The sequence below is a fragment of the Croceibacterium mercuriale genome (assembly GCF_000802385.1).
In the GTDB taxonomy this organism is placed as follows: Bacteria; Pseudomonadota; Alphaproteobacteria; order Sphingomonadales; family Sphingomonadaceae; genus Croceibacterium; species Croceibacterium mercuriale.
Window position 1 is genome coordinate 167,666 of record NZ_JTDN01000002.1, and the last position, 110,136, is coordinate 277,801.

The following is a 110,136-nucleotide window of genomic DNA, read 5'->3' on the forward strand; positions in this document are numbered from 1 at the left end:
CCCGCCGCTGCGCAGCAGCTTCTTCGCCAGCGCCAGCGTGGGCGCGAACACGATGACCTTGCCGCCGAATGCCTTGATCGCCTCCACGCTGCCCTTGGGCGGAATGCCGCCGGCCAGCACCACATGCGTCACGTCGTGGCGCGCGCATACCGCAATCAGGTCGGTCAGCTGCGGGTGCATGGTGATCAGGTTCACGCCGAAGGGGCGGTCGGTCAGCGCCTTGGTGGCGGCGATTTCCTTGTCGAGCAGTTCGGGGTTCATCGCCCCGCAGGCGATCACGCCGAAGCCGCCGGCATTGCTGATGGCGGACACCAGGTTACGCTCCGACACCCAGCTCATCGCCCCGCACAGGATCGCATGTTCGCTGCCGAGGAAGTCGGCACCGCGGCGCATCAGCGCATGGGACTTGGAGTAGGCTGCCATTATGCACCTCGACACGGGGAAGGCGCGGGCTCTAGGCAAGGGCGGATGGCAGGGCAAGCATGGAGCCGCGCATGAGCGAGTACCGGACAATCAAGGTTGCCACCGACGGAGGCGTCACGATCGTGACCCTGAACCGGCCGGAAGCGCTGAACGCGCTGTCCTCCGCCGTGCTGGAGGAGCTGATCGCCGCCTTTGCCGCCTTTCAGGCCGACGACGGCCAGCGCTGCGCGGTGGTGACCGGAGAGGGCAAGGCCTTCGCTGCCGGCGCCGACATCAAGGAACTGGCCGCGACCTCCGCGGCCCAGTTCTACGCTGCGGACGGGTTGTCCCGCTGGCAGAGCCATCTGGTGCGGGCCGTCCGCAAGCCGTGGATCGCCGCGGTCAACGGCTTTGCCCTTGGCGGCGGGTGCGAGCTGGCGATGATGGCCGACCTGATCATCGCCGCCGACACCGCCAGGTTCGGCCAGCCGGAGATCAAGCTCGGCACCATCCCCGGCATGGGCGGGACCCAGCGCCTTGCCCGTGCGGTAGGACAGGCCAGGGCCATGGAGCTGATCCTGACCGGCCGGATGATGGATGCGGCCGAGGCGCAAGGCGCCGGCGTGGTAGCGCGCGTGGTGCCGGCAGATGGCCTGATGGACGCCGCGCTGGAGACCGCGCGCACCATCGCCGCCATGCCGCCGCTTGCGGTGCTGGCCGCCAAGGAGGCGGTCCACGCCGCGGCCAACCTGCCGCTGGAGGACGGGCTGGTGCTGGAACGTCGCCTGTTCCACCTGCTCGCCGGGACCGAGGACAAGGCCGAAGGCATGGCCGCCTTCATCGAGAAGCGCACCGCGGAGTGGAAGGGACGCTAGACCAGCGGCTGGGTGATCAGGCAGCTGCCATCGGCAGCGAAGGTCACGGCATCGATCGAGAGCGCCAGCGCGCAGCTGCCTGGTTCGACCGCTTCGCCATCGACCTGTGCCGTGCCTTCACGCGGAATCACCAGGACCGGGCCGGAATAGCGTGCCGCGGTCGCGGGATCGGGGGCGCCATCCACCCGGTCCAGCCGGAAGTAAGGGCCGTCGACTAGGGCCACGTCGCCGCTTTCGGGCAAGTGCCGGCGATTGGCCGGGTCGTGCACCCCCGCCTGCGACACGGCCACACCATCATCCAGGTGCAGTTCGCGCGGACGGCCATAATCGAACAGGCGATAGGTGATGTCGCTGTTCTGCTGGATCTCGATGATCGACACCCCGCCCCCGATCGCATGAACGGTATTGGCGGGGATGTAGAAGAAGTCGCCCGGCTGCACCCGGTGCCATACCATCAGGTCCTCGATCGACCCGTCTTCCGATGCGGCGCGCAGTTCGTCGGCCGTCAGCTGGTGGTCGAAACCGATGCCGAGCGTGGCGTCCTCCTCCGCGTCGATCACCAGCCAGCATTCTTCCTTGCCCTGCTTGCCCAGGCCTTTCGCCTCGGTCTGCGTGTCGGACGGATGGACCTGGATCGACAGCTTCTCGCTGGCGAAGATGTACTTCACCAGCAGCTGAGGCAGCTGCGCCGGCGGCTCGAACCAGATCTCCCCGATCCGCTTGCCGTCCGGCGCGGAGAACGGGGCAGGCAGCGTGTCCATGCCCCATGGCTTCTCGACAGTCTTTGTAGGCAGCAGCATCCCGGACCCTCTGTATCAGCGCATCAGGCGCAGCAACTCATCGATCTCGACCGTGGCAAAGCCCACCGCACTGTCCGATATGCCATACGGCACCAGCAGCCGCTCGCCTACCTTCAGCACGCCGCAGGTATAGACCACATTCGGGACATAGCCCGACCGGTCGGCATCGACCGCGCTCAGCACCGGTTCGCGGGTGCGGCCGATCACCTTGGACGGATCGTCCAGATCCAGCAGCGCGGCGCCCAGGCAATATTTGCGCATGGCACCCACGCCATGGGTGAACAGCAGCCAGCCCTCGTCCGTCCTGATCGGACTGCCGCAATTGCCGATCTGCACGAACTCCCACGGGAATTGCGGCTCCATCAGCAGGGTGCCCTCGTCATCCCAGCGATCCAGCCGGTCCGACGTCAGCAGGAACAGGTTCTTGCCGTCCTGCCGGCTGACCATGGCGTACCGCCCGCCGATCTTCTCCGGGAACAGCGCCATGCCCTTGTTGCGGCCCGCACGGCCGCTGATCGGTTCCAGCAGGAAGCGGCGGAAGTCGCAGGTGCGCAGCAGTTCGGACCGGATCGTGCTGCCGGAATAGGCGGTGTAGGTGCCGATCCACTCGAACTCGCCATCGCCATGGTCGAAGCGCACCATGCGCAGATCTTCCAGACCGTTGCGCTGCTGTTCGGTGATGGGGAAGATCACCGTATTGCTGAGGCTGCTGTCAAAATGCCGATGCACAGTGACGCCGGCATCGCTGTCGGTCAGCGTCGCATCGTCCAGCTCCACACTGGTCGCAAAGGTGCTTTGCGGCCACAGCGTGAAATTCCCGTCGGCCTCCGCGATGCCTTCGCGGAAGGCGATCGAACTGATGTGCCCTTCGCCCACTGCGCGCAGGGTCATCACGAACCGGCAGGCACCATTGGCCATGCCGCTCTGGTCTGGATGCGGCACGATCGACGGGTTCATCAGCGCCGCGGCGGCGTAGGAATATTCGTGGCAGAAAAACGCGCCGACCAGCCTGCGCCGCGTCAGCGAGAAGTCGCAGCACTGGGCAGGCAAGGTCTCCTGCACATCGGCGAAGCGTTCCTCGAACATCTTCTCCGTCTGCCAGTGCCGTGCCACGAAGTCGCGCCGGACACGGGCATATTCCGCCTCGACCTCGGCGTCTGACAGGGCGCTGATGTCTTCCACCAGCTTCAGCGCCCGGCCACCGGGCGCATTCCACGCCGACCAGCCCAGATGGAAGGGGCGCAGGACTACGCGTGACGGATCGGCATGCAGCCTTTCATCCAGGATTTGCAAAGGACTGTTCGGCCAGACGCCCTCGAAACCCACTCTCATCTCCAATCGAATCGCGCTGCTGCGCTTCGGCGAGCGCTAGAACGGAATAATGCGCCAATTGGAAGGCGAGGATGGACTCCGCCCCGCAATTCGCATTGGCGCCGCGGGGATTGATCCCGTCACGGCAACGGCCGGTCGCCAGATCCGCCAGCACCACCCCGCGATCATTGGCACCGAAGAACCAGTTGCGGGCGCAATGGGCATGGTCGATCCAGCGCGCGTCGCCGGTCGCATCATACGCGGCCCGCGCCGCCTCGATCGCGGCCTGCGCCTCCAGCGGCTGCTGATCGAACGGCAGATGGCCATGCTCGGTCCCGAAGCTGTCGGACCCGATCGGGCGAAAGTGGCCGCTGGCTGCAACCTGCTGCCCGGCAATCCAGAGCAGCGTTTCCACCCCGGCCTCGACCCACTCGCTGTGGTCCAGCAGCATACCGGCCTCGATCAGGGCCTGCGACAGCCGCGGATTGTCATATCCCAGCACGGCCTCGAACCAGGCCCAATCCGGCCGGCGCGCACCGCCGAGCAGCCGATGCAGGAAATCGGCCCCTTCCGCCAGGGTCGCGCGCGATTCCTTGTGATCGGGACGGGCGCGCAACGAGCACGCGGCGCCGAGCATGGTGAACGCGACGGAGCGCGGGCTGGGCAGCTTGCGGGCGTGTGGCAGCGCGGTGTCGAACATCCACAGCGCCCATTCGCGCATGTCTGCAGTCGGCGCATGCTCAAGCGTATGACCCAGCGCCCATAGCGCGCGGCCGTTTGAATCCTCGGAGCCGGCATCTTCGCACCAGCTACGATCGAAGCGCATGAAGTTGCGGAAGACGCCCAGATCCGGGTTCCAAGCGTGATGTACGAAGCTGGCATAGGTCATCGACCATTTCTGCTGCTCCGCCGGGTCGAGGCCCTCGGCCAGGTTCATCAGCATCAGCGCCCGGGCATTGTCGTCCAGGCAATAGCCGTGCCGGCGGTCGGGCACGATGCCGATCGCATGCTGGAACATGCCGGTGCCGTCGCTCATCGACAGTACGCCGGACAGGCCGGGCGTGGCCGTGGCCGGTGGAATGCGGCCCATCGGCGCGACCGAGGCTTCGACCAGGGCGGCAGCGCCATCGGCGAAGCGGGGCCAGATCGTCTCCCGTCCTCGGGCATAGGCCCGTCGCTGCAGCGCCAGCAGCTCTTCCGGATCGTCCAGCAGGTGATTGACCGCCTGCGCAATGGCGGGTGCGCTGCCCGGCTCGATCAGGATGCCGGCATCGTCGCTCAGCAGTTCGCGAGCGTGGAGATATGGCGTGGACACCACCGCCTTGCCCAGCGCCACGGCATAGCTCAGCGTGCCGGAGGTGGACTGCTGCAATCCAGGATAGGGCGTGACGTAGATATCGCACGCTTCCAGCTGGTCCAGCAGCTCGTCCGTTTCCAGGAAGCGGTTGTCCCACAGCAGGTGGTCGGCGACGCCCAGTTCGTCGGCCCGCGCCATCAGGCGCTCGCGATAGGCCTCGCCTTCCCGCGCCACCAGATTGGGGTGGGTGGCGCCGACGATGCGGTACACCACCTCGGGATGACGCTCCACGATCGCGGGCAGTGCCTCGATCACCTTCTCCAGCCCCTTGCCCGGGCCGAGCAGGCCGAAGGTCATCATGACCTTGCGTCCTTCCAGACCCAGCTGCTCCTTGAACGTGCGGTTGCGGCCGAACGGGCGGTCGGGCGCGCCATGGGGCACGACCTGCAGGATGTCATGCGGTGCGCCATAGACGCTGGCCAGCAGGTCACGCGAATGGCCACTCATCACCATGATACGGCTCGCGCGGGTGACCAGGTGTTTCAGGATGGCATGCTGACGGGTGGACGGTTCCGCCAGCACCGTGTGCGGCGTGAGGATCAGCGGCGCAGCGATGCGGTCCACGAAACCGCTGACCATGTCGCCGTCCTGGCCACCGAAAATACCGAACTCGTGCTGCAGCCAGACTGCATCCACACCGCTCTCGTTGATGCGCCGGGCAGCCTGTGCGTAGCTGTCGGGATCGTTCCAGGCGATGGTGCCGGCGATGTTCTGGTAGGCGAGCGGACTGGCCGGATCGTCCAGCGCATAGACATCGACCTGGATGCGCGGATGGAACTCGCGCAACTTGTCGAACACGTCGCCGGTGAAGGTGGCGATGCCGCACTTGCGCGGCACGAAATTCCCGATCAGCGCAATACGACGCAGCGAGCGATGCGCGTGGTGCGCCATGTCCGGTCCCTCCTTGCGTCCGGCGCCCCGCAATGCCGAAAAGATAGACTGGACCTGCCCGGCAATCAGGCGCTCACCATCACCCATAGCTACAATCCCCGGAGCGTGCCTGCGCCTCCCACCAGAATGCCGACCAACCGGCCCATGCTGCATTGCATCATGGATTTCGCCTGGGATCAAGGACGGCTGGTGCGGAAGCACAAGGAACTGTCAAACCAATATGCTTTGCTGATCCGATGTGCCTTTGCCTGGTTCGCAACCGCACAATCGTTTCTTCAAGGTCTCAACTTACCGCAACGCCTTTCGGTTCCTACCGCCTTGCGGCGCCTGCCGGCTGGCCTACGAGCAGCAGCTCCTGTTCCGGACCTGCCGATCGGACCCCCGGCCTGCAACTTGCTTGCACCGCCGGGCCGCGCTCGCCTAGGAGCGGGCCGCATGTCCCTGTTCAACCCCTTGCTCGCCGGCGCGCATACAGGAGAGCGCCTGCTCGCCTGTATCGGTGCCGCGATCGGCATCGGCCTGACCATGGTGGTGTGCGCCGGCCTGCCGATCGGCGCAGCCGCCAACATCCCGATCATTGTCGCCCCGCTGGGTGCATCGGCCGTGCTGGTGTTCGCCGTGCCCAGCAGCCCGCTGGCGCAGCCATGGCCGGTGGTGGGCGGGAACATCATCTCCACGCTGATCGGCGTTACCGCCTTCCATCTGGTGCCGCAGGCGGCACTGGCCGCGGGCCTGGCCGTGGGGGCTGCGATCCTGGTGATGTCGCTGCTGCGCTGCCTGCACCCGCCGGGTGGCGCGGCGGCGCTGACTGCGGTGATCGGCGGATCGGGGGTGCATGACGCCGGCTATGCCTTCGCCTTCGCACCCGTGGGCATCAATTCGATCGCGCTGGTCGCGCTGGCGCTTATGATCCACCGGGCGACGGCCCGATCCTACCCCCATGTCCCGCCGCCATCTGCCCCCACCGGCCCCGTACCAGGGCTGCAAGCGACGGACATCGACGCCGCGCTGGACGAGATGCACGAAAGCTTCGACATAAGCCGGGCCGATCTGGATGCCCTGCTGACGCGCGCGCAGGCCCATGCGGCGCACCGCGGCACGCCCGGGCCTAGTGCGCCCATTCCTCCTGCAGGACTTCGGCGCGGCGACCGTCCCACTTGATCTCCACCTTGCGACCCTCCGGGTTGCCGCCTTCCTCGCCGAACAGTTCAAAGATCACGATTCCGTCCGCCTGGGTGCTCTCGATCACCCGGCCGGGCGTGAACCCGGCGGAGTGGGCGGTGCGCACCGGTTCCGGAACGGCGGCGAAGGCGATGTCACGCTGCGTTTCCACGACCCGCCAGGTTCCGCCATCGTCCATGATGTCGAACTCGATCTCGGTGCCGTCGGGAAGCGTGCCGCCGATGTCGAAGTAACGGCGCCCGTCACGCGTCTCCGCCTCGGCCTCGGTGATCGTGACACCTTCGCGCGCGGCACGGGCAGCGGCGAGCACCGGCGCCGGCACTCCGGCCACCGGAACATCCGTCTTCCCGCTGGTGGCGACGCTGCCGACGGCGGCCGGGCGCGCGGCGGCAGCGCCGTCCTCCCGTTCGGCCGTATCGGTCGGGGAGCAGGCGCCTGCGGCCAGGACGACGGCGATCGGAAGAAGCCTGTTCATGTGCGTCACTCCGGATCCAGCGCCGCGATCAGGTGCGCCATGTTGGCGATATAGGCCGAGGTCGAGATGCCGGTCACCGGCTGATCGGTGGTGTAGGGCGAAGTGTCGGACACGTCACCCACATGGGTGGTGCGGTAATCGCCCGCCACCGGGTCGGCCGGGCCGCTGCCGCTGTATGGGTTGCTGGTCGCGGTCAGCTGCGTCGGCCACCAGCCTTCCCGGTTCAGCGAGCGGATGAGCTGTTCGATGCTGGCGTCCCGCTCGCCGGCATTGAGGTCCGATCCGGTATGGCCGCCGCTGACGAAATAGCGCGGCAGCGGCGCCGGGCTGGACCCAGCGAGCGGCGAGCTCGCCACCAGCTCGGCCGCCGGTGTGGCGCGTAGCGTCTCGAACTCCTGCCGCAGCGCGGCAAGGTCGAAGTTCTGCGAGCCCGAATAATGGCCCAGCGTCGCCTCCGGGCTGTAGTCCCAGTAATACTCGCCATTGACCACGTTCGAACCGCGGCGATGGACGAAGATCGGCCGGTTGGTCCCGAATTCGATGAAGGTCGGGTAATTGCGCCCCCGTACAGGTTCGGCCAGCCGCAGGGTCTCCAGCCAGTCCAGCGTTTCCGGGATGCGGGCCAGGAACTTGGTCTCGCCCGTCAGACGATAGAAATCCATCAGCTTGCGGACATTGCTCACCGTGGTGCCGGTATGCAGCGCATTGGGCTCGTAGGTGCGCGCACCCGCCGGGCGCAGGTCAGGCGTGTACTGCAGCGCCCAGCCCGGCTGCGGTGCCCCCTGATGCGTCACCAGATACAGGTTCATGCCGCGCACGATCGGGTCGAGCACCCGCGCATCGCCGAGCACCTGGTAGATCATCAGGAGGAAGTTGACGTTCTCTGCCGCGACGTCGTCGTTGAAGGTGATGAAACGCTGATAATCGGGGTATGAGGGATCGTAGGGCCAGCGCTGCGGCCAGCCGCCGATCGGATACTGGCTGTCGAGAACGAAGCTGATCGCCTTGTCGAGCGCCGGGCGATACCTGGCATCGCGTTTCTCGGCGAACAGCCGCAGCAGGAACTGCGACGCTTCCGCCGTGCCCATGTCATCAAAGGTGGCATTGTCGGAATAGTGCTGGAATTCCTCCATCCGCCAGGCATTTTTGCCCACCGTCTCGTACCAGTGCTTGGTGGCGGCCGGGCTGTCGAAATTGATGAAGTAGTTCCACCCGCCCGACCGGTGCTGCCCGGCCATCAGCGCGCCCGCGACCTGCTCGGCCGCGGTGTAGTAATATTCGTCGCCGGTCGCGTGATAGGCATCCAGGTAGAGGTGGCCCATGGTCGCGGTGCCAGGCGGCTGGACCCAGATCATGGTGGGCGAAGCCTCGATCTCGCCCCAGCGCCGGGACCGGTCCGGCAGGTAGGACCAGACGTAGCCGCCATTGGTCGCCAGATCCTCGACCATGAAGCGGGTGGCACGGCGCATGGTCTGCAGGATCTGCTCGCGTCCAGGCGTGGCCGCGAGCACGGGGCTGAACTGCACGGCCAGCGACATTGCCGCAGCGCTCCCCAGCAGATGGCGGCGACTGATCATTCACGTCTCTCCCAAGTACGGTTTGCGCCGATCCTGAACGGATCGGACCAGATGGCAAGGGAAAGATCGGGCGCCAGTTGCCGCCCATCCGCCGCGCCAAAAGGCTTTGTCCGGTCAGCGCAGGGGCGGTGCTCCATAGCGATCAGGGGCGCCATCCAGCCGCACTTCCAGCCGGTCTAGCAGGAATCCCGGGTCCAGCGCGTGCACCCGGATACTGTGCAGGCCGGGCGCCAGGTGCGGCAGCGCAATCGTGCGGCGCGCACTGTTGCTCAGCACGTTGCGCTTCCACTCGTCACTGCGGCCATGGGTCTCGAAGTCCAGCACCACCAGCGGCTGGTCATCCACCTGCACCGCCAGCCGCAAGCCGTTGGCCGATGTCAGCGGATGGACCGGCAGGCCAACGACATGCAGCACCGCATCCCCCGCTGCGCCGGTCTCGAACCGGTAGCCCAGCGCCGCCGTGCCGGCCGGACCTTCGCGCGATGCCAGTGCCAGCCTTGAGCGCAGCGCCCTGCCGGAAGAGCCCAGCCCGTCGATCCATTCCCAGTCAGGTGACGGCTCGCCGCCCTCCGGCCGGACGAGCGTGATGGTCCGCTCGATCTCGACCGGCGCATCCGGGCCTGTCGCGGTGACAATGCGGCCGCTTATGGCGAGGTCCTTGCCGCCGCATGTCACCTTGCCGAACACCGGCGCGGCGGCTTGCCCGTCATAGCTGACGCTCACCCGCTGCTGGTAACCGTTGCCCGCCGCCAGCCGCCCGCTGGCGAGGCCGGGCACGATGCCGGTCTGGCCGGCAAGCGTCCAGGCGGCATCCTCGCCCCAGCCGTAGATGGTCAGGGCATGCACCGCCGGGCGCCCCTGCACGAAGGTCAGCTCCGACGCATCGACCGCGCAGCCGGCACGCTCGGCAAAGCGGGCCTGCGGGTAGGACGGCTCGGCGAAGACGGGCAGGCGACGGGGCGCCAGGTCCATCATGCCCGCCCACTTGCCGTCGCCCAGCGCATTGTATTGCGCCGTGTCGCTGACGATGCGCACATGGGCCGCCTGCGCCTCGACCGACAGCTGGTTCGCCACCGGCCGGCCCTGCCGGGTGTACAGCGCGGCCAGGTCTAGCTTCAGGTTGCGCTCGTTGATGCTGGCGGCGCCCCGGACGGGGTACAGGACCAGCTGGAAGAACGCGTCCTGCCGCTCGGCGGGCACCCGCGCAGCCAGCGCCTCGGCCTGCGCGCGTAGCCCTGCGTAAACGTCGATGCGCTGCTGCGCCTCCGCCCCGCCAGACCGGATGTAGTCGCCGATCAGCACCGGGCGGGTCGGCTCTACCTGATTGAAGCCCATGAATTCAGGGCGCCGTTCGAAGGCGAGATCGTAATACCGGGTCAGAATAGCGGCGGCTTCCGGCCCCAGCTCCGCCCCGAACTGCTCGCCCATCCAGCGCTCCAGATGCGCACGCGGCGCCAGCTTCAGCTGGTCGTCGTCGAAGGCGAGGTCGAGGAAATACTGCGTCAGGTACTCGCCGGGCTTGATGTCGCCGACATTGACCACCCAGATCCTGCGCGCCTGCATCTGCCACGCGCGATCCAGCTGCTCGCGGATCAACGCTGGGTGCGTGGTCGCCAGCCACAGGTAATCGTGCGGCCGCCCCCAGTAGGAGATGTGGTAATACACGCCGGAGCCGCCGCTGCGCGCCTGCTCGGCCGGGGTGGGCAGCTGGTTGATGTAGCCGTAATTGTTCTCCGGCCAGACCAGCGTGACATCCTCGGGTACCTTCAGCCCCATGCCGTAGAGGTCGAGCACCTCCTTGTAGAGGGTCAGCGCCTGCGGGATCTGCGTGGCCGGCGTGCCCTGCGCCTCCGCCAGCAGGTCACGCTGCAGGCCGATCACCTCCGCCATCGTGTCGCGCGCGATTTCAGGCGTGGCGGCGCCTTCCATCGCGGAATCGTGCTTGCCGCGCAGGCCTACGGAATAGATGTTCTCGAACCCGCGCACCTCTTCGGCCCGGTCGCGCCAATAATCGAGCATCGCTGCCCGGTTGGTGAAGAAGTTGAACTCGCCGCGCGCATCATCCCATTCGCGCACATTGTTGCGCATCATCGGTTCGGCATGGGACGTGCCCACCACAATCGCATGATCGCGGGCGGCATCCGCATTGCCGGCGATCTGGTAGAACGGCGTGGTGCTGTCATGCATCGCAGGCCAGATCAGGTTCGCCTTCAGCCGCCACATCAGCTGGAAGATCCGGCCGTACGTCTTCGGACCGATGTCGCCGACCTCCGCCTCGAAGGTCCGGGCGGCCCAGGGTTGCAGGCCCCAATCCTCGTCATTCAGGAAGATGCCGCGATATTGCACCGATGGTGCCTTCGACAGCCGGCTACCGCCGTCCACCACCAGCCGATCGACCCTGGTCGGCGCGACGTCGGCCCACCATTCCCATGCCGAGACACCCATCTCGCGCGTCAGGTCCACCGTGCCCCAGATCGCGCCCCGTGTGTCGGAGCCGGCGATCACCAGATAGGTGCGGCCGGCAACGGTGCGCGACGGCAGCGCCACGCGGACATATTGCTCCCATTGATCCCCCAGCTGCGCCGCATCCAGCCCGGTATCCTGCGCTACCGCCGCCAGCAGCGGGGAATCCTTCGCGGCGATGACCACGCAGGTCATGCCGCAATCCTCAATGCTGGTGAAGGTGCCTGCCGCCTGGTTGGTGACCGATTGCAGGTCACCGGCGAGCATGGTCGCCGCCAGTGCCAGCGGACGCGCGGGATCGTGGACCACGCTGGCGACGCTTTCGCCATCAAACAGCACGACCTGCTGCCTGTCCTGCGCGATCGTGGTTCCGCTGCAGAGGAATGCCACAGGGGCTATGCCGAGCAGCATCGCGCTCCGCGATCGGGTGAGAGCTGCCATCATCGTTCCTCCGCTGTCGCCCGGACCCGGGCTACGGCGAGGAATGGCCCGGTATCGTCCGACTGTGCGCACGGACCTACAGCAAGCGCGGATCAGGTCAACCAAGCGGGCATATTGGCCTTACCAGCATCATGGCAGGATGTGCCCCGCATGATGCTGGTGAAGCAGGCAACCCGATCAGCCCTCCGGATCCTGTGCGCCGCCTCGGGGCGGCGTGCGATCACACGTCCAGATTGGCGACGTTCAACGCATTCTGCTGGATGAACTCACGCCGGGGCTCGACCACATCGCCCATCAGCCGGGTGAAGATCTCGTCCGTCACATCGGCATCCTCCACCTTCACCTGCAGCAATGCGCGGTTCTCGGGGTCGAGCGTGGTCTCCCACAGCTGATCGGCATTCATCTCGCCCAGCCCCTTGTAACGCTGGACCGACAGGCCCTTGCGCCCCGTCTCCAGCACCGCTGCCAGCAACTGGCTGGGGCGGGTGATCGCGCCGTCGACCGGCCGCGTCGGCACCGCCTCGACAGCACCCGGCTCGTCCGTGTCGGGCTCGACAGCTTCGGGCTCCGGCGCGGCCGCACCGGCATTGCTCTTGGTCAGGCGCGAGGGCGAGTCATAGGCGTCCGCATGTTCGCCCGCCAGCCGGTGCAGCTTGCGCGCTTCGGCGCTGCCGATGAAGCCGGCTTCGATCAGGTGCGCGTCGGTGACCCCGCGCCACACGCGGTCGAAGCGGATCGTGCCGTCCTCGCGCTCGCTGGCGGACCAGGCCGCCTCCACGTCGCTCAGCTGCATCTGTGCGGCTGCCCGCTGCAATGCCGCAGCCCGGGTGGCGCCATCCGCCTCCGGATCCAGCGCGCCGGCCAGCGCCATCGCCTCCACCACCGACGGATCGTAGCGACGCGGCACGAAGGCCATCAGGTTCTTCATGCGCAGCGCATGTTCCACCAGTGCGGTCAGGTCCTGTCCGCTGCGCGCACCGCCGGCGCTTTCCAGCACCCGGCCCTGCAGCCCGCCTTCGATCAGGTAGCGGTCCAGCGCGGCCTGGTCCTTCAGATAGACCTCCGACCGGTTCTTCGCGACCTTGTACAAGGGCGGCTGGGCGATGAACAGGTGCCCGGCCTTGACGATCTCCGGCATCTGCCGGTGGAAGAAGGTCAGCAGCAGCGTGCGGATATGCGCGCCGTCCACGTCGGCGTCCGTCATGATGACGATCTTGTGGTAGCGCAGCTTCTCCAGGTTGAATTCATCGCGCACGCCGGTCCCCATCGCCTGGATGAGTGTGCCGACTTCCTTTGACGAGATGATCCGGTCGAACCGCGCCCGCTCCACGTTGAGGATCTTGCCCTTGAGCGGCAGGATCGCCTGCACGTGCCGGTCACGTCCCTGCTTGGCGGAGCCGCCAGCGGAGTCACCCTCCACCAGGAACAGTTCGCACTTGCTGGGATCGCGTTCCTGGCAATCGGCCAGCTTGCCGGGCAGGCTGGCGATGTCCATCACCCCCTTGCGCCGCGTCAGCTCGCGCGCGCGCTTCGCCGCCTCGCGCGCGGCGGCGGCGTCGATCACCTTGCCGATGATTTCCCTGGCATGGGCAGGATGTTCCTGCAGCCATTCCGCCATCTTGTCGCCCATCAGCGATTCCAGCGGCTGGCGCACTTCGGAACTGACCAGCTTGTCCTTGGTCTGGCTGGAGAACTTGGGATCCGGCAGCTTCACGCTGACGATCGCGGTCAGCCCTTCGCGCATGTCCTCGCCCGACAGCGTCACCTTTTCCTTCTTCATCAGGCCGGACGACGCGGCATAGCCGTTCAGCGTGCGCGTCAGCGCCGCGCGGAAGGCGGCCAGATGCGTGCCGCCATCGCGCTGCGGGATGTTGTTTGTGAAGGCGAGCACGTTCTCGTAGTAGGAATCATTCCATTCCAGCGAGACGTCGATGCCGATGCCGTCCTTTTCCGCCGAGATGGCGATCGGCTCGGGCATCAGGGGCTGCTTGTTGCGGTCCAGGTACTTCACGAAGGCCGCGATACCGCCTTCATAATACAGATCATGCTCCAGCGGCACCTCGTGCCGCTTGTCGCGCAGGTTGATGCGTACGCCGGAATTGAGGAAGGCGAGCTCGCGGTAGCGGTGCTCCAGCTTGTCGAAATCGAACTCTGTCACGTTCTTGAAGGTGTCGGTCGACGGCAGGAAGGTGACCTTGGTCCCCTTCTGCCCGGCGGGCACGTCGCCGCGCTCCTCCAGCGGCGCCACGGCATCGCCATGTTCGAACCGCATCCAGTATTCGCGGCCGTTGCGCCAAACGGTCAGTTCCAGCCATTCCGACAGGGCGTTCACCACCGAAACACCCACGCCGTGCAGGCCGCCCGATACCTTGTAGGCGTTGTCATCGTTGGTGTTGTCGAACTTACCGCCGGCATGCAGCTGGGTCATGATGACCTCCGCCGCGCTGACGCCTTCTTCCTTGTGGATGTCCACCGGGATCCCGCGACCATTGTCGGTCACGCTGACGGAGCCGTCGGGATTGAGCTCGATCAGCACCAGGTCGCAATGGCCGGCCAGTGCCTCGTCGATGGCATTGTCCGACACCTCGAACACCATATGGTGCAGGCCGGAGCCATCGTCGGTGTCGCCGATATACATGCCGGGCCGCTTGCGCACGGCATCCAGCCCCTTCAGCACCCTGATCTGATCCGCGTCGTAGCCGTTGGGCTGCTTGGTATTCTCGCTGTCGCTCATGCCCATCATATAGGAATCTGACGCAGCATAGGAAAGCACGGAGCCACCCGTTCCACAGCTTTCGGCAGAAGGTGTGACCCCAAACGCAAACGGCCGCCCCGAACGGGACGGCCGCGTGTCATGTAGTCGCCTGAAAGTCGATCAGTGCGGCCACATCATCGGGTGACGATACGCACCGGCGCTGAGGATGTAGGCGGTAAGCATACGCTTGAAGAACTTGGCCATGATACGTGTCTCCTGCTTGGAGATGCCGCCGCCGATACGGCTGACACCTGGATCTGATGTAAGCTTTTGTTCCATCCGGCGTTTCTGCGCGCCTTCCGAAATGCCTGCTTGTCGATGGTGTATCTGGGGCAGGTCGCCGGCATACTCAAATGCGAAGAGGCGAACTGCTGTTGCAAGCTTTGCAACTCAGCTACGCGATGATGCGTAGAGCGCCGTTCACCCTGTCGCGCCATCACTGGCTTCCATGCTGGACAGAGGCGGAATGCTGCGCCTAACCGCCGGGCATGAGCAGCATCGCCGAATCCCAGCCCGATACCATCCTGATCGTCGATTTTGGCAGCCAGGTGACCCAGCTGATCGCCCGCCGCGTGCGCGAAGCCGGCGTCTATTCGGAGATCGCACCCTACACGACCGCGGAGGAGGCGTTCCACCGACTGCGGCCCAAGGGCATCATCCTGTCCGGCAGCCCGGCCAGCGTGCCGGCGGAAGGCAGCCCGCGCGCGCCGCAGGTACTGTTCGACAGCGGCCTGCCGATCCTGGGCATCTGCTACGGCCAGCAGGTGATGACGCACCAGCTTGGCGGCGAGGTGCGGCCCGGGCACGAAACCGGCGAAGGTGGCGAGTTCGGCCGCGCCTTCCTGACCGTGACCGAACCCTGCGTCCTGTTCGACGGATTGTGGCAGGTGGGCGAGCGGCACCAGGTGTGGATGAGCCATGGCGACAAGGTCACCCGCTTCGCCGACGGCTTCCGCATCGTCGCCACCAGCGACGGCGCACCCTTCGCGCTGATCGCCGACGACGAACGCCGCTATTACGGCACCCAGTTCCACCCGGAAGTATTCCACACGCCCGATGGCGGCAGGCTGCTGGCCAATTTCGTGCGCCATGTCTGCGGCCTCGCCGGCGACTGGACCATGGCCGAGTTCCGCCGCGCCAAGATCGAGGACATCCGCGCGCAGGTGGGCGATGCCCGCGTGATCTGCGGCCTGTCCGGCGGCGTCGATTCCGCGGTCGCGGCGGTGCTGATCCACGAGGCGATCGGCGACCAGCTGACCTGCGTGTTCGTCGATCACGGCCTGATGCGCATGGGCGAGGCGGAGCAGGTCGTCGGCCTGTTCCGCAACCATTACAACATCCCGCTGGTCCACGTGGATGCCGAAGAGCTGTTCATGGATGGCCTCGCCGGCCTCACCGACCCGGAGGCCAAGCGCAAGTTCATCGGCAAGACCTTCATCGACGTGTTCGATGCCGAGGCGAAGAAGATCGGCGGCGCCGATTTCCTGGCGCAGGGCACGCTCTACCCCGACGTGATCGAGAGCGTCAGCTTCACCGGCGGTCCGTCGGTGACGATCAAGAGCCACCACAATGTCGGCGGCCTGCCCGAGCGGATGAACATGGCGCTGGTCGAACCCTTGCGCGAACTGTTCAAGGACGAAGTGCGCGAACTGGGCCGGGAGCTGGGTCTGCCGCCCGCCTTTGTCGGCCGCCACCCCTTCCCCGGTCCCGGCCTTGCCATCCGCATCCCGGGCGAAGTGACCAAGGACCGCTGCGACATCCTGCGCAAGGCCGACGCCATCTATCTGGAGGAGATCCGCAATGCCGGCCTCTACGATGCAATCTGGCAGGCGTTTGCCGTGCTGCTGCCGGTGAAGACCGTGGGCGTCATGGGCGACAGCCGCACCTACGATTCGGTCTGCGCCCTGCGCGCGGTCACCAGCACCGACGGCATGACCGCCGACGTGTACCCGTTCGACGGGCAGTTTCTGGGCCGCGTCGCCACCCGCATCGTCAACGAGGTGCGCGGCATCAACCGCGTCGTCTACGATTATACCAGCAAGCCGCCCGGCACGATCGAGTGGGAATAGTGGTGTCAGCCAGGCAGGCATGGCGCGCCGGCCTGTTCGCCGCGGGCATCCTGTGGGCCCTGCCGGCCGCAGCGCAGGATGGTGATGAGCTGCGCTTCTGCCCCAACCGGCCCAGCCTCGGTGCCTCGGCCTGCACGACCGATCCGGGCCATGTGCAGTTCGAATATTCCGTCCTCGACTGGCAGCGCGACGACACGGCCGACGAACGCGAGGACCAGTTCATTGTCGCCGACCTGCTGGCCAGGATCGGCGTCGGTCCGCAAACGGAAGTGCAGATCGGCTGGACCGCCTTCGGCGCGCAGCGTGTCCGGCAGAACGGCACACGCGAGGTCAGCCGGGACAGTGCGGTGGGCGATGTCCGGCTGGCCGTGCGGCAGAACCTGCGCAATCCGGCCGGTGACGGCCTGTCCTTCGGCATCGAACCGTTCGTGATCCTGCCGGTGGGTGGCGCGCCGATCGGCGGCGGGGACTGGGGCGCGGGCGCGATGGTGCCGGTCACCTATGATCTTACCGGATCGCTCAACCTCGCCTTCACCGGCCAGCTGGCGGCGCTCGCAGACGAGGACGGCGACGGCCGGCACCTGAATGCCAGCGGCATCATCGGCCTGGGCTACCAGTTGTCGGATGCGGTGACCTGGACCAGCGAAGTGTCGGTCGAGCGCAACGACGACCCGATGGAAGGCGCAACCCATGTGCTGGCGGCGCAGTCGCTGGCCTGGCAGCCGACGAAGCGGACACAGCTGGATCTACTGGCAGCGGCGGGCCTCAACCACGCGACGCCCGACATCCGCGTCGCCATCGGTGGGGCGATCCTGTTCTGAGCTACGGCGAGGTCGCGAACCACAGATGGTGCTGCGGGCCCTTGCCGTTCTCCCGCGCCCGCACGCGCCGTTCCTCGACCTCGAAGCCGGCGCTGTTCAGTCGCCGGGTGAAGGCAGGGTCGGTCCCCGCGGACCACACCGCCAGGATGCCGCCCGGGCGCAGCGCCCTTCGTGCGGCCCGCAGACCATCGGGGGTATACAGCGCATTGTTGGCCGGGCGGGTCAGCCCGTCGGGCCCGTTGTCCACGTCCAGCAGGATGGCATCGTACTCAGCCCGGGCCGAGACGATCTCCCAACCCACATCGTTCATCCGCAGGGTGACGCGCGGATCGTCCAGGCAGCCGGCGGCCAGCTCCTGCATCGGCCCACGGGCCCAGTCGATGATGCCCGGCACCAGTTCCGCCACCATCGTGCGGCCTTTCGGCCCGAGGCGGGCGAGCACGGCACGCAGGGTAAACCCCATTCCATAGCCACCGATCAGCAGCTTCGCATTCGCCGGCGAGCCCAGCCGGTCCAGCGTCATGGTACCGAGCGCCGCCTCCGACCCGCTCATCCGGCTGCTCATCAGCTCGTTGCGGTCGAGCATGATGATGAAGTCGCGGCCGTGGCGAACCAGCCGCAGCGGAGGACCACCGGGGACCTCCGCCACGCCGATCTCCTCGCGCGGGATCACTTCTTGCGGGCTTTCCTCGCCGCATACTTTGCGTCACGCTCGGCCTTCTTCTCCTCGGCCGTCTTCTGCGGCTTGGGAGCGTTGGCGATGGCGGCAGCTTCCTTCTTCGCCTGCCGCTCGGCCTTCTCCTCGGCCAGCTTCAGCTGGCGGGCGGCGCTCTTCTCTGCGGCGGCAGCTTCCTTGGCGGCCGCGACCTCGCGCAGGCGGGCCTGCTCCTCGGGATCGATCGGTGCCTTGGTGCGCAGCTTTTCCAGCGCGCTCTCTTTGGCCGCACGCGAAGCGGCGGCTCGGTCCTGGAAGTCGGGGGCCTTGAAACCGGCCATGTATGCAGTGCTCCTGATTGGGATCGGCCAACGTGGCCGTGCGGCCCCCTAGCAGATATGGCCGGCGATTGCTGCCCCTAAGTGGCGGCGGCCCTCACCATGCAAACCCCTGCTCTACCGCGCGCTGCTCCGCCGGGGTGCTGGTGCGGCCCAGGGCGTCGTTCCGGTGGGGAAAGCGGCCGAAGCGGGCGATCATGCGGTAATGATCGACGGCGAAGGCGCGATTGGCGGGCAGGCCCAGCCGGGTGAAGAAGCGGAGCGATCGCAGCTGGTCGGCGATCTGCTCGCTATGCATCAGCGGCATGGCCAGGAACACGCGTTGTTCCGGCCGCAACACCCGGTCGAAACCGCGCGCCAGTGCGCCATGCGTGATCCGCTGTGCCAGCGGGTCGAAGGCGAAGGCCGTCGACGTGCCGCGGAACAGGTTGCGGGGCAGCTGGTCGAACAGCAGCACGGCGGCCAGCGCGGTGTGCGGATCGGTCAGGAAGCTGTGCGGGGCCTGCGTCCACAGCGCGGCGAGATCGGGCGCGAAACGGCGCCGCAACTCGGCGTCGACCGCATCGTCAGGGTCGAACCACTGGCCGGGGTTCAGGCGGCGGAACCAGAAATGCTCCAGTTCCGCCGCCCAGCGCCGCTGCGCCCGGGTGTTCGATAACGGTTTGAACTCAGCTGTCACCCGGCTTGGTGTAAGGCACGAAACCGTCGATGGCTACAATCCCGCTCAGCATGCCGCTCAGCCGGTCGACAGTCTGCATCAGGTCCTGCCGGCACAGCTGCCCGCCGCCGTAGCGGCGGACCAGCACGATGTCGTTTGGTCCCAGAACGGATGGATCACGCGGGCGAGCGACATACAGGGTGTTGCCACCATCATAGACGAAGCCGACGCCTTCGATCGTCTCCAGCCGGTTGGAATTGGGGGCGTAGACGCAGCTGACCATCTCGCCGGCGGTGCGGCCTTCCAGCCGTTGCGCCAGGCGCGCCTCGTTGCGCTCCGCACGGGTACCGCGCGGCGGTGCATCATCCTGCGCGGCGAGAGGCATTGCAGTGCCGCCAAGCGCCAGGGCTGCGGCAAGGATAGGGGCAATGAAACGCATCATTGAGTCTCCGGTTGATCGAAGACTTAACGATCAGCGCGTTAACCGGGGCTGACCTTAACCTTTCAATGGTCGACGCGCGACACGTCCAGCCCCGGCCCGGTTTCCGTGATGTCGCCCAGACCCAGCTCATGCCGGTCGCGCTCCTGCGCGGCGGGGCCATCGGCCAGGATGAAACGGCGGTCGCAATATCCGCAATCGACGAAGCCCGTTTCATCGATCTGCATGTAGACGCGCGGATGACCCAGCGATGCGGAGCGGAAACCGGGGCCGGACCGGATGTCCCCCGAACCGTCGCACCAGACACGGCGGGTTTCGACGATCGTTGTCTCGGGTGCGTTGTCCATGCGTCCGCGCATATCCCGGCACCTGCCCCCTTGCAAGACACGCCGCCTTGCAAGAGGCTGGGACCTCCGCCACATCGCCGCCATGTCCGAAGCCGCAATCGAAATCCGCGACCTGGTGAAAACCTATGCCGCGCAGAAGAACCAGCCGGCCAAGCACGCGCTGCAGGGCGTCAGCCTGGATGTGCCGACCGGCGGCATCTTCGGCCTGCTGGGGCCGAACGGCGCGGGCAAGTCCACCATGATCAACATCATGGCCGGGCTGGTGAACAAGACCGGCGGGACCGTGCGCATCTGGGGCCACGACATCGATCGCGACCACCGCAACGGCAAGCTGTGCATCGGGATCGTCCCGCAGGAGATCGTGTTCGATCCCTTCTTCACCCCGTTCGAGGTGCTGGAGAACCAGGCCGGCATGTATGGCGTCGCGAAGACGCTGCGCCGGTCGGAAGCGCTGCTGCGCGCGGTCCACCTGCACGACAAGCGCGACGCCTATGCCCGGTCGTTGTCGGGCGGGATGAAGCGGCGGCTGCTGATCGCCAAGGCCATGGTCCATGCTCCGCCCATCCTGGTGCTGGACGAGCCGACCGCCGGCGTGGACGTCGAGCTGCGCCGGCAATTGTGGGAACTGGTGAGCGAGCTGAACGGCCAGGGCGTGACGGTGGTGCTGACCACCCATTACCTGGAGGAGGCGGAGCAGCTGTGCGACCGCATCGCCATCATCAACAACGGCACGCTGGTCACCAATCAGCCGACGCGCGAGCTGATCGCGATGGCGCGGGACAAGATCGTGCGCGTCACGCTGGATCGCGACCTCCTCGCGCCGCCGACGGATCCGCTGCTGGCCAAGGCAGTGCTGATCGACCCGCGCACGCTGGAGATCACCTATGACCGCGACCAGACCAGCGCCGGCCAGGTGCTGTCGGTGCTGCAGCGCGAAGGCCACACCATCCAGGACGTGACCACGCGCGAGGCGGACCTGGAGGACGTGTTCGTGCAGCTGACCATGCAGCAGCAGGCGACGTAGCCGCGCAGCCAGCGGCGCAAATCACGCATTGCAGGCGCCGTCTGCCGGTGCGATCCTCCCGCGCAGGACAATGGGGCGGAGGGAACGGACATGCGGGCAAGGCAGCTGACAGGCGCGCTGGCGGTGACGGCGCTCATGATGACGGGCTCGCCGCCGCTGGTGGCACAGCCGGCGGCGCAGATCCGCAGCGCAGCCCAGATCTGCGAGCCGTACCTGACGGCACCGCTGGACAATCGGCCGATCCAGCGCACGAGCGGCGTACGCAGGACCGACGGCACCGCGCTTGGCACTACCTCCAGGCCCGCGACCCCGCCGGCACCATCAGCGCCACCACCTCCGCCTCCGCCACCACCGCCACCACCTCCTCCGCCACCAGCTTCGCCGACGGCACCCGCTCCGCCGATGAGGATCGCCCCTGCTCCGTCGATCGTCAGCTCCAGCGCCATCCCGCCGGTGAACGTTGCGGCCGACCGCGAACGTTATGCCGGCGAGAAGGTGGCGCAGGTGGTCGCCGTGGCGGAGCAGCCCGTCTCCACCTTCTCCGTCGATGTCGATACCGGCAGCTATGCCAACGTCCGGCGCATGCTGGGCGAAGGCCGCCTGCCGCCCTCCGCCGCGGTGCGGACGGAGGAGATGCTGAACTACTTCCGCTACGATTACCCGCGTCCGTCCAGCCAGGCGGAACCGTTCACCATCACCACCGACATGGCCGTCACCCCGTGGAACGATGCCACCCGCATCCTGCGCATCGGCCTCGCCGGCTACGACCTGCCGCAGGACGAACGCCCACCGGCCAACCTCGTCTTCCTGGTCGATACCTCCGGCTCCATGCTGAGCATGAACAAGCTTCCACTGGTAAAATGCGCCTTAGCTCTGACAGCGGAAAGGCTCGGGCCCGAGGACCGCGTCGCGATCGTCGCCTATTCCGGCTTCACCCGCGTGGTGCTGCCCTCCACCGGAGACAAGGAATCGGTGCTGATGGCGATCGAAGGGCTGTCCGCCCGCGGCTCCACGGCCGGCGGAGCAGCCCTCGCTCTCGCCTATGACGAGGCGCGACGCGCCTTCCGCGAAGGCGGCGTCAACCGCATCCTGCTGGCGACCGATGGCGACTTCAATGTGGGCGTCGTGGATGGCGAGGCCCTGGTCGATACCGTGGCACGCGAGCGTGAAGGCGGCATCAGCCTGACCGCGCTGGGCTTCGGCACCGGCAATCTGAACGAGGCGATGATGGAGCAGATCGCCGACCACGGAAACGGCAACTACTTCTACATCGACAGTCCGGCAGAGGCCGCCAAGGTGTTGGATGACGAGCTGGCCTCGACCCTGTTCACCATCGCCAAGGACGTGAAGATCCAGGTCGAGTTCAACCCGGCCCATGTCGCCGAATACCGGCTGCTGGGCTACGAAAACCGGGCGCTGGCCGAACAGGATTTTGCCAACGATGCGGTGGATGCCGGCGAGATCGGCGCCGGCCACCAGGTCACCGCCCTGTACGAGATCGTGCCGGCGGGCGTGCAGGGCTGGATCCCCGAGCGCCGCTACGCCGCCAACCGCCCGGCTGCCGCGGAGGGCAGCCGCAGCGGCGAGATGGCAGTGGTGCGGCTGCGCTACAAGCTGCCGGATGGCGACGAATCGCTGCTGCTGGAGCGCGCTCTGCCGGCGCGCACCGTGCGCCGGGCAACGGCGCCGACGGGGGATCTCGCCTTGGCCATTGCGGTCGCCGGCTATGGCCAGACGTTGCGCGGCGATCCCTACCTGCGCGGCTGGACGCTGGCCAGCAGCGCCGATCTGGCTGAGCCAATGGCGCGCGACGATCTGCGCCGGCAGTTCGTCACCCTGGCCCGGCAGGCGGCGCAGCTGGTTCCGACAGCGCCCTGACAGACAGCGATCCGCTTGCGCGACGCCGACCCTGCCGCCATGAGCCACGGCCATGACAAGCACCCGGCACGAGCATGACGTCCTGATCATCGGCTCCGGCGCGGCGGGGCTGACCGCGGCGCTGAGCCTCGCCACCCACTGCCGGGTTGCCGTGCTCGCCAAGGGACCGCTCACCAGCGGCTCCACCGCCTGGGCGCAGGGCGGCATCGCCGCGGTGCTGGATGCGGGCGACACGTTCGAGAACCATGTGCGCGACACGATGGTCGCGGGTGCCGGGCTCAACCGGCGCGAGACGGTCGAGTACGTCATCTCCCAGGCCCCGCAGGCGATCGAGCAGCTGCGCGAACTGGGCGTGCCGTTCAACCGGGACAGCAACGACCTGGCCGGCGCGCTGCACCTTACGCGGGAAGGCGGCCATTCGCACCGCCGCATCGTGCATGTGGCCGATGCCACCGGCTGGGCGGTGCAGGCCGCGCTGCTGAAGGCGGCGGAGGCCCACCCCAACATCACCCTGCTGCCGGACCGGACCTGCATCGACCTGATTACCGGCCGGCACGAGGCGCGCTATTGCGGGTCGGGCCGCGTGTGGGGCGTCTATGCGCTGGATGCCGGCAGCGGAGCGGTGGAGGCGCATGTCGCCCGCGCCACGGTCCTGGCCAGCGGCGGCGCCGGCCGCGTCTACCAGTTCTCCACCGCGCCGCGCGGCGCCACGGGCGACGGGATCGCCATGGCCTGGCGGGCCGGTGCGCGCGTCTCCAACATGGAGATGATGCAGTTCCACCCGACCTGCCTGTACCATCTGGACGTAAAGAATTTCCTGATCACCGAGGCGGTACGCGGCGAAGGTGGCCGGCTGATCAATCCGCGCACCGGCAAGCGCTTCATGGAGTTCTACGACGCGGAGCGCATGGAACTGGCCCCACGCGATGTGGTTGCGCGGGCGATCGATGCGGAGATCAAGCGTTTCGGGCTCGACTACGTGCATCTGGACATCAGCCACATGCCGGCCGACTTCGTGCGCGAACATTTCCCCAACATCCACGAGAAGCTGGCGGGCCTCGGCATCGACATGACGATGCAGCCGATCCCGGTGGTGCCGGCGCAGCATTACACCTGCGGCGGCGTGCTGGTCGACCTGGCCGGCCGCACCGACCTGCCGGGGCTGTATGCCGCGGGCGAGTGTACCGAAAGCGGACTGCACGGCGCCAACCGGCTCGCCAGCAATTCGCTGCTGGAATGCTTCGTGTTCGGCGAAGCCGCGGCGAAGGACATCCTGGCCCGGTGGGACAGCTTCGCGGCTCCGCCCTCGATCCGCCCGTGGGATGCCAGCCGCGTCACCGATTCGGACGAGGAGGTGATCATCAAGCAGAACTGGACGGAGATCCGCCGGTTCATGTGGAACTATGTCGGTATTGTGCGCACCACCAAGCGGCTGGAGCGCGCCGCCCACCGCATCAAGCTGCTGACCGAGGAGGTGGAGGATTATTACGGCCACTTCCGCGTGACCACCGATCTGATCGAACTGCGCAACCTGCTGCAATGCGCCGACCTGATCGTCCGCTCCGCCCTGAAGCGCCACGAAAGCCGCGGGCTGCACTACACACTCGACTATCCCCAGACCGATGCCGAGGCGCTGGATACCGTGCTGGTGCCCTAGCGCCTCAGGCCGCGCGGGGGCCCCACAGGATGATCGCTGCGCCTGCCAGGCATACGGTCCCGCCCAGCATGTCCCAGCGGTCCGGTCGCACGCCTTCCACCAGCGCCATCCAGACCAGCGCCGACAGGATGTAGATCCCGCCATACGCGGCAAAGGCGCGGCCCGCCTGGTCGGCGTCCACCAGCGTGAGCAGCCAGGCGAAGAGGCACAGGCTGGCGGCGCCCGGCATCAGCCACAGCGGCGAGCGGTCGAGCCGCAGCCATGCCCAGAAGGCAAAGCATCCGGCAATTTCCGCCACTGCGGCACACAGGTAGACCACGACGCTCATGTGCGGCTGATGCGCCGTCCGGGCGGGTCGTTCAACCCGGCCAGGTTGAACCGTCAGCCCGGCGGCAGGCGGGTCAGTCCACGACCGACCACCTGCTCCTGCGCATCGGCGATGTCCTTCGCCCCGTCAGTTGCCACATCATCTTCGCTGGCGGGTGCCGCAATGTCGCGCTTCTCGTCCGTGCGCTGGTCGCCGGCGACGCCGGCCGCCTGCGCGTCGCGCGTCAGTTCGTCCGCATCCAGCTTGCTGTTCACCTTGGGGGGCTGCATCTTCGGCTCCTCGTGCATCGCTCTGCCGGTTCAACGCACGCCCGCTGCCACCCGCTCCGACAAATATTTTTGCGGCCCCAACTGCCCGCTTGCATCACCCGCGAGTGACGCAATTCCGGCGCGTCGCACTGTGTTGCCCAGGTCGGACACCCCGGAAGGCCGGCGGATATTCACAAGCCACAGCTTGCGCCTCGAATCACAGATGGCCACAAGGGGTTGTGGTCGACGCGCCTCTGGGCAGCGCAGACCAGTGGACAGATCGGGGATAAGTTTTTCCCCGCAGGGTGTCGGCAAGGGTTAGGCTGGGGGTTCCAGCCGACTCGTGCAGGTGCCCATCCTTGGGTTTCAGCACAGGATCATGCCGGCGATGGATTTCAGGAACAGCGACGAGGCGGCCATGGCTCACGAGAGCGACAGCGATACGGCAGTGATGGAAAAGCCGGACACGGCAGCGATGGCCGCGGCCGTGCTTGCGGCGGCGGTGGCAACCCCGCCGGTGGAAGATTCCAAGACCATCAATGCGCGCCGCTTCGACATTCCCACCGATCCGTCGCGCGATGCGCTGCTGACAGAATTCGGCAAGGATACGCTGACCGACCGCTACCTGCTGCCGGGCGAATCCTACCAGGACCTGTTCGCCCGCGTGGCCGACGCCTATGCCGATGACCAGGCGCATGCCCGCCGGCTGTATGACTACATCTCCAAGCTGTGGTTCATGCCGGCCACGCCCGTCCTGTCCAATGGCGGCACCGGGCGCGGCCTGCCGATCAGCTGCTACCTCAACTCCGTGCCCGACAGCCTGGAAGGCATTGTCAGCACCTGGAACGAGAACGTCTGGCTGGCATCGCGCGGCGGCGGCATCGGCACCTATTGGGGCAATGTGCGCGGCATCGGGGAGCCGGTCGGCCTGAACGGCAAAACCAGCGGCATCATTCCCTTCGTTCGTGTGATGGACTCGCTGACGCTGGCGATCAGCCAAGGCAGCCTGCGTCGCGGCTCCGCCGCGTGCTACCTCGATGTCTCCCACCCGGAGATCGAGGAGTTCCTGGAGATTCGCAAGCCGAGCGGCGACTTCAACCGCAAGGCGCTGAACCTGCATCACGGCGTGCTGCTGACCGATGCCTTCATGGAAGCAGTCCGGTCCGGCGCCGACTGGGAACTGAAGAGCCCCAAGGACGGCTCCGTCCGCGCCACGGTCCATGCCCGCTCGCTGTTCCAGAAGCTGGTGGAAACCCGCCTGCAGACTGGCGAGCCCTATATCGTGTTCGCCGATACGGTGAACCGGATGATGCCGCGCCACCATCGCGAACTGGGCCTGAAGGTCTCGACCTCCAACCTGTGTTCGGAAATTACCCTGCCGACCGGGCGCGACCATCTGGGCAATGACCGCACGGCCGTCTGCTGCCTGTCCTCGCTCAACTTGGAAACCTGGGACGAGTGGCAGGGCGACAAGACCTTCATCGAGGACGTGATGCGCTTCCTCGACAATGTCCTGCAGGACTACATCGACCGCGCGCCGGAAGAGATGGCCCGGGCGCGCTACTCCGCCATGCGCGAACGCAGCGTCGGCATGGGCGTGATGGGCTTCCATTCCTTCCTGCAGAAGAAGAACATCGCCTTCGAAAGCGCGATGGCGAAGGCCTGGAACATGAAGATGTTCCAGCACATCAATGCCAAGGCGAACGAGGCATCGATGTTCCTGGCCAAGGAACGCGGTCCCTGCCCCGATGCCGAGGATGTCGGCGTGATGGAGCGGTTCAGCTGCAAGATGGCGATTGCGCCGACCGCGTCGATCTCCATCATCTGCGGCGGCACCAGCGCCTGCATCGAACCGATCCCGGCCAACATCTACACGCACAAGACGCTGTCGGGCAGCTTCGTGGTCAAGAACCCCTATCTGGAGCGGGTGCTGCAGGCCAAGTCCAAGGACTCGACGGCCGTGTGGAACACGATTCTGGAGAAGAACGGCTCGGTCCAGCACCTCGACTTTCTGACGGTCGAGGAAAAGGCGACCTTCAAGACCAGCTTCGAGATCGACCAGCGCTGGCTGCTGGAATTCGCCGCCGACCGCACGCCCTTCATCGACCAGGCGCAGAGCCTCAACCTCTACATCCCGGCCGATGTCGACAAATGGGACCTGATGATGCTGCACTTCCAGGCATGGGAGAAGGGCATCAAGTCGCTCTACTACCTGCGCAGCAAGAGCATGCAGCGCGCCGGTTTCGCCGGCAGCGGCGGCGTGGAGGCGGACAACACGCCCGACCTCGCCAAGTTCGAACTGGGGGCAGACGGACAGACCGATTACGAGGAATGCCTCGCCTGTCAGTAAGGCAGTCCGCCCTTGCCCTTTGCGCCCGCACATGCTGAATGCGCGGCGCCAGGGGGCTGGGCAGCCGCGGCGCTGATGCGTCGAGGAAAGTCCGGGCTCCACGAAACAAGGGTGGCGGGTAACGCCCGCCCGCGCCGGGCAACCGGCGTGAGGGACAGTGCCACAGAGAGCAGACCGCCGATGGGGTGACCGCCTCGTGCGGGCATCAACAGGCAAGGGTGAAAGGGTGCGGCAAGAGCGCACCGGGGTTCCGGCAACGGCGCCCGCGACGGCAAACCCCACCCGGAGCAAGACCGAATAGGGGTCTCGCACCTGCTTGCAGGCAGGGGTGTTTCGCCCCGAGAGACCCGGGTTGGTTGCTAGAGCGCGCCGGGCAACCGGCCGCCCAGATGAATGGCTGCCCCTCGCGTCTGCGAGGACAGAACCCGGCTTACAGGCCCCCTGGCACCACCCTGACCCCGGCAGCCGGCGATCAGTCGATCGCGGCTTCCATGAAGCGGCGGGTGGTCCCCTCCAGCCGCAAGGCGGTCAGCCGGCCCGTGCGATAAGCGCCGGTATCGATGCCGATACGGTTGGTCCGCTCCTCCGGCGCGTCGACGATCGTGTGCCCATGCACCACCATCAGCGGATGGGGCTTGCCATGTGACAGGAACGGCTCCCGGATCCAGCGCAGATCCTTCGTCTGCTGCTCCGCCAAAGGCACCGCCGGATTGATCCCGGCATGAACGAACAGGTAATCGCCAATGGTGACCATGTCCTCCAGGCCTTGCAGCCAGGCGATCACGTCGGCCGGCACGGCCTCGCGCACCAGCGCCTGTGCCTCGTCCAGTTCGGCCGCCTGAAACGCGGCCCGGTCCACGCCGAAGCTCAGCGCGCATTCGCGCCCACCATGCCGCAGCAGCGACCGGAACACCTCCCGGTCGGTCAGGCTCAGCAGGAACATCTCCTCGTGATTGCCGGCCAGGATCCGGACGTCGCCCCCGCCCTGCAGCGCCCGTGCGCGTGCGATCACCCCGGCACTGTCGGGGCCACGGTCGATCAGGTCGCCCAGCAGCACGATCGTGGTCCGGGCCGGGGCAGACGCGGCATCGTCCGCCGCGATCTGGGCTAGCAGCGCGTCGAACAGGGACAGTTCGCCGTGGATGTCGCCCACGGCATAGACCCGCTGTCCCGCCGGGATGGCAGGCCGGCCCGCCTGCGGCGCACGGTTGAGGAGCTGTTTCAGAGAAGCGAACATCGTTTGAAAGTTGCGCCTAGCTGATGAGTTATGAACCGCCTGACAACAGGAATGTTGCGGATTTCACGCCTATGTTGCCGAGGGAACACAGCCCGCGCAGGATTCGCGCGCCCCGCTGCCGTGACTGCTTGTGCAGTGCGGCAAAAATGCGCACGTTGCGATCACAGCGATGAATACCGCCTCCCGCAAAGGAGAAGGCGGATCGTGCTGCGCAGGTGGAGCCGTTCGATCACACGATCAAAGGGATCCATTGATGTTCATGTCTCTCCGCGGCCTGGCCGCTTCTACCCTTCTCGCAACGGCGGCCCTGGCCGCTGCGCCGGCCGTCGCGCAGGACGCGATCGATCCGCCCAGCGACCTGACCGTTGCCGGTTCCGTCGGGCTCGTGTCCGACTATCGCTTCCGCGGCGTGTCGCAGACGGACGAGGAGATGGCCATCCAGGGCGGCATCACCGTCAGCCACGCATCGGGCGTCTATGCCGGGACCTGGGCGTCCAACCTGGCGGGCTGGGGCACCTTTGGCGGCGCCAACATGGAACTCGACCTGTTCGGCGGCTACGCCATGCCGCTGGGTGACAGCGGTGCGACGCTGGATGTCGGCCTGACCTGGTACATGTATCCGGGCGGCTTCGACGATACCGACTTCGCCGAACCCTACGTGAAGCTGTCGGGCGATTACGGCCCGCTCTCCGCGCTGGTGGGCGTGGCCTATGCCCCGGAACAGGGTGCGCTGGCCAATGTCTCGAACCATCCGGACAGCGACGGGGAGAGCGAGGACAATCTGTATATCTGGACCGACCTCAGCACCGCCATCCCCAACACCCCGGTGACCGCCAAGGCGCATGCCGGCTATTCCAACGGCAATCCCGGCCTGGGCCCGAACGGCACCAGCCTGGCGCCGACCGGCGAGTATTTCGACTGGCTGATCGGCCTGAACGCCGCCGTCGGCCCGCTTACGCTGGGCGTGGCGTACACCGACACCAACCTGCAATACGAAGATTACGAGTATCTGCTGCCCAACTTCTCGAGCACCAAGGACGGCTCGAACATCGCCGGCGCACAAGTCGTGTTCACGCTGTCCGCCGGGTTCTGACCGGACGGACGGACTGACAGGGGGGAGGCCCGCACCGGCGACGGTGCGGGCCTTTTCGCATTGCGCAGGGCGCAGCCCTCCCTATCTGCTGAGCCGATCCATCGCCACGAGGAGCTGCAAGCCTTGGCCCGTTACCTGCACACCATGATCCGCGTCACAGATCCTGATGCGACCATCGCCTTCTTTCAGCTGCTGGGACTGGAAGAGGTCAAGCGCACCGAAAGCGAGCAGGGCCGGTTCACGCTGATCTTCCTGGCCGCCCCCGGGCAGGCCGGTGTGGCCGAGGTCGAACTGACCTACAACTGGCCGCCGGTGGACGGCAGCCCGGCGGAACGCTACACCGGTGGCCGCAATTTCGGCCACCTCGCCTACCGCGTGGCGAATGTCTACGAGACCTGCCAGACGCTGGCCGACGCCGGCGTCACGATCAACCGACCGCCACGCGATGGCAACATGGCGTTCGTCCGCACGCCGGACGGCATCTCCATCGAGATCCTGCAGGAAGGACCGCCGCTCGCCCCGGCCGAACCATGGGCCAGCATGCCCAATACCGGCGAATGGTGACAGCCGCCTTTCCCTTGCCAAGCGGCCGGTGACGCTCCACCTGCGGCACTATGTCCAAAGTCCTGCCGCAAGTGGTGATCATCGGCCGACCCAACGTCGGCAAGTCGACCCTGTTCAACCGCCTGGTCGGCCGCAAGCTGGCGCTGGTCGACGACCAGCCCGGCGTCACGCGCGACCGGCGGATCGGCGACGTGTCGCTGGCGCGGATGAGGTTCCAGATCATCGACACCGCCGGGTGGGAGGACGAGGACGAGGCCACCCTGCCCGGCCGCATGCGCAACCAGACCGAGGCGAGCCTGGTCGGCGCGCAGGGCGCCCTGTTCGTGATCGATTCGCGCGCCGGCCTGACCCCGCTGGACGAGGAGATCGGCCGCTGGCTGCGGGCGCAGAAGGTGCCGGTGGTGCTGGTCGTCAACAAGGTCGAAGGCCGTTCCGGGCAGGACGGCATCATCGAAAGCTATTCGCTCGGCCTGGGTGAGCCGGTCGCCATCTCGGCCGAACATGGCGAGGGCATGGCCGACCTGTTCGAGGCGCTGCAGCCGATCGTCGAAGGCTGGGACGCGCCCGACATGGCGGAGCCGGCGGAGGATGCGGACCCCGCCGCGCCGCTGCAGCTCGCCATCGTCGGCCGCCCGAATGCCGGCAAGAGCACGCTGATCAATCGCCTGCTGGGCGAGGACCGGCTGCTGACCGGGCCGGAAGCCGGAATCACCCGCGATTCCATTGCGGTCGACTGGCAATGGCAGGACCGCACCGCCGGCCTGACCCGTGCGGTCAAGCTGATCGACACCGCCGGCATGCGCAAGAAGGCCAAGGTGGACGACAAGCTGGAGAAGCTCAGCGTCGCCGATGCCCGCCGCGCGGTCGATTTCGCGGAAGTCGTCGTCCTGCTGCTCGACGCGACCCGCGGGCTGGAGGTGCAGGACCTGAAGATCGCCAGCATGGTGATCGACGAAGGGCGCGCGTTAATCATCGCCATCAACAAGTGGGACGTGGCGGAGGATGCCAGCGGGCTGTTCAACGGCATCCGCGAAGCGCTGGAGGAGGGGCTGGCGCAGCTGCGCGGCGTGCCGCTGGTGGCGGTGTCCGCCCTTACCGGCAAAGGCACGGACCAGCTGATGGCCGCCGCCTTCAAGGTGCGGGAGGACTGGAGCCGGCGCGTGTCCACCGCGCTGCTGAACCGCTGGTTCGACGATGCGATGGAGGCCAATCCGCCTCCGGCGCCGGGCGGCAAGCGGATCAAGCTGCGCTACATCACGCAGGTCGGCACCCGCCCGCCCCGCTTCGTGATCTTCGGCACCCGGCTCAGCGAACTGCCCACCAGCTACGAACGGTATCTGGTGAACGGCATCCGCCGCGAACTCGGGTTCGGCGCGGTGCCGGTCCGCCTGTCGCTGCGCAGCCCGAAGAACCCGTTCGCGAACGACTAGCTGCAGACATCAGCTTCCGCAGCCGGGCAGCAGAGTCAGGCCGGACGCATCGTGCCGTCCGGCGCCAGCTCGATCCAGCTGCCCCGCTCGGCGGCCGACCGGTACAGCGCCTCGATGATGCGGACGTCGCGCAGGCCCATCTCGCCCGGCGTCGCCACCTCACCGCCTTCGGTGATGATCTGGCTGAAATGATCGATCTCGCCCGTGAACTGCTCCGCGCTGGTCCGTTCGCCTGTCAGTATCTCGCGGCTTTCCTTCGCATTGGTCACCGTCAGCGTGTTGCCGCTGTAGGCCGTGGCCGGATCCAGCACGGCGACCGCCTTGTCACCCCAGAGATCGATCCGCTTCTTGTCCGCATCATAGCCTGAAGAGATCGTCGCACGTCGGCCGGACGGAAACTCCAGCTGCGCGGTCATGATGTTCTCCACCTCGGCAAAGCGCGGGTCGCCCGGTGGAGAGAAGATGGTGGCGGACACGCGGGCAGGTTCCTCGCCCAGCAGCCAGATCAGCCCGTTCAGCGAATAGATGCCGATGTCCACCAGCGACCCGCCGCCTGCAATCGCCGCCTGCGCGCGCCACTGGTCGCGTGGGCGGGACGGGTCGAGCGGGCGGTGATGGTCGGACGTGGCGAACCACACCTGGCCGAGTTCGCCCGCATCCAGCATCTCCTTGGCGCGCACATTGTGCGGCTCCCAATGCGCGCGATACGCGACCATCAGCCGGCGATCCGCCGCGCGTGCGGCATCGATCATGCGCTGGCACTCCGCCGGGCTGTTGGCCATCGGCTTCTCGACCATCACATGCTTGCCCGCCTCCAGCGCGCGCACCGTCAGGTCGGCATGGGTGGAATTGGGGGTGACGACATAGACGACGGCGACGTCATCGTTGCGTCCGATCCGCGCCATGGCGGCATAATCGTAGATGGCATCCCGGCCGATGCCGTACCGCTCTGCCACACCCCGCGCCTTATCGGCATTGCCCGATACCAGCGCCACGGCGCGGGAACGGCGCGCACGCCCCAGTGCCGGCATGACGTATTGCTGCGCATAATGGCCCAGCCCGACCACCGCCCAGCCCAGCTGCTGCGCCTGCGGCAGCGGCGGCTCCAGTTCCAGCTGCGGCTCCGGCCGGCCGGTGGCGGTTGCGGGGATCGCCTGCGCGGCGGCCTGTCCGGCCAGCATCGCACCCCCCAGGCCAGTGGCCGCGGTGCCGATGAAGGACCGGCGGGAAACGGCGGGAATATCGGTCATCGGCTCTCCTCGCGACCCGCCTGCCGGGCACACGGTGTCAACGAGAGAGCGCGGGTCGGTTTCCGGCCGGGTGCGGGGCGCGCACGATGCACCGCCCCGCAAAGTGATCAATGATCGCCGGAATTGGTCACCATCTCGGGCGCCGGCCGGCTGTTGAGCTGCACATAATTGTGCAGGCCCATCCGCTCGATCATGTCGAACTGGGTCTCCAGAAAATCGACATGCTCTTCCTCGCTTTCCAGAATGCGCTTGAACAACTCGCGGCTGCCGTAGTCGCGCACCTTCTCGCAATGCTCGATCGCCTCGCGCAGCAGGGGAATGGCTTCTTCCTCCAGCGCCAGGTCGGCACGCAGGATCTCTTCCACGGTCTCGCCGACCTTCAGCCGATGCAACTGCTGGAAGTTGGGCAGCCCGTCCAGGAACAGGATCCGCTCCGACAGCCAGTCGGCATGCTTCATCTCGTCGATGCTCTCGTGCCGCTCATGCTCGGCCAGACGCTGCACGCCCCAGTGGTTCAGCACGCGATAGTGCAGCCAGTACTGGTTGATGGCGGTGAGTTCGTTGGTGAGTGCCTTGTTGAGGTACTCGATGACGATGGCGTCACCCTTCATGTCGCGGCTCCTGCGGAATCAGAGCGCAACAGATGGATCGATGCCGCATCGGAGGCAACCCTGTTGATCGAAAAAACCGAATTAAATCCGATGTTTGAGAGTGATTGTCACTTACTGGCTAGGCAGCGATCTTGCGGCTCATGCACGCAGACCGGTAATCGCCCAGCAAATCCTCCGCATCATCAAGGCATTGGCCGCATTGCGGGCGCTTCCCCAACCGCTCGTACACGCCGGCGGCATCGCAGCCGGCGCCAAGCGCAGCGGTCCTGAACTCGGTCTCTCGGATGGCATTGCAGATGCAGATATACATGGAAGCTCACGATTCCGTCTGATGTGCATAGGCTAATGAGAGCATATCGCAGTAGCAACCCTTTTCTGCGAAACGCTTGCAAGTTTGCACGGGTCTGATGCGGATCCGGGGTTTACCGCACCTTCACTCCCAGCTGCGAACACGGGCGACATGCCCCTGCCCCGCCTGCCATTTCTCCCTGTCCTGCTCGCGGCCGCCCTGCCGGGCGCCTGCACCGGACCGCGCCACCATCACGTCGCGGCGCCGGCTGTCGTGCTGCCCGAACCGGCGTCCTCGGCAATGCGCGCACGGGCACAGCTTGGTGCCGGGCACTTCGCCGCCGCCGCCGATGGCTTCGCGGCGGCACGGGCACTGGGTGATGACGCGCCGGCCACGCTGCTCGGCCACGCACTGGCCCTGGCCGGCAGCTGGCGGCACGAGGAAGCGGCGCAGTTGCTGCTGGCGGACGGGGCAGCGCTGCCGGCGAGCGATCGTGGACTGGCGCTGGCCCTGGCCGGGGAGACAGGGGTTGCAATCCGCCTGCTGCTGCTGGCGGTAGAGGAACAGCCAGGCAGCGCCGTGCTTCGGCAGAACCTCGCCTTTGCCTTCGCCATGGCGGGTCGCTGGGGCGAGGCACGGGCGCTGGCGGCGATCGACGTGCCGCCCGGCCACCTGCCCGCCCGGATGGAGAAATGGGCACGCGCTGCCAGCGCCGGTCCCACGCCGGAGCGGGTGGCGTTGATGCTCGACATCGCGCCGCCAGCTGCCCCGCAACCGCGGCATGCCTTGGCATGGCGCCGGCCACACTGGGCCGGCGCGCGCTGGTAAGGCTCAGCTCGCCGCCCTGACCCCGCCCTTCCACAGCGCCAGCACCCGGCCCTGTACCGGCTGGCGATCGAACGGCGTGTTGCCGGCAGCCGCGGCCATGCGGCCCGAATCGACGATCCACGGCTTTTCGGGGTCGATCAGCGCCACGTCCGCCTCCGCCCCCACCCGCAGCTCGCCCGCCGGCACGCCTAGCAGCTGCGCCGGCATGCGGGCCAGGAGGTCGAAGGCGCGCTCCAGACCGATCACGCCGTCGCGCACCAGCGTCAGCACGCAGGGCAGCAGGGTCTCGGCGCCCGCCATGCCCGGCGCCGCATCGGCGAAGGGCAGGCGCTTGTCCTCGGCCCCGCGCGGATCGTGGCCGGATGCGATCACGTCGATCGTGCCGTCACCTATGCCGGCGATCACCGCCTGCCGATCCGCCTCGCTGCGCAAGGGCGGCGACAGGCGGGCGAAGGTGCGGAAGTCCTTGGTCGCGAGATCAGACAGCATGAAGTGCGCCGGCGTCACCCCGGCGGTCACCGCCAGGCCACGCGCCTTGGCGTCCCGCACCAGCGCCAGCCCGGCGCGGGTCGTCACCTGCCGGAAATGCAGCCGCGCCCCCGCCAGCCCCGCCAGCGCGATATCTCGCGCGATTGCCAGCGCCTCCGCCTCCGCCGGTGCACTGGGCAGGCCCAGGCGGGTGGCGATATCGCCATCGGTGGCGACTGCATTTCCGGCGAGGCCGCCATCCTCCGCATGAGCGACCACCACCATGTCCAGCATGGCGGCATATTGCAGCAGCCGCAGCATGGCGCCGGAATCGGCGATCCAGCGCCGCCCGGTGGCGACCCCGCGAGCACCGGCGTCGCGCATCAGCGCCAGTTCCGCCATCTGCTCCCCCGCCAGGCCCACGCTGGCGGCGGCGAGCGGGTGGACCCAGAAGTCGGGCTTGCCGCTCTGTGCCGCGAAGCGGACCCGCGCCGGGTGATCCAGCGGCGGGCTCTGGTCGGGCATCAGCGCGGCGCGGGTGATGCCGCCGAAATGGAACGCCGGCTTGTCGATGGCGAACGTGCCGTAATCGACCAGCCCCGGCGCCACCAGCGCACCACGGGCATCGACCACTTCATCGCCATCCTGCGGCGCGACGTCGCCCACGCTGGTGATGAAGCCGTCCACGCAGCGCAAGCCGCCCGGTCGCACGCCGCCGGGCAGCACCAGCCGGCCGCCAGTGATGGTGAGGGACCGCACCTTCATGCCCAGCCCTCCACCTGCCGCGCGCGGCGGGTCAGCACTTCCAGGCAGGCCATGCGGATGGCGACGCCCATCTCCACCTGCGCGGTGATCAGCGAGCGGCCCGCCAGATCCGCCACGGTGCTGTCGATTTCCACCCCGCGGTTCATCGGCCCGGGATGCATCACCAGCGCGCCCGGCGCGGCGCGGGCCAGCCGCTCCGGCGTGAGGCCGTACAGATGGCGATACTCACGCGGGGACGGGATGAACTGTCCGTCCATCCGCTCGTTCTGCAGGCGCAGCATCATCACCACCTCCGCCCCGTCCAGTGCGGCATCGAAGTGGTGGAACACCTCCACGCCCATCTGCGTGATCTCCGCCGGCATCAGCGCCGGCGGCGCGCATACCCGCACCACCGCGCCCAGCGCCTGCAGGCACAGGATGTTCGACCGCGCGACGCGGCTGTGGCGGATGTCGCCGCAGATCGTCACCACCAGCCCGTTGACCATCCCGTCGCTGCTCGCCCGCCCTGCCTCGCGCAGGGCATGGCGCAGCGCCAGCGCGTCCAGCAGCGCCTGCGTGGGATGTTCGTGCTGCCCGTCGCCCGCATTCAGCACCGGGCAGGCGACCCGGTCCGCGATCAGCCGCACCGCGCCGGAACTGCCATGCCGGATCACGATGGCATCGGCGCGCATCGCATTCAGCGTCATGGCGGTGTCGATCAGCGTCTCGCCCTTCTTCACGCTGGATTGCGCGGCATGCATGTTGACCACGTCCGCCCCCAGCCGCTTGCCCGCGATCTCGAACGACAGCAGCGTGCGGGTGGAGTTCTCGAAGAAGGCGTTGATGATCGTCAGGCCGGCCAGCTGGTCGCTGTGCTTGGCCGGGCGCCGGTTCAGCGCCACCCACTGTTCCGCCTCGTCCAGCAGGAACAGGATCTCATGCGTCTGCAGCTGCGCAATGCCGAGAAGGCCGCGATGCGGGAAGGCGAGCGCACCTGCGGGGTAGCGGGCGCGATGGGGGAGTTCGATGGTCATCGAAGGGTGCGCCTATCGCAGCGATGCCCGCCCCTCAAGCCGCATGGCCGCCATCGCTGTTGGCAACAGGCCCGGCAGCCCACTACAGGGAGGAAGATGCCGCCAACTGGACAGGACACAAGATGAGTTTCGCACGCAAGGTCTGGCACCTGCTGGTCGGCATCAAGGATGCCCTGGTGCTGGTGTTCATGCTGCTGTTCTTCACCGTCCTGTTCGCGGCCCTGTCCGCCCGGCCCAGCGCCGATGCGGTGCGCGACGGCGCGCTGCTGCTGCAGCTTGACGGCACTGTGGTGGAGGAGGTGGCTCCGGCCGATCCGTTCAACCTGCTGCTGCCCTCCGCCGCGCCGACCCGCGAATATGCGGCGCGCGACCTGGTGCGCGCGATCGACGCCGCCGCCGGCGATACCCGGATCAAGCTGCTGGCGCTCGACCTGTCCACCTTCCTTGGCGGCGGGCAGGTGCACATGCTGGAGCTGGCCGAAGCGATCGACCGGTTCCGCAAGACGGGCAAGCCGGTCACGACCTACGCCCTGGCCTATACCGACGACACGCTGCTGCTGGCCGCCCATTCCAGCGAGGTCTGGGTCGATCCGATGGGCGGCGCGGTGGTGCGCGGACCCGGCGGGCAGAACCTGTATTACGGGCCGGCGCTGGACCGGCTGGGCATCAATGCCCGCGTGTACCGCGTGGGCACGTACAAGAGCGCGGTGGAGCCATGGGAGCTGGGCGCCATGTCCGAGCCCGCGCGCCGCAACGCGACAGAGCTTTATTCCACCATCTTCGCCCGCTGGCAGGAGAACGTCTCAGCCGCGCGCCCCCGGGCTCAGCTGACCCGCGCATCGCATGACGTCGTCGCGCTGATCCAGGCGAACAATGGCGACACCGCCCGCGCCGCCATCGCCGCCGGACTGGCCGACAAGGCCGGGACGCTGGATGACTGGGGGAAGCATGTGGCGGCGCGCGCGGGCACGGATCCGCTCGACAAGGCGCCGGGCGCCTTTGCCCACACCACGCTGGATGCGTGGCTGGCGGAGCTGGGGCCGGAGACACCGACCGCGTCCTTCATGGGTTCGGGGCCGAGCCGCATCGGCGTGATCACGATCGCCGGCGAGATCACCGACGGTACCGCCGGGCCGGGCTCCGCCGGGGCCGAGCGGATCGTGGCCGCACTGGACGATGCCTTGGACGACAACCTGGCCGGGCTGGTGGTGCGGGTCGATTCGCCGGGCGGCAGCGTCAGCGGGTCGGAGGCGATCCGCCGCGCGGTGCTGCGCCACAAGGCGCGCGGCATCCCCGTCGCCATCTCCATGGCGAACATCGCGGCCAGCGGCGGATACTGGGTAGCCACGACGGGCGACCGCATCTTCGCCACGCCATCGACGGTCACCGGCTCCATCGGCGTGTTCGGCGTGATCCCCACCTTCGAGGATGCGCTGGCCCGCTTCGGCGTGACCAGCGACGGCGTGCGGACCACGCCGCTGTCGGGCCAGCCCGATCCGATTTCCGGCTTCACCCCGGCGGCCGATGCACTGCTGCAGGCGACGGTCAGTTCCACCTATGACAGGTTCCTGGGCCTGGTGGCGGAAGCGCGCGGGATCGACCGCGCCCGCGCCGACGAGCTGGGCCAGGGCCGCGTCTGGGATGGCGGCACCGCACGCCAGCTGGGGCTGGTGGACCAGTTCGGCAATCTGGATGATGCGCTCGGCTGGGTGGCGGGTCGTGCCAAGCTGGCGGACGGGACCTGGGCGCCGGCCTTCCTGGAACAGGAACAGACCGGCTATGGCCCGCTGGTGGCCGGCATGATGCAGCCGAGCGGACGCACCCGCGCCATTGCGCCGGACCTGTTCGCCGCCATCGCCAGCAGCGAAAGCGATCAGCTGGGCCGCGCGCTGGCCGACCTCACCCGGCTGTTCGGCGCGCAAGGCGTGCAGGCTCGCTGCCTGGAATGTCCGGCGCTCGCGGCGCCGACACGGCCGGCCCGCGCTGACGAGGCAGGCCTGCTGGCGATGATGCGCGCTTTTCTGGCGCGGTAGGTCTTGCATGACGGGCGGGCCTCTGGCAAAGGCCCGCCCCTGTCATGGGCAGCCGACATTCCGGCGGCCAGTGCCGGGCGCGTAGCTCAGTGGTAGAGCACACCCTTCACACGGGTGGGGTCGCAGGTTCAATCCCTGCCGCGCCCACCACCGCCCGAGGCGGCCCCCACACCATCCGCGAAGATCTTCAGGCGGTCGCTGGCTGTTTCTCCGGCGCGTCGTCCTGCTTCGGCTTGTCTGCCTCGTCGCCACGCTTCGTCGCCACCACGGTGTACAGCGCGGGCACCACGAACAGGGTGAACAAGGTCCCGATCGCCATGCCCACCCCCAGCACGAAGCTGATGGCGAAGCGGCTGTTCGCGCCCGGCCCGCTGGACCACACCAGCAGCGGCACCAGCCCGATCAGCGTGGCGATGGTGGTCATCAGGATCGAACGCAGCCGCAGCGCCGCCGCCTTCTCCATCGCCTGCCTCCGGTCGACGCCCTCGTCCTCCTGGATCTGGTTGGCGAATTCCACCAGCAGGATGCCATGGCGGATGATCGATCCGGTCAGCGCCAGCAGCCCGATCTGCGTGTAGATATTGGAACTGACCACTCCCAGCGCGAAGAACAGCAGCGCGCCCGCCAGGCTCATCGGCACGCTGACCAGCATCACGGCCGGATCGCGGAAGCTTTCATATTGCGCCGCCAGCGTCAGGAACACCAGGATCACCGCGAGGCCGAAAGCGAGGCCGATGTTCGATCCCTCCTGCGTGAACTGGCGCGACACGCCGGCATAATCGACGGTGTAGCCCTGCGGCAGGTTGGCGGCCTGCTCCTCCAGGAAGCCGATCGCCTCTCCCAGCGAGACGCCGGGCGCCGGCACGCCCGACAGGATTGCCGCGTTCAGCTGGTTGAAGCGGCTGAGCGCGTTGGGGCGGATCTCCGTATCGACCGTGGCGAAGGCCGATAGCGGCACCAGCTGGCCGGTCGCGCGCGCGTTCGGCGCAGGAGCACCGGCCACCGCCGTCGACTGTCCTCCGGGCGCGGCAACGGTGGCACCGCCGGTCGTGCCGCCCATCGCCGCAGATGGGTTGGCCCGCACGTAATAATCGTCCAACTGCTCCGGTGTCAGCCGGAAGGAGCGGTCGACCTGCGGAATCACTCGATAGGACCGCTCGTCCAAGCTGAAGAAGTTGACGTAGCCGCCGGCCAGCAGGGTGGACAGGTCCTGCCCCAGCGTGGCGATGTCCACGCCCAGTGCGCTGGCCTTTTCCCGGTCGATCGCAACATTGCCCTGCGCGCGGTCGAAGGTCAGGTCGCTGTCGATGAACTGGAACAGCCCGCTGGCGCGCGCCGCTGTCAGGATCTGTTCGGACTGTTCGAAGATCGCGCGCGGGTCCTCGATCGATCCGATCACGAACTGGATCGGCGGCCCGCCGCCCCCGCCCGGCAACGTCGGCGGCTCGATCACGGTGGCTTCCAGCCCGGCGACCTGACTGACCGCCTCGGTCAGCTGCGGCTGCAGCTCCTGCTGCGACTGTTCGCGATCCGCCCAGTCCTTCATGACCGCGCCGGCAAAGGCGCTGTCGGGCGATTCCGCGCCGTTGGTGACAAAGGCCAGCCTCACCGAATCGTAGCTGCCGACGATCTTGCCCAGCTGCGCGGTCCAGCGTTCCAGCTGGTCGAGCGAGCCATTGGGGTCGCCGCTGGCCTGGATGATCAGGAAGCCGTCATCCTCCGGCGGGGCGAGTTCGGACTGCGCGGCACTGAACAGGAACCAGCAGCTGGCCAGCACCACCACGCCGAAGCCGATCACGAACCAGCGCAGGTCCAGCGCCTTGCCCAGCACGCGGGCATAGCCATCCGCCGTCTTGCGGAAGCCCTTGTCCACCCACCTGGCCACGCCCTTCTTCTCGTTGCTGCTGGCGCGCAGCACCTGCGCGCACATCATGGGCGACAGGGTCAGGCCCACGATGCCGGACATCAGCGTGGCACCGGCAACGGTGTAGGCGAATTCCGTGAACAGGCTGCCGGTCAGCCCGCCGATCAGGCCCACCGGCAGGAACACCGCCAGCACCACCACATTCATCGCCACGATGGAGGAGGCGAGTTCCTTCACGGTGCGCTTGGCCGCTTCCTCCGGATCGGCGCCTTCCTCGATATGGCGCATCGCGTTCTCCACGATCACCACCCCGTCATCCACCACCGTGCCGATCGCCAGGATCAGCGCCAGCAGGGTCAGCAGGTTGATGGAATAGCCCAGCAGGCTCATCAGGAAGAACGCGCCCACGATGGACAGCGGCATGGCGATCACCGGCACCAGCGCGGATCGCCACGATCCCAGGAACAGCAGGATCACCACCGTCACGATCAGCAGCGCCTGCCACAGGGCGGAGATCACCTCGTCGATATTGGCGTTCACCGCCACCGTCGCGTCATAGACGATGGTGCCGGTCATCCCGGCGGGCAGGTCCGCCTGAATCCGGGGGAACAGCTCGTTCACCTCGGAGATGGTGGTCAGCAGGTTGGCGTCGGGCGCGACCTCCACCTCCATGAACACGGCGGGCTTGCCGCTGATGAAGGTGGAACTGCCGTAATCCTCCGCCCCCAGCTCCACCCGGGCGATATCCTCCAGCCGGATCAGGGCGTCGCCGGTCTGCCGCACGATCAGCTGGCGGAAGGCATCCACGCTGTCGATGTCGGTGCCCGCGGTTAGCGGCAGGGTGAAGGTCGATCCCTTGGTTTCCCCCACCGCGGACAGGTAATTGTTGCTGGCCAGTGCCGCCTGCACGTCCGACGGAGCGACATCCAGCGCGGCCATGCGCCGGGGATCGAGCCAGACGCGCAGCGCCAGGTTGGTGGAACCCTGGATCCGCGCCTGCTGGATGCCGTCCACCGTCTCGATCTGCGGGCGGATCGCGCGGTTGAGATAATCGGTCATCTCCGCCGGGCTCAGCGCCTCGCTCTGGAAGGCGATGTACATCGCATCCGTCTCGGCCTCGCTGGTGACGTAGACGACCGAGTTCTCCGCCTCCGGCGGCAGCTGGTTGGAGACCTGGTTGATCTTGGTCAGGATCTGCGCGACCGCATCGTTGGGGTCGTAGTTCAGTTCCAGGAAGGCCTGGATGGAGGACTGCCCCTGCGTGCTGGTCGATTGCAGGTAGTCGATCCCCTCCGCTTCGGAGATCGCCTGTTCCAGCGGCGTGGTAATGAAGCCACGCACCAGTTCCGCATCGGCGCCGGTATAGGGCGTGTTGATGTTGATGGTGGCCTGCGTGATCTCCGGGTATTCGCGCGTGCTGAGCGAGGTGATCGCCTGCAGGCCCAGCAGCAGGATCACCAGGCTGACCACGCTGGCCAGCACCGGCCGTTCGACGAAGCGGGTGAGGAAGGCCATCATGGCCGGTCGGGCACCGGCTGCGCACCTTGCGACGCATTGCCGCGGGTGACGCGGATCGGCGCATCGTTCTCCAGCTTCAGCTGCCCGGCGGTGACGACCTGCATGCCGGGCTTCAGGCCCCTGGTGATCTCCGTCAGCAGGCCGCGGGTCTCGCCGACCTCCACGAACACCGCACGGGCGACCACCTGCGGCGGCGGCTGGCCCTGCTCGCCACGATGTTGCCCTTCCTCGCCACCGGCTGCCTGCTTCTCGTCACCGCCGCCACCGAACAGGCCGGACAGGAAGCCGCCCTTCTGTGCTTCCGCCTCCTGCTCCGCCTCGGCCTGCATCTGCTGCTGTTCCTGCGGGGTCAGCCGATGCACGACATAGACCAGGTCGCCATAGGAATTGCGGGTGATGGCGGTGGTCGGCACCGCGACCACCTGCCGCGATCCGGGGAGGTTGACGGTGACATCGGCGAACATGCCGGGACGCAGCGCGCGATCGGCGTTGCGCACGGTTGCCTGCACCTGGACCGCGCGGGTATCCGCCTGCAGGTCCGGATCGATGGCGGTGACCCGGCCGGTGAAGCTGCGATCGCCGAACGCCTCGCTGGTCAGCGTCACCTCCTGCCCTTCGCGGATGCGGGTGAAGCTGCGTTCGGGCAGCGGGAAGTTCACGAAGACCGGCGACAGCTGCTGCAGCGACACGATGGGCGTGCCGGGGCTGACATACTGGCCCAGGCTGACCTGCCGGATGCCCAGCGTGCCGGCGAAGGGCGCATCGACGCGCTTCTTCTCGATGATGGTGCCGATCTCGCGCACCTGCGCCACCAGCGACTGCCATTCGGCGCGGCGCTGCTCGACATCCGCCTGCGCCACTGCGCCGCGTTCGATCAGGCGGCGCGCGCGGTCATAGGCAAGCCGTGCCTGTTCGGCCTGCGCGGCAAGCGCCGCCTGCTGCGCACGTTCGGTGGTGGTGTCCAGCCGCACCAGCGTACGCCCGGCGCCCGTACTGCCGCCATTGGCGAAGTCGATGGACACCACGATACCTTCGATGGGCGAGGTCACGTCGACCCCCTGCACCGCAGCCACCGTGCCCACCGCAGCCAGCCGGTCTTCCCAGGTGAGCGCCTGTGCCGGGGCCGCGCTGACCGATGCCACCGGCGGTCCGCCGCCGCCCTCCTCTTCGCCACCCCGACCCGCGCAGAAGGCGGAAAGCAGCGCCAGCAGGACCAGTATGCCAAGCGCCAGCCATACCATCGGCCGGCGCCAGAACGGACGCTCCCGTTCCGGTTCGTGTCCGGCAGGTCCGCCGTCCGGTGCGGGCAGGGCCAGCCGGTCTTCCGGCGCGGGCAGCGCGGGCCGCCCATCAATGATGTGGTCGGTCATAGCCCCTCTTCCGGCACGCGGCCGTCCATCAGCGCGGCGCGCGTTCCGTCCAGATATTCGCGGGCGGTAATCCCGGCGACCTGATCCTGCGTCAGCGGACCGGGGCCGAGCGCGGCGAACAGCGCCGCCGTGCTCTGGAACCGGTCGGCGATCGCCCCGATGTAGGCGAAGCGCGCATCCTGGTAGGTCTGCTGCACGGTCAGCAGGTCGATGATGCTGATCGCGCCTTCCTCCAGCTGAAACTGCGCCAGCTCCAGGCTCTCGCTCGCAGCCGCCAGCGCGATCCGCTGCTGCGCCAAGGCATCGGCATTGCTTTCCAGCGCGCGGATGCCGTCGGCCACCTCGGTGAAGGCGGTCAGCACCTGTTCGCGATACAGTGCCAGCGATTCCTGGTAGACCGCGACGGCGACGTCCCGACTGGCCCGTCGCCGGCCGCCGTCGAACAGCGGGGCGAGCAGGTTGGCATTGAGGTCGAACACCGGATCGGGCGCTACCAGCATCAGCCCGCTGGCGCCGCCGGCCAGGCCGAAGGCCGCATCCAGCGTCAGGTTGGGATACAGGTCGGCGGTGGCGACACCGATCTGCGCGCTGGCGCCTGCCAGCACCGCCTCCGCCGCCAGGATGTCAGGGCGGCGGCGCACCAGGGTGGAAGGCAGGCTGATCGGCACGGCCCGCGGCAGTTGCAGGTTTTCCAGCGCGATGGCGGGGATCGTGGCCTCCGCCGGTGCGACCCCGGTCAGCAGGGCCAGCCGGTTTTCCGCCGCTGCCGCCTGCGCGCGCAGCGGGGGCACGGTGGCGCGCAGGCCGGCGATGCTGGCCTCCTGCGTTATCAGGTCGGCGCGGGCATCCTCCCCTTCGGCCACGCGGATGCGCAGCAGCTCGAGCCGCGCCTCCTGCGTTGTCAGCAGTTCCTCGCGCGTGTCGATCTGCGCGCGCAGGCTGGCGGCATCCAGCGCGAAGCTGACAATGTTGCCGACCAGCGCGAGATAGGCCGCCTGCAGTTCCTGCACCTGCTGTTCGTAGGTGGCGGCGGCCGCCTCCACCAGGCGGCGGTTGCGGCCGGCGAGGTCGAGATCATAGGTGATGGACGCACCGACGGTGTAGATGGTGAAGGCGTCGCCCGCGCCGCCTCCTCCGGCTCCGCCGGCATCACCTCCGCCGTCACCTTCGCCTGCACCCGGATCGGCAGGTGCCGGCGCGGTGCCGCCGCCTGATCCGGCGCGTTGCCGCGCGCCTTGGGCCCCGCCGCCACCATAGGAGAAGCTGCCGGTACCGCCGACTTCCGGCAGCAGCACGCCGCGCTGCGCGCGCAGCTGCGCCTCCGCCCCGCGCAACCGGGCGCGCGCTGCGGCGAGGTTGGGGGAGTTGGCGAAGCCTTGCTCCACCAGGGCGACGATCTGCGGCGATCCGAACCAGTGCCACCAGCCGGCCGGCAGGTCCTGCCCGTGAAGGAAATATTGCGCTTCGCCGCCAGGGCCGTCGCTGCCGACAGTGACCGGCGGGACGGCTTGCGCCGTGTAGGCCGGAGTGGCCGGCGGGGGTGGCCGCACGAAATCCGGCCCGGCGACGCAGCCGGACAACGCCAGAACGGCGCCGCACGACATCAGGGATGGAATACGCGCGACCGCATCGCGCCGAGTGGCCCCCATTTACCGGCAAGCCGCGAAACGCGCACCCGTTCCCGCACAGGGACAACCGCCGACAATAAGATCAGGCGATGCGCCGGTCCCAGCTGCCATGATGTTCGCGCACCGCGCCGTGCCGCAGGCTCAGCGCGATCAGCGCAGCACCGGCCACGATGCTGGCTACCGTGTGCGCCGACCCCGCATCGAACAGGACCGGCGTCACCAGCAGCGCGCCGCCTGGCGGTATCAGCCCTGCCAGCGCCAGGTTCCACGGCAGGTTCACGCCCCCACCCCACATGTCCGCCAGCACCGTGCCCGCGCCGCAGTCGAACTCGTCACGGACGGGCTCCCGCTTGCCCCCGTCCGTGTCGCCGGACAGGAACACGCGCAGCCAGGGGCGACCCGCCTGCGCGCGGCGGCGGACGAACTGCAAGGTCTCCAGCAGCTCGTCCAGCGAGTACGGGATCTGCACCAGCATGGCCGCCGCGCCCACCAGCGTCAGCGTGGCCCAGGTGCCGATCACCACCGGCTGGATGATGACAAAGGTGATCGACACGACGCCCAGCGGCGCGATCATCAGCCCGAACAGGAACACCAGCCACGGCATGGTGCGCCAGCGCGCCTGCGAACCGATGATGCCGGTCGCGATCTCCAGCGCATAGGTATAGCCGCCCAGCGCTGCATCGGGGATCGGGAAGGCCTGCGACACGGCGGAGGTGACCACCGCCTCCGTCCCGTTCCTGCCCGGCTCGCCAGGCAGGCTGGCCCGGCCGGTCCTGCAACTCGGCATAGCCGATCGCCTCCTCCTCCTCGCTCACCAGAATGGCGGTTTGGCCGCACGCGCCGCGCTGTCCTGCGACATTTACCACTACGACGGAGGATCGGTTTCGATGAATTGCCGACCCGGCACCTGCGGGAAGGCCAGCGTCACGCGCAGCCCGGGATCGGTGTTGATGATTGCCAGCTCCGCGCCCAGCCGCTGCGCTGCCGAGCGCACGATGGCGAGGCCCAGCCCGCTGCCCTCCCGTCCGGCACTGCTGGCCAGCCGCACGAACCGCTGCCCGGCGCGGGCAAGGTCCGCTGCCGGCAGGCCGGGCCCGTCATCGGCGACAGCGATGGTGGTTTCCGCGTCCGTGCGCTCGATCGTGAGCACCGCCAGCCCGCCCGCCCGGTTGTAGCGGATGGCATTGTCGAGCAGGTTGGACACGATCTCGAACAGCAGCGTGCGATGCCCGGGCACCACGAACGTGCCGGGGGCGGCGACCAGGTCCAGCTCCACCCCCGCCTCAATCGCCTGGCCGATGCGCCGGTTGATCACCGCGATCGCCACCTCGCGCAGGTCGACATCCTCCAGCGGCGGCAGGGCACCGGCCTCCTCCGCGCGGGCCAGCGCCAGCAGCTGCGTCACCAGCCGTTCCAGCCGGTCGGCCGCATCGGCGATTTCGCGCAGCGCATCCGGATCGCCGCGCCGGGCCAGCGCGACCTGCACCTTCAGCACGCTGAGCGGGGTGCGCATCTGGTGGGAGGCATCGGCGGTGAAGCGGCGCATCCCGGCCGTGGCCGCATCCAGCCGCGCCAGCAGGTGATCGAACGCCTCGGCCAGCGGCCGCAGCTCCTCCGGCAGCGGGCCGGCTTCCAGCGGGGACAGGTCGGGCGTGGCGCGGGTGTCGCGCGCGGCGACCGCCCCGCGCAGTGTGGCCAGCGGCCGCAGGCTCCAGCTCAGCGCCGGGCGGATCAGCAGGCTGGCGACGCCCACCAGCACCAGCTCGCCCGCGACCAGCGCGGCGATCAGGCGCCGGCGCAGCGCCTTGCGGCTGTCCAGCGTCTCCGCCACCTGCACGATCACCGGCGCGGCGATGCCGGGCAGCGCGCGCCGTACCTCCGCGATACGCACGTCCTGCCCGCGGAAACGGGCGTAGCGATAGCGGGGTGCCTCGGCCGTCAGTGCGGCGATGTCCGGCGGCGACAGGTCGGGGTAGCCGGTCAGCAGCGTGTCGCCCACCGCCACGCGATAGTAGATGTTGTCCCGCTCCGCATTCTCCAGCATGGCGAAGGCGGCGGGCGGCAGGTCCAGCGTGACCGCGCCGCCTTCCACCTGCACCGTGTCGGCGATCGCGCCCAGCGCGCCACCCATCACCCGGTCGTTGGCGCGCCGCACCACGTCGGCGATCAGCGTCGCGCCGGCCAGGCCCAGCAGGATCGCCACCGCCAGCAGCGGCACCAGCATCGCCGCCAGCAGCCGCGTGCGCAGCGCCAGCGTGCGCCCCCGTGATCCGGAATGCGCCTCAGCCGGCATCGAGCAGGTAGCCGAGCCCGCGCACGGTGCGGATCGCCGGGCCGTCCGGGGGCAGCTTGGCGCGCAGCCGCGTGATGTTGACCTCCAGCGCATTGCCGCCGACCGGCTCGTCGAAGCCGAACACCTCGGCGAGCAGGACGTCGCGCGGCACGATCTGCCCGGCGCGCGAAGCCAGCGCCTCCAGCACGGCCCACTCGCGGCGACGCAGGTCCAGCACCCGGCCGTCGGCGCGCACCTCGCCCATCGATCGGTCGATCACCAGCGCACCAACCACGATCTGCGGCATCGGATCGCCCCCGCGCCGCCGGCCGAGCGCACGTACCCGTGCCTCCAGTTCCTCAGGTGCAAACGGCTTCCGCAGATAATCGTCGGCGCCGAGATCCAGTCCGCGCACCCGGTCATCCAGTGCGTCGCGCGCGGTCAGCATCAGGATCGGCACCCGCTCCCCCCGGCGGCGCAGCGCCTCCAGCACCGCGAAGCCATCGGTATCGGGCAGGCCGACGTCCAGGATGATCAGGCCGTAAGGCTCGTCCCCCGCCACCATCAGCGCATCGGCGCCGGTTGCCACATGGTCGATCGCGTGGCCGGCCGGGCGCAGCAGCGCGGCGATGCTGCGCGCCAGCGGGGCGTCGTCCTCCACGATCAGGATGCGCAAACAGTTAACTCCCGTGAAAGGTCGATGACAGTTTCGCGATGTAACTGCCCTTCATCAGCTTAGCCGACAACAGATGCGGTGAGCGAGAGGAGCTTGGCCCATGGGCAGATCGATCATCGCCGGCATTGTCCTGTGCGCCGTCCTGCTGGGCGGCGCGACCTGGCTGTGGCTGCAGCCGCCCTCCGCCGCCAGCGTGCAGGCAGAGGCGCGCCGCGAAGGCGCCGTGCGCATCCTGGGCAATGCCGATGCGGACGCCGTGGCGCCGCTGATCGCCGACTTCCGCCGGCAGCATCCGCAGGTACAGGTGGTGTACGAGGATCTGCAGTCGAGCATCCTGCACCGTCGCTTCCTGGCGGATGCCGCGGCGGCGCAGCCGGGTGTCGATATCGTCTGGTCCTCCGCCATGGATCTGCAGGCCCGGCTGATCAATGACGGCCACGCACAGCCCTATGCCAGTCCGCACAAGCCGGCCCTGCCGGCCGAAGCGCTGTGGAAGGACATGGGTTACGGCATCACGGCGGAACCGGTGGTGCTGGTCTACAACCGGCAGGCGATCGCGCCCGACCGCGTTCCGCAGACCCATCGCGCGCTGCAACAGCTGCTCGCCAGCGGCGATCCGGCGCTGCGTGGCCAGGTCACGACCTACGATCCGGCGCAGTCGGATGTCGGCTATCTTTACCTGACGCAGGATCTGGCCGCCACTCGCGACACCTACGCCCTGTGGCGGGCGCTGGCGGTCAACGATCCGGTGCTGGCCGCCACCACCGCGCAGATGGTGGATGCAGTGGCCGAGGGGCGCGCCGCGATCGCCTACAACGTGGTCGGCCCTTACGCATCGGAACGGGCGGAGGCGGACGAGCGGCTGGGGGTGGTGTTCCCGCAGGACTACACGCTGGTCGCCTCGCGCATGGCGTTCATCGCCCGCGACGCCCCGCATCCCAATGCCGCCCGGCTGTTCCTGGACTGGATGCTGTCGCGCGAGGGACAGTCGCTGCTCGCCCGCGAATGGCTGCCGCCCGTGCGCACCGACATGGCCAAGGGCGCCCTCGCGGTCGCCCGGCCACGCGCCATTCGCGGTGGCCCGCAACTGTTCGTCAATCTTGATCCCGTGAAGCGCCGGCGCGTGCTGGGCGAATGGGATGCCATTCTTGCCGGAGGGGCAGGCTCATGACCAAAGTGTTTCGCACAACAATCGCGCTGGCCGCGCTGATCGCCGCTACCCCTGCCCTGGCCCAGGCGCCGAGCCCTGCCGAGCTGGAGGCGCTGGTCCGCGCACAGGCTGCGGAGATCGCCACCTTGCGCACCCGGCTGGACCGGCTGGAAGCGCAGCAGGCCGTGCCTGCGACCGCACCGGTCGTTGTGGCGGCGCAGGACACCCCGACCCCTGCCCCGGCTGCGGACGGTCCGGTGGTCGCCGTGACCCGCCCCTTCGCGCCGCAGATCGTGCCGCCCGGCCCGGCGGAACGGAACGTGGCGCAGGTGGAGGCGGCCAATGCGGCCGGCGTCACCACCGAGTGGGGCTCGGGCCTGCCGGTGTTCCATTCGGCGGACGGCGTGTTCACCTACAAGCCGCGCGGCCGCATCCTGACCGATGTCAGCAGCACCTTCGGCTCCGACATCGACGGGCGCAACATCACCACCACCGGCATGCGCGCCCTGCGGCTGGGTGTCGAAGGCGGCGTCGGCACGCAGTTCTTCTACCAGTTCGAGGCCGACTTCTCGGAAAACGAGGTCGATATCGTCACCGCCTTCATCGGCTGGCGCGACCGGATCGGCACCGGCCTGGATTACGATGTGCGCGCCGGGCACCTGTTCAACGACCGCAGTTTCGAAGGTTCGACCGGATCGGATTCCACCCCCTTCATGGAACGCACGGTGGTGGCGACCGCGATCATTCCGCAGCGTGGCTTCTACGGTATCGGCATCATGCCCCGGCTGTTCTGGAAGACCGGCCATGCCTCCCTGACCGTCACGGGTGACCGGGTAGACGGCGCACAGGCGGTGAGCGACAGCCGCACCGCGCTGGGCCGGGTCCACTGGAATCCGGTCAAGGGGCCACGCGGCGTGCTGCATCTGGGCCTGTGGGGCTTCGACGAATCGCTGAACCCGCTGGCCGGGACGCTGACCCGCAACACGGTGATCGGCGGCCGCTTCAATGGCGCGCTGCGGGTGTCCACCGGGCCGCTGCTGGGTGGCACCGGCACCACCGGCTATGGTGCCGAGCTGGGCGGCTATGCCGGGCCGGTGTGGGTCATGGCCGAAGCCGGCCAGCGCCATGCGCGGCTGGACGGTGGGCGGCCGGACTTCACCAGCCAGGCCTGGAGCCTGTCGGGCGGCTGGTTCGTGACGGGCGACCTGCCGCCGTACAATCCGCGCCTCGGCAGCTTCGGCCAGCCCAGCGTCCGGCGGCCGATCTTCGAAGGCGGTCCGGGCGCGATCGAGCTGACCGCGCGATACGAGGATCTGGACTTCACCGACATCGCCACCGGCGGGCGCGGCTGGGCCGCGACGATCGGCGCCAACTGGTACCTCAACAGCTTCACCCGACTGCAGCTGAACGCGATCCACTGGGCCACCGAAGCGCCCACCGGCCCGGCCGCGGGCAGCGACAACGGCAACACCGTCAGCGCCCGCGTCGGCGTCACCTTCTGATGACCCTCCCCATTCCAGCCCGAGGACTCAACCCATGACCCTGGCCCTGTACGGCTTCCTGATGGTGGCCACCTTCATGACGCTGATCATGACCAAGCGGATGACCCCGCTGGTCGCGCTGATCGTCGTGCCCACCATCTTCGCGCTGATCGCCGGCTTTGCCGCGGGCATCGGCGACATGATGATCGAGGGGATCCGCAACCTGGCGCCCACGGGCGTGATGCTGCTGTTCGCCATCCTGTTCTTTTCCATCATGACCGACACCGGCCTGTTCGACCCGCTGGTCAACCGGCTGCTGCGGGTGGTGCATGGCGATCCGCTGCTGATCCTGATCGGCACGGTGGTCCTGTGCGCGCTGGTCAGCCTGGATGGTGACGGGTCGACGACCTACATCATCACGATCGCCGCGCTGCTGCCGCTGTACAAGCGGTACGACATGAACCGGCTGTATCTGTGCTGCCTGCTGATGAGCACCAGCGGCATCATGAACCTGACGCCGTGGGGCGGGCCGACCGCCCGTGCCGCCAGCGCGCTGGAGCTGGATCCGGCCACCGTGTTCCTGCCGCTGATCCCCGGCATGATCGCCGGCCTCGCCTTCCTGATCGGCCTGGCCGTGTGGTTCGGGCGCAAGGAACGCCACCGGCTGGGCCATGTGAAGACGAACGAGCCGACCACCTTCACCGGCATGGCCGTATCGCAGTTCCCCGAGGCACGCCGCCCGCACCTGCGCTGGGTCAACGCGACGCTGACCATCACCCTGCTGGCAGGGCTGGTGTCCGGCATCATGCCGCTGTCCGTGCTGATGATGCTGGCCTTCGCCATCGCCATGATCATCAACTACCCGCAGGTGGCGGAGCAGAAGGAGCGGATCGCGGCCCATGCCGGCAACGTGCTGTCGGTCGTGTCGCTGATCTTCGCCGCCGGCATCTTCACCGGCATCCTGTCCGGTACCGGCATGGTGGAGGCGATGAGCCAGCAGGTGGTGGACTTCATCCCGCCCGCCATGGGCCCATACATGGCGCCGATCACCGCGGCGCTGAGCCTGCCCTTCACCTTCTTCATCAGCAACGACGCGTTCTACTTCGGAATGCTGCCGATCCTGGCGGAGGCGGGTTCGCATTACGGCGTGTCGCCGATGGCGATCGCGCGGGCATCCCTGATGGGCCAGCCGGTCCACCTGCTCAGCCCGCTGGTGCCGTCCACCTACCTGCTGGTCAGTCTGGCGGGGATCGACCTGGCGGACCATCAGCGCTTCACGCTGATCCCGGCCACGCTGGTCTGCGTGGTGATGACGCTGGTGGGCATGGCGGTGCTGGCCTTCCCGTTCGCGGGCTGACCGAAGATGCTGCAGCCTGCCCTGCGTTTCGCCCTCGCCCTCGCCATCGGGGCGGTCGGCGGCGCGCTGTTCCTGGCGATAGATGCGCCGCTGCCATGGGTGCTGGGGTCGATGGCCGGCTGCGCCATCGCCAGCATCGTGGGCCTGCCGGTCGCCGCCAGTTCCGCCACAAGGCGGCCCATGGCGGCGGTGGTGGGCGTGGTGCTGGGCAGCACGTTCCACCCCGGCCTGTTCGCGCTGGTGCAGCAGTTCTGGCTGCCGCTGCTGATGTTGCCACTGTTCCTGGCCGTGTCCGCGCTGCTGTGCGTGACCTGGTTCCGCCGCGTGGCCGGCTTCGATCCGGCGACCGCATGGTTCGCCGGGATGCCGGGCGGCGTGGCGGAAATGGTGCTGCTGGGCGGCGAACGGGGCGCGGACGAGCGCACCGTTGGGCTGGTCCATGGGGCGCGCATCTTCCTGGTGGTGTTCACCCTGCCCTTCATCATCCGCCTGTTCCATGCCGCGCCCGCCACCACCGGCGCCGCCGCGGCGGCGAGCGCGACAGCGGGAGCTGCGACCGCCGACCTGGCGCTGCTGCTGTGGGGCGGCGGCAGCATCGTCGTCGGCCTGCTGCTCGGCCGCGTGCTGCGCCTGCCGGCCTGGCACCTGCTGGGGCCGCTGGTGGTGAGCGCGGCCTTGCACATGTCCGGCGTGACCGACTTCCGCATGCCCGGCTGGCTGCTGGCGGCGGCGCAGGTGGGGATCGGCGCCACGATCGGCTGCCGCTTTGCCGGCCTGGACCTGCGCAGCTTCGCCCGCATCCTGGCGCTGGCGGCAGGATCGACGATCATCCTGCTGGGCCTGACCTTCGTCTTCGCCACCGGCATCGCCCGCCTGACCGGCCTCGACCTAGCGCTGCTCGCGCTCGCCTACTCGCCCGGCGGCCTTGCCGAAATGAGCCTGGTGGCGCTGGGCCTGGCGCTGGAGCCCGGCGTGGTGGTGATCCACCATCTGGCGCGCGTGATCATGGTGCTGGTCGCCGCGCCCATCTTCTTCCGAACCACCGCCAAGGAGCCCCTGCCATGATGATCAACCGTATCCCGCTGATCCTGCTGCCGGCGCTGGGCTGTGACGGGCAGCTATGGTCGCGGCAAGTGCTGGACCTTGGCGATCTCAGCCATCCGCAGCTGGGCGACCTGAGCGTGGACGACACGCTGGCGGGCATGGCGCAGCGGGTGCTGGCCCATGCCCCGCCCCGCTTCGCCGTCGCCGGCGTCAGCCTGGGTGGCTATGTCGCGCTGGAGATGATCCGGCTGGCGCCCGAACGGATCGCCCGCATTGCCCTGTTCGGCACGCGCGCCAGCATGCAGTCCCGCCCGCGCACCATGGCGGAACAGGGCACGTTGGCCACCGCGCCGCATGCCGACCCGGCGCTGACCTCGATCATCAGCGGTCCGGTGCAGGCCATGGCCGAGCGCGTGGGACCGGACGTGTTCGCCCGGCAGCAGCGCGCCTTGCTGGAACGGCCGGATATCGGCCCCGCGATCGACGCGGTGCGCGTGCCGGCGCTGGTGGCCGTGGGCGACCGCGACCGCATCTGCCTGCCCGAAGATGCCCGCCAGCTGGCGGAGCGCATTCCCGGTGCCCGCTTCCACCTGCTGCGCCATTGCGGCCACCTGCCGCCGATGGAGCGGCCCGGCGAGGTGACCATGCTGCTGCGCGACTGGCTGAAGGCATCACCGGCCTGAGAGCAGTCGGCTACGGCTCCCGCCGCACGGGGTAGAGGTGATGCCACGGATCGGCGTGCGGGCCATTGTCCATGATCCAGTGCAGCCGCGCATCGCCATCGGCGGCAAAGGCGGGATCGGCCGCCAGCCGGCGCTCGAACGCGGCGCGCAGTCCGGGGTCACGCTCCAGCAGCCGGTCGGCCAGCGGTGCCAGCACGAAGTCCTCGCTGGTCTTGGGCGGGGTCAGCAATTGCGGGAAGAAGCCCCAGGCCAGGAAGCTGTCGCTGCTCTCCGGCTCCAGCAGCGCGGCCGCAAGCAGCCCGTTAGGCTGGTCGTAGGGCACGCGGATTGAGCCGGCCGGCATCACTTCCTGCCCCTGCCGGTGCTGCATGGTTGCCTGCAGGGGGAAACGTCCTTCATAGGCCGGTTGCGGCACCGGATCGACCAAGGTCACCCGGTCCAGCAGCAGGGTGCGCGGTGCGTCGATCACCTCGAACGCGATGCCGTGCAGCCGCAGCCGGTCGATCACGGGGGTCTCGGCCGCCGGTATCCACCAGGCGCGCGGCAGGATCACGCTCTCGACCTCCTCCTGCCCGATGATCGGCATGCGGAAAGTGACCGGACGCCCCAGCCAGCGCTGCTCCTCCCGCCCCGATGCCGGCGAGACATAGCTGTCGAACGCGACGCCGCGGAAGTTCTCGACATGGCCGATCGGTTCGGCCGCCGGGCGCCAGCGGGTCAGCAGCCGAGAAGGCCGGCTGGCGCGGTCCGCGGCCTTGGCGGCGATGATGCGCGGCGCATCCCGCGCGGCGATCCGCAGGGCCGCCTCGAACAGGACGCGGGTGCCCAGCACGCGCTGGCGGTACGGTTTCAGCGAATGGTTCTCCACCAGCACGGTCGGGACCGAGATGAAGTCGCCATAGCCGGTGGAATAGCGCGGCCCTTCCGGGCTGTAGCGGATGCCCGCCTGCGGGTTCCTGGTGTCGACCGGGCTGGGATAGATGATCGGCAGGTGCCCCCCATCCTCCAGTGCCCGCATCACCGCCGGGCCGAACCGGTCCTGCAGCCAGTCCGCCGTGTTGCGGTGGCGGGCGTAGGTGCCCCAGCCGGCATAGGTGAAGGTGATGTCGTACCCCATGTCGAACCCGGCGCTGACATGCGCATCGACATACAGGATGGGATCCAGCCGCCGCAGCAGGCCGATCATTGCCCGCGTTTCCGGCGCATCGGCCTTGGCATAGTCGCGGTTGAGATTGAGATTGCGGGCGTTCGCCTCCGCCCCCTTCGCCACCGGGCCGTTGATGTGCAGGAAGTTCCACCCGCTCATCAGCTCGTGCCCGTCGGGATTGTAGATCGGCACGAACACGAGGTCGATCGTATCCAGCAGCCCGGCCGCACGTCCGCCGGCAATGTCCCGCAGCAGCATCAGCCCGGCATCCTTGCCGTCGATCTCGCCCGCATGGATGCCTGCCTGGATCAGCACAACCGGCTTGGTCGCGCCGTGCGCGGCGGGGCCGGTGCTGGCCCGCACCATCAGCAGGTCCCGCCCTTCGCCGCTGCGGCCATAGCTGCCCAGCGTCAGTAGCGGGGACGCGGCATCCAGCCGCCGCAGGAAGGCCTCGACCTCGGCAAAGCGCGACGTCGTGGTGAAGCCGGTCGCCTCCGCCGGGGTGATCCACGGATCGCCGGACGCCGCGATCAGCGCCTCGCTCGCCCCGCTCCATGCCGGCGCTGGCGGCAGCACGGTGGCAGGCAGCGTGCCGGCCTCGTCCTGCGCGGCGACGCCGGACGAGGCGAGCAGCGCCGCGGCGAGGAGCGCAGGGCGGCGGAGGAGAGGCATGGTCATCCCGTTCAGAACCTGGCCCGCACACCGACGGTGAACGTCCGCGGCGCCCCCGGCTGAACCCACAGCGGGTGGTAGGAATTGGCGTACCAGTGCTTGTCGAACAGGTTCGTGACCGTCCCGTACAGCGTCATCCCGTCGACCGGCTCCACCTGCGCGAACAGGCGGGCCAGCGCATGATCGGGCAAGGTGAAGTCGGTGCCCGTCTCGCCCGCGCGCTCGCCCACATACTGCATTCCGCCGCCGATCCGCGCATCGCGCCCGGCGAGCGCGAAATCCTTCGCCAGCTGCAGGTTGGCCGTGTGGTCGGGGATGTTGATCAGCGGATCGCCGGGATTCACCTGGAAGGAGAAGTTCGGGTCCAGCACGCTGGATCGTGCCTCCGCATCGATATGGGCATAGCTCAGCAGCAGTTCGACATCGCCCGGCAGCCGGCCTGTTACGTCCAGCTCCACCCCGCGGCTGCGCGCCTTGCCGATCGCGACCGAGAAACCCGGATTGTTCGCGTCGCTCGCCAGCACGTTCGACTTGTCCAGCTGGAACACGGACAGCGTGCCGGAGAACGCCCCGCCCAGCGCGGTCAGCTTCAGGCCCGCCTCGATCGAACGGGAGGTTTCCGGCGCGAAGATCACGCCCGCGGCATCGGTGCCGATATTGGCGCGGAAGCCTTCGCCATAGGCGGCATAGAGCGTGACCGGATCCGCCAGGCGATAGACAATGCCGGCCTGCGGGCTGAAGCGGCTGTCCTGCCGCTCGCTGCTGGTGCGGGTGACGTCATTGTCGGTGCGCAGGGAATAGGCATCGTACCGACCGCCGATGCGGACCTGGAGCCGGTCGGTCAGGCTGACCTGGTCCTGGACGAACAGCCCGGTGGAGCGCTGCGTATCGACCCGGTCGGTGATGATCGCCGTGGCTGGCAGCGGGAAGCGGCCATAGGCCGGCTGCTGGATGTCGATGATATTGCCGGCCTGCACCCCGGGGTTGCCCGACAGGAGCGGCGGGCGGAAGCGGCTGAACGTCTGGTCGTTGGTGAACACATCGTGATCGGCCCCGACCAGCAGGCGATGGCGCAGGGGGCCGGTGTCGAAATCGCCGGTGATCTCGGCCCGGATGACCGATTGTTCCGAATCGTAGCGGCGGGTGCGCCGCTGGCGCGACAGGCTGCGGCCATCGCGATAGATCGCCTGGCGCGATGCCACGGTCTCTGCGTCGGAGGATGCGCCGGTCAGCAGCGTGTCGCGGTGGCTTCCGCCGATCAGCAGGCTCCAGCGGTCGCTGAAATCGTGCTGCACCCGCAACTGGTGCCCGGTCGCCCGCGCCACCGTGTCGCCATCGCCTGGCTCGCCCAGGAAGCGGCTGCGCGGCACAGTTCCGAAGTCGCCATCCAGCACCACGATGCCGCGGTCGAACGGCTGCGACACGCGGGTCCATTCGAAATCATAGGTGATGCGCGTGGCGGACCCCAGCCCGATGCCGAAGGAGGGCAGCAGGCCCCAGCGTTCCTGTGCGATCGTGTCGCGGAAACTGCCGCCATCCTCGAAATAGCCGATCAGGCGCGCAGTGACGTCGCCGGTCACCGCGACATTGGCGTCGGCTTCCACGCGGCCGGTCCCGAAGCTGCCCGCCTGGATGGCGGCCGTGCCGAAGGTATCGCCCAGCACCGCCTGCTTGGTGACGAGATTGACCGTGCCGCCCGGCTCGCCCCGCCCCAGCAGCGCCGCGGCCGGACCCTTCAGCACCTCGATCCGCTGCACGCCCGCCGAATCACGCTGTCCGCCAAAGCCGCGCCCGCCATTGAAACCGTTGACGAGGTAGCCGGTCGGCAGGTTCTCGTCCCCGGCGAAGCCGCGCACGGCGAACGCATCCCACAATCCGCCCAGCGTGTTCTGGCGTGATACGGATGCGTTGAGATCCAGCGCATCGGTCAGGCGGGTGATCGAATTGTCCTGCAGGGTCTCCGCCTCGATCTCGCCGATGCTCTGCGGAATTTCGCTGACGGCGAAATCGCCGCGATAGGCCTGCCGCACGCCGGTGACGGTGATCGACGCGCCGGTCTCCTGCGACTCAGCCGCGCCGTCCTCGGCCCGCGCCGTGACGGCCAGCACGGTGAGCGAACTGGCGAGAAGCAGGCGAAAAAGGCGCATCAGGGTGTGTCCGGTATCAGGCGTGGAAGCATGGGCCGCACGTGACACGCGGCAGAACCGGCCTCATAATGGTATATTGTCACCTGACAACCCGCAGCGTGTGCAGGTGCAACATTGCACGCACCAGCCGGCTGATGGCGGTGCCGTGCGGCTGGCCCGCCGCAGCGGCGGCCGCTTGCGCGACTTATGCTTTGCTATGGAACCTCGCCGCCTTGCGGAGAGAAGAATGGTGCCCAGAAGAGGACTCGAACCTCCACGCCCTTGCGAGCGCCAGCACCTGAAGCTGGTGCGTCTACCAATTCCGCCATCTGGGCACGGGCGCCTCGGTCATTGCTGCCGGGGCGCTGGGTAGGAGGGGGGCACTAGCCGCGCTTCACAGGCCCGTCAACGCCCCAAATCAACTTTCCTGCATGCTTGCAGCAAAGCAGGGCTTGCGGCATGGCACCCGTACGGATTGGTGGCGCCCTTCGCGGGCGCGAACAATGGATCAGGCATGGCGCAGAACGACATTTTCGAAAACCGCCTGGCGGTGCTCATCGGCGGCGGCGGCTTCCTCGGCATCCATGTGGCGCAAGATCTGCTGCGCCGCGGCGCGCGCCTGCGCGTGGCGAGCCGCAGCCCGGAAGGGGCCTTCAACCTGAAGCCGCTGGCGGGTCTCGGGCAGCTGCAGTTCGCCCGCTGCGACGTGACGAAGCGCGACAGCATCGCCAACGTGCTGCAGGGCGCGGACATGGTGGTCTATCTGGTCGGCACGTTCGGCGCCAAGGCGCAGGAACTGCAGGCCGATGGCGCCGGTATGGCTGCCGCCTATGCCGCGCAGCAGGGCGCCACCGCCTTCACCTATGTCTCCGCGATCGGCGCTGATGCCCAGTCCGACAGCACCTATGCCCGCACGAAGGGTGATGGCGAGCGGCAGGTGCTGGCCGCCTTCCCCGACGCCACGATCCTGCGTCCGTCCGTCCTGTTCGGGGAAGACGACAATTTCATCAACATGTTCGCCCGCCTGATCAGCCAGTTCCCGGTCCTGCCGGTGTTCGGCAGCGATGCACGGCTGCAACCGCTGTGGGTGGACGATGCCGCCGCCGCGATCACGGCGGCGCTGGCCGATCCGCAGGCGCATGGCGGCAAGACCTACGAACTGGCCGGTCCAGACGTGGTGACCATGGGCGAGATCAATCGGCGCCTGGCCGCCGCGCAAGGGCGTGATCGCCGCTTCTGGGCCGTGCCGGACGGTCTGGCCGGCCTGTTCGCCCGCCTGCCGGGCAGCCCGATGGGCCCCGATCAGTGGAAGCTGCTGCAGCGTGGCAGCGTTGCCGGCGGCACGCTGCCCGGGATCGGCGAACTGGGTGTGACCCCGCACCCGCTCAGCCTGTTCCTGGATCGCTGGATGCTGCGCTATCGCAAGGCGGGGCGCTTCGGGGTCAAGACCGAAGCCGGCTGATCAGAGCCCGCTGGCGCTGCCCGACCCGTCCGGCAGCGCCAGCGCCTCCACCAGCAGCACGGTGCCGCGCGTCGCGACCACGCGGACACGCTGCCCCTCCGCCATGTCGGGCCCTTCGGCCAGCCACTCGCCGTCACCCAGCCGCACCCGGCCCTGCCCGTGCGCGATCGCCTGCACCACCAGCGCGCTCTGCCCCACCATCTGCATGCCCCGGCGATTGAGCAGCGGGTCGGGGCCTTCCAGCGGGCGGCTCTGCAGGAACCGGCGGGCGGAGAAGACGGCGATCAGCGACAGCGCCACGAAGTCGATGATCTGCACCGGCAGGCTTGGCTCCACCACCGCCGTCAGCACGCCCGTGGCAAGGGCCGCCAGCGCCAGCCAGATCAGGTAGACGCCGGGTACCAGCATCTCCGTGCCGGCCAGCACCAGGCCCAGCGTGATCCATGCCCAGTGGGCCTCGATCCCGCCAAGTCCATCCATCAGCCGCGCACCACCGGCACGGCGGAGCCGGCGGCCGCGCGCGGCGGCACGGGTGCGCCGGGCTGCACACCTTGCGGTGCATCCTTGCCAAGCACCTCCTTCGCCAGCTCGCCGATGCCGCCCAGCGTGCCCATCAGCTGCGTCGCTTCGATCGGGAACAGGATGGTCTTGGCGTTTGGCGAATCGGCAAACTTGGCGATGGCGCGGGTATATTCCTGCGCCACGAAGTAGTTGATCGCCTGCGCACCCGATTCGCCGATCGCGTCGGAGACCATCCGCGTGGCGTTCGCCTCCGCTTCGGCCCCGCGCTCGCGCGCCTCGGCCTGGCGGAAAGCGGCCTCGCGCTTGCCTTCGGCGGACAGGATGGCGGACTGCTTCTCGCCCTCGGCGCGCAGGATACGGCTGGCGCGGTCGCCCTCGGCCTCCAGGATTTCGGCGCGCTTCAGCCGCTCGGCCTTCATCTGCCGGGCCATGGCTTCGCTGATGTCGATCGGCGGGCGGATGTCCTTGATCTCGACGCGGGTGATCTTCACGCCCCAGGGGCTGGTCGCATGGTCCACCACAGACAGCAGCCGGGCATTGATCTCGTCCCGTCTGGAGAGAGTCTCGTCCAGGTCCATGGAGCCCATCACGGTGCGCAGGTTGGTGGTGACGATGGCCATGATGGCAAGATTGACGCCGCGCACCTCGTAGGCGGCCTTGGCTGCGTCCAGCACCTGGAAGAACACCACGGCATCGACGCCGACCATCGCGTTGTCACGGGTGATGATTTCCTGGCCCGGAATGTCGAGCACCTGTTCCATCACGTTGATCTTGTACCCGATGCGATCGACAAACGGGATGATCAGATGAAGGCCGGGCTCGGCGGCCAGGGTGAACTTGCCCAGCCGCTCGACCGTGTAGACATGGCCTTGGCGCACGACGCGCACGCCCATCGCCAGGAAGATCAGCAGGACCGCGACCAGCGCGGCGAGAACTACGTACAGCATTCCGGCCCTCTTCCTTTCCCGTCTGGCGGGATGGTAGCGAGGGCGGGCAGGCGGGGGAAGCGAAACACGCCCCCGCCTGCCGACAGGTCAGTTGCCCGAGCGGGACGCCCGCTTGCGCTGGTTCGGGTCGAGGTAGCGCTTGCGCAGGCGCACGCTCTGCGGCGTCACTTCCACCAGCTCGTCATCCTGGATGTAGGCGATGGCCTGCTCCAGCGTCATCTTGCGCGGCGGCGTCAGGCGGACGGCATCGTCCTTGCCGGTCGACCGGAAGTTGGTCAGCTGCTTGGACTTGAGGGGGTTCACCTCCAGATCCTGCGGCTTCGCATTCTCGCCGATGATCATGCCTTCGTACAGCTTCTCACCCGGGTTGATGAACAGCACGCCGCGTTCTTCCAGGGCGTTCAGCGCGTAGGGTACGGCCTCACCCTGCTCCATGGAGATCAGCACGCCGTTCTGGCGGCCGCTGATCGGACCCTTGTAGGGCCCGTACTTCTCGAACAGCCGGTTCATGATCCCGGTGCCGCGCGTGTCGGACAGGAATTCGCCGTGATAGCCGATCAGGCCGCGGCTGGGGGCGGAGAAGGTGATGCGCGTCTTGCCGGCGCCGGACGGGCGCATGTCGGTCATCTCGCCCTTGCGGGCCGCCATCTTCTCGACAACCGTGCCGCTGAACTCCTCGTCCACGTCGATCACGACGGTCTCGTACGGCTCCTCGCGGTTGGCGCCCTCGCCCTTGAACAGCACGCGCGGACGGCTGATCGACAGCTCGAACCCTTCGCGGCGCATGTTCTCGATCAGCACGCCCAGCTGCAGCTCGCCGCGGCCGGCCACCTCGAAGGCGTCCTTCTCGGCGCTCTCGGTCAGGCGGATGGCGACGTTGGTTTCCGCCTCACGCTCCAGCCGGTCGCGAATCACGCGGCTCTGCACCTTGTCACCCTCGCGGCCCGCATAGGGGCTGTCGTTCACGGCGAAGCTCATGGACAGCGTCGGCGGATCGATCGGCTGCGCATGGACCGGCACGGAGACGGTCGGATCGCACAGCGTGTTGGACACGGTCGCCACGGTCAGGCCGGCAATGGCGACGATGTCGCCCGCCTTGGCATGCAGCACGGGCACGCGGTCCAGGCCTTCATAGGAGAAGATCTTGGTCGCACGGCCGGTCTCGACCTGCTTGCCGAACACGTCCAGCGCCTTGATCGGCATGCCGACTTCCAGGCGGCCGCTTTCCACGCGGCCGGTCAGGATGCGGCCCAGGAACGGGTCGCGGTCCAGCAGGGTCGCCAGCATGGCGAAGGCACCGTCCTCGTCCAGGTCGGGCGCGGGCACGTGGCTCACGATCTTCTCGAACAGCGGCACCAGGTCGCCCTCGCGCACGTCCTCGCTCACGCCGGCATAGCCGTTGCGGCCGGAGGCGTAGAGCACAGGGAAGTCGAGCTGCTCGTCATTGGCATCCAGCGTCACGAACAGGTCGAACACCTCGTCCAGCACCTCGGTCGCGCGGGCGTCGGAGCGGTCGATCTTGTTGACCACCACGATCGGCTTCAGGCCCAGGCCCAGCGCCTTGCCGGTGACGAACTTGGTCTGCGGCATCGGCCCTTCGGCCGCGTCCACCAGCAGGATCACGCCATCCACCATGGACAGGATGCGCTCCACCTCGGCGCCGAAATCGGCGTGACCCGGGGTGTCGACGATGTTGATGCGGTGGTTGCGCCACTCGATGGAGGTCGGCTTCGCCAGGATGGTGATCCCGCGTTCCTTTTCCAGGTCGTTCGAATCCATGGCCCGTTCTTCCACGCGCTGATTCTCGCGGAAGGTGCCGGACTGGCGGAACAGCTGGTCGACAAGAGTTGTCTTGCCGTGGTCGACGTGGGCGATGATCGCCACGTTGCGCAGGGACATGGTGCGTAAGGCTTTCGGAAGAGAATGGATCGCCGCGCCCTTAGCCGCGATGACGCGTTGCAACAAGGGGCGCGCTGTCATGCCGCTCCTTTGCCGCCCGCGCCGATGCCGCTAGGACACGGTAGAGGCCCAGCAGGAGTTTGATACGATGTGCGAGCAGGATCATGTGACGACGATGCGCGCCGGTCTCAGCCGGCGGCAGTTCGGCGCGTTTGCCGGCCTTGGCGCCCTGGCGGCCTGCGCCACCCCAAATGCGGGCGCGGCGGCCGGCCTGGCGGAGCGCAAGGTGACCTTTCCCGCCGACGGCGCGACGATGGATGCGTTCTGGGTCCACCCGCGCGACGGTCGTCACCCGGCGGTGATCCTGTGGCCCGATATCGCAGGCCTGCGCCCGGTATTCGAGATGATGGCCCGGCGGCTGGCGACGCAGGGCTTCGCCGTGCTGGTGCTGAACCCCTATTTCCGGGACCGGCCCGCCCCGCAATTCGCCGATTTTGCCGCGATCATGGAGGCCGGCTTCGCCACCGTGGCGCCATGGCGGGCGAAGAACGATGCCGCCGGCGTGACGCGCACCGCGCGCGATGTGGTCGCATGGCTCGACGGGCAGCCGCAGGTCGACACGAACGCTGGCATCGGCACGCAGGGCTATTGCATGGGTGGCCCATACACGGTGTGGACCGCCGCCGCAGCGCCGACGCGGGTGAAGGCAGCGGCCAGCTTCCATGGCGGCGGTCTGGTCACCGATGCGCCAACCAGCCCGCATGCGGTGCTGGACGACACGCAGGCGCAGTTCCTCATCGCGATCGCGCAGGATGACGATGCCAAGGCGCCCGGCGACAAGGACACGCTGCGGCAGGCAGCGCAGGCTGCCGGGCGTCCGGCGATCGTGGAGGTGTTCGCCGGCGACCATGGCTGGACCGTGGCCGACAGCCCGGCCTACGCGGAAGCGGAGGCGGAACGCGCCTGGACCGCGCTGCTGGCGCTGTACGAACGGGCGCTGTGACCGGGCGGCGGCAGGTCAGCGCCTGCCGCTCACCATTGGTGGCGGCCGTCCACGTCGATGATGGTGATCGCATCACGATCGAAATCGACGTTCATCCGGACGTTGTAGCTCATCTTCTCGACATCGGGCTGCTCATGGTCGGGCGAGCGGCCATGCGTGACCATGCCGCAGGTGGCACAGCTGAAATGCGCGCCATCGGTCGGTGCTAGGTGATCAGGTCGCGCCCGGTGCCCAGCAACGTGAACTGGTCGGGCGGGCAATAGGCCCACCGGGCCCCGACTCGGTCGCAATAGGTGCAGTTGCACCGGGTGACCTGTTCGGGCGTCGGCGCCTGGAACCGCACCCTTTCGCAATGACAGCTGCCTTCGAACATGCCCGCTCTCCCGTGACCTGCGCGACCCAGGTGGCCGTCAGCCGCTCCTGTCAGCCAGCGTCCGTCTCCGCCGGAAACTCTTCCGTGTCGATCGTGCCCCGGATCGCGTCATGATACCGGTGCCCGCGCACGGTCAGCTGGCTGATGAGCACCCCCGCCTCCGTCACGATCTCCTCCGCCACGGCGATCGTCGCGGCGGCGTGGTTCTGCTCCAGGTGGGCGATGCTGGTGGTGCCGGGGATCGCATGCACATGCTCGCCCTGCTGCAGTACCCAACGCAGCGCCAGCTGTGCGGGTGTGAGGCCCGCCTCCTGCGCCAGCGCCGCCAAGCCCCGGATCAGGCGCAAGTTCTCCGGCCAGTTCTCCGCCGAGAAGCGCGGCATCGACCGGCGCAGGTCGCCGTCCTCGAGCGTGGAGGGATCGGCCAGTTCCGCGCCAAACGCCCCGCGGCCCAGCGGGCTGAAGGCGACCAGCGCGATGCCGAGCTCCGTGCAGGCATCCTTGACCCCCAGTTCGACATTGCGGGTCCACAGCGAATATTCGGTCTGCACCGCGGCCATCGGGTGCACGGCATGCGCCTCGCGGACATGCGCTGCGCTCCATTCGGATACGCCATAAGCGCCGATCTTGCCGGCGGCGATCGCTTCCGCCAGCGCGCCGACCATGTCGGCAACCGGCACCTTGCGATCGAACCGGTGCATGTAGAACAGGTCGATATGGTCGGTCTGCAACCGTGCCAGGCTGTCCTCGATGGACTGGTGCATGGCCGCCGGGCGGCAGTCGATCCCGCGATTGGCCCCTTCGACCACGATGCCGGTCTTGCTCGCCAGCAGGAACTCGCCACGCCGGGCCTTAAGCGCACGGGCCAGCAACTCCTCGTTGGTGCCCTTGCCGTAGATGTTGGCCGTGTCGAGGTGGTTGCAGCCCAGGTCCAGCGCGCGGTTCAGCAGGCGGACCTTGTCCTCCTCCGCCGGTGGCGTGCCATACGCCCAGGACAGGTTCATGCAGCCCAGCCCGATCGGATGGACCTGGCGCCCCGCCAGCAAACGGATCACGACCATCCGTCCTGCGCTTCCAGCTGCTGCGCCAGTTCGCCGATCACGCGGTAGCAATCCAGCACCTGCGCGACCGAGCTGTTCGGCTCGCGCCCTTCGCGGATCGCGGCCACGAATTCGCGGTCCTGCAGCTCGATGCCATTGTTGCTGACCGCCACGCCGGCCAGGTCCACCGGTTCCTCGCGCCCGGTCACCAGGTCGTCGTAGCGGGCGATGTAGGTGGCGCTGTCGCCGATGTAGCGGAAGAAGGTGCCCAGCGGCCCGTCATTGTTGAACGACAGCGACAGGGTGCAGATCGCGCCGGTTTCGCTCTTCAGCTGGATCGACATGTCCATCGCGATGCCCAGTTCCGGGTGCTTCGGCCCCTGGATCGCATTGGCGGCGACGATGCGGCCCGCCTGATAGGCGAACAGGTCGATCGTGTGCGCCGCATGGTGCCACAGCAGGTGGTCGGTCCAGCTGCGCGCCTCGCCCTTGGCGTTCATGTTCTTGCGACGGAAGAAATAGGTCTGCACATCCATCTGCTGCACGGCGAACTCGCCTGCCACGATGCGGTTGTGCACGTACTGATGGCTGGGATTGAAGCGGCGGGTGTGGCCGACCATGCAGACGCGGCCGGTCGCCTGCGCCTTGTCCGCCACGGCCTGCGCATCGCCCCAGCTGTCGGACAGCGGGATTTCCACCTGCACATGCTTGCCCGCCTCCATGCACTGGATCGCCTGTTCGGCGTGCATCTGGGTGGGCGTGCACAGGATCACCGCGTCGACGTCCGGCAAGGCCAGCGCCTCGCCGAGCTCGGTGCCGGAATGGGGCGCGCCATACTTCGCGGCGACCTCCGCCGCCTGCTCGGCCCGGCGGCTGATGACGGAGGCGATCTCCACCCCGTCGATTTTCCGGAGGCCGTCGAGATGCTTTTCGCCAAAGGCACCGGCGCCGATCAGGGCGATACGCATGGGGGGAACTCCTGTAAGTTTCGTGGGCAACGGGTCAGGCGACGACCGTTTCCGCGACCTCGTTCTTCAGCACGATGTGGCCCAGCGCCGTGTTGGAACAGGGCACATGATAATGGCGGTGCAGTTCCGTCACCTTGCCCTGCAACGCGCCGCGCATGATCAGCCACATGACCATCTCGATCCCTTCGGACCCGGTCTCGCGCAGATATTCGATATGCTCGATCGTGCGCAGCTTCTGCGGATCGCTGGTCATCAGGTCCAGGAAACGCTGGTCCCATTCCTTGTTGATCAGCCCGGCGCGCGGACCCTGCAGCTGGTGGCTCATGCCGCCGGTACCCCAGATATGGACGTTCAGATCCTCCGGGTAGCTTTCCACCGCCCGCGCGATCGCCTCGCCCAGCATCCAGCAGCGATTGCCCGATGGCGGGGGATAGGTGACGACGTTGACCGCCACCGGCACGACCTTGACCGGCCATTGTGCCGGCGTCTTGTTGTCCTTGCTGTCGAAGAACACGTCCATCGGCACGGTCAGGCCGTGATCGACCTCCATCTCGTTGATGATGGTGATGTCGAACTCGTCCAGGATGCAGCTTTGCGCGATGTGCCAGGCCAGGTCCGGATGCCCGGGCACCGGCGGCACCGGGCGCGGACCCCAGCCCTCGTCCGCCGGCCTGAACTCGTCGGAGCAGCCGATGGCGAAGGTGGGAATGAACTTCATGTCGAAGGCGGATGCGTGGTCGTTATAGACCAGGATCACCACGTCGGGCTTCTCCTGCGCGACATAGTCCTTGGTCCACTGGTACCCTTCGAAGATCGGCTGCCAGTAGGGTTCGTCGGTCCGGCCCTGATCGACCATCGCGCCGATTGCGGGGATATGGCTGGTGCTCAGCCCGTGGGTGATGCGTGCCATGGTTCAGTACCCTCCCTTGATCGAGCGGTTGCCATGGGGCGAGCGCCCGCCGCCGACCATCATCGCGAAATATTCGTCCTTGGTCATGCCGGTCATGGTGCTGACCGCATCCTGGAAACTCAGCTTGTCGGTGGAGAACAGCTTGGCCAGGAAATAGATGTTGCCGCCCAGGTCCAGCAGCAAATTGTAATCGCGTGCGATCACCGCATCCTTGATCTCGTCCGACAGCTGCCATTCGTCCAGATAGGCGCGCTGGTCCGCCAGGAAGCGTGCGCGGTTGTCTTCCTTCATCAGGCTCATGGCGAACTGGTTCAGGTGGTATCCCTGCCGCGCCCGGCGCGCGGTATAGACGCGGGTGCCGGGGATGTCGTCGAACTCGGCGAGGTAGGCGGCCACATCGCGCGGCATGGTCTGTGTCATGGCTTGTTCTCCCAAACATAGCTGAGCGGCGCCTCGCGGAAGGCGAAGCGGTCGAGATGCCGCTCGATCACGCCGCGCAGCTGTTCGTTGCGGCTTTCATCGGGCGTGACCAGGGTAATGGCAATGCCGGCGGGTTGCGCATGCATCACGGCATTGTCGTGCTCGCCGAACGGAAATGCGGCGGTCTGCCCGTCCGCATCCCAGCTGGCGGCCATCTTGTGGCTCCAGTGCTTGACCAGCTGCTGCAGGTAGCGGGCGGGCTGTTCGCACGGTGCGAAGCCGGTGGCGGTGACGCCCGTCACAATCCGCGCGCCTGCAATTGCGCATCCAGCCGCGGGAACACCCGGCGAGCATTGCCTTCGAAGATCGCGTGACGCTGCTCCGCCGTGATGTCGAGCGCATCGACGTAGCGCTTGGTGTCGTCGAAATACTGCCCCGTCTCCGGGTCGATGCCGCGCACCGCGCCGACCATCTCGCTGCCGAACAGGATGTTCTTGCTCTCGATCACCTTGGCCAGCAGGTCGATGCCCGGCTGGTGGTAGACGCAGGTGTCGAAGAACACGTTGTTCATCAGGTGCTGGTCCAGCGTCGGCTGCTTCAGCATGTCCGCCAGCCCGCGATAGCGGCCCCAGTGGAACGGCACGGCGCCGCCGCCATGCGGGATGATGAAGCGCAGGGTCGGGAAGCGGCTGAACAGGTCCCCCTGCAGCAGTTGCATGAAGGCGACCGTGTCCGCGGCGATGTAGAACCCGCCGGTGGCATGCATCGCCGGGTTGCAGCTGCCGGACACGTGGATCATCGCCGGCACGTCCAGCTCCACCATCGCCTCGTAGATCGGGAACCAGTACGGGTCCGTCAGCGGTGGATGGGTGAAGTGCCCGCCACCGGGATCGGGGTTCAGGTTGCAGCCGATGAAGCCCAGTTCCGTGACGCAGCGGCGCAGTTCGGTGACCGACTCCGCCAGATCCGCCTGTGGGCTCTGCGGCAGCATGCACACGCCGGTGAACGTATCCGGGTAAAGCTGCGTCACGCGCCAGATGAGATCGTTGCAATGCCGCGCCCAAGCGGCGCTGACCCGCTGGTCGCCCACATGATGCGCCATGGCGCTGGCGCGGGGGGAGAAGATGGTCAGGTCCGCACCGCGCTCCCTGATCAGGCGCAGCTGGTTGTCCTCGATCGTCTGGCGCACCTCGTCATCGCTGATCGCGGGGTATGGCGGCGGAGCGCTCCCCTCCTTGAAAGCGGCGACCTGCGCCTCGCGCCACTGGTCGTGCCCCTTGGGCAGGACGGTATAGTGGCCGTGGCAGTCGATGATCAGTGTCATGCGGCCGATCCCCCCTCTTCTGTTCTGGTGTCTGTCGTTGCGGCGCGGCGTTGCGAAAGCACGGTCCCGCGCGTCATCACCGGCTCCACTCCCAATGCGTCCAGGGTGCGGGTGGCTTCTTCCATCTCCGCCGCCCGGCGCAAGCCGTGGGTGGCCATCCGTTCGCGATTATACGCCACCCGCTCCGTCCAGGACAGCGCCTTCTCCGACGCATCGAGTGATGCCATCACCTCGGTGAACACGCCCGCGGCATCGGCCGCGGCGGCGCATTCATGACTCAGCGCCTCCAGCCCCTTCACCATCACGGAGCGGATCATCTTGATGGCCGATGCCCGGCCGATCTCCGCCCCGACAACCTGCCGCCGGGTGAAGCCCAGTGCGGCCAGCCCTGCGTCGGCCGCCTCCGCCGCCGCTCCGGCCAGCAGCAGCGGCACGGCCAAGTCCTGCCCCACGGGCGCCATCACCGCCACATCGACGTAACGCCCGCCAGCAGCCTCGACCGCAGCAGCGGCGGCCCGCTTGGTGCCGGGCGCGACCGAATTCATGTCGCACCACAGCGCCCCGGCGGGCAGCAGCGCGGCATAGTCCTGGGCTGCAGGCAGCGCACTGTCCGCGGTGACCAGGGACAGCACGATCTCCGCCCCGGCCAGCGCGGCGGCTGCATCCGGCGCCGGTGTCACGCCCAGCGGCTGCATCAGCGCCCGTCGCCCGGGCAGCATATCCCAGCCATGCGCATGGCCCGCCCAGCTGCCAGCGCGGGCAAAGCGCGATCCGGCCTCGCCGAAGCCGATCAGCGCAATGCGCGGTGGGTTGGTTGCCGTCAGACTCATGATCCTCTTGCTCGGGCGTTTATCGGATGCGGGCAGTGCTTACAAGTTATTGCAATATCATATAGCAAAGATGGCTTGACGGGGCGACCTGCCCGGGTCCACCCCGCCAGGCGCGAACATAAAGGCAGGAGAGTCGCCCATGGCAGGTGTCGTCGTCCAGAACATCCAACGTGCAGATGCCGAAATCGTCGCCGCACTGGGCGCCTGCGGTGTCGCCACCGTGCATGAGTCGCAAGGACGCACCGGCCTGCTCGCCAGCTACATGCGGCCGATCTATGCCGGTGCGCGCATCGGTGCGTCGGCCGTCACCATCTCCGTGCCGCCGGGCGACAATTACATGGTCCATGCCGCGATCGAGCAGTGCCGCGACGGTGACGTGCTGGTGATCGCGCCCACCTCCCCGTGCGAGGACGGCTATTTCGGCGACCTGCTGGCGACCAGCGCGCAGGCCCGCGGCGTGCGCGGGCTGATCATCGACGCCGGCATCCGCGACGTGCGCGACCTGACCGAAATGGGCTTCCCCGTCTGGGCCAAGCGGGTCTTCGCGCAAGGGACGATCAAGGCATCGCTGGGCAGCGTGAACGTGGACGTGGTCTGCGCCGGCGCCTTCATCCGCGCGGGCGACGTGATCGTGGCCGACGATGACGGCGTCTGCGTCGTCCGGCGGGAAGATGCGCCCGAGGTGCTGAAGGCCGCGCAGGCGCGCGAGGCGAACGAAGGGGCCAAGCGCCAGCGGCTGGCCGGGGGCGAGCTGGGCCTGGACATGTACGGCTTCCGCCAGAAACTGACCGACATGGGCCTGAAGTGGATCTGACCGTGCAGCGCGAGGCACCCGTCATGTGGATGCGCGGCGGCACGTCCAAGGGCGCGTTCTTCCTGGCGGAGGACCTGCCCGCCGATCCGGCGGCGCGCGACGCCTTCCTGCTGCGGGTGATGGGCAGCCCCGATGCGCGGCAGATCGATGGCATGGGCGGCGCGGACCCGCTGACCAGCAAGGTCGCGGTGGTCGCTGCTTCGGAGCGTGAAGGCGTGGATGTCGATTACCTGTTCCTGCAGGTGTTCGTGGATCAGGCGCTCGTCAGCGACCAGCAGAACTGCGGCAACATGCTGGCCGGCGTCGGCCCCTTCGCTATCGAGCGCAGGCTGGTTGCGGCTGCCGGCAACGAGACGCGGGTGGCGATCCACATGGAGAATACCGGCCAGACGGCCATCGCCACCGTGCAGACACCCGGCGGAACGGTGACCTATGCCGGCGATGCACGGATCGACGGCGTACCCGGCAGCCATGCGCCGGTCCCGCTGGAGTTCCGCGACACGGCCGGTTCCAGCTGCGGCGCGCTGTTGCCGACCGGCAATGTGGTGGACGTGATCGAGGGCGTGCCCTGCACCCTGATCGATAACGGCATGCCCTGCATCGTGTTCAAGGCGGAGGATGTGGGCGCCACCGGCACCGAGAGCCGCGAGGAGCTGGAGTCCGACGCCATGCAGCCGCTGCGCGAGAAGATCGAGGCGATCCGGCTGGCCGCGGGCGAGCGGATGAACCTCGGGGCTGTGGCGGACAAGTCGGTGCCCAAGATGATGCTGGTCGCCCCGCCACAGCATGGCGGTGCGATGACCGTGCGCAGCTTCATCCCCAAGCGGGCCCATGCCACGATCGGCGTGCTGGGCGCGGTGACCATTGCCACCGCCTGCCTGCTGGACGGCTCGCCCGCAGCGGAGGTCGCCAGCATTCCGGACGGCACCAAGAAGACGCTCTCCGTCGAACACCCGACGGGCGAGATGACCTGCGTGCTGGAACTGGACGCGGATGGCGCCGTCGCCAGCGCGGCCCTGCTGCGCACCGCGCGCAAGCTGATGGATGGAACCGTCTATGTCTGACCGCATCACCAGCTGGCACCCCAGCCCGGGCAAGCCGCGCTTCACCCCGCCCCCCGGCGCAGTGGACGCGCACTGCCATGTGTTCGGCCCGCAGGACCGGTTCCCGTTCAGCCCCAAGGCCAAGTACCTGCCCGAAGATGCCGGGCCGGAGATGCTGTTCGCCCTGCGCGATCACCTTGGCTTCTCCCGCAACGTGATCGTGCAGGCCAGCTGCCATGGAACCGACAATGCCGCCACGCTGGACGCCATCGCGCGCTCCGACGGCATGGCGCGCGGCGTGGCGGTGGTCGATCCGGCGATCGGCGCGGAGGAACTGGCGGCGCTGCACGCGGGCGGCATGCGCGGCATCCGCTTCAACTTCCTCAAGCGGCTGGTCGACAATGCGCCCAAGGACCGGTTCCTGGAGGTCGCCAGCCGCCTGCCCGCCGGCTGGCACGTGGTGATCTATTTCGAGGCCGACATCCTGGAAGAGCTGCGCCCGTTCATGGATGCGATCCCCGTGCCGATCGTGGTCGATCACATGGGCCGGCCGGATGTGACCCAAGGCCCTGACGGACCGGACTTGCTGGCCTTCCGCCGCCTGCTGGACAGCCGGCCGGACATCCACTTCAAGCCCACCTGCCCCGATCGGCTCGACCCGTCCGGCGACCCGTGGGATGCCTTCGCCGCGGCCGTGCGCCCGCTGGTGGAAGAGTATCCCGACCGCTGCATCTGGGGCACGGACTGGCCGCACCCCAACATGCAGGATGCGGTGCCCGATGATGGCCACCTGACCGACATGATCCCGCGCATCGCTCCGACGGAGCAGCTGCAGCGCAAGCTGCTGGTCGACAACCCCCGCCGGCTTTACTGGGCGGAGGAGGTCTGACCGGTCAGTACGCTGCCGCCACGTCCAGCTTCGGGTCGGGGCCGAAACGGTTTTCGCCCGGGGTGCCGGGCAGGAACATGATCACCAGCATGGCGATGCTGGCGATCAGGCCGACGAACGGGATCAGCGACGCGACCACGAAGCCCAGATACCACCAGCCGCTCATGTTCCGGTCGTGCAGGCGCCGCACGGATACGGCGATCGACGGGATGAAGGTGGCCAGGAACCACAGCAGGATCAGCACGCCCACGCCGCTGAACATCGCCCCGTACATGGCGAACGGATCTTCCGGCGTGGCAGTGTCGAACAGCCCCGGCGTGCTGGCGAACATGATGCCGAGCAGTACCGTGTTGACGATCGTGATCAGCAACGCGAACGACCAGAACTCCATCCGCCGCGCCCGGCCGGTGAACTGGGCATAGCGTTTGAACGGCAGCACCATGTAATCGAGCATAGACATTCCCCCCTTTGTGATCCTGGTCACAGGCCAGGACTGTACAACAGCGTAAGGGGAAGGCCCGTTCGCGGCAATGCCGATCCCCGGTGTGGCAGGTCCGGTCTGTCTGACGGCATACAATGCGGAACACCGCCGGCTCCGATCGATTCACATATATGAACCGTTCAGTTGGCCGAACCCGACCCAAATGGCCCGGTGAACGGACGCGCGGGGCGGGCCTTTACGGGCGCCGTCCCGCTTCGGTTCAGCTGCCCCACACCTCTGCCGCCACATCCACCACCAGCCGGATCTTGGCTGCCTGCTGCTCCACCGACAGGTCGTTGCCGTGCACGGTGGAGGCAAAGCCGCACTGCGGGCTGAGCGCCAGCTGGTCGATATCGACGAACTTCGCCGCTTCCTCGATCCGCAGCAGCACGTCCTCGCGGCTTTCCAGCTCGCCCAGCTTGGTGGTGACCAGGCCCAGCACCACCGTCTTGCCCTTGGGCAGGAAGCGCAAGGGCGCGAAGTCGCCGGAACGCGGATCGTCATATTCCAGGAAGAAGGCGTCCACCGCCAGCTCGTTGAACATGATCTCCGCCACCGGCTCGTAGCCGCCTTCCGCGGCCCAGCTGCTGCGGAAATTGCCGCGGCACAGATGCACCGCGCGGATCATGTCGTCGGGCGCGCCGGCGAAGCTGTCATTGATCAGCTGGGCGTAGCGGCGCGGCGTCGCGTCGGGGTCGATCCCGCGCGCCTTGGCGTCCGCGCGATGACTGTCGTCACACAGATAGGCCAGGTTGGTGTCGTCCATCTGGATGTAGCGGCAGCCAGCTTCCGCCAGGCTGGCGACCTCCGCACGGTAGGCGGCGGCGACGTCGGCGTAGAAGTCCTCCATGTCCGGATAGACATCGGCCGGGATGCCGTCGCGCCCGGCGCGGAAGTGCAGCATGGTGGGGCTGGGGATCGACACCTTCGGCGTGCGCGTGGTCTGCCCCGCCAGGTAGGTGTAGTCGGCCAGCTGGATCGGCTGGCGATGCGCGACCTTGCCGGTCACCACCATCTTGGGCGGGGCGAACTGCACATCGGTGCCCGTGTCGTTCTTGAACGCCTTGGCGATGCCGCCCTGCTCCTCCACGCCATCCAGCTGCAGCAGGAAATCGGTGTGGAAGAAGTATCGGCGATACTCGCCGTCGGTGATCGCCTGCAGGCCCAGACCCTCCTGCCAGCGGACCAGCTCCGCGATCGCCTCGTCCTCGATCTGGCGCAGCGCGGCGCGGTCGATCTCGCCCGCGGCCCGCCGGTCGCGCGCCTCGATCACGGACCGGGGACGCAGGAAGGAGCCGACATGGTCGGCGCGGGAGGGGAGCTTGCAGGTCATGGGCGCGCCATAAGCGAGCGGAACCTGCCGGCGCAATGCCGTTCAGCGATGTGCTTGGATCGGGCGCGGCAACGCCCAGATAGGATACGACACCACAAGAAGGACCGAACATGCGTGCCTGGATGCTGCCCGCCAATGCGACCGGCTTCGATCAACTGCGCTTGCGCGAACTGGAGCAACCCCGGCCCGGGCCCGGCGAGGTGCTGGTACGCCTCCGCGCATGGTCGCTGAACTATCGCGACCTGATGGTGGCCGCCGGCAAGTATATGGGTGGCGGGCTGCAGGCCGATGCCATTCCGCTGTCCGACGGGGCGGGCGAGATCGCAGGCGTGGGCGCCGGCGTCGCCGACCTGAAGGAAGGCGACCGGGTGCAGACCTCGTTCTTCCCCCACTGGACGGATGGCGCGCCGGTGACCCACGTGGCGCTGGGCGATGGCCGTGCGCCGGGCGTGCTGGCGGAATATGTCGTGCTGCCCGCCACCGGCGTGGTGCCGATGGCGCCCAGCCTGTCCTTCGCGGAGGCCGCCTGCCTGCCCTGCGCCGGCGTGACCGCATGGAACGCACTGTATGAAGGGCCGCGCGCACTGCTGCCGGGGATGCGGGTGCTGGTGCTGGGCACTGGCGGCGTCTCCACCCTGACGCTGGCCATCGCCAAGGCCGGCGGGTGCGAAGTGTTCGCCACCTCCAGCCAGGATGCGAAGCTGGCGAAGATGCGCAACTGGGGTGCGGACCGCACAGTCAACTACCGCACCACCCCCGAATGGGGCGCCTGGGCGAAGGAACTGGGCGGGGTCGACAAGGTGGTCGAGGTCGGTGGCGCCGGCACGGCGGAACAGTCCATGGCCGCGCTGCGCACCCATGGCGAACTCGCCTTCATCGGCGTGCTGGAGCCGGAAGGCGGCCCGAACCCGCGCGGCCTGATGATGAGCGCGGCCACCATGCGCGGCATCTTCGTGGGATCGACCGCGATGGCCCGGCGCCTGAACGCCGCGGTGGAGGTGAACGGCATCCGGCCGATGATCGGGCGCTCGTTCGCCTTCACGCAGGCACCCGATGCCTACGCCCATGCCGCCGGGCCGGACAGTTTCGGCAAGACGGTGATCGAGCTGGGCTGATCCCGGCGCCCCCTCCCGGTCGATCCGGAAGGGGCGCCACTTCGATCAGAACGGGATGTCGTCGTCCAGGTCGTCGGCATAGCCACCGCCGCCGCCCTTGCCGCCGCTGGCCGGCGTCTGGCCCCATTCGTCGCCCCCGCCGCCGCCACGGCCGGACGATCCGCCGCCGCGACCATAGTCGCCGCCGCCACCGCCGCCCGATCGCTGGCCACCGCCGCCGCCACCGCCGCCGCCGCCGCCCTGCGCGCCACCGGGGCCGTCCAGCATGGTCAGCGTGCCGTTGAAGCCGCGCAGCACGATCTCGGTGGAATAGCGGTCAGCGCCGGACTGGTCCTGCCACTTGCGGGTCTGCAGCTGGCCTTCGACGAACACCTTGCTGCCCTTGCGCAGGAAGCGCTCGGCGACGTTGACCAGCCCTTCGGAGAAGATCGCCACGGTATGCCATTCGGTGCGCTCCTGCTTGGAGCCGTCCTTGTCCTTCCAGCTTTCGGTGGTGGCGATGCGCAGATTGCATACCTTGCCGCCATTCTGGAACGACCGAACCTCCGGGTCCTGGCCCAGATTGCCGATGATCATGACCTTGTTCAGGCTGCCCGCCATTGTTCTTCCAATCCTTCAGTCAGAGCCCGGCGGCAAGCGCGAGCCAATAGGTGATGCCGGCCGCGACGTAGGCCAGCACGAAAAGGTACAGCAGCATGACAATCGGCCACTTCCAGCCGTTGGTCTCCCGCCGAGTCACTGCAATAGTCGACAGACATTGCGGCGCAAACACGAACCACGCCAGGAAGGCCAGCGCCATCGGCAGGGTCCAGCGCGCGGCCAGCTGCTGTTCCAGCGCGACCGCCGTGCTGTCCTCGTCCTCCGCCGCGACGGCGTAGGTGGTGGCGAGCGACGACACCGCCACCTCGCGCGCGGCCATGGCCGGGATCAGCGCCAGCGCCATGTCGCGGTTGAAGCCGATCGGCTCCACCACCACGGCCAGGCCGTTGGCGATGTGCCCGGCGATGCTGGCATCCACCTGGTCCTCCCCCGGCCCAGCCTGCGGGAAGCTGAGCAGCAGCCACAGCGCCACCGTCACCGTGAAGATGATAGTGCCGGCCCGGCGCAGGAACACCCAGGCGCGCTGCCACAGGCCGATGGTGATGTCGCGCAGCGACGGCCACTGGTAACGCGGCATCTCCATGATGAAGCCGCTGGCGCCGCCCTTCGCCACGCTGCGCCGCATCACCCAGGCCACCACCAGCGCGCCGACGATGCCGGCCACATACAGCGCGAACAGTACCGTGCCCTGCAACCCGATGCCGCCGCCGATGTTACGCGCCGGAATGAAGGCGGCGATGATCACGGCATAGACCGGCAGCCGGGCCGAACAGGTCATCAGCGGGGCGATCATGATGGTGGTCAGCCGATCCTTCGGATCGGCGATCGCGCGTGTCGCCATGATGCCGGGAATGGCGCAGGCAAAGGACGACAGCAGCGGAATGAAGCTGCGCCCCGACAGGCCTACGCCGGCCATCATCCGGTCCATGATATAGGCGGCACGCGCCATGTATCCCGATTGCTCCATCAGCAGGATGAAGGCGAACAGGATGACGATCTGCGGCAGGAACACGACCACCGACCCCACGCCCGCCAGCACGCCCTGCGTCAGCAGGTCGCGCGGCAGGCCCGCGGGGATGAACGCCTCGGCCAGGCCGGTCAGCCAGCCGACAACGCCTTCCAGCGCATCGGCGAACGGCGTGGCCCAGGCGAACACCGCCTGGAACATCACGAACAGCAGCGCGAACAGGATCGGCGGCCCGGCCCATGGGTGCAGCAGCACGCTGTCCAGCCTGGTATGCAGCCGATGCGCGCCGCTTTCGGCCAGCACGGCCCGCTGCGCCATCATCCGCGCCGACAGCCGGCGTTCCGTGCCGGTCAGCTGCTGCGCGACGGCCGGCGGCGGAGCGGTCACACCGTCGCGCCCGGCCTGCTCCAGCGCGGCAAGCAGTTCCGCCAGTCCGCGCTTGCGCACGGCCACGGTCGGCACGACCGGCACGCCCAGCGCCGACTGCAACGCAGCCGGGTCCAGCACCAGTCCGTCCCGTTCCGCCATGTCGATCATGTTCAGGGCCACCACCACCGGGCGGCCCAGGGCGATCACCTCCTGCGCGAACACCAGATGCTGTTCCAGGTTCGCTGCGTCGAGCACCAGCACCAGCACCTGCGGCCGCGCCTGGCCGGGCTGCTCGCCCATGACCACGCGGCGCGTCACCTCCTCGTCCGGACTGGCGGCATCCAGCGCGTAGCTGCCGGGCAGGTCGAGCAGCTCCACCGGCTCGCCGGAGGGCAGCACCAGCCGCCCTGCCTTGCGCTCCACGGTGACGCCCGGATAATTGGCGATCTTCTGCCGCGCGCCGGTCAGTGCGTTGAACAGCGCACTCTTGCCGGCATTTGGATTGCCGACCAGCGCCATCGTGCGGGGTATGCTCATGCCGGACCTTCGGGTGTCACGCTGATTGCGCGGGCATGCACCCGGCGGACCGCCACCACCATGCGCCCGATGCGCAGCGCCAGGGGATCACGACCGGCGAAGATGCCACGATGCGCCACGCTGACCATCGCGCCCGGCTCCACCCCCAGTGCCTGCAGACGCTTGGCCTCCTCCGGCACGAAGGCGACCCAGTCCACGGCCACGATCCGGGCCGTCTGTCCCCGGGCGATGACATCCAGACCGATCATCTGCGGGGAATGCTCCATGCGGTGCGCAAGTGGCAGATGGCGGCGCTTCTTGCAACGCATTCGCGCAAAGCGCGGACGTCATATAAGTCTTTGGGGAAGCAGCCAGAAACCAAATGGTTAATCTGCCGTTATGGTTAATGAAGGATGCCTGTCAGCAAAGGTTAACAAACCATGAGCCCGCACAACCGCCTGGTCGCCGCCACCCGCATGGATGCGCATACCGTGACCGGTTCGCCGCTGAACACCCGGCCCGATCGCTGGCCGGGCATCGCGCGTGTGGGCGTCGTCGCGGCGCTTGCCGTGATCGGCTGGTCGGTGATCCTGCTGCCGGTGCTATAGGTCAGCGCGCCGGGTAGCGCAGCCGGCCCAGGAACCGCGCCACGTCGAACCGCTCACGCGGGCGCAGCAATTGCGACTTCAGCTTCTCGAACTGCATCACGTTGTCCAGCCGCCGATCCAGAAAGGCCTGCGTGTCTGCCTGCTCCTCGCTGTCATCCTCCACGAACACCGCCAGCGTGCTGGCATAGACCGCCAGCAGCGTCGCCCGTTTGGTGTAGTGGTTGTAGTCGGTGGCGGTATCCCCTGCCATGCGCCACATCAGGTCGGCACTGTGCCAGCCGGTCCGGAGGGCCTGCGCCGCATTCTGCGGCAAGGCCTGGATCGCCAGCGCCCGGCGCAAGGCTTCACGCTGGCGCCCCATCGCCTCCAGCCGGAACAGCAGCAGCGCGCGGATGCGGGCGCGTACCTTCATCGCCGCCAGCGCCTCCGCCGTTAAGGCCGCCTGCATGGCCGCATCGATCGAGGCGATCCAGCCGGCAATCATGTCGATTGCGCCACCGGGAAAGGCCAGCCGCGCGACCGCCGGATCGACACCGGCGATGTCGGCTGCCCCCAGCAGCGCCGCATCGCTCCATCCATCGAACGCCGCCATGTCGGCGATGATCGGGGCCAGCGCGATGCGCAGCTCGTCCAGCGTCATGTCGGTCATGGTCGGGCCTGCGACCAGGTCGATGGTGTCGGCCATCAGAAGCTCGGCCCGTATGACCGGGCGGCGCCCTCGCGCTCGCCCGCCGGCTTGGCGCTGCGGTCGATCTCCGCCAGCGTGACGCTGTTGTTGCCGTCCAGCGCGGCATAGTCGCGGGCGGAACGGCCGGAATTGTCCACCCGGTCCGGATCGGCGCCGGCCTCCAGCAGGACGCGCATCAGCCCGGTATCGCGCTGGTGCACGGCGGACATCAGCGGGGTTTCGCCTGCCTGGTTCTGCTCGTCCACCCGGGCACCGGCGCGCACCAGTGCCGCCACGCCTTCGTCGAAGCCGATCTGCACGGCGCGCAACAGCGGGGTGACGCCGCGATTGTTGGCGAGGTTGGTGTTGGCGCCGCGCCCGGTCAGGAAGTTGATCCAGGTCACGTCGCGCCGCTCCACGGCGATGTGCAGCGCATTGTGCCCGTCGCTGATGTCGCGCGAATTGATGATGGTGGAGCCGCCGGGCTCGTCCAGCATCTGGATGACCTTGGCGCCGTCCTTCTTCTTCACCGCGTCCAGAAACTGGTAGCCGGGGGAATAGTTCTGCGCCGCCGCGGGCATGCCGACCGCCGCGATCCCGGCGGGCACCAGCAATGCGGCCGCCAGCCCCGTCAGTCCGCCACGCACACCCTTCAACACCCTGTTCACCGCAACCGTCACGCCCTATCTCCTTGGGGGCGGGCAAAGCCTGCAACCCTTGACTCATCCCTTGTTTGCCGGGTGTTAGCAGAGCATGAACCGTACTGCCATGATTGTGCCCGCCCTTCGCCGTGCGGCCCTGCCGCTCGCCGCGCTGCTGCTGCTGCCCGCCTGTGGCGGTGCAGTGGAGCCGCCGCTGGCCGGGACCGGGATCGGCGGCCCGTTCCAACTGACCGGAGAAGACGGCCAGACCGTCCGCTGGAGCGATTTCGAAGGCAAGTACCGCATGGTCTATTTCGGCTACGCCTACTGCCCGGACGTTTGCCCCAACGACGTGAACTTCATGATGAAGGGCTACACCGCCTTCAAGCAGCAGGACCCGGCACGCGCTGCCAGGGTGCAGCCATTGTTCATCACGATCGATCCGGCGCGCGACACTCCCGAAGTCGTGACCGAGTTCACCGATGCCTTCTCCCCCGATCTGCTGGGCCTGACCGGCACGGAGGCGCAGATCGCCGACGCGGCAAAGAAGTTCGCGGTCTATTACCAACGCGGCGAACCTTCGGCCGACGGGGGCTACCTGATGGATCACACCCGCGGCGCCTATCTGTTCGGACCCGACGGCGAGGCCATTGCGCTGCTGCCGGTCGAGCAGAACCCCGAGGCCGTTGCAGCGGAGCTGGACCGATGGGTGAGCTGAGGCCGCGCTTCTGGGAGCTGCCGCTCACCAGCCTGACCCGGGCGGAATGGGAATCCCTGTGCGACGGCTGCGGGCGCTGCTGCCTGCACAAGCTGGAGGACGAGGATAGCGGCGCGGTGATCGAGACCAATGTCGCCTGTCGCCTGCTCGACACCGGCACCGGCCGCTGCAGCGATTACCGCAACCGCCGCGCCTTTGTCCCCGACTGCATCCGCCTGACCGCCGACCTGGTCGGCAAGCTGACCTGGCTGCCGCCCAGCTGCGCCTATCGCCTGCGCGCCGATGGCGACCCGCTGCCGGATTGGCACCCGCTGCTGACAGGCGACAGTGCCGCCATGCACCAGGCCGGCATCAGCGTCGCCGGGCGGGTCATCGCGGAGGACGATGCCGGCCCGCTGGAACAGCACATCGTCGACTGGAACAAGGGCGACGAGTGGGACGACGATGATGACGAGGAGGCGGACGACACGCCGCCGGTGTTCTTCGTCCGGTGATCGGCTGGCTGCGCCGGGCCGAGCCGAAGCCTGCAACGATCGTTGTGGGGGAGCGGGAACTGCCGCTGGCCATCCGCGCGCATGCCCGTGCCACCCGCCTGACCATGCGCTTGGCGCCCGACGGGTCGGAGGTGCGCATCACGATGCCGCGCGGGGTGCGCATCGCGGAGGCGGTGTCCTTTGCCCGCAGCCGGCGCGGCTGGCTGGCGCAGCAGCTGGCCCGCGTGCCGCACCACGCACCGCCTGCGCCGGGCGGCACGCTGCTCCATCGCGGCACGGCGCTGCCGATCGACTGGCATGCCGCCCATCCTCGCACGCCTGCCATCATCGGGGGGTCCTTGCGCTGCGGCGGCCCGGTGGAGACGCTGACCCCGCGCCTGGCCCGGTGGCTGGCGACCGAGGCGGAAGCGCTGCTGGCGGACGACCTTGCCCATTATTGCGCCCGTGCCGGCGTGGCCGCGCCGGCCCTGCGGCTGTCGCGCGCGCAGCGCCGCTGGGGCAGCTGTTCCAGCGGCGGCACGGTTCGGATCAACTGGCGGCTGATACAGGCGCCCGACCCTGTGCGCCGCTCGGTGGTGGCGCATGAGGTGGCCCACCTTCTGCACTTCGACCACTCGCCCGCCTTTCACGCGGCGCTGGCGCGGATTTATGATGCCGACCTGCCGGCCGCGGATCGCTGGCTGAAGGCACACGGCCGCAGCCTGTACGCCGCATTCGGGTAGGAACTGGCGCTCGGGCCCTGCAGCCCCTATCTCCCGCAGCATGAACTTCTGGCGACGCATATCACCGCGCACCGCGGTACAGGATTTCGCGCAGGAATGGCGCCAGCCGGCACCTCACCGCTGGAAGGTGCTGGGTGTGTCGATCGCGGCGACGTTCTTCATCTTCATGATGTTCGTGCCCGAAAACCAGCGGATCGAGCCGCGCCCGCCGCAGGTCACCTGGATCACCAGTTTCGCGCCCGACCGGACGGATGACGAGATCGCCGCGAGCAATCTGGCCAACCAGCAACGGCAGGACGAGTTGGCCGCGCGGCTGGCCCGGCGGGAGGAGATCCGCAAGAACCTGTACCGCGAGCTGGGCCGCGCGACCTTTGTCGATGTGGACGCGATGGAGCGCCAGATCGCCAAGCAGGAAGCGGCTGCTGCGCCTGCTCCCGCTGCTGCGCCTGCCCGAGATGGCGCGCAACCTGCCGACTGATTCCGACGATCGCTGGCTCGCCGCCGCCGCCGCACTGGCGGAGCGTAGCCGGCCACTGAGTCGCCCGAACCCGGCGGTGGCTGCGCTGCTGGTGAAGGACGGCATGGTGGTCGGGCGCGGCTGGACGCAAGCCGGCGGGCGCCCCCATGCGGAGGCAATGGCGCTGGCTCAGGCCGGCGGGCAAGCGCGCGGTGCGACGCTGTATGTCACGCTGGAACCCTGCGCTCACCAGTCCACCCGCGGCCCCGCCTGCACCGATCTGGTGGTCGCGGCCGGGATCGCGCGGGTGGTGATCGGCGTGACCGATCCGGACGATCGCACCGCCGGTCGCGGCAAGGCGCGGCTGCGCGGCGCGGGCATCGTGGCGGAGGGTGCGGGTGACGCACGCTGCGCCGGCAGCCTGGCGGGCTACCTGGCGCAGGCCGCGTTGGGCCGGCCGCATGTGACGCTGAAACTGGCTACCTCGCTGGATGGCTGCATCGCGCTGGCGGACGGCACCAGCCGGTGGATCACCGGCCCGGCCGCCCGGGCCCACACGCACCGCGAACGCGCGCGGGCCGATGCGATCCTGGTGGGTGGCGGTACGCTGCGCGCCGATGCGCCGGCACTGGACGTGCGCCTGCCGGGCCTGGAAGATCGCGCGCCCCGCCGGCTGGTGCTGACCGGTGGCGCGGTGCCCGATGGCTGGATCGCCCTGCCCGATCCGCAGGCGATCCACGATCTGCCGGGCGTGCAGTACCTGTTCGTCGAAGGCGGGGCGCAAGCGGCGGCGGCCTTCCTGCGCGCCGATCTGGTCGACCGGCTGCTGCTCTACCGCGCACCGGTGCTGCTGGGCGGCGGCAAGCCGGCGCTGGCGGATCTGCAGCTGGCCGGGCTGTGGCAGGCGCATGATCGCTGGCGGCTGACCGATCGCCGCCACTTCGCACCCGACACGCTCGAAATCTTCACCCGCACACGTTAGGGGTCACCCATGTTCACCGGCATCGTCACCGCCATCGGCACCATCACCCAGGCGGAAACGCTGGGCGATCTGCGCCTGACCATCGCCTGCCCATGGGATCCCGCCACCATCGCCATCGGCGCTTCCATCGCCTGTTCGGGCGTGTGCCTGACGGTGGTGGATCGCGGCGGCGCGGCCGGCGACGCGTGGTTTGCCATCGACCTGTCGGCCGAAAGCGTCAGCCGTACCGCGCCGGGGATGTGGGAACAGGGGCGCCGGCTGAACCTGGAACCGTCGCTGCGTGTAGGGGACGAACTGGGCGGGCACATCGTGTCCGGCCATGTCGACGCGACCGGTCAGGTGATTGCCGCCGATCCGGTCGGCGGGTCCACCCGCCTGACCATCCGCGCGCCTGCCGCCCTGGCCCCGTTCATCGCGCCCAAGGGCTCCATCAGCGTGGATGGCGTGTCACTCACGGTGAATGCGGTGGAGGACCAACCCGACGGCGCGGCCGACTTCACGCTGAACATCATCCCCCATACGGGCGAGGTCACGACCCTGAGCGGACTGGCGGCGGGCTCCACGGTCAATCTGGAGATCGACACGGTGGCGCGGTACCTGCAGCGGCTGGAGGCCCTGCGCAACCGGTCCTGAGCGGTGCGCGGGCGTCCCTGGCCCGGCGCAACCTACGCCGTGATCGCCGCCAGCGCGTCCGTGAACTTGCCCAGATTGCCCGGAGTCAGCCCGGCGATGTTGATCCGCCCGCTGCCCGCCATGTAGATCGAATGCTCGGACCGGAGCGCCGCGATCTGCGCCGGCGTCAGCGGCAGCATGGCGAACATGCCCTGCTGCCGGCCATAGGGCGTCAGGTCCAGCGTGCCGGCAGTACCATGCGCCGCCAGTGCGTCGCGCACCCCGCGGATGCGCCGGCGCATGCCTTCCAGCTCAGCCAGCCAGTCGGCGGTGAGCGCGGCATCCTCCAGCACCAGCCGCACGGCGGCGGCGCCGTGATCGGGCGGCATGGACCAGTTGGCGCGGGCCAGCGCATGGCCATTGCTCATGATCCGGGTCGCGGCATCCGCATCCTGGCCCTGCCAGTACAACGCACCCACCCGGTCGCGATACAGGCCGAAATTCTTGTCGCAGCTATAGGCGACCAGCGCCTCCGCCACACCTGCCAGCACGGCGCGGGCGCCATAGGCGTCCTCCGCCATGCCCGCGCCCAGCCCCTGATAGGCCAGGTCGACGATCGGCAGCACCACGCCGTTCGCCAGCGCCGCCACGATCCGGTCCCACTCGCCCGGCGTGTAGTCGACGCCGGTCGGGTTGTGGCAGCAGCCATGCAGCAGCACCGCGGCGCCTTCGCCCGCAGTCGCCAGCGCCGCCAGCAGCGCCTCGATATCGGCCGCGCCCTCGGCGGTGGCGTGATTGAAGGGGACCAGTTCCAGGCCCAGATCGGCCACGATCTGCGCGTGGTTCGGCCAGGAGGGCGTCCCCATCAGCACGCGGGTCGCGCCCGCCCGCTTGGCCAGCGCCAGCGCCAGCCGCACAGCGCCGGTGCCGCCCGGCGTCTGCATGCCGTCCAGCCGGTCCGGCTTGTCGCTCTTGCCGAAGATGTGCGGGATCAGGCGGTGGACGAAGCCCATGTCGCCCTCAGGGCCAAGATAGGCCTTGCTGTCCTGCCCTTCGACCAGCCGCCGCTCCGCCGCCTTGATCGCGCCGAAGACCGGCGTGGCGCCGCTCTCCGTGCGGAACACGCCGACGCCTAGGTCGATCTTGTCGGGCGCGGGATCGGCATCATGCAGCTTGATCAGCGCCAGCAGCGCATCGGGCGATTGTTGTGTCAGGCGGTTCAGCATAGCGGGTGCGCACATGCCCCCGCAGCCCCCTGCCCGCAAGTCACTTTGTTGCGCAGATCGCGCCGACAACGCGACTAGAACGGCATCCAGGTCTGGTCGCGGGTAAACTTCATGTAGCCGACATTGACGCCCAGCCGCAGGCCGGCGCCCACGCGGATGGGGATCAGCACCACATTGCCCTTCCGCAGGTAGGATGCGGTGAAGCCGCCGGCGAGATAGACCTGGCCTTCGCCTGCGGGGAAGCGGGAATACAGCTCCTCGCTGTCGAACAGGTTGTACACCAGCACGAAGGTGTTGCCGGCATTGGCACCCGCATCGAAGCCGACCGAGGGGCCGGTCCAGTACACCGTCTTCTGCCCTTCGACCTTGTGGAACAGCGTGCCCGAACCATAGCGCGCGCCGACGATGAAGGCCGCGCTCGCCTCGCGCCCGACGACATAGGCGTTGGGTTCGCCCTGCTTGGACAGGATGTCCTGGATCAGCCGGGCGAGCCCTTCGGCGCCCTTGCCGAACAGCCCTTCGGCCGCACCGATCAGGTCGTCTTCCTGGTAGGTGTCGCCCTGCGCGCCGGCGACCTGCGGATTCACCGCCGCCTGGGTGGCTGCCTCCGACGCGTAGGGGCTGGTCACGGCCGGCGCCTGTTCAACCGGCGGTGGCGGGGAGCTGATCCCGTCGGCCGGGGCCAGTTCGCCATTATAGGTGGGGTAGTCCTGCGTGGCCGGTGGCGACCCGTTCAGGTCGCCGTCGATCGCGGCATCTGGGTCGATGGTGGTGACACCCTGCGCGGCGGCGGGCAGCGAGGCCAGCGGCGCGGCCACCAGCGCCGCAAGGGCCAGCAGGGCGGCGCCGAAGCGCCCGCGAGCGAACATTTGCGCGGTCATCGGCTTTCCAGAAACCCCCATAATCATCACCATTTACACGGCCACGCCAACAAGCACCCCTGCCCGTTAAGCCGCAATGAACGCCGCGCCAAGGGTGCGTTCGGCCGGCTGCGAGGGCCGTTGCCGTTTGTTGGGGGGCGTTCTAAGGCAACGCGCATGAACGCGGATACCGAACGGCAGATGCTGGCCAAGGCGGAAGTGCTGATCGAGGCGCTGCCGTATCTGCAACGCTATGCGGGGCGCAGCTTCGTGGTGAAATATGGCGGCCATGCCATGGGCGATCCCGCCATGGCGCGGGCCTTCGCCCATGATGTCGTGCTGCTGAAGACGGTCGGCATCAACCCGGTGGTGGTGCATGGCGGCGGCCCGCAGATCGGTGCCATGCTGAAGAAGCTGGGCGTGGAAACGCGCTTCATCGACGGCCTGCGCGTGACCGATCGCGCCACGGCGGAGGTGGCCGAGATGGTCCTGTCGGGTGCCATCAACAAGGAACTGGTCGGCTGGATCGCGCGCGCCGGGGGCAAGGCGCTGGGCATTTCCGGCAAGGACGGCAACATGGTCACCGCAGCCAAACTGACCCGCACCAGAAAGGACCCTGACAGCCTGATCGAACAGGCGATCGACCTTGGCTTCGTGGGCGAACCGCAGGTGATCGACACCGCGATCTTGGAAACCGCCAGCAGCGCCGGGATGATCCCGGTCGTGGCGCCGATCGGCGCCGGGCTGGACGGGGAAACCTACAACATCAATGCCGACACCATGGCCGGCGCGCTGGCCGCGGCGCTGGGGGCGGCACGGCTGTTCCTGCTGACGGACGTGGCCGGCGTGCTGGACGCGGACAAGCAGCTGGTCAGCAACCTGACGCCGACCGACATCGCCCGGCTGACCGCCGAAGGCGCGATCAGCGGCGGCATGATCCCCAAGCTGGAAACCTGCGTCCATGCGGTGGAGGCGGGATGCGAGGCCGCGGTGGTGCTGGATGGCCGCGTGCCCCATGCCATGCTGCTGGAATTCTTCACCTCGCGCGGCGCCGGCACGCTGATCCGGGCGAATGCCTGACATGCGCGCCAGCCTCCTGCCCGTTCTTGCCCTGCTGGCCGCTTGCGGCGGCGAGGCACCCGCGCCGCAGCCGACCGGCAGCGCGGCGCCGCAAACCCTGCGCGACACCCTGGAAGATCCGCTGGCGACGCCCGCCGCGCTGCCGCCGCAGGTGGCCGAGTTCCCGGCCCTGTCCAGCCGCACCTGCATGGATGTCGTGCGCTTCTATGGCGATGCCCTTGCCGCCGGCGAGTGGGAGCAGGCGGCGCTGGCCTGGGCCGACCCGGTGATCGACGGCGCCCGGCTGCAGAGCGTCTTCGGCAGCTACCAGCAGCCGGCCTTCACCTGGGGCGACCCGGTGGAGGAAGGCGCCGCCGGCTCGCTATATTGCACCGTGGAAGGCACGCTGACCGATGCCGCCACGCCCGGCACCGCGCCTGTTTCCGGCACGCTGGAGCTGAAGCGCGTCAACGATGTCGACGGCGCCACGCCCACGCAGCTGCGCTGGACGGTCCGTTCCTCCAGCTTCATCGAACCCACCGAACGCTCGGGCCCGTCCAGTTGACCTGGCCCGCCTGAGCAGCAGAAAGATCCCATCGTGCTGTTACTCACCCTGTCGCAGATCGTCGGTTACCTGATCAACATCATCATCATCCTGGTGATCGTGCAGTTCGTGTTGAGCCTGCTGGTATCGTTCAATGTCGTATCCATGCGCACCAGCTGGGTCGCGGCGATCTGGACCTCGGTCAGCGCGCTGCTCGACCCGATCCTGTCGCCCATCCGCCGCATCCTGCCCAACACCGGGGCGATCGATTTTTCCCCGCTGGTGCTGATCGTGGTGCTGAACATCATCAACATCGTGCTGCAGAACCTGGCCTACAGTCAGATGGCCGCCGCATGATCGTGCGGCGGGCGGCGCTGTTGCTCGCCCCGGCGCTGGCGCTGACCGCGTGCATGGGTGGCGGCAGCCGGCAGAGCGACGGATTGAGCCGCCGCGCGGTGGCGGAGGCGCGGCGTGGCCCGCCGCTGCGGCCGATGGCCCAGCCGACCAGCATCATCGCCGCCGAGATCGCGCTTGCCCGCGCCGCGCGCGAAGACGGGCAATGGCCGGCGCTGGCCGCCCGCGCCACGGGCGACGCACGGATCGCCTGGAACGACGCCGCCGTGCCGGCCGCCGGCTGGCTGGCGGGCCGCGCCAGCCCCGCGACGCCCGACCGCTGGCAGGCCCGCGAGGCCTGGGCCAGCTGCGACGGATCGGCCGTCGTGGTCACCGGGATCGGCCATGATGCCGCCGGCAACTGGAGCCGCTTCACCCGCATGTGGGAACGGCAGGGCCGGGATTTCCGCTGGAGCGTGACCGTGTGGCAGCCGGATGCGGAACTGACCCGCACCCGCCGGGCGGAGGCGGCGCAAGCCACGGCCGATGCGGCGGACGATGCCATCGTGGTGGAGGCGATGAACATGATCCGCGCCCGCGTCGCGCCCTGTCCGCAGCAGAATGGTCGACCCCGGTCCCATTACGGGCGCGACGATGCGGCCGACCGGCAGCCCGGCCTGTCACGCGACGGCACGCTGCGCTGGAGCGTCGCCCCCGATGCCGTCACCGCCTGGTGGCAGGCGGCGAGCGGGTGGGAGCAGGTGCACACCCAGCCCCTGGGTGCGGCAGGAGGGGCCTGAATGCTGTTCGACCTGTTCATATCTGCCTTCGCCACGCTGTTCGTGGTGATCGACCCACCGGGCTGCGCCCCGATCTATGCCGGCCTGACCGCGCGGTTCGACGCCGCGCACAAGCGGGCCATGGCCATCCGCGCCTGTGTAGTGGCGGGCGCGATCCTGCTGTTCTTCGCCCTGCTCGGGCAACGGCTGTTGTCGGCGCTGCATATCGGGCTGGATGCCTTCCGCATCGCCGGCGGCATCATGTTGTTCCTGATCGCGCTGGACATGGTGTTCGAGAAGCGCACGCAGCGCCGCGAACAGCGGGCCGAACAGGTGCTGGCCGATCCCGCGCAGGAGGACGTGTCGATCTTCCCCATGGCCATGCCGATGCTGGCCGGGCCGGGCGCCATCGCCACCGTGATGCTGCTGCAGAGCAATGCCAGCGGGGTGCAGGGCACGCTGGTGGTGCTGGCTGCACTGGCGCTGGTGCTGGCGATGACGCTGGGCGCGCTGCTGGCGGCCGGCCCGCTGATGAAGGCGGTCGGCCCGCGGTTCGAAGCGGTGCTGACGCGGCTGCTGGGCGTGCTGCTGGCAGCGCTGGCCGCGCAGTATGTGATTGACGGGCTGAACGGCGCGTTCTGATCCGGGCCTGTCGATCTACTGCAACGTCACCCGGCTTTCGTCGGGATCGCTGCGTCCGAAGAACTGCATCAGCTGGATCAGCAATTCGCACCGCTCCGCCAGGTCGCCCGCCTCCAGCAGCGCCTGCTTGGCGGCCGAATCGAACGGCGCGATCTGGCTCACGCCGTTGATCAGGCTGGCATCGTCCAGCCGCTCCAGCGATTGCCAGTCGACCTGATAGCCCTGGCTGTCGGCGAAGTGGCGCGCCTCCTGCTCGAAGGCGGCGCGCTCCACACTGCTCAGCGCCTCGTCCGTGGCATCGGGGATCAGCTCCGCCTCCACCTGGCGGAAGGTCGTGGTGACATCCAGCTCGCGCAGCAGGCGGAAGCGCGATTCGCCTTCCAGCACGATGTTGTAACGGCCATCGGGCAGCGCCTCGACATCGTCGATCCGGCCGACACAACCGATGTCGAACAGGGACGATCCGTCGGCAATGGCGCGCGGCTGGATCATGGCAATGCGCCGGTCCTTGGCCAGTGCGGTGCCTACCAGGTCGCGGTAGCGCGGCTCGAAGATATGCAGCGGCAGCTGCAATCCCGGAAACAGGATGGCCCCGGCCAGCGGGAAGATCGGCAGGCGGAGCGCGCTCATCCCGCGGCCGCTCAGCCGAACAGCAACAGCGACAGGCGTCGGCGCGTGGCCGATGCCCAGGCATCTTCCAGGCCGACCGCCTCGAAGATCTGCAGCAGCTTGGCCTTGGCCGCGCCACCGTTCCAGCCGGGTTCGGCGGCGATCATGCGCAGCAGCGTGTCGGCCGCATCGTCGCGCAGGCCCGCGGCAAAGGCGCCCTGCGCCCAGGCAAACTGTGCCTCCATGTCGGCCGGCCGCTCCGCCGCGGCGGCGCGCAGGGTCCCCAGCTCACCCTGGTCGACGCCGCTACCCGCCAGTTCCAGCGCAGCGGCGGCCTGCGCCACCAGCGGGTCCTTGCGCACGCTGTCGGGCAACGCGTCCAGCGCGGTGCGCGCCTCCTCCACATGGCCAGACGCGACCAGTGCGCGGATCAGGCCCGACTGCACGCCGGCATCCTCCGGCGCCATGTCCGCGATCTGCATGAAGATGCCGGCGGCCCGCTCCGCATCGCCTTCGGCCAGCACCTGCTCGCCCATGGCCACCAGCGGCGCGATGTCGGGCGCCTCTGCCTCGCCATCACCGGCTACCACCGGCAGCTGCGCCAGCAGCGCGTCCAGCGCTGTCCGCAGCTGGCTTTCCGTGCGCGCCGGCGTCAGGTCCGCCACCGGCTGCCCCTGGAACATGGCATAGACCGTGGGGATGGAGCGCACCTGGAACTGGCTGGCGATGAACTGTTCCTCGTCCACGTTTAGCTTGGCCAGCACCACGCCCTTGTCCGCATACTCCGCGGCGATCTTCTCCAGCACCGGGGTCAGCGCCTTGCACGGTCCGCACCATTCGGCCCAGAAATCCAGGATCACCAGCTTGTCGCGACTGGGTTCGACCACGTCCTGCCGGAACCGGTCCACTGCCTTCTGTTCGTCGATGCTGAGGCCCATGCTTGCCAAGATTGCCGCTCCCTGCCGCTGAAAGATATGCTGCCGACCTATGTGGCCCGTGGCGGCAATTTGCCAAGGGCGAACAGCCTGTCGGCCACGGTTGCGTTTTTGCGCTTGCAGGGGTGGCGACCCTTTGATAGTGGCGCGCCTCCCCACCGGGCCACGCGGTTTTCGCACGGAACGGTGACGCGCCAGAGAGCGGGCGTAGCTCAGTGGTAGAGCACAACCTTGCCAAGGTTGGGGTCGAGGGTTCGAATCCCTTCGCCCGCTCCAGCGATCCCCATATCGCCAGCATGTGACGCCGATGTTGCGGCCCATGCCCCGCCGGATCGGCGAACCAGCGCGCCGCGCCGGTTCGCGGAACTGTCACCGTGCTGTCCTGCAAGCGTCATCTGGCCCTGCGATGACAGGCCGGTCACAACGCGGGAAGCACCGGCATGACCACGCAGATGAGCACGGCGGGCGTCGCCCGCGCCTATGACCGATGGGCCCCGGTCTATGATCTGGTGTTCGGCCCGGTCTTCCGCACCGGCCGCTCCGCCGCGATCGTCGCCGCCGACCGGGTTGGCGGCCGCATCATCGAGGTGGGCGTGGGCACCGGCATCTCCCTGCCCCAATATTCGCGCGACCTGCGCATCGTGGCGGTCGACCTGTCCGATGCCATGCTGGACAAGGCCCGCGCCCGGGTGCGGGCCGAGCAGTTGACCCATGTGGAGCAGGTCGTCGTCGCCGATGCGGAGGCGCTGCACTTCGCCGATGACAGCTTCGATGCGGTGGTCGCGCAATATGTCATCACCGGTTGTCCGCACCCGGAACGCGCGCTGGACGAATTTGCCCGGATCTGCCGGCCGGGGGGCGAGATCATCATCACCACCCGCGTGGGCGCGGGGCACGGCCTGCGCGGCGCGATCGAACGCACGCTGATGCCGCTGACCAGCCGCCTGGGCTTCCGCACGGAATTTCCGTGGAGCCGGTACGAGAACTGGGCCGCCACCCGGCCCGACATCCGCCTGGCCGAGAACCGCCCGCTGCCGCCGCTGGGCCACTTCTCCCTTGTCCGTTACCAGAAGATCAGCCCCGAGGATCACGCCCGATGACCGGTTTTCGTGAGCAGCTTGCCGAGCAGCGGTGGGACGACCACCGGTTCTACCACCACAGCCTGGTCAACCAGACCCTGCACTTCGTCAGCGCCTGCACCTTCATGGTGGCCTATGCGATCCTGTGGGTGGACCCGGCGGTCGCCAGCCTGCTGGCTTGGGGCGTGGCGATGACCAGCCGGCAGGCGGGGCATTTCTTCTTCGAGCCCAAGGGCTACGACCACGTGAATGCGGCGACGCACGATCACAAGGAAGAGATCAAGATCGGCTACAACCTCCAGCGCAAATGGGTGCTGATGAGCCTGTGGCTGGCGGTGCCGCTGGTGCTGCTGCTGCAGCCGACCCTGTGGGGCGCGTTGCTGCCGGCGGATGGCGTCGAAGGCTATCTGCGTCATGTCGGGATCGGCTGGCTGGTGCTGGGCGTGGGCGCGATCGCGTTCCGCAGCGTGCACCTGTTCTTCATTCGCGACGTAGAGACCGGCCTGGTCTGGGCGACCAAGATCGTGACCGATCCGTTCAGTGACTTCCGCCTGTACAAGGGGGCGCCCCGCCGATTGTTGAAGGGCGAGCGGATGGACTATCCGGACGGCAGCCCCGCCTGATCAGCGCCGCAGCCGGGTCGCCAGCGCCGCGCCCAGCACGCCGCGGCGCAGGCCCTTGTCGGTCAGGCCGGCGGGCGTGTCCCACCAGCCATCCGCCGCCATCGCACAGGCGGCGGCGACGAAGCGGCGGGTGATCTCGGCAAACATGGCATCGTCGATGTCCAGGCTGAAGATCAGCCGCCCGGTGCCAACCCAGCTGAGCGCCAGCCCTTCGGCGCGGAGGTAATATTGCAGCATCCAGTTATAGGCCGCGGGTCGCGTGTACAGCACGGTCCAGATCGTCTGCAGATGGGCGACCTGCACGGGCACGCCTGCCCTGGTCAGCGCCGCGTTCATCGCCGTGGCCCGCGCATTCCAGCGGGCATCCAGCCCGTGATACAGTTCGCTCACCTCCGGTGTTTCAAGCCGGCGCAGGAAGGCGTCCATCGCTCCCATGACATAGGGGTGCGCGTTGAAGGTGCCCCGGGCGAAGCAGATGTCCAGCGGGCGATCATCGCGCCAGCGCTTCATCAGCGCGGCGCGGCCCGCCAGCACGCCCACCGGCAGCCCGCCGCCCAGCGTCTTGCCATAGGTGACCAGATCCGGGCGCACGCCGAAATACTCGGCCGCGCCGCCGGGTGCCAGGCGGAAGCCCAGGAACACCTCGTCGAAGATCAGCACGATGCCGTTGCCCCGGCAGACCTCCGCCAGCCGGTGCAGCCAGGCGCGATAGGCGGGCAGGTCCGCGCCCGCGCTGCGCCCGGCGCTGTCGACCAGCTGGTTGTCCGACGCCGCCGCCTTGTTGGGATGCAGCGCCTGCAACGGGTTCACCAGCACGCAGGCGATGTCGCGCCTGGTGGCGAGGACGTGCAGCGTGCGCTCGGACATGTCGGCCAGGGTCAGCGTGCGGTCGGCCGGCACGGGATTGCCGATGCCGGGCTGCACATCGCCCCACCAGCCGTGATAGGCACCGGCGAAGCGCACGATCCGCTGGGCGCCGGTATGATACTGCGCCAGTCGTACGGCCTGCATCACCGCTTCGGTACCGGACATGTGGAACGACACCTCGTCCATGCCGGAAAGCGCGCGCAGCCGGCGGACATTGTCGGCCAGCAGCGGGTGGTAGGCGCCCAGCACCGGGCCCAGCTCGGCCACCGCTGCCGCCCCTTCGGCGATGCACTGCTTGTAGAATTCGTAGCCGAACAGGTTGACGCCATAGCTGCCGGTCAGGTCGATCAGGCGGTTGCCGTCCAGATCGATCACCTCCGGTCCTTCGCTCCGCTGCAGGAAGGCGCCGGTGCCCAGCTGCTCGCGCACGAGGGCGGCGAAGGGGAACGGGACGCGGTAGCTGCCGGTGAATTGCAGGTCGGACAGGCCGGGCCGCACCTCGCGCGTCAGTTCCAGCGTGCGGGCGAACCGCTGCCGGTACAATGCAGCCAGCCGGTCGAACCCGGCCTGCCGCCGCCGCGCGACATCCTCCGCCGCGCCATCGGCGGCGAAGAAGCGGTCGGCCGGTTGCGCGAAGCCCGGGATCTGCCCCGCGACCCGCTTGGCCATGCGGACATGTCCGCCCAGCGAGGGATGCTTGGCGCGCGACAGCGCGAGGCGCCGGCGTCCCTTGTCGAGAGCCAGCGCGGCGGTGGAGCCCAGCAGGGCGGCAAGGATCGGATGCATGGCCGCTTTCACCGCATCCGGGTGACACGGCCATGACATTGCGACAGCGCCTGATGGGCCTGCTGCTGCAGGAAGACCTCAATTTCCTGCTGACCAACCGCCTGCCCCGCCGCTGGGCGACGCAGCTGGTGGGGCGCATTGCCCGCAGCGAGCACCCGCTGATCGCATGGCCTGCGCTGGCTGCGTGGCGATTCTTCGCGCATGTGGATCTTTCGGATACGCGAACGACCAGCTTCCGCTCGCTGGGCGAAGGTTTCACGCGGGCCTTGCAGCTCGGAGCCAGGCCCTTCCCCTCCGATCCGGCGCTGATCGCCAGCCCCTGTGATGCCATCGTCGGCGCGCATGGGCGGGTGGCGGATGGCGTCGCGTGGCAGGTGAAGGGTTATCCGTACCGGCTGGACGAGCTGCTGCCCGACCCGGCACTGGCCGAACGGTTCGCCGATGGCTGGTTCGTCACCCTGCGGCTGACCGCAGGCATGTATCACCGCTTCCACGCCCCGGCCGACCTGATGGTGGAAGGCGTGACCTATCGCTCGGGCGATTGCTGGAACGTCAATCCGATCGCACTGAAGCGGGTGGAGCGATTGTTCTGTCGCAACGAGCGCGCGGTGATCGAGGCGCGGCTGGCGGATGGCACGGCGGTGCTGCTAGTGCCGGTGGCGGCGATCCTGGTGGCCAGCATCCGGCTGACCTTCCTGGATACGCCGGCCCTGCTGCGCGACGGCGGGGCGGAGCGGCAGGCGCTGGCGGTGCCGGTGGCTAGGGGCGCGGAGATGGGCTGGTTCGAGCATGGCTCCACCATCCTGATGTTCCTGCCCGGCGATGCCCGGTTCGTGCCGGACTTGGCGGAGGGGCAGGCGATCCGCGCCGGCACGCCGCTGGCCTGCAGGCCGGCGGCGCCCGGCTGACCGGATCAGCTGCCGGACCGGGCCGTGTGCTGTTCCAGCTCGTCACCCTTCAGCGTCACGACATGCAGCAGGTTGGTCGCGCCGGCCATGCCGAAGGGCACGCCTGCCAGCACGATCAGCTTGCTGTCCTTGCCGCCCATGCCGTGGCGCAGCGCCATGCGCTTGCCCTTGGCGATCATCTCCTCGAAACTGCCGATATCCTTGGTTGCCACGGGATGCGCGCCCCACAGCAGCGCCACCCGGCGGGCCACCGCCATGGACGGGGTCAGCACCATCACCGGCACGCTCGGCCGTTCGCGCGCGACGCGGCGGGCGGAGACGCCGGTGCTGGTGAACACGGCGATGGCGCCGATGCTGACCGTGTCGGCAATGGTCATGCATGCGTGGGCCAGCGCATCGGCCGTCGTCGGATCGGGCGGCGTGTCGAGCATCCGCACCCGCTGGCGATAGCCGTCGTCGCGTTCCACCTGGCGGGCGATGGCATCCATCATCAGCACGGCCTCTTCCGGCCACTGGCCGGCGGCGGTTTCGGCGCTGAGCATCACGCAATCGGCGCCATCATAGACGGCATTGGCCACGTCCGACACCTCCGCACGGGTCGGCGCGGGGCTTTCGATCATGCTTTCCAGCATCTGCGTCGCCACGATCACCGGCTTGCCCAGCAGGCGGGTGGCGTTGACGATCTTCTTCTGCAGCGGCGGAACCTCTTCGGGGTTCAGCTCCACGCCCAGGTCGCCGCGGGCGACCATCACGCCGTCCGACAGCTCGATGATCTCGGCCAGGCGCTTGATCGCCTGCGGCTTCTCGATCTTGGCGCACAGCGCGCCGCGCCCGCCCATCAGCTTGCGCGCCTCGGCCAGATCCTCCGGCCGCTGCACGAAGGACAGGCCGATCCAGTCGGCATTCTGTTCCATGGCAAAGGCCAGGTCGCGCCGGTCCTTTTCCGTCAGCGCCGGGATCGGGATCTCCGCATCGGGCACGTTCACGCCCTTGCGGTCGGAAATGACGCCGCCGACCTCGGCCGTGCAGACGATCTGCTGCTCGGTGGCTTCCACCACCCGCAGGCGGATCTTGCCGTCATTGATCAGCAGCCGCTGCCCCTTGGACATCAGGCCGAACAGTTCGGGATGCGGCAGCTGCACGCGGGTGGCGTCACCCAAGGTCGGGTCCCGGTCCAGCACGAAGCGGCCGCCATGCGGGATCAGCGCGCGCCCTTCGGCAAAGGCGCCGACGCGCAGCTTGGGTCCCTGCAGGTCGCACAGGATGGTCAGCGGGCGGTGCAGTTCCTTTTCCAGCGCGCGGATCGCGGCGATGGAGGCGGCGTGGGTTTCGTGGTCGCCGTGGGACAGGTTCACGCGGAACGCATCGGCGCCCGCGCGCACCAGGCGGCGCAGCATGTCGGGATCGCGGCTGGAGGGCCCGATCGTGGCGAGGATCTTGACCTTGCGAGCGCGCGGGCCAAGCTTGCTGGGACTGGGGGTCGTCGTCATGGGCCAAGGCTATGGCAATGAAACACGACAACACAAGGACGAAGCACATCGTGGTTAATACTGAACCGGCCGACGAACTGGACACCCTGCCCGATGCGGTCGCCGCCGCCGCGTTCCGTCGGCTGGTGCGCCACCTGCGCCATCGCACCGATGCGCAGAACATCGACCTGATGGGCCTGGCGGGGTTCTGCCGCAACTGCCTGGGCGACTGGATCCGCGATGGCGGCTTTCCGGGTGACAAGGAGGCGGCGCGCACGCTGATCCACGGCATGCCGTCCGCCGAATGGAAGGCGAACCACACCACACCCGCCACGCCGGAGCAGCTGGCGCGGATGGACGCGAGCGTGGCGCTGAACGCGGGCGGGCACTGAGCGGGCGCTTGCCCCTTCACCGACCGGCACTTGCTGGCTATCAGCCGCGCCTTTCCCACGAATCTGACGGAGCACCCCTTCATGGCCGAGAACACCGACGACCGCCTGCGCCTGCTGATCGAGCGGGTGGAGCGTCTGGAGGAAGAGAAGAAGGGCATCAGTGACGACATCCGCGACGTCTATGCCGAGGCGAAGGCCGTGGGTTACGATGCCAAGATCATGCGCCAGATCGTGCGGCTGCGTAAGATGAAGCCCGACGACCGCCGCGAGATGGAAATGGTGCTGGATACCTACAAGACGGCGCTGGGCCTGGGCTGATCGAGGGGTAGGAACGCTTGGCGCGCGGCATTGGTTTGAAGGGGGAACGATCCTTCAGCCACGGAGCCGCCGCCATGAGCACCCCCCAGCCGCCCGTCACCGGGCAAGCCTACATCGCCCCCATCCCGGAAGAGCCGGGACTGCCGGGTAATGAAGGCGAGCTCAGCCCCAAGCCCGAGTTCATGCCCCGCTATCCCGGTTCAGGCCGGCTGCGGGGCAAGGTGGCGATCGTCACCGGCGGCGATTCGGGTATCGGCCGGGCGGTGGCGATCCTGTTCGCGCGCGAAGGCGCCAATGTCGCCATCGCCTATCTCAACGAACATGCCGATGCCCACCACACCGAGGCCCTGTGCAAGGCCGAAGGGGCCGAGGTCATGCTGTCGGCCGGCGACCTGGGCGACCAGCGCCATGCCAGCGGTTTCGTGCGCGCGGTGATCGACCGCTGGGGCCGGCTGGACGTGCTGGTCAACAATGCCGGCGAACAGCACCCGGACCAGGACATCACCGACATCACCCCGGAACAGCTGCAGCGCACGTTCCAGACCAACATCTTCTCCATGTTCTACATGGTGCAGGCGGCGCGCCCGCATCTGCAGAGCGGCGCGACGATCGTGAACTGCACCAGCGTCACCATGTACCAGGGCAGCGCCGGCCTGCTGGACTATTCCAGCACCAAGGGGGCGATCACCGCCTTCACCCGGTCCCTGTCCGAGAACCTCGTGGGCGAGGGGATCCGGGTGAACGCGGTGGCGCCCGGGCCGATCTGGACCCCGCTGAACCCGGCCGGCGGCGCCCCGCCGGAAAAGATCCCCACCTTCGGCCAGAACACGCCGATGGGCCGCGCAGGCCAGCCCAACGAGGTCGCGCCCGCCTTCCTGTTCCTGGCGTGCGAGGATTCCAGCTACATGTCCGGCCAGGTGCTGCATCCCAATGGCGGGAGCGTGATCAATGGTTAGTCCCTGGTCCACCGACGGCAGCCGGGCGGCGCGCGACGACAGGCCGGAAAGCCCGACGGCCATGATCGTCACCACCACGCCCACGGTAGAAGGGCGCCCGGTGCGCGATTACCTGGGCGTGGTCACCGGAGAGGCGATCATCGGCGCCAACATGTTCCGCGACCTGTTCGCCAGCATCCGCGACATCGTGGGCGGGCGGGCCGGATCCTACGAACGGGTGCTGAAGGATGCGCGGCAGCAGGCGATCGCCGAATTGCAGGAGGAGGCCGCCCGGCTGGGTGCCAATGCGGTGGTCGGCGTCGATCTTGACTACGAGGTGATCGGCGATACCGGGTCCATGCTGATGGTCAGCGCCAGCGGCACGGCGGTCCGGATCTGACCGGATTGCGGCGCTGGCCGACAGCCCCCTGTATCAAGGACTGACAATGAAGCGCCTTCTTCCTGCACTTTGCCTGGGCCTGGCGCTGGTCATGCCCGGCACCGCACAGGCGTGGGGGCCGACCGGCCACCGGGTCGTGGCCGAGCTGGGGGACCGGTTCGTCTGCGGGCAGACCCGGCTGGAGATCCGCGACCTGCTGGGCACGGAGACGCTGGCCGATGCCGCCAACTGGCCCGATTACATGCGCCTGTCGCCGGACCCGCACTGGCATGACCGGACATTCCCGTGGCATTTCGTGACCATTCCTGACGGGCAGGGCTATGCCGCGACCGGAGCGCCGCCGGAAGGTGATGCGGTTTCCGCCCTGGCCCAGTCGCGCGCGACGGTGCTGGACCGCTCCGCCCCGCTGGAGGATCGCCGCGCCGCGCTGCGCATGATCGTGCATTTCGTCGGCGACCTGAACCAGCCGCTGCATGCCGGCAACGCGACCGACCGGGGCGGCAACGACGCGATCGTCACGATGCGGGGCGAGGACATGAACCTGCACTCGGTCTGGGACAATGCGCTGATCGACCTGGAGCAGATGTCGTGGAGCGAGTGGGCCGACTTCCTGGAACGCAACATCACCAGCGAGCAGGCGATCGCCTGGTCCGGCACCGATCCGGTCGCCTGGGCGGACGAATCGCGCGGCCTGCATGGCCAGATCTATCCGGAGGTATCCTCGGAAACCGAAAAGGGGATGATCGACAGCGCATATATCTTCCGCACGCGCCCGCTTGTGCATCAGCAGCTGACCAAGGCGGGCCTCCGCCTCGCCAGCTATCTGGATGCCGCCTTCGGCCATTGCGCGGGTGGCACGCAGGTGGCGGCCGACGGCAACTGAGCGCGGGCGGGCCGCGGCGGGCGGTCCGCCGGTTGCCCTTCCGCGCCTGTCAGGTGTAAGGGCCTGCCCTTCGGGGCGGCAGGTGGCGGCCCCAGGACAGTCATTCTTCCGGGGTTCTCATGGCCGGCCATTCCAAGTTCAAGAACATCATGCACCGCAAGGGCGCGCAGGACAAAAAACGCTCCGCCCAGTTCTCCAAGCTCAGCCGCGAGATCACCGTGGCGGCGAAGTCGGGCATGCCCGATCCTGACATGAACCCGCGCCTGCGGCTGGCGGTGAACAACGCCAAGGCGGTGTCCATGCCCAAGGACAACATCCAGCGCGCGATCGACAAGGCCGCGGCGGCCGGAGGCGAGGATTACGAGGAGATCCGCTATGAAGGCTATGGCCCGGGCGGGGTCGCCATCATCGTCGAGGCGCTGACCGACAACCGCAACCGCACCGCCACCAATGTGCGCACCGCCTTCAGCAAGAATGGCGGCAACCTGGCCGCATCGGGCGCGGTCGCGCACGGGTTCGAGCGCAAGGGCCTGATCGAGTACCCGGCCACCGCCGGCGGCGAGGAGCAGGTGCTGGAAGCCGCGATCGAGGCAGGCGCCGACGATGTGGAAAGCAGCGAGGACGGCCACACGATCTGGACCGCGATGGAGTCGCTGCACGAGGTGGCCGGCGCGCTGGAGAAGGCGCTGGGCGAGCCCGAAAGCGTGAAGCTGGCGTGGAAGCCGGGCCTCAGCGTCGATGTGGCGGAGGACGATGCGGGCACGCTGCTCAAGCTGATCGACACGCTGGAAGAGGATGACGACGTCCAGACGGTGTGGGGCAATTACGAGCTGTCCGACGCGGTGATGGAATCGCTGGGCTGACTTGCCACTGATCCTGGGCCTCGATCCCTCGCTGTCCTGCACCGGCTGGGGGGTGGTGCGCTGCGAGGGGTCGCGGCTGAGCCATGTGGCCAATGGCCAGGTGCCCAGCCCGGCTGGCGGTGCGCTGTCCGACCGGCTGGCCGCGCTCTATGCCGCGGTGGCGGCGGTGATTGCCGAGCACCAGCCGGACCGCGCCGCAGTGGAGGAGGTGTTCGTCAACAAGAACGGGCAATCCACGCTGAAGCTGGCACAGGCGCGCGGCGCGGTGCTGGCGGCATGTGGCGCGGCCGCCCTGCCCGTGACCGAACATGCGGCGCGCAGCGTGAAGCAGGCGGTGGTTGGCACCGGCGCGGCGGAAAAGGCGCAGGTGCAGGCCATGCTGCGCGTGCTGCTGCCGGGCGCCGCGATCGTGGGCGCCGATGCGGCGGATGCGCTGGCGGTGGCGATCACCGCCGCGCAGCTGCCGCCGCGCTGGTGACCTCAGCGCCGGTGCGTCAGGAAGAACCGCATCATCTCGCGTGACGCCTCCGGCCCGCTGGGATCGGTGTAGGAGCCGGACGCGTCACCGCCGGACCAGGCATGACCGGATCCCTCGACCGTCCATTGCTCGATCAGCTCCGCGCCGGCCGGATCAACGCTGACGCTGCGCGTGAAGCTGCGTCCGGACGGGCTGCGGCCCTCCTCCACCCTGACTGTCAGCGTCACCCCGGCGGCGGCGGAAGCCGCGGCGATGATCTGCTGGCTGTTCGCCTCGTGCACGGTCGTGTCGCGGTCGCCGTGGAAGGTGATGACGGGCACGAACCGTTCCTGCCGGCGTGCCGGGCCGCCGCGCTGCATTGCCATCAGCGCGCTGGGCAAATCCTTCGCGGCCCCGCATCCAAGGCCGGAATGGATGCCGACGGCCGCGTAGATGTCGGGGTATTCCGCCGCCATGATCGCCGCCGCCGCGCCGCCGGCGGACAGGCCGGCGACATAGACGCGGGCCGGATCGATCGCGTGATCGGCAATGACGTGGCGCGTGATGCCGGCCAGCAGGGCCGGCTCGCCCCTGTCACGCTGCTGGTCGCCCGGCTTGAACCAGTTCCAGCACTTCTGCGCATTGGCGCTGGCGGTCTGCCGGGGATAGGCGACGAAGAAGCCCAGCTCGTCCGCCAGGGCATTCATGCCGGTGCCGCGGGCGAAGTCCTCCGGCGATTGCGTGCAGCCGTGCAGCATCACCACCAGCGGCATGCCGGCCATGGCGTTGGCGGGATGATACAGCCTGTAGCCGATGGTGCCCTCGCGCCCGCTCCAGGACTGCTCCTCGAAGCGGCCCTGCCCGGTGGCGGCGGCCGCCGCCTTGTCCGGGCCTGGCGTGGCACTGGCGGACGCCGGTGACGGCTTCGCCCGCCAGACGCCACCATCCGACACCAGATCGATCAGGGCATCGTTGCGGCCGGCTGCAGCCGGTGTACCGTCTGACGTGCCTGCGCCGGGACCGCCCTGCAGCAGAGCGGTCGCCTCCATCAGCTTGCCGGACCGGGTGAGGCGAAGCACCTCCGCCATCGAATCGCTCAATGCCATGGGATTGTCCTTGAAAGAGGTCACTTGAGGCGATCGGCCAGCGCGGCCTTGACGGCAGCACTGGCGTGGAATGCGCCCAGAACTGTGAGGGATGCGATCGCGGCGCGCGCGAGATCGGGGGTTACGTCGGTGTCGATCGTCGCCAGCCCCAGCACCCGGATGTCGAGCGTCTCGCCCGCATCACGGACTGCCTCCAGCTGGGTGCGGGTGAAATGGCTGATGCCGAGGTCGAGCTGCTTGCGGACGGTCGACTTCTCGGCCGCCTCGCGGTGCCGTTCCAGCTGGTTGCGGACGGCGGTGCGGATGAAATCGGAACGGTTGGAGTAGAAGCCGTCACGCACCAGCAGGTCGATATGCCCGAGATCGACATAGCCCAGGTTGATCGTGATCTTTTCGCTATCCGGCCGGGGCCGCAGCTCCTGAACGTTGCTCACCATCTGCTCCTAACCATCCAACTGGATGGTAAATGGATGGTAAGGCGCAGATGTTCAAGGCGTCATTTCGCAGGTGCAGCAAAAGGCACCCGGTCACAAAAGGCCTTACTTGTTACGAAAGTTCTCGAGGCCCCGCACCGTGCCAGGCTTCACCGTGGGCTCGGACGCGTTCACCTTGGGCTTCTCAACCTTGGGCTTGCGGACCTCGCGATTGGATTTCTTCTGACCCTTGGCCAAGACCCGTCTCCTGAAGCGTGATTATCGTTGCGTGTTCAGGCGACGGTCGCGCGAGCGGCGCGCGCCTGCAGGATGGCCACGGCCTCCCGGCAATGGGCTTCGCTGCGGTAGCCGCCTGCCTCGACGAGGATCGCACCGTCCGGATCCGTCAGGCGCCAGCGCCAGTCTCCGCCCGCAAACTGGGTGGAGGTCAGGCTGGTCGACTGCACCCGGAAGATGGCAAAGTGCCCCTGATGCGCCTCGCCGATCTCGCTGAGGATGACACCGCACCCGGCCTGGTCGTTGGACGGGAAGCCGTGTCCGGTCTGTTCCATGAAATGCCGGTCGGCAGACAGCTGCCCGCCATCAGGCATGCCGGTCTGGCGGGTGGATTCGTGCATCATGTCAGGCCTCCGTCGCCGCAGGAACGGGCAAACGGCCAAGCGCGGCCTCGACACTGGCGAAGCCCTGCGCACTGCTGGTCGCCAGATCGAGCGGGCGGGTGCCCAGCTCGGCATTGTCGCTGTTGAGGAAGGCGATCGCCCCTTCGCGGCCGAGCCGCTGGAAGGCGATCCGCGTGATCTCCCCCTGGCGGCGCGCATCGTCCGGCTGCAGCCGCGGGGCATCGGCCCGGCGGAAGCGTACGGGGCCACGCTTGGGCGTCGGGGTTTCTACGGGATCGCTCATGCCGGGCAGCCTTGCGGATGTGCCGGAACAGCGGCCAGCCCTTCCCAGGAGAGGGCCGCAGCCGCCTTGAGCCCGCGCTGCATCGTGCCGATCCGCGCCGCCAGCAGCGACGCGTCGATCCGTGATGCGTTCCGGCTGGCACACGACGGCGCCCGGTCGGCCCTGATCAACATGAGCTGATGATCGAAATAAAGCTGGTTCAGGTCCATGTCGGGCTCCTCGACGTAAGCGGGAGCACGACGTGTCTCTCAGCCGCAGGCGCCTACACGAGCGTTTACCTGCGATGTAATCTATATAGCATCGAAGGGGCCGAATTGTAAGCGGTTAGTCCGGCCTGACCTGCGGGGATTGTACCCTCAGGCGTTGACGTCGGCGTAGTGACTGGCGCCCGGCACGCCTTCCATCTTCTCCAGCAGCAACGGCCGGAAGCTGGGGCGGCTCTTGATCACCCGGTACCATCCGTGTGCGCCATCATGGCCGGTCCAGTCCAGCCCGCCGAGATAGTCCGCGACCGACAATTGCGCGGCAGCGGCGAAGTCGGCCAGGCTCAACTGTGCGCCCGCCAGCCACCGGCGGGTATCGACCAGCCAGTCGATATAATCGAGATGCTCGTGCGCGGCGCGCATCGCCTGGCGCAGCGCCTGCGAATCAGGCGGCTGGCGCAGCACTATCCGCTTGGTCATCTTCTCGTGAAGCAGCGGGCTGACCACGTCGGCGAACAGCACCTCGTCGAACAGGGCGACCAGCCGGCGGATCTCCGCCCGGGCGGCGGCGGTGCCCAGGATCAGCGGGCTGCGCTCCACCGTCTCCTCGAAATATTCGCAGATCGCCTGGCTGTCGGCCAGCGCGAGGTTCTTTTCCTCCAGCCACAACGCCGGGGTCCGCCGGGCATGGTTCACATGGCCGAACAGGTCCGACGGATCCCACGGATGCTCGCGCAGGATCTCGTACGCCACGCCCTTCTCGCTCAGCGCGAGGCGGACCTTGCGACTGAAGGGGCACAGGGGAAAGGCAAACAGCTGCCACATGGGCGGCGTCCCTGCCATGAAGTGCGGCGGCGCGCCAGCATCTTGGCTGGTGGCGGGGTGCTTGCCTGTGCCGATGCGGGCCGTTACCGGCACCCGCGCCATGACTGCCCACAAATCCGGTGACCCCACCACGCTGAACCGCCTCTATGGCCGATCGAAGGGCAAGGCGCTGCGCGACCGCCAGCTGCAGCTGGTCGAGACGCTGCTGCCCCGGCTGGCGATCCCGGACGATGGCCCGGTCACGGCACAGGCGCTGTTCGGCAGCGACGGGCCGCTGCATTTCGAGATCGGCTTCGGAGCGGGCGAGCACCTGGCCTATCGCGCGGACCTGCTGCCCGATCACCGCTTCATCGGCGCGGAGCCGTTCCTGAACGGCGTCGCCGCCGCGCTGGTCCATGTGGAGGATGGCGCGCTGGCCAATGTGCGGCTGCATCATGGCGATGCGCTGGAGGTGCTGGCCCGCATTCCAGACGGCACGCTGTCCTTTGCCTATCTGCTGCATCCCGACCCATGGCCCAAGGCGCGCCATGCCAAGCGGCGGATGATGAATGACGGCCCGCTGGACCTGATCGCCGCCAAGCTGCGCCCCGGTGGCGAGTTCCGCTTCGGCACCGATCACCCGGTCTACCTGCGGCACGCGCTGATGGTGATGCGCCGGCACTGGCACCAGTTCGAATGGCTGGCGGACGGTCCGCAGAGCTTCCAGCAGCGCCCCGGCGGCTGGTGCGAGACGCGGTACGAGGCCAAGGCCCGCAGACTGGGGCACGAGGTCTGGTACTTCCGCTACCGTCGCAAGTAGCCCCGCGTCAGGCGCAGGCGACCCAGCCGCGCCAGGTGAAGGCGGCGTAGAACTGTTCGATGCCGCCGAAGCCGGCGTCGCGCAGGCAGGCCTCGTCGCCCGCGGGATCGATCGCCGGCAGGGTGGCGGCGACCGCGGCGCGCGCCTGCTCCGCCATGGCGGGATCGACGCCCATGCTGGTGGCAAAGGCGGCATAGCGGGTCAGCCAGCGGGTCCGGGCGGGTTCGTCCTGCGGGAAGCTGGCATGCGCCACCACCAGCGGGGCACCGGGCTTCATGCGCGCGCGCATCCGCCGCAGGGTTTCGGTCCGCTCCTCCCGTTCCAGGAAGTGCAGCGTCAGCAGGCAGGTCGCGGCATCGAATGGGCCGGCGGGGGCGGCCTCGATCGTGCCTTCGATCAGCTCCGCCCGGGCTGCATCCGCGCCCATGGTCTGCCGGGCGAGGTCCAGCATCGGCCCGGCGGGATCGACCCCGGTGAAGCGCCAGCCCGGCTGTGCCTGCGCCAGCGCAGCCAGTTCCAGCCCGCCGCCTGCGCCCAGCACCAGCACATGCGCCTGCGGCCCGGCGCGTTCGGCCAGCAGGATCGCGGTCATCCGGTGCAGCGCCTCCAGCCCCGGCGTGAACCGTCGCGGACCGTCGATATAGGCGGCCGTCCGGGCAGGATCGCGGAACATGGCGATGAACGGGTTCTCAGTCATCGCGGGTGTCCTGCCACGCGGGCGCCCGGTCGAAATCGCCCCGGTCGAACGGGCGGTCGGTGAACAGGTAGCCGTAGTAGAACTTGCGCAGCCGCTCGTGAAAGGCGCGGATGCGGTCCTGATAGGCGAGCTGCGCGGCCAGGTCGGTGTCGGCCAGCCGGGTCAGCAGCGCCTGCACGCCGACCGGCGGCAGCACCCAGCCCAGGCCCTGGCCAGCGGCATCACGCCCTTCCAGTCCGGCGCGGTAGGCCCGCACCTGCGGCGCGACGCTCTCGTCCCCGTTCTGGTGAAACGCGAGGTACCATTTGTAGTGGAACTCCGGCCCCAGCGGCGCCGAACCAGCCCATGCGGGATGGTTGGCGTAGAAGCGGTCCATCGTGTCCTGTCGCGGGATGTCCCACGCGCGGTTGACCGCCTCACGCTGCGCAAGCACGATCTCCGCCCCCTGCGCCACCGGAATGGCGCGGTTGATCACCACATGGGCCAGCGTCGGCAGCACCAGCACCAGCACCAGCCACAGCCCGGCCAGCGCAGCGGCATTGGCGGTCGAGCTCCAGCGCAGCCGGCCGACCAGCGCGGCGATGCCGATCCAGAACAGCAGGTACGCGGCGGTCACCAGCAGCACGATCGCGATCGCACCGATGCCCGCCCCCTGCATGATGGCAGCCAGCGCGAAGGGCGCTCCCAGGATCGTCCACAACAGCCCCAGCCGCAGCCCGGTGCGTCGCCGCCACACCGCCTTGCCGCCGCGCGGAAGCGCTTCGAGCGTGCGCTGCCGGCCGGCCTCCCGCTCGGCCGAAACCAGATCGTGAAACAGGGCAATCACGAACAGCGGAGCCAGGAACACCAGCACGAAGGCCCAGTCGAACCGGCCGGGCAGCGCCAGTTCGGGGTTGAAGGTGTCGCCATCATAGATCTGCGCCTCCAGCCCCAGCGCGCGGACCCGCAGGATGAAGGGCGCGACATCGCGCATGCCTAGGGCGGCAAAGGCCAGCGGGCCGGGTGCATCCCAGGTGGGATGGAAGGAATAGTAGGCGGCGCTGCCCGCATCTTTGGTCCGCACGACATAGTCGGCGATCGCGCCGATATCCTCCGCCTGCGCGGCCGGGATGGCGGCGATGGCGGCGCGCTGGCGGGCGACCTCCGCGGTGCCGGCGACCAGTGCGGCGATCGTCAGCCCCGCCAGCAGAGCCAGCGCGATCACCGTCAGCTTCTGGCGCAGCAGCAGGCGCAGTTCGTGCAGCAGCAGGTTCATCGGCGATCTCCCAGCCGGCGCGTGGCAAAGGCGAGCAGCAGGGCCGCTGCGGCCAGCCAGCCAACGACGACCAGCAGGCCGGGCAGCGCCGCGCGGGCCAGCGCGCTGCCGCTCGGGCCGACGAAGCGGAAATCGGGCATGGCGTCCCAGTTGCCGGCCTCCACCCGCTTGCGGCGGTCGGCGGCCGGGTCGATCGCGGTATCGTCCGCATAGCTGACGCCTTCGGCCTGCAGTCGGTTCAGCCGCTGCACTAGGTCGTATCGGTAAGCCTCTGCCTGTTCCAGGAAGCGGCGGTGGCCGGCGAAGTCGGTACCTGCCGCCGCCATGGACAGGGTGCGGATGGCAATGGCTGGGCTGACGATGCCGGCAGCCCGCACCAGGGCGTTCTGCCGGTCCTGTGCGGCGTAGCTGTCCCCGGCATAGCGATCGAACAGGGCGGTGGTCAGCCGCTCGCCCTCCATGCCGACCAGCCCCTTGTAGTTGACGGGCAGGTCCTCGATCCGGGTGACGCCGTAGCGGTCGAGCACCTGTTGCCTGAAGGCGGCGAAGTGCGGATCGTCCGGATTGTGGCTGTCGCCCATCTGGCGCAGGTCGCGGGCGATGGCGACGTCGGTCTGCAGGCGGTTCCGCAGGGGCACGGCGGCGCCCGCCACATCCGGCATGATGCGCGGCAGCAGCACGGTGACGACCGCCCACAGCGCCACCAGCACCAGCAGCGCATCGCGGCTGCGGCGCACGAGGGCGGAGACGGCCAGGATCAGCACGACCCACAGCGCAAGATAGGCGAAATAGCCGGCGGCGATGGTCAGCATCGGCAGGGCCAGCGCACCGGGCTGGCCGGCGATCAGGGCGAAACCGATCATCGCCGGCAGGCCCGCCAGCACCGCGACGATGCCCAGCGCCAGCAGCTTGCCGCGCACGACCTGTCCCCGGCTCGCGCCCTGCAGCATCAGCAGGCGCAGCGTGCCCCGCTCGCTTTCCCGCGCCAGTGCGCCATAGCCGAGAAAGACCAGCAGCAGCGGTGCGACCACCTGCAGCACGAAGGCCGGGGTCAGCTGGCCGAAGCGGACCAGCAGCGAACTTTGCCGCACATCCCCGAAATTGGCGGTGTTCTGCCGATGCCCTTCCAGAAACATGCTGTTGCCGGTGAAACTGTCCACGCCCGGATCGAACGCCGCCAGCGGGCCGAGCGGGCGGAAGATGAAGTGCCCGTAATGGACCACGCGATGCGGGTGCCGGTCCGGTTGCGCATCGAAGGCAGCGTCGGCCGCGGCGGCATGACGCGCGCGCAGGTCGGCATTGGCGCGCTGGTGGGCCCAGCTGCTGGCGACCGCCACCAGCGTCAGCAGCACCAGCAGCACGAAGGCGATCACCGCCACGCGGTTGCGCACCATCAGTCGCAGCTCGTCACCTGCGATCAGGCGGACCCGGTTCATGCAGCCACCTGCCCGCCGGCCTGGAACCGGGCATGCAGGGCACGCACGTCGAACCGGTCGGGGCCGCTGGCGTCCGCCTCATGCGCGACGCGGCCGGCCTCCAGGAAGGCGATGCGGTCGGCCACGTCGGCGGCGGAGAGCAGGTCGTGCGTCACCATCAGCACCGCGGTGCCGCGGTCGCGCACCGCGCTGACCAGCGCGTTGAAATCGGCGGTGGCGCGCGGATCCAGGCCGGAGGTCGGCTCGTCCAGCAGCAGCACCGGCACCTGCCGCAGCAGCGCGACCGCGATGGCGACCTTCTGCCGCATCCCCTTGGAAAAGCCGCCCAGCCGCTGGTCCCATGCGCGATCCTGCAGGCCGGCACCGGTCAGGGCATCGGTGATGGCGCCGCGCTCATGCCGTTCCCCGGACAGGGCGAGCAGGTAGTCGGCATTCTCCACCGCGGTCAGATGTTCGTAGAGGGCGACATTCTCCGGCAGATAGGCGATCTGCCGGCGCGCGCCGTCCGGGTCGGCGCCGGGATCGATCCCGTTCACCGCGATCCGGCCGCTGCCCGCGCGCACGAAGCCGAGCAGCGCGGCCAGTGTCGTCGACTTGCCTGCCCCGTTGCCGCCCAGCAGCGCCGTGATGCTGGCGGCCGGCACCGCCAGCGACAGGCCATCCAGCACCCGGTGGGCGCCATAGGCAAGGTGCAGGTCCTGGATCAGGATAGGGGCGGCAGGTTCGGTCATGCAGGCTCTTTTCATGGCGGGGTACGGCCGCGCCTCTGGCCTAGAACGTGATATGTTGCAACATCTGTAAGCCTCGGGATTGCGCTTGAGCCTGGCTGCCATGGGGCGCACAAGGCGTGCAAACGACGGCTATGCGGGAGAACAATCGTGGAGCATCTGACCAGGACCATCGCCGGCATCACCGGCAGGGGCGCACGGCAGCTGTTCATCGATGGCGACTGGCGCGCGGCGACGGGCACGGTGCAGAACCAGGTAATCGCCCCGCATACCGAAGAGGTATTGCTGAGCTATGTCGAGCCGTCGGCAGAGGATGCCGATGCAGCGGTGGCGGCGGCGCGGCGCGCCTTCGATGACGGCCCGTGGCCGCGCATGGCGCCGGAGGAACGTGGTGCGTACCTCACCCGCGTTGCAGGCCTGCTGCGCGCCCGGATGCCGGAGTTGGCCGAAGCGTGGACCGGGCAGGTCGGTGCCGTGCTGGGCTTCACGAGCAAGGCCAGCCACCAGGTGCCCGGCCTGTTCGACTATTATGCCGGGCTGACCCGCACCTACCCCTTCGTGGAGGAACGCACGCGCTCTGCCGGTGGCAAGGTGCGCGTGGTGGCGGAGCCGGCGGGCGTGTGCCTGGCGGTCACACCGTGGAACGCCCCGCTGGTGCTGCTGACCTACAAGGTGGCAGCCGCGCTGGCGGCGGGCTGCACGATGGTGGCCAAGCCGAGCCCGGAGACGCCGATCGATGCGCATATCCTGGCCGAATGCCTGGCCGAGGCCGGCCTGCCCGCGGGCGTGTTCAACCTGCTGCCGGGCGGCCGCGAGATCGGCGACCACCTGGTCCGCCATCCGGGCGTGGACAAGATCAGCTTCACCGGATCCACCGCGGCCGGGCGGCACATCGCCGGCGTGGCGGCAGAGCGGCTGGCGCGGGTCGGGCTGGAGCTGGGCGGCAAGAGCGCGGCGATGATCCTGCCGGATGCGGACATCGCGACCGTGCTGCCCAGCCTGGTGCCTTATTCCATGCCGATCACCGGGCAGGTCTGCTTCTCGCTGACCCGCGTGCTGGTGCCTGCCAGCCGCAAGGAGGAGATCGTGGACGCCTATGCCGGGATGGTCGGGCAGGTGCAGCTGGGTGATCCGTTTGCCGCCGGCA

At 68.4% G+C, this 110,136-nt stretch carries 112 protein-coding genes, 3 tRNA genes and 1 other RNA gene (2 of these 116 only partly in view); 51 read left to right on the forward strand and 65 right to left on the reverse strand.

All coding sequences use genetic code 11. The features are described from left to right. Positions 1–423: the 5' portion of an NAD(P)H-dependent flavin oxidoreductase gene (locus tag PK98_RS10425; RefSeq protein WP_039096859.1), read on the reverse strand. It extends 588 nt beyond the left edge of the window; the window shows 423 of its 1,011 coding nt (coding positions 1–423); its start codon is at positions 421–423; its stop codon lies off the left edge, out of view. A gap of 71 nt (positions 424–494) precedes the next feature. On the opposite strand from PK98_RS10425, the gene PK98_RS10430 reads away from it, so the two are divergent. Next, complete coding sequence (locus tag PK98_RS10430; protein WP_039097551.1) at positions 495–1,277, forward strand: enoyl-CoA hydratase-related protein; 783 nt, start codon at positions 495–497, stop codon at positions 1,275–1,277. Here the strand turns inward: PK98_RS10430 and PK98_RS10435 are convergent. The 3 genes from PK98_RS10435 to PK98_RS10445 are packed head-to-tail and all read right to left on the reverse strand — an operon-like array spanning position 1,274 to position 5,636. After that, positions 1,274–2,077 (reverse strand): class I mannose-6-phosphate isomerase, encoded by an 804-nt coding sequence (locus PK98_RS10435; protein WP_039096862.1) that lies wholly within the window; start codon positions 2,075–2,077, stop codon positions 1,274–1,276. The genes PK98_RS10430 and PK98_RS10435 overlap by 4 nt on opposite strands. A gap of 15 nt (positions 2,078–2,092) precedes the next feature. Further along, positions 2,093–3,409, reverse strand: coding sequence for a glycoside hydrolase family 130 protein (locus PK98_RS10440; protein WP_052208521.1), 1,317 nt, complete (start codon positions 3,407–3,409; stop codon positions 2,093–2,095). Next, complete coding sequence (locus PK98_RS10445) at positions 3,354–5,636, reverse strand: glycosyltransferase family 4 protein (protein ID WP_081996266.1); 2,283 nt, start codon at positions 5,634–5,636, stop codon at positions 3,354–3,356. Before PK98_RS10445 ends, PK98_RS10440 begins: the two co-directional genes overlap by 56 nt. 435 nt (positions 5,637–6,071) lie before the next feature. Between PK98_RS10445 and PK98_RS10450 the strand changes: the two genes are divergently transcribed. Then, positions 6,072–6,797: an HPP family protein gene (locus PK98_RS10450; RefSeq protein ID WP_039096864.1), complete on the forward strand. Its 726-nt coding sequence runs from the start codon at positions 6,072–6,074 to the stop codon at positions 6,795–6,797. Here PK98_RS10450 and PK98_RS10455 read toward each other — a convergent pair. The 5 genes from PK98_RS10455 to PK98_RS17065 all read right to left on the reverse strand — a co-directional run bounded on the left by PK98_RS10455 (position 6,745) and on the right by PK98_RS17065 (position 14,808). Continuing rightward, on the reverse strand, positions 6,745–7,293 hold the full coding sequence (locus tag PK98_RS10455) for a hypothetical protein (protein ID WP_052208523.1): 549 nt from the start codon (positions 7,291–7,293) through the stop codon (positions 6,745–6,747). The two genes, PK98_RS10450 and PK98_RS10455, sit on opposite strands and share 53 nt — an antisense overlap. A gap of 5 nt (positions 7,294–7,298) precedes the next feature. After that, positions 7,299–8,870 carry a pectate lyase gene (locus PK98_RS10460; RefSeq protein ID WP_039096865.1) on the reverse strand — a complete coding sequence of 524 codons (1,572 nt, stop codon included), beginning with the start codon at positions 8,868–8,870 and terminating at the stop codon, positions 7,299–7,301. Between the two features lie 114 nt (positions 8,871–8,984). Beyond that, positions 8,985–11,774 carry a glycosyl hydrolase 115 family protein gene (locus PK98_RS10465; protein ID WP_235425488.1) on the reverse strand — a complete coding sequence of 930 codons (2,790 nt, stop codon included), beginning with the start codon at positions 11,772–11,774 and terminating at the stop codon, positions 8,985–8,987. A gap of 220 nt (positions 11,775–11,994) precedes the next feature. Beyond that, positions 11,995–14,508 (reverse strand): DNA topoisomerase (ATP-hydrolyzing) subunit B, encoded by a 2,514-nt coding sequence (gene gyrB, locus PK98_RS10470; RefSeq protein ID WP_039097556.1) that lies wholly within the window; start codon positions 14,506–14,508, stop codon positions 11,995–11,997. A gap of 141 nt (positions 14,509–14,649) precedes the next feature. Continuing rightward, positions 14,650–14,808 carry a hypothetical protein gene (locus PK98_RS17065; RefSeq protein ID WP_161792431.1) on the reverse strand — a complete coding sequence of 53 codons (159 nt, stop codon included), beginning with the start codon at positions 14,806–14,808 and terminating at the stop codon, positions 14,650–14,652. A gap of 209 nt (positions 14,809–15,017) precedes the next feature. Between PK98_RS17065 and guaA the strand changes: the two genes are divergently transcribed. Together guaA and PK98_RS10480 are read left to right on the forward strand one after the other, a co-directional pair. Then, on the forward strand, positions 15,018–16,598 hold the full coding sequence (gene guaA, locus PK98_RS10475) for a glutamine-hydrolyzing GMP synthase (protein WP_039096867.1): 1,581 nt from the start codon (positions 15,018–15,020) through the stop codon (positions 16,596–16,598). 2 nt (positions 16,599–16,600) lie between these two features. Beyond that, positions 16,601–17,419 (forward strand): transporter, encoded by an 819-nt coding sequence (locus PK98_RS10480; RefSeq protein ID WP_161792432.1) that lies wholly within the window; start codon positions 16,601–16,603, stop codon positions 17,417–17,419. Between the two features lies 1 nt (position 17,420). Here the strand turns inward: PK98_RS10480 and PK98_RS10485 are convergent, their stop codons facing one another. From PK98_RS10485 to PK98_RS10505, 5 genes are all read right to left on the reverse strand, one after another. Then, a complete protein-coding gene (locus tag PK98_RS10485; protein ID WP_039096869.1) occupies positions 17,421–18,092 on the reverse strand; it encodes a spermidine synthase in 672 nt (223 codons plus the stop codon). Beyond that, on the reverse strand, positions 18,089–18,415 hold the full coding sequence (locus PK98_RS10490) for a DUF6481 family protein (RefSeq protein WP_039096870.1): 327 nt from the start codon (positions 18,413–18,415) through the stop codon (positions 18,089–18,091). The genes PK98_RS10485 and PK98_RS10490 overlap by 4 nt, the downstream gene beginning before the upstream one ends. A 94-nt stretch (positions 18,416–18,509) precedes the next feature. Continuing rightward, complete coding sequence (locus PK98_RS10495) at positions 18,510–19,091, reverse strand: DUF924 family protein (RefSeq protein WP_052208530.1); 582 nt, start codon at positions 19,089–19,091, stop codon at positions 18,510–18,512. Then, positions 19,081–19,512: a hypothetical protein gene (locus PK98_RS10500; RefSeq protein WP_152608637.1), complete on the reverse strand. Its 432-nt coding sequence runs from the start codon at positions 19,510–19,512 to the stop codon at positions 19,081–19,083. The genes PK98_RS10495 and PK98_RS10500 overlap by 11 nt, the downstream gene beginning before the upstream one ends. Positions 19,513–19,574: 62 nt before the next feature. Beyond that, a complete protein-coding gene (locus tag PK98_RS10505) occupies positions 19,575–19,856 on the reverse strand; it encodes a zinc-finger domain-containing protein (RefSeq protein ID WP_039096873.1) in 282 nt (93 codons plus the stop codon). 82 nt (positions 19,857–19,938) lie between these two features. On the opposite strand from PK98_RS10505, the gene PK98_RS10510 reads away from it, so the two are divergent. From PK98_RS10510 to nadB, 3 genes are all read left to right on the forward strand, one after another. Beyond that, entirely contained in the window at positions 19,939–20,880 is a 942-nt protein-coding gene (locus tag PK98_RS10510) for an ABC transporter ATP-binding protein (RefSeq protein ID WP_039096874.1), read from the forward strand. A 402-nt stretch (positions 20,881–21,282) separates the two neighbouring features. Next, positions 21,283–22,758, forward strand: a complete 1,476-nt coding sequence (locus tag PK98_RS10515) for a vWA domain-containing protein (RefSeq protein ID WP_052208532.1) — start codon at positions 21,283–21,285, stop codon at positions 22,756–22,758. 52 nt (positions 22,759–22,810) lie between these two features. After that, on the forward strand, positions 22,811–24,415 hold the full coding sequence (gene nadB / locus PK98_RS10520; RefSeq protein ID WP_039096875.1) for an L-aspartate oxidase: 1,605 nt from the start codon (positions 22,811–22,813) through the stop codon (positions 24,413–24,415). 4 nt (positions 24,416–24,419) lie between these two features. Here nadB and PK98_RS10525 read toward each other — a convergent pair whose 3' ends face one another. Together PK98_RS10525 and PK98_RS10530 are read right to left on the reverse strand one after the other, a co-directional pair. After that, the gene (locus PK98_RS10525; protein WP_039096877.1) at positions 24,420–24,743 is read right to left on the reverse strand and encodes a YnfA family protein; all 324 of its coding nucleotides are present in this window, start codon (positions 24,741–24,743) and stop codon (positions 24,420–24,422) included. Between the two features lie 53 nt (positions 24,744–24,796). Next, positions 24,797–25,012, reverse strand: a complete 216-nt coding sequence (locus PK98_RS10530) for a hypothetical protein (protein ID WP_152608638.1) — start codon at positions 25,010–25,012, stop codon at positions 24,797–24,799. A gap of 367 nt (positions 25,013–25,379) precedes the next feature. Here PK98_RS10530 and PK98_RS10535 point away from each other — a divergent pair, with 367 nt between their 5' ends. Continuing rightward, a complete protein-coding gene (locus tag PK98_RS10535) occupies positions 25,380–27,341 on the forward strand; it encodes a ribonucleoside-diphosphate reductase subunit alpha (protein WP_039097560.1) in 1,962 nt (653 codons plus the stop codon). 48 nt (positions 27,342–27,389) lie between these two features. After that, an RNA gene (gene rnpB / locus PK98_RS16120) (RNase P RNA component class A) lies at positions 27,390–27,790 on the forward strand. Positions 27,791–27,813: 23 nt separating this feature from the next. Here rnpB and PK98_RS10540 read toward each other — a convergent pair. After that, positions 27,814–28,578: a metallophosphoesterase family protein gene (locus PK98_RS10540; protein ID WP_039096879.1), complete on the reverse strand. Its 765-nt coding sequence runs from the start codon at positions 28,576–28,578 to the stop codon at positions 27,814–27,816. A 259-nt stretch (positions 28,579–28,837) separates the two neighbouring features. Here PK98_RS10540 and PK98_RS10545 point away from each other — a divergent pair, with 259 nt between their 5' ends. The 3 genes from PK98_RS10545 (at position 28,838) to der (ending at position 31,665) form a co-directional block, all read left to right on the forward strand. Further along, positions 28,838–29,671 (forward strand): TorF family putative porin, encoded by an 834-nt coding sequence (locus PK98_RS10545; RefSeq protein WP_039096882.1) that lies wholly within the window; start codon positions 28,838–28,840, stop codon positions 29,669–29,671. Between the two features lie 123 nt (positions 29,672–29,794). Further along, on the forward strand, positions 29,795–30,235 hold the full coding sequence (locus tag PK98_RS10550) for a VOC family protein (protein ID WP_039096883.1): 441 nt from the start codon (positions 29,795–29,797) through the stop codon (positions 30,233–30,235). Positions 30,236–30,285: 50 nt separating this feature from the next. Continuing rightward, positions 30,286–31,665: a ribosome biogenesis GTPase Der gene (gene der / locus PK98_RS10555; protein ID WP_039096884.1), complete on the forward strand. Its 1,380-nt coding sequence runs from the start codon at positions 30,286–30,288 to the stop codon at positions 31,663–31,665. Between the two features lie 35 nt (positions 31,666–31,700). On the opposite strand, the gene PK98_RS10560 is transcribed toward der, so the two are convergent. Beyond that, the gene (locus tag PK98_RS10560; RefSeq protein ID WP_039096886.1) at positions 31,701–32,915 is read right to left on the reverse strand and encodes a Gfo/Idh/MocA family protein; all 1,215 of its coding nucleotides are present in this window, start codon (positions 32,913–32,915) and stop codon (positions 31,701–31,703) included. 107 nt (positions 32,916–33,022) lie between these two features. Continuing rightward, positions 33,023–33,526 carry a bacterioferritin gene (gene bfr / locus PK98_RS10565; RefSeq protein WP_039096888.1) on the reverse strand — a complete coding sequence of 168 codons (504 nt, stop codon included), beginning with the start codon at positions 33,524–33,526 and terminating at the stop codon, positions 33,023–33,025. A gap of 460 nt (positions 33,527–33,986) precedes the next feature. Between bfr and PK98_RS10575 the strand changes: the two genes are divergently transcribed. Further along, on the forward strand, positions 33,987–34,643 hold the full coding sequence (locus PK98_RS10575; RefSeq protein WP_052208533.1) for a hypothetical protein: 657 nt from the start codon (positions 33,987–33,989) through the stop codon (positions 34,641–34,643). Between the two features lie 3 nt (positions 34,644–34,646). Here the strand turns inward: PK98_RS10575 and PK98_RS10580 are convergent, their stop codons facing one another. Together PK98_RS10580 and PK98_RS10585 are read right to left on the reverse strand one after the other, a co-directional pair. Beyond that, positions 34,647–35,876 (reverse strand): dihydroorotase, encoded by a 1,230-nt coding sequence (locus PK98_RS10580; RefSeq protein ID WP_039096890.1) that lies wholly within the window; start codon positions 35,874–35,876, stop codon positions 34,647–34,649. Then, on the reverse strand, positions 35,873–36,889 hold the full coding sequence (locus PK98_RS10585) for an aspartate carbamoyltransferase catalytic subunit (protein ID WP_039096891.1): 1,017 nt from the start codon (positions 36,887–36,889) through the stop codon (positions 35,873–35,875). The genes PK98_RS10580 and PK98_RS10585 overlap by 4 nt, the downstream gene beginning before the upstream one ends. 122 nt (positions 36,890–37,011) lie before the next feature. Between PK98_RS10585 and sppA the strand changes: the two genes are divergently transcribed. Together sppA and PK98_RS10595 are read left to right on the forward strand one after the other, a co-directional pair. Continuing rightward, positions 37,012–38,922, forward strand: a complete 1,911-nt coding sequence (gene sppA, locus PK98_RS10590; protein ID WP_039096893.1) for a signal peptide peptidase SppA — start codon at positions 37,012–37,014, stop codon at positions 38,920–38,922. A 75-nt stretch (positions 38,923–38,997) separates the two neighbouring features. After that, positions 38,998–39,072 (forward strand) — tRNA-Val (locus tag PK98_RS10595). Between the two features lie 37 nt (positions 39,073–39,109). Here the strand turns inward: PK98_RS10595 and PK98_RS10600 are convergent. The 6 genes from PK98_RS10600 to PK98_RS10625 all read right to left on the reverse strand — a co-directional run bounded on the left by PK98_RS10600 (position 39,110) and on the right by PK98_RS10625 (position 48,250). Next, entirely contained in the window at positions 39,110–42,304 is a 3,195-nt protein-coding gene (locus PK98_RS10600) for an efflux RND transporter permease subunit (protein ID WP_081996196.1), read from the reverse strand. Further along, entirely contained in the window at positions 42,301–43,674 is a 1,374-nt protein-coding gene (locus tag PK98_RS10605; protein WP_039096895.1) for an efflux RND transporter periplasmic adaptor subunit, read from the reverse strand. The genes PK98_RS10600 and PK98_RS10605 overlap by 4 nt, the downstream gene beginning before the upstream one ends. Then, positions 43,671–45,323, reverse strand: coding sequence for an efflux transporter outer membrane subunit (locus PK98_RS10610; protein WP_081996197.1), 1,653 nt, complete (start codon positions 45,321–45,323; stop codon positions 43,671–43,673). Before PK98_RS10610 ends, PK98_RS10605 begins: the two co-directional genes overlap by 4 nt. Positions 45,324–45,384: 61 nt before the next feature. Next, positions 45,385–46,089: a vitamin K epoxide reductase family protein gene (locus PK98_RS10615; protein WP_081996198.1), complete on the reverse strand. Its 705-nt coding sequence runs from the start codon at positions 46,087–46,089 to the stop codon at positions 45,385–45,387. Positions 46,090–46,167: 78 nt separating this feature from the next. Continuing rightward, complete coding sequence (locus tag PK98_RS10620) at positions 46,168–47,595, reverse strand: sensor histidine kinase (protein ID WP_052208537.1); 1,428 nt, start codon at positions 47,593–47,595, stop codon at positions 46,168–46,170. Next, entirely contained in the window at positions 47,585–48,250 is a 666-nt protein-coding gene (locus PK98_RS10625) for a response regulator transcription factor (protein WP_200885028.1), read from the reverse strand. Before PK98_RS10625 ends, PK98_RS10620 begins: the two co-directional genes overlap by 11 nt. Before the next feature lie 100 nt (positions 48,251–48,350). Here PK98_RS10625 and PK98_RS10630 point away from each other — a divergent pair, with 100 nt between their 5' ends. From PK98_RS10630 to PK98_RS10650, 5 genes are read left to right on the forward strand one after another with little or no spacing between them, the layout of a single operon-like run. Beyond that, complete coding sequence (locus PK98_RS10630; RefSeq protein WP_039096898.1) at positions 48,351–49,421, forward strand: ABC transporter substrate-binding protein; 1,071 nt, start codon at positions 48,351–48,353, stop codon at positions 49,419–49,421. After that, positions 49,418–50,902: an OprO/OprP family phosphate-selective porin gene (locus PK98_RS10635; protein WP_052208539.1), complete on the forward strand. Its 1,485-nt coding sequence runs from the start codon at positions 49,418–49,420 to the stop codon at positions 50,900–50,902. The genes PK98_RS10630 and PK98_RS10635 overlap by 4 nt, the downstream gene beginning before the upstream one ends. Before the next feature lie 34 nt (positions 50,903–50,936). Continuing rightward, positions 50,937–52,238, forward strand: coding sequence for a CitMHS family transporter (locus tag PK98_RS10640; protein WP_039096900.1), 1,302 nt, complete (start codon positions 50,937–50,939; stop codon positions 52,236–52,238). A 9-nt stretch (positions 52,239–52,247) separates the two neighbouring features. After that, complete coding sequence (locus PK98_RS10645; RefSeq protein ID WP_152608685.1) at positions 52,248–53,303, forward strand: AbrB family transcriptional regulator; 1,056 nt, start codon at positions 52,248–52,250, stop codon at positions 53,301–53,303. Continuing rightward, entirely contained in the window at positions 53,300–53,965 is a 666-nt protein-coding gene (locus PK98_RS10650) for an alpha/beta fold hydrolase (protein ID WP_081996199.1), read from the forward strand. The genes PK98_RS10645 and PK98_RS10650 overlap by 4 nt, the downstream gene beginning before the upstream one ends. 10 nt (positions 53,966–53,975) lie before the next feature. Here PK98_RS10650 and PK98_RS10655 read toward each other — a convergent pair whose 3' ends face one another. The 3 genes from PK98_RS10655 to PK98_RS10665 form a co-directional block, all read right to left on the reverse strand. Continuing rightward, positions 53,976–55,784 carry a M14 family metallopeptidase gene (locus tag PK98_RS10655; protein WP_200885046.1) on the reverse strand — a complete coding sequence of 603 codons (1,809 nt, stop codon included), beginning with the start codon at positions 55,782–55,784 and terminating at the stop codon, positions 53,976–53,978. A gap of 11 nt (positions 55,785–55,795) precedes the next feature. Continuing rightward, the gene (locus PK98_RS10660; protein ID WP_039096905.1) at positions 55,796–57,931 is read right to left on the reverse strand and encodes a TonB-dependent siderophore receptor; all 2,136 of its coding nucleotides are present in this window, start codon (positions 57,929–57,931) and stop codon (positions 55,796–55,798) included. 227 nt (positions 57,932–58,158) lie between these two features. Further along, a tRNA-Leu gene (locus tag PK98_RS10665) sits at positions 58,159–58,245 on the reverse strand. A 143-nt stretch (positions 58,246–58,388) separates the two neighbouring features. On the opposite strand from PK98_RS10665, the gene PK98_RS10670 reads away from it, so the two are divergent. Beyond that, a complete protein-coding gene (locus tag PK98_RS10670; protein WP_326998663.1) occupies positions 58,389–59,372 on the forward strand; it encodes an NAD-dependent epimerase/dehydratase family protein in 984 nt (327 codons plus the stop codon). On the opposite strand, the gene PK98_RS10675 is transcribed toward PK98_RS10670, so the two are convergent. The 3 genes from PK98_RS10675 to typA form a co-directional block, all read right to left on the reverse strand. After that, positions 59,373–59,852 (reverse strand): NfeD family protein, encoded by a 480-nt coding sequence (locus PK98_RS10675; protein WP_039096907.1) that lies wholly within the window; start codon positions 59,850–59,852, stop codon positions 59,373–59,375. Beyond that, positions 59,852–60,841, reverse strand: a complete 990-nt coding sequence (locus PK98_RS10680) for an SPFH domain-containing protein (RefSeq protein WP_039096908.1) — start codon at positions 60,839–60,841, stop codon at positions 59,852–59,854. The genes PK98_RS10675 and PK98_RS10680 overlap by 1 nt, the downstream gene beginning before the upstream one ends. Positions 60,842–60,928: 87 nt before the next feature. Next, positions 60,929–62,740 (reverse strand): translational GTPase TypA, encoded by a 1,812-nt coding sequence (typA, locus tag PK98_RS10685; RefSeq protein ID WP_039096909.1) that lies wholly within the window; start codon positions 62,738–62,740, stop codon positions 60,929–60,931. A gap of 148 nt (positions 62,741–62,888) precedes the next feature. Here typA and PK98_RS10690 point away from each other — a divergent pair, with 148 nt between their 5' ends. Then, positions 62,889–63,743 (forward strand): dienelactone hydrolase family protein, encoded by an 855-nt coding sequence (locus tag PK98_RS10690; protein WP_039096911.1) that lies wholly within the window; start codon positions 62,889–62,891, stop codon positions 63,741–63,743. 29 nt (positions 63,744–63,772) lie between these two features. On the opposite strand, the gene PK98_RS17500 is transcribed toward PK98_RS10690, so the two are convergent. The 9 genes from PK98_RS17500 to PK98_RS10730 are packed head-to-tail and all read right to left on the reverse strand — an operon-like array spanning position 63,773 to position 69,608. After that, positions 63,773–63,907, reverse strand: a complete 135-nt coding sequence (locus PK98_RS17500; RefSeq protein WP_268745946.1) for a hypothetical protein — start codon at positions 63,905–63,907, stop codon at positions 63,773–63,775. Between the two features lie 41 nt (positions 63,908–63,948). Next, positions 63,949–64,116 carry a GFA family protein gene (locus PK98_RS17070; RefSeq protein WP_161792433.1) on the reverse strand — a complete coding sequence of 56 codons (168 nt, stop codon included), beginning with the start codon at positions 64,114–64,116 and terminating at the stop codon, positions 63,949–63,951. Positions 64,117–64,166: 50 nt separating this feature from the next. Further along, complete coding sequence (locus tag PK98_RS10700; protein WP_039096913.1) at positions 64,167–65,177, reverse strand: aldo/keto reductase; 1,011 nt, start codon at positions 65,175–65,177, stop codon at positions 64,167–64,169. After that, positions 65,168–66,124, reverse strand: coding sequence for a Gfo/Idh/MocA family oxidoreductase (locus PK98_RS10705; RefSeq protein WP_039096914.1), 957 nt, complete (start codon positions 66,122–66,124; stop codon positions 65,168–65,170). The genes PK98_RS10700 and PK98_RS10705 overlap by 10 nt, the downstream gene beginning before the upstream one ends. A gap of 34 nt (positions 66,125–66,158) precedes the next feature. Further along, entirely contained in the window at positions 66,159–67,034 is an 876-nt protein-coding gene (locus PK98_RS10710) for a class III extradiol dioxygenase subunit beta (protein WP_039096915.1), read from the reverse strand. A gap of 3 nt (positions 67,035–67,037) precedes the next feature. Beyond that, the gene (gene ligA, locus PK98_RS10715) at positions 67,038–67,454 is read right to left on the reverse strand and encodes a protocatechuate 4,5-dioxygenase subunit alpha (RefSeq protein ID WP_039096918.1); all 417 of its coding nucleotides are present in this window, start codon (positions 67,452–67,454) and stop codon (positions 67,038–67,040) included. Further along, entirely contained in the window at positions 67,451–67,756 is a 306-nt protein-coding gene (locus tag PK98_RS10720) for a DUF2218 domain-containing protein (RefSeq protein WP_052208541.1), read from the reverse strand. The genes ligA and PK98_RS10720 overlap by 4 nt, the downstream gene beginning before the upstream one ends. Then, entirely contained in the window at positions 67,753–68,778 is a 1,026-nt protein-coding gene (locus PK98_RS10725) for an amidohydrolase family protein (RefSeq protein ID WP_039096920.1), read from the reverse strand. The genes PK98_RS10720 and PK98_RS10725 overlap by 4 nt, the downstream gene beginning before the upstream one ends. Continuing rightward, positions 68,775–69,608, reverse strand: coding sequence for a DUF1932 domain-containing protein (locus PK98_RS10730; protein WP_039096921.1), 834 nt, complete (start codon positions 69,606–69,608; stop codon positions 68,775–68,777). Before PK98_RS10730 ends, PK98_RS10725 begins: the two co-directional genes overlap by 4 nt. 139 nt (positions 69,609–69,747) lie before the next feature. On the opposite strand from PK98_RS10730, the gene PK98_RS10735 reads away from it, so the two are divergent. Genes PK98_RS10735 through PK98_RS10745 form a run of 3 tightly spaced genes read left to right on the forward strand, consistent with a single transcriptional unit; the run spans position 69,748 to position 72,354 of the window. Further along, positions 69,748–70,422, forward strand: a complete 675-nt coding sequence (locus PK98_RS10735; protein WP_039096923.1) for a 4-carboxy-4-hydroxy-2-oxoadipate aldolase/oxaloacetate decarboxylase — start codon at positions 69,748–69,750, stop codon at positions 70,420–70,422. Between the two features lie 23 nt (positions 70,423–70,445). Beyond that, positions 70,446–71,486, forward strand: coding sequence for a 4-oxalomesaconate tautomerase (locus PK98_RS10740; RefSeq protein ID WP_039097570.1), 1,041 nt, complete (start codon positions 70,446–70,448; stop codon positions 71,484–71,486). After that, positions 71,479–72,354 carry an amidohydrolase family protein gene (locus PK98_RS10745; RefSeq protein WP_039096925.1) on the forward strand — a complete coding sequence of 292 codons (876 nt, stop codon included), beginning with the start codon at positions 71,479–71,481 and terminating at the stop codon, positions 72,352–72,354. The genes PK98_RS10740 and PK98_RS10745 overlap by 8 nt, the downstream gene beginning before the upstream one ends. Before the next feature lie 4 nt (positions 72,355–72,358). Here PK98_RS10745 and PK98_RS10750 read toward each other — a convergent pair whose 3' ends face one another. Further along, positions 72,359–72,814, reverse strand: a complete 456-nt coding sequence (locus PK98_RS10750; protein ID WP_326998664.1) for a DUF805 domain-containing protein — start codon at positions 72,812–72,814, stop codon at positions 72,359–72,361. Between the two features lie 241 nt (positions 72,815–73,055). Then, positions 73,056–74,168, reverse strand: a complete 1,113-nt coding sequence (locus PK98_RS10755) for a 5-methyltetrahydropteroyltriglutamate--homocysteine S-methyltransferase (protein ID WP_039096927.1) — start codon at positions 74,166–74,168, stop codon at positions 73,056–73,058. A 110-nt stretch (positions 74,169–74,278) separates the two neighbouring features. Here PK98_RS10755 and PK98_RS10760 point away from each other — a divergent pair, with 110 nt between their 5' ends. Further along, positions 74,279–75,283, forward strand: a complete 1,005-nt coding sequence (locus tag PK98_RS10760) for a zinc-dependent alcohol dehydrogenase family protein (protein ID WP_039096929.1) — start codon at positions 74,279–74,281, stop codon at positions 75,281–75,283. Between the two features lie 45 nt (positions 75,284–75,328). Here the strand turns inward: PK98_RS10760 and ssb are convergent, their stop codons facing one another. From ssb to PK98_RS10775, 3 genes are read right to left on the reverse strand one after another with little or no spacing between them, the layout of a single operon-like run. Continuing rightward, a complete protein-coding gene (ssb, locus tag PK98_RS10765; protein ID WP_039096931.1) occupies positions 75,329–75,883 on the reverse strand; it encodes a single-stranded DNA-binding protein in 555 nt (184 codons plus the stop codon). A gap of 19 nt (positions 75,884–75,902) precedes the next feature. Then, positions 75,903–77,756, reverse strand: a complete 1,854-nt coding sequence (gene feoB / locus PK98_RS10770; RefSeq protein ID WP_039096932.1) for a ferrous iron transporter B — start codon at positions 77,754–77,756, stop codon at positions 75,903–75,905. Beyond that, positions 77,753–78,022 carry a FeoA family protein gene (locus PK98_RS10775; RefSeq protein WP_235425489.1) on the reverse strand — a complete coding sequence of 90 codons (270 nt, stop codon included), beginning with the start codon at positions 78,020–78,022 and terminating at the stop codon, positions 77,753–77,755. Before PK98_RS10775 ends, feoB begins: the two co-directional genes overlap by 4 nt. A gap of 153 nt (positions 78,023–78,175) precedes the next feature. On the opposite strand from PK98_RS10775, the gene PK98_RS17075 reads away from it, so the two are divergent. Then, positions 78,176–78,343, forward strand: coding sequence for a hypothetical protein (locus PK98_RS17075; RefSeq protein ID WP_161792434.1), 168 nt, complete (start codon positions 78,176–78,178; stop codon positions 78,341–78,343). 1 nt (position 78,344) lies between these two features. Here PK98_RS17075 and PK98_RS10780 read toward each other — a convergent pair whose 3' ends face one another. Continuing rightward, positions 78,345–79,028 (reverse strand): COQ9 family protein, encoded by a 684-nt coding sequence (locus tag PK98_RS10780; protein WP_039096933.1) that lies wholly within the window; start codon positions 79,026–79,028, stop codon positions 78,345–78,347. Next, a complete protein-coding gene (locus PK98_RS10785) occupies positions 79,028–79,678 on the reverse strand; it encodes an ankyrin repeat domain-containing protein (RefSeq protein WP_235425490.1) in 651 nt (216 codons plus the stop codon). Before PK98_RS10785 ends, PK98_RS10780 begins: the two co-directional genes overlap by 1 nt. An 85-nt stretch (positions 79,679–79,763) precedes the next feature. Here PK98_RS10785 and PK98_RS10790 point away from each other — a divergent pair, with 85 nt between their 5' ends. From PK98_RS10790 to PK98_RS10815, 6 genes are read left to right on the forward strand one after another with little or no spacing between them, the layout of a single operon-like run. After that, positions 79,764–80,369: an SCO family protein gene (locus tag PK98_RS10790; protein WP_052208543.1), complete on the forward strand. Its 606-nt coding sequence runs from the start codon at positions 79,764–79,766 to the stop codon at positions 80,367–80,369. After that, on the forward strand, positions 80,357–80,863 hold the full coding sequence (locus tag PK98_RS10795; RefSeq protein ID WP_039096935.1) for a YcgN family cysteine cluster protein: 507 nt from the start codon (positions 80,357–80,359) through the stop codon (positions 80,861–80,863). The genes PK98_RS10790 and PK98_RS10795 overlap by 13 nt, the downstream gene beginning before the upstream one ends. After that, positions 80,860–81,585: a M48 family metallopeptidase gene (locus tag PK98_RS10800; protein ID WP_039096937.1), complete on the forward strand. Its 726-nt coding sequence runs from the start codon at positions 80,860–80,862 to the stop codon at positions 81,583–81,585. The genes PK98_RS10795 and PK98_RS10800 overlap by 4 nt, the downstream gene beginning before the upstream one ends. 40 nt (positions 81,586–81,625) lie before the next feature. Next, positions 81,626–82,063, forward strand: a complete 438-nt coding sequence (locus PK98_RS10805) for a hypothetical protein (protein WP_052208545.1) — start codon at positions 81,626–81,628, stop codon at positions 82,061–82,063. After that, positions 82,041–83,024, forward strand: a complete 984-nt coding sequence (gene ribD / locus PK98_RS10810) for a bifunctional diaminohydroxyphosphoribosylaminopyrimidine deaminase/5-amino-6-(5-phosphoribosylamino)uracil reductase RibD (RefSeq protein WP_052208546.1) — start codon at positions 82,041–82,043, stop codon at positions 83,022–83,024. The genes PK98_RS10805 and ribD overlap by 23 nt, the downstream gene beginning before the upstream one ends. Before the next feature lie 9 nt (positions 83,025–83,033). Further along, entirely contained in the window at positions 83,034–83,657 is a 624-nt protein-coding gene (locus PK98_RS10815) for a riboflavin synthase (RefSeq protein WP_039096938.1), read from the forward strand. Between the two features lie 32 nt (positions 83,658–83,689). Here PK98_RS10815 and PK98_RS10820 read toward each other — a convergent pair whose 3' ends face one another. Both PK98_RS10820 and PK98_RS10825 read right to left on the reverse strand, forming a co-directional pair. Continuing rightward, positions 83,690–84,862, reverse strand: a complete 1,173-nt coding sequence (locus tag PK98_RS10820; protein WP_039096940.1) for an amino acid aminotransferase — start codon at positions 84,860–84,862, stop codon at positions 83,690–83,692. A 74-nt stretch (positions 84,863–84,936) separates the two neighbouring features. After that, positions 84,937–85,743, reverse strand: coding sequence for a DUF1134 domain-containing protein (locus PK98_RS10825; protein WP_152608639.1), 807 nt, complete (start codon positions 85,741–85,743; stop codon positions 84,937–84,939). A 156-nt stretch (positions 85,744–85,899) separates the two neighbouring features. Here PK98_RS10825 and argB point away from each other — a divergent pair, with 156 nt between their 5' ends. From argB to PK98_RS10850, 5 genes are read left to right on the forward strand one after another with little or no spacing between them, the layout of a single operon-like run. Beyond that, on the forward strand, positions 85,900–86,802 hold the full coding sequence (argB, locus tag PK98_RS10830; protein ID WP_039096942.1) for an acetylglutamate kinase: 903 nt from the start codon (positions 85,900–85,902) through the stop codon (positions 86,800–86,802). 1 nt (position 86,803) lies between these two features. Further along, on the forward strand, positions 86,804–87,346 hold the full coding sequence (locus PK98_RS16015) for a hypothetical protein (protein ID WP_052208548.1): 543 nt from the start codon (positions 86,804–86,806) through the stop codon (positions 87,344–87,346). A 33-nt stretch (positions 87,347–87,379) separates the two neighbouring features. Next, positions 87,380–87,682, forward strand: a complete 303-nt coding sequence (locus PK98_RS10840) for a YggT family protein (protein WP_039096944.1) — start codon at positions 87,380–87,382, stop codon at positions 87,680–87,682. Then, entirely contained in the window at positions 87,679–88,458 is a 780-nt protein-coding gene (locus tag PK98_RS16020; protein ID WP_052208550.1) for a hypothetical protein, read from the forward strand. Before PK98_RS10840 ends, PK98_RS16020 begins: the two co-directional genes overlap by 4 nt. A gap of 3 nt (positions 88,459–88,461) precedes the next feature. Beyond that, a complete protein-coding gene (locus PK98_RS10850; RefSeq protein WP_039097578.1) occupies positions 88,462–89,079 on the forward strand; it encodes a MarC family protein in 618 nt (205 codons plus the stop codon). Positions 89,080–89,094: 15 nt separating this feature from the next. Here PK98_RS10850 and PK98_RS10855 read toward each other — a convergent pair whose 3' ends face one another. Together PK98_RS10855 and PK98_RS10860 are read right to left on the reverse strand one after the other, a co-directional pair. Beyond that, the gene (locus PK98_RS10855; RefSeq protein WP_039096945.1) at positions 89,095–89,709 is read right to left on the reverse strand and encodes an LON peptidase substrate-binding domain-containing protein; all 615 of its coding nucleotides are present in this window, start codon (positions 89,707–89,709) and stop codon (positions 89,095–89,097) included. Positions 89,710–89,720: 11 nt separating this feature from the next. Then, positions 89,721–90,626: a tetratricopeptide repeat protein gene (locus PK98_RS10860; RefSeq protein ID WP_039096947.1), complete on the reverse strand. Its 906-nt coding sequence runs from the start codon at positions 90,624–90,626 to the stop codon at positions 89,721–89,723. Positions 90,627–90,824: 198 nt separating this feature from the next. On the opposite strand from PK98_RS10860, the gene PK98_RS10865 reads away from it, so the two are divergent. The 3 genes from PK98_RS10865 to PK98_RS10875 all read left to right on the forward strand — a co-directional run bounded on the left by PK98_RS10865 (position 90,825) and on the right by PK98_RS10875 (position 92,325). After that, positions 90,825–90,899: transfer RNA gene (locus PK98_RS10865), tRNA-Gly, on the forward strand. 164 nt (positions 90,900–91,063) lie between these two features. Continuing rightward, positions 91,064–91,723, forward strand: coding sequence for a class I SAM-dependent methyltransferase (locus tag PK98_RS10870; RefSeq protein ID WP_039096948.1), 660 nt, complete (start codon positions 91,064–91,066; stop codon positions 91,721–91,723). Beyond that, positions 91,720–92,325, forward strand: a complete 606-nt coding sequence (locus tag PK98_RS10875) for a hypothetical protein (RefSeq protein ID WP_039096949.1) — start codon at positions 91,720–91,722, stop codon at positions 92,323–92,325. The genes PK98_RS10870 and PK98_RS10875 overlap by 4 nt, the downstream gene beginning before the upstream one ends. On the opposite strand, the gene PK98_RS10880 is transcribed toward PK98_RS10875, so the two are convergent. Beyond that, positions 92,326–93,978, reverse strand: coding sequence for an aminotransferase class III-fold pyridoxal phosphate-dependent enzyme (locus PK98_RS10880; protein ID WP_039096950.1), 1,653 nt, complete (start codon positions 93,976–93,978; stop codon positions 92,326–92,328). 32 nt (positions 93,979–94,010) lie between these two features. On the opposite strand from PK98_RS10880, the gene asd reads away from it, so the two are divergent. Further along, entirely contained in the window at positions 94,011–94,886 is an 876-nt protein-coding gene (gene asd, locus PK98_RS10885) for an archaetidylserine decarboxylase (RefSeq protein WP_039096951.1), read from the forward strand. Positions 94,887–94,891: 5 nt separating this feature from the next. Here the strand turns inward: asd and pyk are convergent, their stop codons facing one another. Next, positions 94,892–96,376, reverse strand: a complete 1,485-nt coding sequence (pyk, locus tag PK98_RS10890) for a pyruvate kinase (protein WP_039096952.1) — start codon at positions 96,374–96,376, stop codon at positions 94,892–94,894. Between the two features lie 50 nt (positions 96,377–96,426). Between pyk and PK98_RS10895 the strand changes: the two genes are divergently transcribed. The 7 genes from PK98_RS10895 (at position 96,427) to ruvC (ending at position 100,624) form a co-directional block, all read left to right on the forward strand. After that, positions 96,427–96,747: a DUF1244 domain-containing protein gene (locus PK98_RS10895; protein WP_039097579.1), complete on the forward strand. Its 321-nt coding sequence runs from the start codon at positions 96,427–96,429 to the stop codon at positions 96,745–96,747. 81 nt (positions 96,748–96,828) lie between these two features. Then, positions 96,829–97,065: a DUF2312 domain-containing protein gene (locus tag PK98_RS10900; RefSeq protein WP_039097580.1), complete on the forward strand. Its 237-nt coding sequence runs from the start codon at positions 96,829–96,831 to the stop codon at positions 97,063–97,065. Positions 97,066–97,139: 74 nt separating this feature from the next. Further along, positions 97,140–98,021 carry an SDR family oxidoreductase gene (locus tag PK98_RS10905; RefSeq protein WP_081996200.1) on the forward strand — a complete coding sequence of 294 codons (882 nt, stop codon included), beginning with the start codon at positions 97,140–97,142 and terminating at the stop codon, positions 98,019–98,021. Positions 98,022–98,082: 61 nt separating this feature from the next. Continuing rightward, positions 98,083–98,400: a heavy metal-binding domain-containing protein gene (locus PK98_RS10910; RefSeq protein ID WP_039097582.1), complete on the forward strand. Its 318-nt coding sequence runs from the start codon at positions 98,083–98,085 to the stop codon at positions 98,398–98,400. A 46-nt stretch (positions 98,401–98,446) separates the two neighbouring features. Continuing rightward, entirely contained in the window at positions 98,447–99,283 is an 837-nt protein-coding gene (locus PK98_RS10915; RefSeq protein WP_081996201.1) for a S1/P1 nuclease, read from the forward strand. 119 nt (positions 99,284–99,402) lie between these two features. Next, entirely contained in the window at positions 99,403–100,146 is a 744-nt protein-coding gene (locus tag PK98_RS10920; protein ID WP_039096953.1) for a YebC/PmpR family DNA-binding transcriptional regulator, read from the forward strand. A gap of 1 nt (position 100,147) precedes the next feature. Beyond that, positions 100,148–100,624 (forward strand): crossover junction endodeoxyribonuclease RuvC, encoded by a 477-nt coding sequence (gene ruvC / locus PK98_RS10925; protein ID WP_039096954.1) that lies wholly within the window; start codon positions 100,148–100,150, stop codon positions 100,622–100,624. 2 nt (positions 100,625–100,626) lie between these two features. On the opposite strand, the gene PK98_RS10930 is transcribed toward ruvC, so the two are convergent. The 6 genes from PK98_RS10930 to PK98_RS10955 all read right to left on the reverse strand — a co-directional run bounded on the left by PK98_RS10930 (position 100,627) and on the right by PK98_RS10955 (position 104,074). Then, positions 100,627–101,709: an extracellular catalytic domain type 1 short-chain-length polyhydroxyalkanoate depolymerase gene (locus PK98_RS10930; protein ID WP_039097584.1), complete on the reverse strand. Its 1,083-nt coding sequence runs from the start codon at positions 101,707–101,709 to the stop codon at positions 100,627–100,629. Positions 101,710–101,729: 20 nt separating this feature from the next. Then, positions 101,730–102,143: a hypothetical protein gene (locus PK98_RS10935; protein WP_200885029.1), complete on the reverse strand. Its 414-nt coding sequence runs from the start codon at positions 102,141–102,143 to the stop codon at positions 101,730–101,732. 272 nt (positions 102,144–102,415) lie between these two features. Beyond that, entirely contained in the window at positions 102,416–102,763 is a 348-nt protein-coding gene (locus PK98_RS10940; RefSeq protein ID WP_039096956.1) for a DUF1508 domain-containing protein, read from the reverse strand. A gap of 1 nt (position 102,764) precedes the next feature. Next, positions 102,765–103,046 (reverse strand): antitoxin Xre/MbcA/ParS toxin-binding domain-containing protein, encoded by a 282-nt coding sequence (locus PK98_RS10945; RefSeq protein ID WP_039096957.1) that lies wholly within the window; start codon positions 103,044–103,046, stop codon positions 102,765–102,767. Next, positions 103,043–103,255, reverse strand: a complete 213-nt coding sequence (locus PK98_RS10950; protein ID WP_039096958.1) for a hypothetical protein — start codon at positions 103,253–103,255, stop codon at positions 103,043–103,045. The genes PK98_RS10945 and PK98_RS10950 overlap by 4 nt, the downstream gene beginning before the upstream one ends. A 147-nt stretch (positions 103,256–103,402) precedes the next feature. After that, complete coding sequence (locus PK98_RS10955) at positions 103,403–104,074, reverse strand: glutathione S-transferase family protein (protein WP_039097585.1); 672 nt, start codon at positions 104,072–104,074, stop codon at positions 103,403–103,405. A 100-nt stretch (positions 104,075–104,174) separates the two neighbouring features. Here PK98_RS10955 and trmB point away from each other — a divergent pair, with 100 nt between their 5' ends. Continuing rightward, on the forward strand, positions 104,175–104,873 hold the full coding sequence (gene trmB / locus PK98_RS10960) for a tRNA (guanine(46)-N(7))-methyltransferase TrmB (RefSeq protein WP_039096959.1): 699 nt from the start codon (positions 104,175–104,177) through the stop codon (positions 104,871–104,873). Between the two features lie 7 nt (positions 104,874–104,880). Here the strand turns inward: trmB and PK98_RS10965 are convergent, their stop codons facing one another. Genes PK98_RS10965 through PK98_RS10980 form a run of 4 tightly spaced genes read right to left on the reverse strand, consistent with a single transcriptional unit; the run spans position 104,881 to position 108,992 of the window. Continuing rightward, on the reverse strand, positions 104,881–105,570 hold the full coding sequence (locus tag PK98_RS10965; RefSeq protein WP_039096960.1) for a class I SAM-dependent methyltransferase: 690 nt from the start codon (positions 105,568–105,570) through the stop codon (positions 104,881–104,883). Beyond that, complete coding sequence (locus PK98_RS10970; RefSeq protein WP_039096961.1) at positions 105,563–106,825, reverse strand: DUF3526 domain-containing protein; 1,263 nt, start codon at positions 106,823–106,825, stop codon at positions 105,563–105,565. Before PK98_RS10970 ends, PK98_RS10965 begins: the two co-directional genes overlap by 8 nt. Continuing rightward, entirely contained in the window at positions 106,822–108,261 is a 1,440-nt protein-coding gene (locus tag PK98_RS10975; protein WP_039096962.1) for an ABC transporter permease, read from the reverse strand. The genes PK98_RS10970 and PK98_RS10975 overlap by 4 nt, the downstream gene beginning before the upstream one ends. Continuing rightward, positions 108,258–108,992: an ABC transporter ATP-binding protein gene (locus tag PK98_RS10980; RefSeq protein WP_039096963.1), complete on the reverse strand. Its 735-nt coding sequence runs from the start codon at positions 108,990–108,992 to the stop codon at positions 108,258–108,260. The genes PK98_RS10975 and PK98_RS10980 overlap by 4 nt, the downstream gene beginning before the upstream one ends. A gap of 147 nt (positions 108,993–109,139) precedes the next feature. Between PK98_RS10980 and PK98_RS10985 the strand changes: the two genes are divergently transcribed. Next, a protein-coding gene (locus PK98_RS10985; RefSeq protein WP_039096964.1) for an aldehyde dehydrogenase crosses the window boundary here: on the forward strand, positions 109,140–110,136 show its 5' portion. Its footprint extends 473 nt past the window's final position; the window shows 997 of its 1,470 coding nt (coding positions 1–997); it begins with the start codon at positions 109,140–109,142; its stop codon lies beyond the right edge, outside the window.

What these genes read in the sequence shown, in the direction of transcription:
- PK98_RS10430 (WP_039097551.1), top strand. Translation starts at nt 495, where the DNA reads ATGAGCGAGTACCGGACAATCAAGGTTGCCACCGACGGAGGCGTCACG.
- PK98_RS10435 (WP_039096862.1), bottom strand. Translation starts at nt 2,077, where the DNA reads ATGCTGCTGCCTACAAAGACTGTCGAGAAGCCATGGGGCATGGACACG.
- PK98_RS10440 (WP_052208521.1), bottom strand. Translation starts at nt 3,409, where the DNA reads ATGAGAGTGGGTTTCGAGGGCGTCTGGCCGAACAGTCCTTTGCAAATC.
- PK98_RS10445 (WP_081996266.1), bottom strand. Translation starts at nt 5,636, where the DNA reads ATGGCGCACCACGCGCATCGCTCGCTGCGTCGTATTGCGCTGATCGGG.
- PK98_RS10450 (WP_039096864.1), top strand. Translation starts at nt 6,072, where the DNA reads ATGTCCCTGTTCAACCCCTTGCTCGCCGGCGCGCATACAGGAGAGCGC.
- PK98_RS10455 (WP_052208523.1), bottom strand. Translation starts at nt 7,293, where the DNA reads ATGAACAGGCTTCTTCCGATCGCCGTCGTCCTGGCCGCAGGCGCCTGC.
- PK98_RS10460 (WP_039096865.1), bottom strand. Translation starts at nt 8,870, where the DNA reads ATGATCAGTCGCCGCCATCTGCTGGGGAGCGCTGCGGCAATGTCGCTG.
- PK98_RS10465 (WP_235425488.1), bottom strand. Translation starts at nt 11,774, where the DNA reads ATGGCAGCTCTCACCCGATCGCGGAGCGCGATGCTGCTCGGCATAGCC.
- gyrB (WP_039097556.1), bottom strand. Translation starts at nt 14,508, where the DNA reads ATGAGCGACAGCGAGAATACCAAGCAGCCCAACGGCTACGACGCGGAT.
- PK98_RS17065 (WP_161792431.1), bottom strand. Translation starts at nt 14,808, where the DNA reads ATGGAACAAAAGCTTACATCAGATCCAGGTGTCAGCCGTATCGGCGGC.
- guaA (WP_039096867.1), top strand. Translation starts at nt 15,018, where the DNA reads ATGAGCAGCATCGCCGAATCCCAGCCCGATACCATCCTGATCGTCGAT.
- PK98_RS10490 (WP_039096870.1), bottom strand. Translation starts at nt 18,415, where the DNA reads ATGGCCGGTTTCAAGGCCCCCGACTTCCAGGACCGAGCCGCCGCTTCG.
- PK98_RS10500 (WP_152608637.1), bottom strand. Translation starts at nt 19,512, where the DNA reads ATGATGCGTTTCATTGCCCCTATCCTTGCCGCAGCCCTGGCGCTTGGC.
- PK98_RS10505 (WP_039096873.1), bottom strand. Translation starts at nt 19,856, where the DNA reads ATGGACAACGCACCCGAGACAACGATCGTCGAAACCCGCCGTGTCTGG.
- PK98_RS10510 (WP_039096874.1), top strand. Translation starts at nt 19,939, where the DNA reads ATGTCCGAAGCCGCAATCGAAATCCGCGACCTGGTGAAAACCTATGCC.
- PK98_RS10515 (WP_052208532.1), top strand. Translation starts at nt 21,283, where the DNA reads ATGAGGATCGCCCCTGCTCCGTCGATCGTCAGCTCCAGCGCCATCCCG.
- nadB (WP_039096875.1), top strand. Translation starts at nt 22,811, where the DNA reads ATGACAAGCACCCGGCACGAGCATGACGTCCTGATCATCGGCTCCGGC.
- PK98_RS10525 (WP_039096877.1), bottom strand. Translation starts at nt 24,743, where the DNA reads ATGAGCGTCGTGGTCTACCTGTGTGCCGCAGTGGCGGAAATTGCCGGA.
- PK98_RS10530 (WP_152608638.1), bottom strand. Translation starts at nt 25,012, where the DNA reads ATGCAGCCCCCCAAGGTGAACAGCAAGCTGGATGCGGACGAACTGACG.
- PK98_RS10535 (WP_039097560.1), top strand. Translation starts at nt 25,380, where the DNA reads ATGGATTTCAGGAACAGCGACGAGGCGGCCATGGCTCACGAGAGCGAC.
- PK98_RS10540 (WP_039096879.1), bottom strand. Translation starts at nt 28,578, where the DNA reads ATGTTCGCTTCTCTGAAACAGCTCCTCAACCGTGCGCCGCAGGCGGGC.
- PK98_RS10545 (WP_039096882.1), top strand. Translation starts at nt 28,838, where the DNA reads ATGTCTCTCCGCGGCCTGGCCGCTTCTACCCTTCTCGCAACGGCGGCC.
- der (WP_039096884.1), top strand. Translation starts at nt 30,286, where the DNA reads ATGTCCAAAGTCCTGCCGCAAGTGGTGATCATCGGCCGACCCAACGTC.
- PK98_RS10560 (WP_039096886.1), bottom strand. Translation starts at nt 32,915, where the DNA reads ATGACCGATATTCCCGCCGTTTCCCGCCGGTCCTTCATCGGCACCGCG.
- bfr (WP_039096888.1), bottom strand. Translation starts at nt 33,526, where the DNA reads ATGAAGGGTGACGCCATCGTCATCGAGTACCTCAACAAGGCACTCACC.
- PK98_RS10575 (WP_052208533.1), top strand. Translation starts at nt 33,987, where the DNA reads ATGCCCCTGCCCCGCCTGCCATTTCTCCCTGTCCTGCTCGCGGCCGCC.
- PK98_RS10580 (WP_039096890.1), bottom strand. Translation starts at nt 35,876, where the DNA reads ATGAAGGTGCGGTCCCTCACCATCACTGGCGGCCGGCTGGTGCTGCCC.
- PK98_RS10585 (WP_039096891.1), bottom strand. Translation starts at nt 36,889, where the DNA reads ATGACCATCGAACTCCCCCATCGCGCCCGCTACCCCGCAGGTGCGCTC.
- sppA (WP_039096893.1), top strand. Translation starts at nt 37,012, where the DNA reads ATGAGTTTCGCACGCAAGGTCTGGCACCTGCTGGTCGGCATCAAGGAT.
- PK98_RS10600 (WP_081996196.1), bottom strand. Translation starts at nt 42,304, where the DNA reads ATGATGGCCTTCCTCACCCGCTTCGTCGAACGGCCGGTGCTGGCCAGC.
- PK98_RS10605 (WP_039096895.1), bottom strand. Translation starts at nt 43,674, where the DNA reads ATGACCGACCACATCATTGATGGGCGGCCCGCGCTGCCCGCGCCGGAA.
- PK98_RS10610 (WP_081996197.1), bottom strand. Translation starts at nt 45,323, where the DNA reads ATGGGGGCCACTCGGCGCGATGCGGTCGCGCGTATTCCATCCCTGATG.
- PK98_RS10615 (WP_081996198.1), bottom strand. Translation starts at nt 46,089, where the DNA reads ATGCCGAGTTGCAGGACCGGCCGGGCCAGCCTGCCTGGCGAGCCGGGC.
- PK98_RS10620 (WP_052208537.1), bottom strand. Translation starts at nt 47,595, where the DNA reads ATGCCGGCTGAGGCGCATTCCGGATCACGGGGGCGCACGCTGGCGCTG.
- PK98_RS10630 (WP_039096898.1), top strand. Translation starts at nt 48,351, where the DNA reads ATGGGCAGATCGATCATCGCCGGCATTGTCCTGTGCGCCGTCCTGCTG.
- PK98_RS10635 (WP_052208539.1), top strand. Translation starts at nt 49,418, where the DNA reads ATGACCAAAGTGTTTCGCACAACAATCGCGCTGGCCGCGCTGATCGCC.
- PK98_RS10640 (WP_039096900.1), top strand. Translation starts at nt 50,937, where the DNA reads ATGACCCTGGCCCTGTACGGCTTCCTGATGGTGGCCACCTTCATGACG.
- PK98_RS10650 (WP_081996199.1), top strand. Translation starts at nt 53,300, where the DNA reads ATGATGATCAACCGTATCCCGCTGATCCTGCTGCCGGCGCTGGGCTGT.
- PK98_RS10655 (WP_200885046.1), bottom strand. Translation starts at nt 55,784, where the DNA reads ATGCCTCTCCTCCGCCGCCCTGCGCTCCTCGCCGCGGCGCTGCTCGCC.
- PK98_RS10660 (WP_039096905.1), bottom strand. Translation starts at nt 57,931, where the DNA reads ATGCGCCTTTTTCGCCTGCTTCTCGCCAGTTCGCTCACCGTGCTGGCC.
- PK98_RS10675 (WP_039096907.1), bottom strand. Translation starts at nt 59,852, where the DNA reads ATGGATGGACTTGGCGGGATCGAGGCCCACTGGGCATGGATCACGCTG.
- PK98_RS10680 (WP_039096908.1), bottom strand. Translation starts at nt 60,841, where the DNA reads ATGCTGTACGTAGTTCTCGCCGCGCTGGTCGCGGTCCTGCTGATCTTC.
- typA (WP_039096909.1), bottom strand. Translation starts at nt 62,740, where the DNA reads ATGTCCCTGCGCAACGTGGCGATCATCGCCCACGTCGACCACGGCAAG.
- PK98_RS10690 (WP_039096911.1), top strand. Translation starts at nt 62,889, where the DNA reads ATGTGCGAGCAGGATCATGTGACGACGATGCGCGCCGGTCTCAGCCGG.
- PK98_RS17500 (WP_268745946.1), bottom strand. Translation starts at nt 63,907, where the DNA reads ATGGTCACGCATGGCCGCTCGCCCGACCATGAGCAGCCCGATGTCGAG.
- PK98_RS17070 (WP_161792433.1), bottom strand. Translation starts at nt 64,116, where the DNA reads ATGTTCGAAGGCAGCTGTCATTGCGAAAGGGTGCGGTTCCAGGCGCCG.
- PK98_RS10700 (WP_039096913.1), bottom strand. Translation starts at nt 65,177, where the DNA reads ATGGTCGTGATCCGTTTGCTGGCGGGGCGCCAGGTCCATCCGATCGGG.
- PK98_RS10705 (WP_039096914.1), bottom strand. Translation starts at nt 66,124, where the DNA reads ATGCGTATCGCCCTGATCGGCGCCGGTGCCTTTGGCGAAAAGCATCTC.
- PK98_RS10710 (WP_039096915.1), bottom strand. Translation starts at nt 67,034, where the DNA reads ATGGCACGCATCACCCACGGGCTGAGCACCAGCCATATCCCCGCAATC.
- ligA (WP_039096918.1), bottom strand. Translation starts at nt 67,454, where the DNA reads ATGACACAGACCATGCCGCGCGATGTGGCCGCCTACCTCGCCGAGTTC.
- PK98_RS10725 (WP_039096920.1), bottom strand. Translation starts at nt 68,778, where the DNA reads ATGACACTGATCATCGACTGCCACGGCCACTATACCGTCCTGCCCAAG.
- PK98_RS10730 (WP_039096921.1), bottom strand. Translation starts at nt 69,608, where the DNA reads ATGAGTCTGACGGCAACCAACCCACCGCGCATTGCGCTGATCGGCTTC.
- PK98_RS10735 (WP_039096923.1), top strand. Translation starts at nt 69,748, where the DNA reads ATGGCAGGTGTCGTCGTCCAGAACATCCAACGTGCAGATGCCGAAATC.
- PK98_RS10740 (WP_039097570.1), top strand. Translation starts at nt 70,446, where the DNA reads ATGTGGATGCGCGGCGGCACGTCCAAGGGCGCGTTCTTCCTGGCGGAG.
- PK98_RS10745 (WP_039096925.1), top strand. Translation starts at nt 71,479, where the DNA reads ATGTCTGACCGCATCACCAGCTGGCACCCCAGCCCGGGCAAGCCGCGC.
- PK98_RS10750 (WP_326998664.1), bottom strand. Translation starts at nt 72,814, where the DNA reads ATGTCTATGCTCGATTACATGGTGCTGCCGTTCAAACGCTATGCCCAG.
- PK98_RS10755 (WP_039096927.1), bottom strand. Translation starts at nt 74,168, where the DNA reads ATGACCTGCAAGCTCCCCTCCCGCGCCGACCATGTCGGCTCCTTCCTG.
- PK98_RS10760 (WP_039096929.1), top strand. Translation starts at nt 74,279, where the DNA reads ATGCGTGCCTGGATGCTGCCCGCCAATGCGACCGGCTTCGATCAACTG.
- ssb (WP_039096931.1), bottom strand. Translation starts at nt 75,883, where the DNA reads ATGGCGGGCAGCCTGAACAAGGTCATGATCATCGGCAATCTGGGCCAG.
- feoB (WP_039096932.1), bottom strand. Translation starts at nt 77,756, where the DNA reads ATGAGCATACCCCGCACGATGGCGCTGGTCGGCAATCCAAATGCCGGC.
- PK98_RS10775 (WP_235425489.1), bottom strand. Translation starts at nt 78,022, where the DNA reads ATGGAGCATTCCCCGCAGATGATCGGTCTGGATGTCATCGCCCGGGGA.
- PK98_RS17075 (WP_161792434.1), top strand. Translation starts at nt 78,176, where the DNA reads ATGAGCCCGCACAACCGCCTGGTCGCCGCCACCCGCATGGATGCGCAT.
- PK98_RS10780 (WP_039096933.1), bottom strand. Translation starts at nt 79,028, where the DNA reads ATGGCCGACACCATCGACCTGGTCGCAGGCCCGACCATGACCGACATG.
- PK98_RS10790 (WP_052208543.1), top strand. Translation starts at nt 79,764, where the DNA reads ATGAACCGTACTGCCATGATTGTGCCCGCCCTTCGCCGTGCGGCCCTG.
- PK98_RS10795 (WP_039096935.1), top strand. Translation starts at nt 80,357, where the DNA reads ATGGGTGAGCTGAGGCCGCGCTTCTGGGAGCTGCCGCTCACCAGCCTG.
- PK98_RS10805 (WP_052208545.1), top strand. Translation starts at nt 81,626, where the DNA reads ATGAACTTCTGGCGACGCATATCACCGCGCACCGCGGTACAGGATTTC.
- ribD (WP_052208546.1), top strand. Translation starts at nt 82,041, where the DNA reads ATGGCGCGCAACCTGCCGACTGATTCCGACGATCGCTGGCTCGCCGCC.
- PK98_RS10815 (WP_039096938.1), top strand. Translation starts at nt 83,034, where the DNA reads ATGTTCACCGGCATCGTCACCGCCATCGGCACCATCACCCAGGCGGAA.
- PK98_RS10820 (WP_039096940.1), bottom strand. Translation starts at nt 84,862, where the DNA reads ATGCTGAACCGCCTGACACAACAATCGCCCGATGCGCTGCTGGCGCTG.
- PK98_RS10825 (WP_152608639.1), bottom strand. Translation starts at nt 85,743, where the DNA reads ATGACCGCGCAAATGTTCGCTCGCGGGCGCTTCGGCGCCGCCCTGCTG.
- argB (WP_039096942.1), top strand. Translation starts at nt 85,900, where the DNA reads ATGAACGCGGATACCGAACGGCAGATGCTGGCCAAGGCGGAAGTGCTG.
- PK98_RS16015 (WP_052208548.1), top strand. Translation starts at nt 86,804, where the DNA reads ATGCGCGCCAGCCTCCTGCCCGTTCTTGCCCTGCTGGCCGCTTGCGGC.
- PK98_RS16020 (WP_052208550.1), top strand. Translation starts at nt 87,679, where the DNA reads ATGATCGTGCGGCGGGCGGCGCTGTTGCTCGCCCCGGCGCTGGCGCTG.
- PK98_RS10855 (WP_039096945.1), bottom strand. Translation starts at nt 89,709, where the DNA reads ATGAGCGCGCTCCGCCTGCCGATCTTCCCGCTGGCCGGGGCCATCCTG.
- PK98_RS10860 (WP_039096947.1), bottom strand. Translation starts at nt 90,626, where the DNA reads ATGGGCCTCAGCATCGACGAACAGAAGGCAGTGGACCGGTTCCGGCAG.
- PK98_RS10870 (WP_039096948.1), top strand. Translation starts at nt 91,064, where the DNA reads ATGACCACGCAGATGAGCACGGCGGGCGTCGCCCGCGCCTATGACCGA.
- PK98_RS10875 (WP_039096949.1), top strand. Translation starts at nt 91,720, where the DNA reads ATGACCGGTTTTCGTGAGCAGCTTGCCGAGCAGCGGTGGGACGACCAC.
- PK98_RS10880 (WP_039096950.1), bottom strand. Translation starts at nt 93,978, where the DNA reads ATGCATCCGATCCTTGCCGCCCTGCTGGGCTCCACCGCCGCGCTGGCT.
- asd (WP_039096951.1), top strand. Translation starts at nt 94,011, where the DNA reads ATGACATTGCGACAGCGCCTGATGGGCCTGCTGCTGCAGGAAGACCTC.
- pyk (WP_039096952.1), bottom strand. Translation starts at nt 96,376, where the DNA reads ATGACGACGACCCCCAGTCCCAGCAAGCTTGGCCCGCGCGCTCGCAAG.
- PK98_RS10900 (WP_039097580.1), top strand. Translation starts at nt 96,829, where the DNA reads ATGGCCGAGAACACCGACGACCGCCTGCGCCTGCTGATCGAGCGGGTG.
- PK98_RS10905 (WP_081996200.1), top strand. Translation starts at nt 97,140, where the DNA reads ATGAGCACCCCCCAGCCGCCCGTCACCGGGCAAGCCTACATCGCCCCC.
- PK98_RS10910 (WP_039097582.1), top strand. Translation starts at nt 98,083, where the DNA reads ATGATCGTCACCACCACGCCCACGGTAGAAGGGCGCCCGGTGCGCGAT.
- PK98_RS10915 (WP_081996201.1), top strand. Translation starts at nt 98,447, where the DNA reads ATGAAGCGCCTTCTTCCTGCACTTTGCCTGGGCCTGGCGCTGGTCATG.
- PK98_RS10920 (WP_039096953.1), top strand. Translation starts at nt 99,403, where the DNA reads ATGGCCGGCCATTCCAAGTTCAAGAACATCATGCACCGCAAGGGCGCG.
- PK98_RS10930 (WP_039097584.1), bottom strand. Translation starts at nt 101,709, where the DNA reads ATGGCATTGAGCGATTCGATGGCGGAGGTGCTTCGCCTCACCCGGTCC.
- PK98_RS10940 (WP_039096956.1), bottom strand. Translation starts at nt 102,763, where the DNA reads ATGATGCACGAATCCACCCGCCAGACCGGCATGCCTGATGGCGGGCAG.
- PK98_RS10945 (WP_039096957.1), bottom strand. Translation starts at nt 103,046, where the DNA reads ATGAGCGATCCCGTAGAAACCCCGACGCCCAAGCGTGGCCCCGTACGC.
- PK98_RS10950 (WP_039096958.1), bottom strand. Translation starts at nt 103,255, where the DNA reads ATGGACCTGAACCAGCTTTATTTCGATCATCAGCTCATGTTGATCAGG.
- PK98_RS10955 (WP_039097585.1), bottom strand. Translation starts at nt 104,074, where the DNA reads ATGTGGCAGCTGTTTGCCTTTCCCCTGTGCCCCTTCAGTCGCAAGGTC.
- trmB (WP_039096959.1), top strand. Translation starts at nt 104,175, where the DNA reads ATGACTGCCCACAAATCCGGTGACCCCACCACGCTGAACCGCCTCTAT.
- PK98_RS10965 (WP_039096960.1), bottom strand. Translation starts at nt 105,570, where the DNA reads ATGACTGAGAACCCGTTCATCGCCATGTTCCGCGATCCTGCCCGGACG.
- PK98_RS10970 (WP_039096961.1), bottom strand. Translation starts at nt 106,825, where the DNA reads ATGAACCTGCTGCTGCACGAACTGCGCCTGCTGCTGCGCCAGAAGCTG.
- PK98_RS10975 (WP_039096962.1), bottom strand. Translation starts at nt 108,261, where the DNA reads ATGAACCGGGTCCGCCTGATCGCAGGTGACGAGCTGCGACTGATGGTG.
- PK98_RS10980 (WP_039096963.1), bottom strand. Translation starts at nt 108,992, where the DNA reads ATGACCGAACCTGCCGCCCCTATCCTGATCCAGGACCTGCACCTTGCC.